Origin of the sequence: Nocardia sp. CDC160, from assembly GCF_035818795.1 — a bacterium.
Lineage (GTDB): Bacteria > Actinomycetota > Actinomycetes > Mycobacteriales > Mycobacteriaceae > Nocardia.
Genome location: NZ_JAYKYT010000009.1, coordinates 115,344 through 226,736, shown reverse-complemented (window position 1 = coordinate 226,736; position 111,393 = coordinate 115,344). Strand labels below are relative to the sequence as shown.

Genomic DNA, 111,393 nt, shown 5'->3' with positions numbered 1-111,393 from the left:
GACCAGGTGGGGAGGGTCCGTGGCAGAGTTGCTGCAGGCGGATATTGACGAGCTACACAAGGTCGCGAGCGCGCTCTCCGGGGCCGCGACCAACATTCTGAATATCAAGGCCGCCGCTGCCTCGGCGGGCCTCGGCGACGCGTTGCCCGGAAGTGGCCTCGATGCCGTTTGTACTCAGGCGGGGCAGTTCGTCGATGGGGCATATCAGCGTGTCGCCGGAAAGCTCAATCAGGTTTCTGGAGCTGTCGCGCAGTGCGCCAACAAGATCCACGAAACCGATGCCCACTTTGCTGATGAGATGCGGAAGTTCGATGTCCATCATGCCGGGAGCCGATGACCATGCTGCTACCCGAGGTGGAGAAATGGCGTGTCGCCGCGCTCACCGATTTCGCCAACGCCCTTGCCTCCGCGAATAACGACACCTTCCAGGTCAATATCGACAAGCCCAAGACCTTCTTCACCGACCTCGGCTCGTCCTGGCAAGGCGCGGCTTACAACGCCGCCTATGACCGTGTCGATGCTGATCACACTCAGGCCCGCAAGGTCTGGACGTATATCGACGATCTGATCACCGAAATCCACAGTGCTGCATCAGATGTCGATTCGAATCGTACCGTCGTACTAGGAAAGGTCGGCGACGCTCGCGGCGCCGGTTTGAACGTCGCGGACAACTGGGTCGTCTGCGACAAAGACGGCGTTTCCGCCGACACCATCAAGGCGCACCAGGATGCGATCGACGGCGCGCTGCGTCCGTTCTATGTGGCGGTTGCCAACGCGCGCACGAAGATTGGTGCGGCCGCGGAACTGGTCCGGAGCGCGGGAGATTTGTTCGGCTCCGACCTCGACGTCAACGACGCACCTATGCAGGGCGGGCGATTGGGGGCCGAGGACGGTAAGGCTGTGGCAGATGCCGTGAAGAACGGTGATAGTGCCAAGCTCGACGAGATCAGTGCCCGCCTACCCACCGCGGTTCTGACCCCGGAGCAAAAGCAGGCATTGCTCGAGGGCAAGGATGTTCCGTCGCTGTCGGCCGAAGCGCAGGACTACTACAAGGAGTTCTTCGCCAACGCGGGCAAGGACGGTCTACTCGGCTTGAATGACCGCCTCGAAGCCCGTGCTACCTCGGGCCCTGGGCACCCCGCCGACACCGTGGCCGCATCACAGCAACAGGGTCTGGCAGACGGCATGTTGGCGGTCACGAACGAGCACCTCGGCACAGGCACGGGGCCGGACGGCAAACTCGTCTCGCCAGGCTCCTACACGAACCTGCCCTCCGACATCCGGCAGTTGATCTCCGGTCGGATTTTCGACAAGACCGATGGGCAGATCGCGGGACCCGACGGGATCGTGAAGGATATTCGCCAACGAGAGCAGTTGGCGGACCTGCTGTCGAAGGCGAGTCCCGACGCTGTCGGCGGAAAGACCTTCAGCATGGAAGTAGCGCGGCAAGGCGCCAGTCTTGCTCGCTATCTGAACGAGAGTGAGAAGCCACCGTTCGGCGGTCATCTACCCCCGGATTTCGGCCCTGATGACAGGGGAAAGATTGAGACTGCGGCTAACCGACTGCTGGGTGTCGGTGAGCGTAATCATGAGGCCGACTATCAGCTGTTGACCGGCAGGGACTCGGCGACCGGCGCACGGATACCAAACGACCTATCCTTCGGTGCGGGAGGCGACGATTTCCACCCGGCTAGAGGGAACTACGATCCCAAGGAATTCGCACGAGATGTTTTCGGGCACACTTGGGACGACCATGGACGAACTGCGGCAGGACTTTTCGACTGGACTGCTGACCATAGCCATGACCAAGACGCAGTCGGCGATCTGTCACGCAAGATGCTGACCAGCCTGCCAGGAGTATTCGCTCCGGACCACGGCAAAGTCGATGTCCAGGGGACTTCCTTCTACAACGAAATTTCGAGCGATTTCGCCAAGAACCCCGAGCTTGCGACCGGTCTGAGCAAGGTGATGGGTTCGAACATCGATGCTTTCGTCAACCAGGACAATCCGCAGACGCGGGTCGTCAGTGAATGGCCTGCTGGTCATCCTGGACCCAATGATCAAGAGGCGCAGTTAACTCGAACTGACGCCAATCGACTCCTGTTCTTGGCGGCACAATCGGATAAGGGGAGGCTAGTTCTCGAAACTGCTCGTCAGGCGTACGAGAACGCTATGCTCGACCAAGCTTTTATGCATGGCGGCAATAATCCGGGTGCGTGGCTTGACCAGAACGCACCACACTTGGGGCAGTTCGATGCGCAGATCAACGACGCTCAAATGAATGCGATGATGTACCAGGATCGTAACCATGTAATGGGTGTCAATGATCATCTGCAAGAGATGTGGAAAACGAAGCAGGAGGGCTTTCAGCTCGCCAAGCAGGCGATCGACGCTATCCCGATTCCTGGCGGCAAACTGGCTTCGGGGGTTGCGGGGATCCTGCGAGACCAAAGCATCGACTCGGTCATTTCGGGTCTCAACCCACCTCCGAAGTTCCATATGATGGAGTTTGAGAGTCCGGGGGACGCCTCGACGAAAATGCAGTTGAAGTTCGAGCAGCAGGTTCTGGACTCCGCGTTTCGTACACACCACTTGACGGACCCTGATCTCACGAGCGGCGGGCATGCGGTCGATATCGTGGAGAACTCTGGGGGTGGTATTCAACGAAGCAAAGTTCAGTTCATGATTGACAATCAGTTGAATGGATACGTAACTCAGTATGGAAACGATCAATCGATCGGGCATATAGAAGATCTGTTCAGCAACAATGACGCTGTCAATAGGTTTCTCAATGGCGGATCGGAGGTGCCGAAGTAGTGAGCGGCATAGATGTGCGTGGCGTCATTCGTTCTGCCGCCATTCTTTTGGGTGCATTGCCTGTTCTAGTCGCCTGCGGAAGCGATGGATCGCATTCCACTACTGATTCCTCTTCTGTGCTGCAAACTGGGGTTCCCAGTGCATTTGATCCGTGTCGGGATATCCCAGATTCGACGCTTCAGCAGTTGGGCTTCGACTCCGGTTCCCGGAAGTCGATTCCCGATCAAGTTATCAATACCGGTGACGTCGACCAGGTGGTGCGAGCCAGAGGGTGTGAGTTTGCCATCGATGGTGGTGCAGGCTACCAGGGGCCTACGCGGATTGCGATCGAAGCGACGAACACGACGATCGCGTACTTCCGGAAGCATGACGAGAAGGACAGGCCGGTCCGTGAAATTTCTGTCGAGGGCCGAGATGTCATAATTAGTGGTCCGGCCTTCGGCGGTCAGTGTGAGGGACTTATTGACGTACCGGGCGGGGGAATTTTGCTCAGTACGGCCGACACAAATGCGACATCCTGCGACATGGTCGTTAAAACTGCGAAGGCGATAGCCCCGCTGCTGCCGAAATAAGCTTCATCAGGACTCGGTCGGCGTCTGGGGTGCCGACGGCATCCGAGCCGTCGAATGCCGTGCAAACGGGGGCGATTGGATGACGTGCCCAAATTGCCACGAGAGAGTGGCTGCGACGGCGAGGTTGGCGGCGAGGGCGAAGAGGCCGCCGTTCACGCCGAGCAAGGGGTCGTTGCCGGTGGCGTGGAGGAGGAGCACCACTGCTCCGCCGGTGAGGAGGCCCGCGCCTACGCCCAGGGCGGTGAGGCGGCGCCAGTACAGGCCCAGGATGACGGCGGGGACCAGTTGGGCGATGCCCTCGTAGGAGAGGACCGAGAGGTTTACGAGGACCTTCGGGAATGCCAGTGCCCCGGCTAGGGCGATTGCGCCGACCACGAGGCCGACTAGTTGGGAGGCTAGGCGTTGGCGGGAATCTGATGTGCCGGTCCCGCGGAGGCCGCCGCCGAGAATGGTTCGGCCGCAGAGGGTTCCGATGGCTACCAGGAAGACGCTCATGGGGACGATTGCTGAGAGGGCTCCGGCTATGCCGATCAGGGCGACGATGGGGGAGGGGAGGGAGTCGGTGACGAGGGTGAAGAGGGCTAGGTCTGGGTTCTTCAGGTGGGGGGCGACGAACAAGGCGGCTGCGCCGATGAGGATGGGGATCAGGAGGAGGACCTGGTACCAGGGGAGGAGGATTGAGTTGCGGCGGAGGGCGTTTGGGGATTTGGCGGAGAGGTAGCCTGCCACGGTGGTGGGGAAGACGCAGATGGTGATGGCGTTCAGGATGATCGTTGAGATGAACCAGGATGCGCCGAAGGTGCCGCCGCCTGCGCCGGGGAAGGTTAGCCATTGGGGCTTTTCGGAGACGAGGCGGTTCAGGAGTTCGGATGGGCCGTGGAAGTAGTGCCAGGGGATGTAGACGGCGAGGATGGCTATTGAGAGGACGGCCAGGGTGTCCTTGAGGACACTCACCCAGGCTGAGCCGCGCAGGCCGGAGGTCAGGATGAAGGTTTCGGCCACCACGAAGGAGATGACCGCTGCCGTTTTCAGGTTGATCGCGCCGTAGGACATGGCGTTGACGACCACGCCCATGCCCTGAATCTGCAGTTGCACATAGGGAACCAGGAAGATCGTGCAGATTACGGCGACCGCTATGCCCAAAGGTCGTGAGCGGAAACGATGTTCGGCGATGTCGGCGATCGAGACCAGATGGTGTCGGGCGCAATACGTCCAGAGGAGTGGCGCGACGAAATACGCCACTGCCAAACCGGTGCTCAGGTAGGCGATCAAGTAGAAGATCGGGATGCCGTAGCGGTAGGACCAACCGGCCGCACCCAGGAACGAGAAGCTGGTGTAGCTTTCGCCCGCCATCAGCACCAGGACGAATAGTGTGCCCAAACCCCGTTCGGTAATGGACCATTCGGACATAGAGCGAGTGCGGCCGCGCGCCGACAGGACGCCGATCGCGATCGTGGCGAGCATGGCAATCGCGAACAAGCTCACCGCCACCGTCGCGTGGCCGGTCATCGCACGTCCTCGTCACCGGAGGCGGACGGGAAGTCGGATGCGGAGTCCCGGTCGTCCGCAGGGACGAATTCAGGTGCGCCCGAACGATATGCGGGGTCCAGACGAGCGACGAGCCAGATCAGCGGGCCCGTCACGATGGTGACGGCGATCAGGTAGGCGACAAGGGACGGGACACCGAGGATGCGCGGTTCGATGCGGTTGGCCACGAACGGCGCGACACAGTAGAGGACGCCGGGCAGGACCAGAAGCAGAAGCGCTGGCCCGCGCTGACGAAGCGTCGCAGGTGCAGGCGGCGCGGATTCCGAGTCGGACACGAGGCCTCCGAGATGGTCGCGGATCGCTGTCTATGCGAACTATTCCACGGCGGACGACGCGGGTTGGGGTGCGGCGCGCGGCGTTGCGCGGACTGGGCAGCCCTCGCAGCGCCACCGCGACAGGTGCTGCGGGCCCAGCCGGACCGCCTGGCCGAACACGGTTTTACACGCCCTGGTCGGGGATGGAGCTGGTACCGCAGTGGTGGTGTGGGAGCCCCACTTCCGGGTGATAGGCGTGGGCCAGTTCGGGACCAGAGCAGTTCAGATCCGATCGGTCGGAACAGTTGGACGCGTTGGTGATTCGGTCGGGCGCGGTGAGGAGGCGGGGGGCTGGGCCGCGATGATGTAAGGGGTTGGGCGGGTGCAGTAGTCGTGAAGCGTTCGGGTATGGATCCTCCGCAGGTCGCGCAGGTCGCGCAGGTCGCGCAGGTCGCGCAGGTCGCGCAGGTCGCGCAGGTCGCGCAGGTCGCGCAGGTCGCGCAGGTCGCGCAGGTCGCGCAGGTCGCGCAGTCGCTGGTCGCAGGTGGTCGGATCGCATTCTTGCGAGCTATTCCACGAGGGCGGACGAGAGGGTTGGCGCGGCGCGCCAGTCAAGGAGCGGGCAAACCCGGCGGTTGGAACTGTTTGGGGGCGTGGGGAATTCGGGTGGGTTCGCGGGAAGTTTGTCGGGGGGATGCTCTAACGTGTGCGGGTATCTGTTCGCTACGACCGTGGAGCGTTATGGCTGCCTCGTTCGATCTGCATTCCCTTGCTGTGCTCGGTGCGGCCGAGGATCGATTGGTGATCTGGCATGTGAATGTGGGGGCGGGGCTGGGGGAGTCGCGGCTATCGGGCGCTTGGGTGCTGGAGGATTCGCGTACGGCGGAGATCGAGAGCCTCACGGCTGCCTATCCGATCGCGGTTACCGGCGGCGGGCTTTCGATTGCCGGACGAAAGGAGGAGTCGGTTGCCGCCGGTGCGTCGGCAGCGCCTCTGGACGCGAATGCGGCGGTCGTGACCTCGGGTTCGGGTGTTGCGATTGCGGCTACAAGCGGGATCGTGGATGTCGATGCGACTGTCGAAACCGTTTGCGCTGAAATCGAATCGGTTGATGCGCGGTTCAGCGAGCGGCAGGATGCGGCCGGTGGGAAGTACACGCGGCCGCAGTGGCCGACGATTGTGCCGCCGGGCGAGGTTTCGCTGACGCAGTCGCAGGTCGATGTCGTGGACGATCACATTCGGCCGGTGCTCACGCTGGCGCGAGCGCTCGCGGATTTGGCCGATGCCTGGGCTGCCTTCGAATCGCTGAGGCTCGCGCGGCCATTTCTGGTCGAGCTCGGTGGTCCTGTCGCGCGGCCGTTGCCGCTTGCGGTGCGGTGAGCATGGCGGGACTGTCGTTCGCCGCCATCGATATCGAGACCGCCAATTCCGCGCGGGGCAGTATCTGCGCGGTTGGCGTCACGGTCGTGCGGGAGGGGAAGCGCGGGGAGGCCGTGTCGTGGTTGTGTCGTCCTCCCGCGGGGCTGGACTTCTTCAACTGGCACAACATTCGCGTGCACGGGATTTCGGCGGCGATGGTCGCGGACCAGCCGGGGTTCGCGGAGCGCTTTCCGGAGGTGGTGCGGCTGGTGGGAGATCTGCCACTCATTGCCCACAATGCCGGGTTCGATAGCGGTGCCATTCGAGAAGCCTGCGGGCGCAGTGGAATTCAGGCACCCGCGTGGAGTTTCAGTTGCAGTCTCTCGCTCGCTCGACGCCACCTGAACCTCGACAGCTACCGGCTGCCCCAGGTCGCGGCCGCCTTGGGTATCGACTTCACCAATCACCATGACGCCGCCGCGGATGCCGCTGCCGCCGCGGACATTGTGATCGCCCTCGCGGCGCGCGCCGGTGTCGATTCGCTGGCTGCGCTCGAGCGTGCGGTCGTCGATCGACCGCTGCGGACGCAACCGGTCCGGGCCGCATCTAGGATGACGCGGGCGCAGCCGGAGCCGAGCGGGGAACGGCCGCGCCGATCCTGGTTCGGCCACGAGGAATTGGTCATTCCCGCTGTCACCGGTACCGATCCCTCACATCCGCTCTACGGCGAAATCATCGTGTTCACAGGCGATCTCACCACCATGAAGCGCCAGGAGGCATGGAACGCCATCGCAGCCTGTGGGGCGACTCCGGCCCGAAACGTCACCCGCCGCACGACGGGCCTGGTCATCGGCGACGGATACCAAGGCAGCGATCCCACCGCGTTCACGACGTCGAAGGCGCGGCGGGCGGCCGAACTCCGGGCGCGTGGGCAGCGGATCGAGGTGCTCGACGAGGCTGGATTCCTGGCGCGCATTGGGAAGGGGGCGGTCGAGGTGACGACGAGCGGTAGATAGGTCGGCGACGGCTAGCACCGCGGCGGTGGGGTGCTGATCGGAGAGCGAGGCGGTGGCCGTGCGCGAGGAGTGCGGCGGTCGTGTGAGCGTGGTGACCGCCGCTTCAGCAGGGCGAGGGTGGTTGTGCCCGCTCGCTCGTGTCACTCATGCTCGGCGGGAAGCCGTTCAGCGTCTCAGCGGCTGTGAGTCTTCCGTTGTTGCGAGGCTGCATCCGGCTGGGTAGAGAGGATTGGGAATCGTTCGGATGATCTCGAGGCGGATATGACGGGTGCATATGGTCGGCGCTGGCGAATCGGGGCCGGAATTGCACTGGTCACGGCGATATTCGGGGCGATGGTTCCGGGATCGGCGAACGCGCGAGAGTTGGGATTTTCCGACGCCGTATACGCCGACGATGGCTCGCATATCTCCCGCGTTGTTCCGCTGGATGGGCGGCGATCCACCGTCTACGTCTATTCCGCCGCCATGAATCGTGACATTGCGCTGCGGGTCATGCGTGCGGCTGATACCTCGGTGCCGCGTCCGGCTCTGTACCTGTTGAATGGCGCGGAAGATGGTCTCGATGCCGATGGTACGGAGGTCTCGTGGGAGACCCGAACGGATCTTGTCGATTTCATGGCGGATCAGAATGTGAATGTGGTGACCGTTCTCGACGGTCGCTACACCTATTACACCGACTGGGAGTTCGACGACCCTATGCTCGGCCGCAACAAGTGGACGACGTTTTTGACGCGGGAACTCCCGCCGATCCTGGACTCGGCACTCGGGTCCTCGGGGCGGAATGCCGTTGTGGGCGTATCGATGTCGGCCACGTCCTCGCTGGCTTTGGCTGAGGCCGCTCCCGGCCTGTATCAAAGCGTCGGGTCCTTCAGCGGCTGTGCCCAGACCAGCACCGATCCTGGCCGCCGGTTCCTCCAGGCCGTGGTGCTTTCCGGTGGCGGAAATCCCGGGAACATTTGGGGTCCCGACAATTCGCGTGCCTGGACGGAGAACGACCCCTCGACGCCCGCCAATCTGGAGAAACTTCGCGGTGTGAACCTGTTCGTCGCCGCGGGCACGGGCGCGAACCCGGCCACGGCGGGTGGTGGTCAGGTTGGCGCATCGAGCACGGCTCTCGAATCGACCGTCGAGACCTGCACCCGCGGCCTGCAGTCCAGTATCGAAAGCCTCGGTATTCCAGCGACTTTCGAATACGTGCCGGGTGGCGGGCACAATTGGCCCACCTGGCAGCAGGATTTCCATAATGTGTGGCCGAGCTTGGCGAAGAGCCTCGGCGTCTGAGCATCGGCCGGGCCTCGGGTAATAGCCGAACCGAATGGCGCGATATTTCGTTTAGTCAATATCGCTCACAGTGAGGAGGCGGTCATGCGTAGGACAGTGGCGACCGCGGCGATCATTTGTGCGGTCGGAGCGGTATTCGCCGCCCCGGCTTTGGCCAATCCGGCGGGTCCGCCCGGACCGCCGAACCAGTCCTGTCAGGCGGTCGAGCCGAACACACCCGGCAACGCCGCGAACAGTCCGGGCTCGCCGTTCAATGAACCCGGCATCAACAGCCAGAACGGTGGCACCGGCGGACAGCACTACTCGCCCAAATCGCAATACGACGTTGCCTGCTTCCAGCAGTCGCAGCACTGACCGGCAGGCCAAGGGTCGCAGCGGCCGGGTTCGGTTCCTGTGGTGGCGCGCCGATGGGCGACCGATAAGCTGCATCGGGTGACCGACGAGACGCTGCTGCAGGGACCTATTCACGCTGTGCATGTCGAACTGGGGGCGAGCTTCGCTCCGTTCGGCGGGTGGGAGATGCCGGTTTCCTACGCGGGGACGGTGGGGGAGCACACCGCCGTGCGGACCACCGTCGGGCTTTTCGATGTGAGTCACCTCGGCAAGGCCACGGTCAAGGGGCCGGGGGCCGCGGCGTTCGTGAACTCCGCGCTGACCAATGACCTGAATCGGATTCGGCCCGGGAAGGCGCAGTACACGCTGTGCTGCACGCCTGAGGGTGGGGTGATCGACGATCTCATCGCGTACTACGTGAGCGACGATGAGATCTTCCTGGTGCCGAATGCGGCGAACACCGCGACCGTGGTTGCCGAGCTGCAGAAGGTCGCGCCCGAGGGGATCACCGTCACCGATGAGCATCGGGGCTACGCGGTGTTCGCGGTGCAGGGGCCGCGATCGGCCGAAGTGCTGGCCAAGCTGGGGTTGCCCACCGATATGGAGTACATGGCCTACGCAGACGCGGAGTGGGACGGCCGACCGGTCCGGGTGTGCCGCACTGGATACACCGGCGAGCACGGCTACGAGCTGCTGCCCCGCTGGGAGGACGCCGAGGCTGTGTTCCGGGCCCTGGTGGCGGAGGTGCAGGCCGCCGACGGCCAGCCCGCCGGGCTCGGCGCGCGCGACACCCTTCGCACCGAGATGGGCTACCCGCTGCACGGACACGAACTGTCCCTGGACATTTCGCCGCTGCAGGCCCGCACCGGCTGGGCCGTCGGCTGGAAGAAGCCGGAGTTCTGGGGCAAGTCGGCCCTGGAAGCCGAGAAGGCCGCCGGTCCCCGCCGAATCCTGCTGGGCCTCAAGGCGATCGACAAGGGCGTCCTCCGTCAGGGCCAAACCGTCATGCGCGGTGACACCCAGGTCGGCGAAACCACCTCCGGCACTTTCTCTCCCAGCCTCAAGGTCGGCATCGCCCTCGCCCTCCTCGACACCGCCGCGGGCATCGAGCCCGGCGACCAGGTCGAGGTCGACGTGCGCGGCCGCCGCCTCCGCTGCGAGGTCATCCGCCCGCCCTTCGTCGAAACCCGCACAGCCTGACCGGGGTTGGCAACCGGCCTCTCGATCCGACCGGCGGTCCCCACCGACTACGACGCCATAGCCGGTGTCGTGGATGACTGGTGGGGCCGCCCGGTCCTGCAGGCGATTCCTCGGCTCTTCCTGGACCACTTCGCCAGTACCAGTCTTGTGGCCGAACACCATGGGCAGCTGGCCGGGTTCCTGATCGGCTTCTTCGCGCCAGCGGAGTCCCTCTGCGCGTACATCCATTTCGTCGGCGTGCACCCGAATCACCGAGGGACCGGGCTTGCTCGTGAGCTGTATGGCCGATTCGGCGCGGCTGCGCGAGCCCACGGCCGCACAATGATCCGCGCCATCACCTCGCCCGGAAATGTCGGCTCCGTTGCCTTCCACCGCGCACTCGGATTCGTCGTCGACGGCCCGATCGCCGACTACAACGGTCCCGGGCGAGACATGATCACCTTCGAGTTGCGGTTGACGGAGTAATCGCGGCGATGCGATTCGCCCGGCGGCCGCTGTCCACAGGTGGGATTGCCGCCCGAGGAAGCGACAGCAGGGTCTCGGCGGACACCTCGGGGCCGCGGTAGTGGAACGGTCGGCAATGCCCGCGTCAAGCCCGCTGACGAGGGGAAACGGAGTGTTTGGCGGCGGGTTGCGGGGGTGGCGAGTGCGGAGGGTCGTCCGGTTGGGGCGTGTCGGGCGCGGCGAATTAGACTCCAGGTCATGACACTTGCCGCGCAGTTCACCCGTGTCCCGCATCCCGCGCCGCTATCGGCGCAGCGGCGGCAGGAGATTCTCGCGGAGCCCGGGTTCGGGCGCTTCTTCACCGATCACATGGTGTCGCTGGATTACGTCGATGGGCAGTGGACCAATGGGCGGGTCGAGCCCTATGGGCCGCTGGCCATGGATCCGGCGACCATGGTGTTTCACTACGGTCAGGCCATCTTCGAGGGGCTGAAGGCGTATCGCCAGGCCGACGGCAGCATCGCCACCTTCCGGGTGGATGCGAACGCCGCCCGGTTCCGCCGCAGCGCGGCCCGGATGGCGATGGCGCAGCTACCCGACGAGCTGTTCATCGAATCGATTCGCCAGCTGCTCGAGGTCGACGCCGACTGGGTGCCCGCGGCGGGCGGTGAGGACGCGCTGTACCTGCGCCCCTTCATGTTCTCCACCGAGGTCGGCCTGGGTGTGAAGCCCGCCGCCTCGTACAAGTACCTGTTGCTCGGCGGCCCGGCCGGTGCGTACTTCTCGCGCGGTCTGAAGCCGGTCAGGGTGTGGCTGTCCACCGAATACGTGCGCGCGGCCCCCGGCGGCACCGGCGAGGCGAAGGTGGCGGGCAACTACGCGGCATCGCTGCTGGCTCAGCAGCAGGCCGCCGAGAAGGGCTGCGATCAGGTCGTCTGGCTGGACGCCTGCGAGCACCGCTACGTCGAGGAAATGGGCACCAACAACCTGTTCTTCGTCTTCGGCAGCGGCTCGGACGCCCGCCTGGTGACGCCCGAACTCTCCGGCTCCCTGTTGCCCGGCATCACCCGCGACTCGCTCATCACCCTCGCCGCCGACTCCGGCTACAAGGTGGAGGAGCGCAAGATCTCGGTCGCCGAATGGCGCAAGGGCGTCGAAACCGGTGAGATCACCGAGGTTTTCGGCTGCGGCACCGCCGCCGTCGTCATTCCCGTTGGCTCGGTCCGCTCCGCCGAGGGTGAATTCACCATCGGCAACGGCGAGCCCGGCGAGGTCACCATGGCATTGCGCGACACCCTCACCGGCATCCAGCGCGGCACCTTCGCCGACAACCACGGCTGGATGCGGACGATGGTCTGACGCCGGACAGACGAAAAGTGCCCGCCCCGAAAGCTTTCGGGGCGGGCACTTTCACTTTCGGCGATCAGCTGGGCATGAACATGTGCCACTGTTCGAGGGTCTGGGGGCGCATGACGTAGTTGTGTTCCTTGATGTGGGTCAGGGACGCACTCGGCTCCTCCGAGTACCAGTGCCCCGGGTATACCGTCGGGTTCGACTTCAGGTCGGCGAGGTAGCGCAGGCTGCGGAACATGGCGTCAGAGTCGCCGCCGGGGAAGTCGGTGCGGCCGCAGCCGTCCACGAAGAGGGTGTCGCCCGCGATCAGGCGGTCCTCGAAGAGGAAGCACTGGCTGCCGGGGGTGTGCCCCGGGGTGTGCAGCAGCTCGATCTCGAAGCCGCCGACGGCGACCTTGTCACCGTGCGCGTGTCCGGTCAGCTCACTGGGCGCGATGCCGGTGACGTTCGCGACCCACGGCAGCTCCTCGGCATTGACATGCACTGCCACATCGGTCTTTTCGAGCAGTTCCTTCACGCCCCGCAGCGTGAATCCCATCATCGTGCCGCCGACATGGTCGGGATGGTGATGCGTCGCGAGCACCCCGGTCAGCCGCATCCCATCGCCCTCGGCGATATCGACGAGCTGCCCCGCCTCATAAGCCGGATCGACAACCACGCACTCGCCACTGTCCCGATCCCCGATCAGATAGGCGAAGTTGCGCATCTGCGTGGCGATCGGATCGCCCACAGCCCAGTCGCGGCCGGACAGCAACTGGCGAAAGTACAAACGGTCGGAGGCCATCCCCACAGCGTATTGCGCGCGATGCATTTCGCCCCACTCGGACCCGCGGATACCGAAAGGCCGCCCGCCGAATCGGCGGACGGCCCGGCGTACTGGCGACTCAGCGGAGGAGGGGTTCGATTTCGGCGGCGGCCTCGGGGCCGTAGGCGTCGCGGAGGCGCTTCATGGCGATGTCGTGGTCAAGAGTCCAGTCTTGGGGGCCAACGGTTTCCAGGACCAGCACGGCAATCAGGGAGCCCAGTTGGGCGGAGCGCTCCAGCGACAGACCGGCGGACTGACCGGTGAGGAAGCCCGCGCGGAAGGCATCACCGACGCCGGTGGGGTCGACCTTGGCGATGTCGGGGACGACGTCGACGTGCAGCTCCGCGCCGTCGCGGATGACGATCTTCGCGCCCTTGGAGCCCAGGGTGGTGACGCGAATGCCCACGCGCGCACCGATTTCCGCCTCGGACAGGCCGGTCTTCTGGAGCAGGATGCCCCACTCGTACTCGTTGGAGAACAGGTAGTCCGCGCCGTCGATCAACCGCAGGATGGTCGGGCCGTCCACGAACGCCAGCTGCTGGGAGGGGTCGGCGGCGAAGGGGATTCCGGCGCTGCGGCACTGGTCGGTGTGGCGCAGCATGGCTTCGGGATCGTCCGCGCCGATCAGGACCAGGTCGAGCTCGCGGCCCAACGCGGTGATGTCGATGTCGCGGGCCTCGGCCATCGCGCCGGGGTAGAAGGAGGCGATCTGGGCCATGGTCTCGTCGGTGGTGCAGACGAAGCGGGCGGTGTGGAGGTCCTCGGACACGCGCACGGCCGAGCAGTCGACGCCGTTGTCCTCCAACCACTTCCGGTAGTCGCCCCAGTCCTTGCCGACCGCGCCGACGAGCAGGGGATTGCGGCCGAGCACGCCCATGGCGTAGCTGATATTGCCCGCCACGCCGCCCTTGCGGATGACCAGATCGTCGACGAGGAAGCTGAGCGAGACGTGATGCAGCTGATCGGCGAGCAGCACATCGGAGAACTTGCCCGGGAAGCGCATGAGGTGGTCGGTCGCGATGGACGCGGACACGGCGATGGTCACGGGGTGGATCCTTTGGTGACGAGCGCTGCGCACACCTGTCTGCGGGACGCCAACGCGGGGCCGGTGGGTGGGGGCGGCGGGCCGAAAGGGGCTCGCACTAATGAAAATAACACTGTCCGAAACGCATTAACCCGACTCGCGAGCGCTTTCGAGGCTCGAGCCTCCGAAAACTTTGCGTCAGGACAGCCGTAGACACGCAGTGCGCATATCGGACACGCAGCACACATGCCCGGACACGCAACAGCGCGGAACATCCGTCAGCGGATGTTCCGCGCTGTGCGAGCTAACTCAGTTGAAGCTGTCGCCGCAGGCGCAGGAGCCGGTGGCGTTCGGGTTGTCGATGGTGAAACCCTGCTTCTCGATGGTGTCGACGAAGTCGATCGAGGCGCCCTGCACGTAGGGGGCGCTCATGCGGTCGACCGCGAGCTTCACGCCGCCGAACTCGACGACCAGGTCGCCGTCGAGGCTGCGGTCGTCGAAGAAGAGCTGGTAGCGGAGGCCCGCGCAGCCACCGGGCTGGACAGCGATGCGAAGGGCGAGATCGTCGCGGCCTTCCTGATCCAGCAGCGCCTTCGCCTTGCTGGCGGCGGCGTCGGTCAGAGTCACACCGTGAGTGGTGGTCTCGTTCTGCACAGTCATGAACTCTCCTAAGGGACCTGTTTTCAACCCGTGAAGGCGCACGGCTCGATGCCTGTCAACACCTGTTCCCGGGAGACTATTCCCCATCCTACGCGGCGCGTATTCGCCGGACCGGCCAGGCTGTGGAGTCGCTGGCAGATAGCTGGTGAGGTGTGCGACACAACAAAGGTACGGACCAGGATTTTCCGGCAGGCAGGCCATCCAATAGCCTGGTCGGCGTGAAGTTCCTGCGCCGTGGCGAGTCCACCCCCACCTCCGACAGCTCCAGCAGCGTCGATACCGATGCCGCGGTGGCGGACAAGACCGTCACCCTCGGCAAGGGGCGTCCGACCCCGAGCCGCCGGGAGGCGCAGGGCCGCCGCCGCGGTCCGGTCGCGCCCGCGCCGAAGACCGCCAAGGAGGCCCGCGCCCGCCGCAAGGCGCTGCGCGGGACCAGGGCCGAACGCAAGTCCGACTCGGCCGAGCGCCGCGCCGCCGCGCAGGACCGCCGCGCCCGCATGCTCGCGGGCGAGGAGCAGTACCTGCTGCCGCGCGACAAGGGCAAGGTCAAGGGGTACGTGCGTGACATCGTGGACGCGCGCCGCAATCTGCTCGGGCTGTTCATGCCGCTGGCGCTGGTGTTGATCCTGAGCATGATCCTCTCGCCCGCGCTGCAGGCGATCGTGACGCTGGCCATGCTGGTGATGATGCTGTTCATGATCATCGAGGGCGTCGTGCTCGGGCGGATCGTGAACAAGCGGGTCCGGGAACGCTTCCCGGACACCACCGATTCCTCGTTCTCGCTGGGCTGGTACGCGTTCGTGCGCGCCTCGCAGGTGCGGCGGATGCGCGCGCCGAAGCCGCGGGTGAACCCGGGCGACGCTGTCTGAACGGATGACGCGGTCTGAATCGTGGGGCCGTCGGCGCTGACGGCTCGAAGATGGTGCCCGACGGGCGGATTCGAACCTCTCGAACGAGGGGTTCGGACCGCCCGTCAGTTGTGTTCGCGGTAGGTCGACAGGGCGCGGATCTCCAGCGCCACTCGATCGCGGTCGCGGTCGATGAAGTTCGTGGATCCCGCGAGGCCCCAGCTGTTTTCGCGGTGGAACGGGACGGCCCGTCCGGCGGCGGCGAACAGGGCGGCGATGCGACGGAACATGGTGACGATCTCGGTGGTGTCGGTCGCGGTGTGAATGCGGCCGGGGGTGATGGCGGTCATGCGCGGGCCTCCCCTTCTTCTGTGGAGTCGGTGGTGTCTCCGGCCATGAAGCCGAAGGTCATGGTGCCGAGCGCCGCCATGGCGGTTCCGGCTGCGACGATTGCGGTGAGGGCTTGCATGGCAGTAAGTTTTCTATAGAGAACATACCGCCAACAGTGGCAGTTCTGACATAGTTCGCAAATATTCGGCCAGATGGGATCGGAACATGCTCTCGAAGGTCGCCGTAGTACTCAATGACCACCTCGCCATGTTCGAATTCGGCGTCGTCTGTGAGGTTTTCGGCCTGGACCGCAGCTCGGATGGGTTACCGCTGTTCGACTTCCGGGTCTGCGGCGCGGAACCCGGCAAGCCGCTGGTCTCCAGCTCGCCGGGCATCCGGGTGACGCCCGAATACGGGCTGGAGGAACTGCGCGACGCGGATCTCGTTGCCATTCCGGCGTTTCCGATCTACTCCTACACCGACAAGCCCTTCGACCAGCGCGTGGTCGACGCCGTGCGGGACGCCTCCGAGCGCGGGGCCACCGTGCTGACGGTGTGTTCAGGGGCCTTTCTCGCCGGTGCGGCCGGGCTGCTCGACGGTCGCAAATGCACCACGCACTGGCGCTACGTCGACCTGCTGGCCGAGAAGTTTCCGCAGGCCACCGTCGATCCCGATGTGCTGTTCGTGGACGAGGGCAACCTCATCACCAGCGCGGGCACGGCCGCGGGCATCGACGCCTCGCTGCATCTGGTGCGCCGCGAACTGGGCAGTTCGGTGGCCAATGCCATTGCCCGGCGCATGGTGGTGCCGCCGCAACGCGATGGCGGGCAGCGGCAATTCATCGAACGGCCCGTGGTGGACTGCGACTCCGACAGCCTCAGCGAAACCCTGCACTGGATGGGCGAGCACCTCGAGCTGCCGCACACCGTCGAGGCGCTGGCCGCCCGCACCGCCATGTCGACCCGCACCTTCGCCCGCCGCTTCGCCGCCGAAACCGGGACGACGCCGGTGAAATGGCTGACCGGCCAGCGCATCCTGCTCGCCAAACAACTGCTCGAGGACACCGACCTCGACCTCGAATCCCTGGCCCACCGTTGCGGGTTCGGCTCCGGGGCGCTGCTGCGGCATCACTTCCAGCGGGTCGTGGGGATCGCCCCCGCTGAGTACCGCAGACGCTTCGGCGTGCGCGTGTCCTGAATGGATGCCCTGAATCGGACGACGCTCGCATCGCTGCCGACCGTTACGATGCGCAATCGTGCGTTGGGGAGTGTTGATTGCCGCTGTGCCGCTGGCGATTCTGGTGGCCGGGACCGCGACCGGATGTAAGGATCCGCGGAATGCGGAGGGACAGTGCCTGGTGGGCGGGCCGACCTCGAATCACGACAAGGTGGTGTCCTGCTCGAAGCCGCACGACGGGAAGATCGTCGCGAGTGTGAGCCACGAGTCGGACTGCCCGCAGGGTACGGACTGGTCGTACACCGCCAAGGACCTGAAGATCATGTGCGTCCACAACGAGCAGGGCTGACCCGGCGCTCGGCCGGATCTGCGCGATGACCGTGCCTACTCGGCCGGAGTGTCGGTGCAATTGATACCGTGCTGACGTGTCGCACACTGCTCAGACAACCGATCGGCCGCTGCGGACCCTGGTGCTCGGTGGCGCCCGGTCCGGGAAGTCGGCTTTCGCGGAACAGTTGGTCGCGTCGGAGGCGGTGCGGTACGTGGCGACCGCGGTGGCCGATCCCGCCGACGCCGATTTCGCCGAACGCATTGCGGCGCACCGGGCTCGGCGGCCCGCGACGTGGACGATTGTGGAGGGGGACCCGGTCGCGGCGCTCGGTGAGCCTGCGTCCGTGACCCTGGTGGATGACCTCGGCACCTGGCTGACCGCGCGGCTGGACGCGCGGGCGGCCTGGGAAGCCCCGCGCGGGACCGTGGCTCCGGACATCGCCGCCCTCGTCGCGGCAGTTGCGGGATACAACGAGCGACTGGTAATCGTCAGCCCCGAGGTGGGCTTGGGCGTCATCCCGGCCACTGCCTCCGGCCGCCTGTTCCGCGATGAGATCGGCACCCTGAACCAGCGCCTGGCCGAGGTGTGCGACGAGGTCTTCCTGGTGGTTGCCGGGCAGGCGCTCCAGGTCAAGCCGGATCGCGCTGCCGCCTCGGCCGCCGCCCTCACCGACGCGGCGACCACGAGCTCGCCGGTCGTCGCGACGGGTGCGAGTTCCGCTGCCGCGGCGGGGAGTTCGACCGCTGCCGGATCGGATCAGTCTGCGGCGGAGCAAATTCCGACGTCCGCCGCCGTGGTGGAGGCCGTCGCGGGCTTGGGCATGACCGCCGCCGGAGCCGTGACCGCCGCCGCGTTGGAGAACGAGGCCGCGTCGGCGGATGCGGGTGTGGGCGTGGGGGATCCGACGATCACCGCGTCGGCACACGGGGCTGATGCCGGTATGGCGGTAGGTGATCCGGCGTCCGCGCCCGTCGGCGTAGGGAGTGCCACCACCGCCGGTGCGGGAAGCGCCGCTACTGCGGGTGCCGAGGATTCTGTTGCCGCGGCCTCGGAGGAGAGGCCGCGGTTGACCAAGCCGGTGCGGATTTCGTTTGGGCCGGTGCCGGGGCCGGATGCGGTGGTGCGGGCGGCCGCGGAGGCGCGGCAGTTGGAGTTGACCAAGCCCGCGGGGGCGTTGGGGCGGCTGGAGAAGTTGGCGAACTGGGTTGCGGCGTGTCAGGGGGTGTGTCCGCCGAAGCAGTTCGAGCGGGCGCGCGTGGTGGTGTTCGCGGGTGATCACGGGGTGGCCAAGCATGGGGTGTCGGCGTATCCGAGTGAGGTGACCGCGCAGATGGTCGCCAACTTCCTGCACGGCGGGGCGGCGGTGAATGTGTTGGCGCGCTTGGCCGATGCGTCGGTGCGAGTGGAAGACCTTGCGGTGGAGGGCGATACGGCGCCGGAGATCTCGCGGCACAAGGTGCGGCGATCCAGCGGCTCCATCGACCGGGAGGACGCGCTGAGCGAGGCCGAGGTGCAGGCGGCGCTGACGGCCGGTGCGACCATCGCCGACGAGGAAATCGATTCCGGCGCGGACCTTCTCATCGCCGGTGACATGGGAATCGGCAATACGACCCCGGCCACGGTGCTGATCGCGGCCATTACCGACACCGAGCCGGTGATCGCCGTCGGCCGCGGCACCGGTGTCGACGACGCGGGCTGGATCCGCAAAACCGCCGCGATCCGGGACGCCATGTGGCGTGCCCGACCGGTCGTCAAGGACCCGGTCGCCTTGCTGCGCACCGCATCCGGCGCGGACTTCGCGGCCATGGCGGGCTTCCTCGCCCGCGCGGCCGCCCGCCGCACCCCCGTCATCCTCGACGGCGTCGTCGTCACCGCCGCCGCTCTGGTCGCCGACCAACTCGCCCCCGGCTCCCGCGCCTGGTGGGTCGCGGGCCACCGCTCCAGCGAGCCCTCCCACACCATCGCCCTCCAGCGCCTGGACCTCGATCCCCTCGTCGACATGAGCATGCGCCTGGGCGAAGGCTCCGGCGCCCTCACCGCCCTCCCCCTCCTCCGCGCGGCCGTCGCCACCCTCGGCGAAATGGCGACCTTTGCCGAGGCGGGAGTCAGCACCGCCGACGCAGACGCCGAACCGGCCGGTGCGTAGCTCGCCGCTGAATACGCCGCCGCGCCGCGCACTGCGAGCTGCGTTGGCGCGCAACCATGCCCGCCGGACCGAACCGCACCCGGCCAGCCGCTCGCGGAGCGCATCCGCCCGGCCGGGGACCGGCTACCGGTGCTGCGGCCCGCGGCCTTACCGTGTCGGCGCAGCCGCGAATTCGGCTGTGCGGGTGAGTGGGGTGGCGGGGTGAACGGGGTGCGGTTGGCGGTTTCGTGGCTGACGGTGTTGCCGATGCGGGGGCCGGATGAGGTGGATCGGGGGGCGGCGGGGCGGGCCATTGCGTGGGCACCGGTGGTTGGGGTGGTGCTCGGGGCCGGGCTCACCGGGTTGATGTGGGGGCTCGGGCAATTGGGGGCCTCGTGGCTGCTGGCCGGGTTCGTGGGGGTGGCGGGGCTGGCGTTGATTACGCGGGGGATGCATATCGACGGGCTGGCCGACACCATGGATGGGCTTGGCAGTTATGGGTCGCCGGAGCGTGCCCGGGAGATCATGAAGAGTGGTGGGGCCGGGCCGTTTGGGGTGGCTGCCCTGGTGTTCGCCATTGGGGTGCAGGCGGTTTCGTTCGCGGCATTGGCTGGGGCGGGGCGGTGGGTGGCGGTCGTGGTTGCCGTGGCGGTCGGGAGGGTCGCGGTGGTGCTGGCGTGCCGACGGGGGATCGAGGCGGCTCCGGGGGCCGGATTTGGTGCGCTGGTCGCGGGGACTCAGCGCCCGGTCGTCGGTCTCACCTGGGGTGGGTTTGCCTGTGTGGCGGCGGTATTCGCCACCGGCAATTACTGGCAGGGGCCGATCGCCGTGCTGCTGGGATTGGCGGCGTCGGTGCTGCTGGTGCGGCATTGTGTGCGGCGGTTCGGCGGCCTGAATGGCGATGTGCTCGGGGCCGCACTGGAATTGAGCGTCACCCTCACCGCAGCCGTACTCTCACTCGCGCGCTGAGATCAGCCGCAGCTCCCGCGCGGAGACCGCCCGTCGCTCGTGCAGAGGCTGCTGTGGCTCGCGCTGAGAGCTGCCTGTGGCCCACGTTGAGAGCCGCTGTGACTCGTACCGAGAGTTGCTGTCGCGCGCTGAGAGCCGCCGTGGCCTGCGGGCTGCGGAGTGGCGGCGCGTCACGGGTGTCATTCGCTCGACGCGCCGCCGAGTGTGTCGGGGTGAGGTCAGCGGGGCGGGAGGATGTGGGTGAGGAAGTCGGTCAGGTCGTTCCAGGCTGCGTAGGGGATGCCCTGGTGGTCGGTGTCGTAGGTGTGGAATTGGTAGTCGGTGGCGCTGGCTTGGAAGGCGGTTGCCAGGGCCTGGGTGGCGGGGAGGGGGACCGAGAGGTCGGTGGTGCCTTGGCCTAGGAAGATTGGCTGGTGGTAGCCGGAGGTGGGGACGGCGGTGTATTTGCGTAGGCGGTTGGGGAATTCGCCGGTGGACAGGGGGCGCGCCAGGATGGTGGCGAAGGAGTCGGAGCCTACTACGGTGCCCCAGTCCTGGACGCAGGTGGTGCGGAGGCGGGTGAGTAGGTTCTTGCCTGCGGGGGTGAGGTAGGCGTCTAGGTCGAAATCGGGTTGGGCCGTTTGGAGTCCGACCATCACGGCGGCGAAGATGCCCACGATATCGGCGGTGCCGGGGATGCCGGGCGTGGAAGGCCCGGCGAGGGGGAGGACATTGTCGATATTGGATGCTGGCGCGAGTGCGATCGTGCCTCGAAAATCCAACTCGGGCGCATAGATTGGAGCGGTGTTGCCGGTGTTGAGGGCGGCATGACCGCCCTGCGAAACCCCGGCCACCGCCCAGGATTTCGATAGATTCGGTTCGGCTTGCCGAGCGGCCCGGACCAGGTCGATGGTCGCGGTCGCCTCAGTGCGCCCATGCTGATAGGGATGCGGTCCGACGGTGCCCGGGCCCAGTCCGACGTAGTCGGGAGCCACGACCGCGTAGCCGAGATCGACGAAACGCCTGACGATTTCGGCATCCGGCCCGGGATAGGCGGTGATTCCACAGCTCGGATCGAGCCCTCGCGACCCGTGATCCCAAGCCACGACCGGCCATCCGCCTCGCGGCGCGGGACCGGTCGGCAGCGCGAGGATTCCCGTGGCGACGGTGGTCGCGCCGGTCGGGCCCTCGGTCACGTATCGAATGTTCCGCGCGCGCTCCAGCCCGCCCCAGCCCATCGTGACCGGCGTGTCGACCACCGTGCCGACGCCGCTGTCTCGCGCGGACGCCGTCGCCGGGACGAAGACCCCTCCCACGGCGATCGCACCGGCCACCGCCAGCACCCCTAATCCCTTGCAGCCCATAGCACCTCACCTCTCGCGTACCACCGACCCATCTCGACGCTATCGATCACCCGAGGGCGTGAGCGTGACTGTGGCTACGGTCACGCACCCCCAAAATCGGGGGATTGCGCCGTAGCCCGCCGAAGCGGCACGTAACAGATTGTTTGCCGGTGCAATCCGACCGACCAGTGGTTGCGAATACCTCGTGATCGCAACTGCTCTGGCGCGGAAATGGAGTCGCGGAATGCTCGGAGTTCTGGTGCAGCTGGGTTTGCTCGTGCTGTTCGCGGTGGTGGCGGTGACGGTCTTCGTGGTGGGGGATCGGCTGCGGCCGAAATCGTGGCGGCACAGCGATGATCAGGGTGCGGGGCACATGATGCTCGACCTGGTGAACATGTTCTTCGCCGCCATCGTGGCCTTCGTGGTGGTGGTGCTGTGGCAGCAGTACGACACCTCACACGAGCACACCGTGACCGAGGGCAAGGCCTTGGTGAGCGTGTACGAGACCGCCGCTCAGATGCCCGAGCCGGATCGCACCCAGATCCAGGCGCTGGTCAAGGATTACACGAAGCAGGTAGTCGGCGACGAGTGGCGGGTGATGGACCAGCAGCGGCGGCTCAGCCCCGCCGCCCAGGCCACCCTCGACGATCTGCGGGAGGCGGTGGCCGCGGCACCGGCCGCGGACGCGGATGCCAAAGCGACCCAGGACAAGGCGATGACCGCCGTCGAGGCCATCGCGGACGCGCGCTACGACCGGGGTCTGGACGCCGGATATCGGCTGCCCGGATTCCTGTACGTGGCACTGTGGTTCGCGACCGTCATGCTGCTGTTCGGCACCGTGCTCTCCGGTGTGGTGGTCACCAAGCGCAGCATTCTCATGACCGGCCTGTTCGGATTGGTGATCGGCGCGGTCATTGTGGCCATCTACCAACTGGATCAACCGTTCTCGGGCGGCGACCACGTCTCCCGGGACGCCTATGAACAGGCCCTGTCCCGCTTCGAACACATCGCCTCCACGGCCCCGGCGGCCAGCGCCAATCCGCGCTGACGCCCGCCACAGCACCATTCGCACACGGTTTTCGGAGGCACTGTGACTCGAACCACCAGGGCGGCACGGGGATTCGCGGTGGCCACGGCGGTCCCGCTGGCAGCCGCGGTACTGGCCGTGCGACCGGGCGTCGCCGACGCGGATCCGGGACTACCGGTGTTGCCGCCGATCGGTGAGATCCTCAGCGGCAGTGCGGGTTCGGATGCGCCCGCGCCTATCGACGCGCCCTCCGGCAGCGGGCTCGGGCTGGGCAGCGGTAGTAGTTTCACAGGCAGCCAGTCGGGGCCGGGCAGCGGCGGGGCGTCCACCGGCAGCTCGCTGGGGCTCGGACCTGGGAACCCACCGCCGGGCAATGTCGATCTGCGGCCCGGCGCTATCGATCTGTTGCCCGGCACTGTCGCGGGCGGGTCGCTCAGTACCGGCAGCAGCGTCACCGGCAGCGCTCAGACCGGTAGCGGAATCGCGGCCGACGCGGCGAGTTTGTTGCTGCCGCACGTGAATTCGTACAACACCGGCGGGGCGGCGCGGCCGGTCGATCCGGCGACCCCGCTGTATCCCGCGATCCCGCTGAACCCGGCCACCTCGCTGAGCCCTGCCGCCGCGCCCAACACCCTTGGCGGGCTGGCCGGACTGGACTCCGGCAGTGTCGCCACCGCCTGCGTGGGCGGCGCGGTGGTTGGCAGCGCCGTGCTGGGCCTTGGTCTACTGACAGGCAGTGGGACCGGCTCCGGCCTGATCGGCCCCGGACTCGTGCCCGGCCTGGTCGGACCCGGCTCCGCCGGGGTGGGCAGCGCGATGACCGGTAGCGGCCTCGGATCCGCCGGGATCGGCAGCACCGTGACCGGTAGTGGCCTGGTCGGGTCGGGGTCCGCCGGAGCGGGCAGCGTCGCGGTGGGTAGCGCCATGACCGGCAGCGCGCTGCTCACCTGCCTGCTCCTGCTGCCGGTCCCGATGCCGCCGGAACCCGGTATCCCCCTGGAGATTCCGCCGCCCCCAGCCCCGGCGCCCGCACCCGCCGTCGTACCGGTCGTCGCCCCCGCGCCCGAGCCGCAACCGGTGGTGGTGCCGCCCGCGCCGAGGCCGATTCCGCCACCACCGGTCGCCTACGTCGCGCCCGCGCCACCGCCGCAACGCGTCCCCTGGACCGCGTTGCAGTTCATGACCGTCCTGATCATCACCATCCTCGCCGGTGCCCGCATCCGAATGGCCCGCGGACACGGGGGCAGCGCCGCCGAATAGCCGGTCGATTCACTTGCGGAACTTGGCCTCCAGGTCGGTGGCGGTTGCCTGGAGGTCGGCGGGGGAGTTGGTTTTGAGGATGCCCTGGAATCCGGCCTCGGCCTTGATCGCCGCCTCGACCTCCGGGTCGTGGTAGATCTGCGTCAACTGCAGGTACTTCGGGTTGTCCTTGTCGGCGGCGCGGGCGGCGAAGATATTGATGTACTGCTTCAGGTCCGGTCGATTCGGGTCGTCGGTGTAGATGATCTGGTCATTGGTCAGGCCCGCCTGGCGGGCCCAGGTGTCGTCGACGTAGGCGGCGTCCACGCTGTCCAGCGAGGAGGCCGTGAGGGTTGGGTCGATGGTGGTGAGTTTGACCTTGGATGCGGCCTTGTCCACATCCTCGAGCTTGGAATCCCACGATCCGCCGTTCTTCAACACGATGAGCCCGGCCGCCGCCAGATTCAGCAGTGGCCGCACCTGATTCGCGGGATTGTTGCTCAAGGTGATCTCCCCGCCCTGCGGGATCTCACCGACCGACTTGTGCTTCTTCGAGTACAGCCCCAGCGGATAGATCTCCGTCGCCCCGATCGGAACGAGCGTGTCGTTGTTGCGGGCGTTGTAATTGGCCAGGTAGCGGATGTGCTGGAACTTGTTGAGATCCACCTGCCCCTGGGACAGCGCCGGGTTCGGCTGGTTGTAGTCGGTGAAGTTGGTGAACTCGACCGTGATGCCCGCGGCGGCGGCCTTCTTCTTGAACACATCCCAGTGCGGCAGTGCGAGGTCGTTCACACCGATACGCACCACGTCACCGTGGTGTTCCTTGCCACAGGCGGCCGTCAGCGCCAGCGAGAGCAGGACCGGAATCACCAGGAAACGGCGCAATTTTCGCATTTCACGCACCGTAGGGGAGGGATGGCGCGCGCCGGAAGCGTTCGGCTCGCGCGGATCGCAATCATTGCCCGGGGATTGCCCGCACGGTTGCATGGCCGGGTTCATTGTCATCTCGGCCCGACCCCGGGTCCGACGATTCATGCGGGAGCACGAGTGAAATTCCATCGGGTACTGGCGATCCCGGTCCTGGTAGCAGCCGTCGCGAGCCTCACCCTCACGGCTTGCGGCTCGAGCGGGGATTCCGGCGGCAATACCGTGCGCATCGGCACCACCGAGTCCGATCCGCACTGGGACGTCTTCAAGGACGAGGCCAAGAAGCAGGGCATCACCCTCGATATCGTCCACTACTCGGACTACTCGCAGCCCAATATCGCGTTGGCGCAGAAGCAGATCGACGTGAATCTGTTCCAGCACCTGCAGTTCCTGGGCCAGTACAACGTGGCCAACAATCAGGATCTGACGCCGATCGGCGCGACTTACATTGTGCCGCTGGGGCTTTACTCGAAGAAGCACAAGTCGCTCACCGAGTTCGGGCCGGGTGCGGAGATCGCGATACCCAACGATCCGACCAATCAGGCTCGCGCGCTGTTCGTTTTGCAGGCGGCCGGGCTGTTGAAGCTGTCCGGTGACAAGGGCCAGCCGACGCCCGCCGATATCGACAAGGGCGCGTCCAAGGTGAAGGTGACCCCGGTCGACGCCGCGCAGACCGCGCTGTCGCTGGCCTCGGTGGATGGCGCGATCGTCAACAACACCTACCTGTCCAAGGCCGATATCGATCCGAACAGCGCGCTGTACAAGGACGACCCGAGTAATCCCGGTGCCGCGCCCTACATCAACGCGCTGGTCACCCGCGCCGCGGACAAGAACAACGCCACGTATCTGAAGCTGGTCGACATCTTCCACAGCCCCGCGGTGCAGAAGGCCGAGGCGGAGGATTCCAAGGGCACCGCGGTCGAGGTGCGCAAGGCCGGACCGGAGTTGGAGCAGATCCTGGCGCGGGTGCAGCAGACCATCCGCGACGGCAAATGAGCGAGACCGGGGTTGCCGCTGTCGAATTCCGTTCGGTCACCAAGGTTTTTCGCAGCGGCAAGCAGCGCCACACCGCGCTGGACGGCATCGACCTGCGCATCGAGCGCGGCGAGATCTTCGGTGTGATCGGGTATTCCGGCGCGGGCAAGTCCACGCTGGTGCGGCTGATCAATGCCTTGGAGAAGCCCACCGACGGCACCATCCTGATCTCCGGCGACCCCATTACCGGGGTCCCGGAGTCCCGGGTCCGGCAGCTGCGCCGCGATATCGGCATGATCTTCCAGCAGTTCAACCTGTTTCGCTCGCGCACGGCCGCGGGCAATATCGAATACCCGCTGAAGGTGGCGGGCTGGCCACGTGCGCGGCGCAAGGCGCGCGTGGCCGAACTCCTGGAGTTCGTGGGGCTTTCGGACAAGGCGCGCAGCTACCCGGATCAGCTCTCCGGCGGGCAGAAGCAGCGGGTGGGCATTGCCCGCGCGCTGGCCACCTCCCCGTCACTGCTGCTGGCGGATGAGGCCACCTCGGCGCTGGACCCGGAGACCACGGGTGAGGTGCTGCGCCTGCTGAAGAAGATCAACCGGGAACTCGGCGTCACCATCGTGGTCATCACCCACGAAATGGATGTCATTCGCGCGGTGGCCGATCGCGTGGCCGTCCTGGCCGAGGGCCGAGTTGTGGAGTTGGCCAGCACCTTCGACGTCTTCTCCGCCCCCACCGCCCCACCCACCCGCTCCTTCGTCGAAACGGTCCTGCACAACCGCCCGACCGACGACGAACTACGACGCTTGGGTGAGCGCCACCCGGGCACCCTGGTGACCGTCCCGATCACCGGCGACAACCGCCTCGGCGCGGAACTGGCCGCCGCCGCATCCGCGGGAGTCGGCTTCGAGATCGTCTTCGGCGGCGTCAGCGCCTTGCAGGACAAGACCTTCGGCAGTCTCACCCTGGCCCTGACCGGCCCGGAGGACGCGGTCCGGGAGGTGGCCGAACGGCTCTCGGCCCACGCGGACGAGGGCGCGGCGGATCCGCACGTGAGGGGTACGGATGCGCGGAATGTGACCGCGAAGGGCATTGCCGCAGCGGTGCTCGAGGACGGACGGAGGAGCGCATGATCGGGCGGATGAGCGAAAGTCCGCGCATTGCGGCCGGTTCGGTCGGACAGGTGAGCAATCTGGCTGCCGTGCACACGGATTGGGATCGGCTGCGGCCCGTGTTGAGCGAGGCGGTGGGGACCACCGTCTATCTGGTGCTGCTCACCTTCGTGGTGGGCGGGACCATTGGGCTGGCGTTGGGGACCGCGCTGTACACCACTCGAAAGGGCGGGTTGCTGGCCAATGCGCCGGTCAACCTGGTGTTGAACGTGCTGGTGAATGTGGTGCGGCCGATTCCGTTCATTATTCTGCTGGCGGCGTTGGGGCCGGTGACGCTGAAGGTGATCGGGACGACGATCGGGACCGACGCGGCCGCGTTCGTGATGATCGTGGCCGCCTCGTTCGGGATCGCGCGGATCGTCGAGCAAAACCTCGTGACCGTGGATCCCGGGGTGATCGAGGCGGCGCGGTCGATGGGGGCCGGGCCGTTGCGGATCATTCTGACGCTGTTGATTCCGGAGGCGTTGGGGCCCTTGGTGCTCGGGTACACCTTCGTGGTGATCGCGATTGTCGACATGTCCGCCATGGCGGGCACGGTCGGCGGTGGCGGGCTCGGTGACTTCGCGTTGGTCTACGGGTATCAGCGGTTCGACTGGCAGGTCACCCTGGTGGCGACCCTGATCATTATCGCCGGGGTGCAGGGGATTCAGTTCGTCGGAAACTGGTTGGCCCGCAGGGTACTTCGGCGGTGAGCTACGGGCCGCCCGGGCCTCAGCTCAGCTTCTCGAGCTGCGGCACCTTCCACTTGCCCTCCAGCGCTTCGGATTTCGGAGCGTAGAGGCGCAGGGTCAAGGAGAACTGTCCCGACTCGGGAATGGGCAGCCAGTGCCCGGCGGGGACGCTCGGGCCGGGATCGGCGTTCTGCACGACGATCTCGACCGAGCCGTCCGCGGTCGGGGTGAGCGGTATCAGATGCCCGACGGAGTAGATGCCCGCCGGGTTCTGGACCAGGTAGCTCTGGGCGTCGTAGGCCGTGAGCGACCAGAAGGCGTCGACGGGTGGCAGCTGACCCTTGGGAAAGGTGAGGCGGAAGCGGCTGCCCCCGTCGGCATTCGCGGTGACGGTCGGATAGATCGCGTCCTTGGGCAGATTCGCCCCGAGCCCGACCGCGGCGACCTGCGCGCGCAATGTGTACTCGGTGCCGTAGGTGCCCACATTCGGATTGAACGACCAGCCGTTCTCGTTGATCGCCTTGGGGTTTCGATACGACATCACCTGCTTGCGGGCCGCCGTCGCAGCGGCGGTCAGCACATCGGCGGGCGCGGTGGTCATGGACGCGCCGGGCGTGATGCCCAGGGTGGCGAAGCGCTTCATGGCGTCGGCGTCCGCGGGGGCGGGCGGATTCAGCGACATGAGCGCGCACAGGCGATTCATGAACGTGGTCGCGTCCATGGTGGCGACCGTCTGCGCCGGTGGATTCCCGCCCGCCGCCTGGGCTCCCGGCCCGCCGCCCGCGTCCGGGTTCTGCAGGTAGACGCTCAGCGGGGAGAGCTTCAACTGTTCCTGGAGCGCGCGCACCGCGGCCAGGTCGTCGCCGCCCTTGTATTCGATGCGGCCCAGCAGCCACGTGGTGCCGGTCGGCATGGCCAGTTGCGTGACGTGATCGGGCAGGTTCCCGGTCCAGTTCGGCCCAGTGATCACATAGGTCTGTGGCGCGCCGGATTTCACCTGCGGGTCCGTGCTGCTCGGATTGTGCACGGTATTGGTCCACGCATCCAGCAACTGCATGAGCCAGTACCGCCCGGCCTCGATCCGCGGCACCTGCAACACCATGGGCTCGGCGCGCAGATCCAACCAGGCCTGCGAGTAGAGCGTGTCGAGATTGAGCCGCACGACCTGCTTGGCGTCCGGGGTCGGTGGGGTCGCGTGCACGAATTGATTGGCGGGCCCGGCGGTTTCGCGGGTGACATCCATCAGGACCAGCGGATAGCCGAAGACGTAGGCGTCGGCGGCGATGTCCTTGGGATCCGTCGAGGCCGGGGTGGTGCCGGTCGCGGTCGAACCGCTCTCGGACTTGCCGCAGGCGGTGAGCGCGAGGGCGGCCGTGACCGCCGCACCCAGCCCGAAGGCCTGTCGTCGGGAGAAACGTCCGGTCCGATGGTTCGACGGGAAGTCCATAGATGCCAGCGCCCTTTCCACTCGGGCCTGTGCGTACCGGACAGGCCGCCACCAATACTGACGTTTTTGCAGTACCACTGCAAGTAAGCGTGCTAACCACTGGTTACCGTACTGCCGGGTCGGCCTCCGATCGCGCATTCCGGTCGTTCCGGGGGTGGGGGCGGCGGGTCCGGGATACTCTGCGAGACAGCGGGATCCGGGAGGTGGGGACTGTGGATGCGCTGTGGAAGTTTTTGGTGTCGCGACGGCAGCAGTTGCTCGTCGATTCCTATCTTCATGTGTCGGCGGTGGTGCAGTCGCTGTTGATCGCCACGGTGGTGGCGGTTGCCATCGCGGTGCTGGTCTATCGCAGTCCGCTCGGGTCCTCGGCGGCGACGGCGGCGGCCAGCGCGGTGTTGACGGTGCCGTCGTTCGCGCTGCTGGGTTTGCTGATCCCGGTGCTCGGTCTGGGTGTCGCGCCGACCGTCGCGGCGCTGGTGGTCTACGCGCTGCTGCCGATCCTGCGCAATGCCATCATCGGACTGTCGTCGGTGGATCCGGCCGTGGTGGACGCCGCGCGCGGGGTCGGCATGAACCGGTGGCGCGTGCTGGCGGTGATCGAACTGCCGCTGGCCTGGCCTGCGATTCTGACCGGCATGCGGGTGAGCACCCAGCTGATCATGGGCATTCTCGCGCTGGCCGCCTATGCGAAGGGGCCGGGGCTGGGCAATGTGATCCTGTCCGGTCTGTCGCGGCTCGGCAGCCCGAATGCCGTGCCGCAGGCGCTGACCGGCACCGTGCTGGTCATCGTGCTCGCCCTGCTGCTGGACGGGGCGTTCCTGCTCATCGGACGTTTCACCACCTCGAAGGGGCTGCGATGACCGCCGACGCGACGGTGTCCGGAGTCGACATCGGTCTCTACCACGTATCCAAATACTATGCGGGACAGCCGGATCCAGCCGTCGAGGACGTCTCGATGACCATTCCGGCGGGCGAGATCGTGGTGCTGGTCGGCCCGTCGGGCTGCGGCAAGACCACCACGCTGCGCATGATCAACCGCCTCATCGAGCCCAGTGAGGGCGTGATCTCCATTGGCGGCCAGGACGCCGCCGCCATGGATCCGGACGAATTGCGGCGCGGCATCGGGTATTCCATTCAGCAGGCCGGATTGTTCCCGCACCTGTCGGTGGCCAAGAACATCGCCACCGTGCCGGGATTACTCGGCTGGGATCGCAAACGCATCGCCGCTCGCGTCGACGAGATGCTCGAGCTGGTCGGCCTGGATCCGGCCACCTATCGCCGCCGGTATCCGCGCCAGCTCTCGGGCGGGCAGCAACAGCGCGTCGGGGTCGCCCGGGCGCTGGCCGCCGATCCGCCGGTCCTGCTCATGGACGAGCCGTTCGGCGCGGTCGATCCCATCACCCGCGGGCTGCTGCAGGACGAATTGCTGCGCCTGCAGGCCGAATTGGGCAAGACGATCGTGTTCGTGACCCACGATTTCACCGAGGCGGTCAAGCTCGGTGATCGAATCGCGGTGCTGGGCAGTCGATCCCGCATTCTCCAGTACGACACCCCGGCCGCGATCCTGGCCAATCCCGCCGATGAGACGGTCGCGGGTTTCGTCGGGGGAGACGCCTCGCTCAAACAATTGACCCTGACCCGGGTCGCGGACGTGGATCTCGGCGACTGCCCGGTCGCCGCCGAGGACGAACCGGTCGCGGTGCTGCGCGAGGCGCTCGCCGGTCGCGAATGGCCCTGGGCCCTCATCCTGGACGACCAGCGGCGGCCACTGCGGTGGGTCTCGGCCGAACAGCTCGCCTCGGCGGGGTCCCTGCGCGATATAGGCCGTCCGGTCGGACAGGTGCTGTCGCTGCGGTCCACCTTGCAGCACGCGCTCGGTGCCCTGCTCGCCGAACGCAATGCGACCGCCGTGATCACCGGCCCGCGTGGCGAATACGCGGGCCTGATCACCATCGACACCCTGGTCGCGCATCTGTCCGCGCTGCGGGACCAGGAGGCCGAGGGGACGCGCGCATGACCGCGAACACCGTCGCCGGACCCGCCGCCACCGCGACCGCCCGCCGCGCCGAGGGCCTGCGGCTGCTCGTCGAACCCTTGCTCGTCGCCGCGCTGACCGCCGGTGTGCTGATCTGGGCCTTCACCCGCACGCTCACCGCGACCCAGCGCGCCAGCATGAACGCGCACAATATCGTGACCGTCACCCGGCAACACCTGGTGATCACCCTCGCGGTGGTGGTGATCGTTCTCGCGGTGGCGGTCCCGCTCGGCACCCTGGTCACCCGGCCCGGATTCCGCCGTCTCGCACCGGTTTTCATCGGCATCGCCAATATCGGCGCCTCCGCCCCCGCGATCGGTTTGATCGTCCTGTTCTACCTCGTCACCCGCACCACCGGCTTCTGGATCGGGGTCGCGCCCATCGCGTTCTATTCACTGCTGCCGGTGCTGCGCAATACGATCCTCGGCTACCAGCAGGTGGACCCGGCCGTCGTGGACGCCGGACGCGGACAGGGCATGTCCTCGGCAACAGTGTTGCGGCGCATCGAGTTTCCGCTGGCCGTCCCCTACATTCTGGCGGGCCTGCGGACCTCGCTGGTGCTCGCGGTCGGCACCGCGACCCTGTCGTTCCTGGTGAGCGCCGGTGGACTCGGCATCCTCATCGACACCGGATACAAGCTGCGCGACAACGTCACTCTGGTCGTGGGTGCCGTGCTCGCGGTGGCGCTGGCGCTGCTCGTCGACTGGCTCGGCGCGCTGGCCGAACGCTTCCTCGGGCCCAGGGGGCTGCGGTGAGAACCGGAAAACGGTTGTGCTGCCTGGTAATCGGGCTGCTGCTCGGACTGACCGGCTGTGGGCTCGAGTCCGGCAGTGCCGTGCCGCTGCGGGTCGGCCCGGGCAGCATTCACCCGGTGGCGGCGCTCCACGGCGTGACGGTCACCGTCGGCTCCAAGGATTTCACCGAGCAGAACATCCTCGGCTACCTCATCGAATTCGCCCTGTCCGCGGCCGGGGCGAATGTGCGCGACCTGACGAATATTCAAGGCTCCAACAGCCTTCGGGACGCCCAGCTGCACGGTCAGATCGATGTGGCCTACGACTACACCGGCACCGGCTGGGTGAACTACCTCGGCAAGGAGAAACCCGTCCCCGACGAGCGCGGCCAGTTCGAGGCCGTCCGCGACGCCGACCGCGCTGCCCACGGCATGGTGTGGACCGATATGGCCCCGATGAACAACACCTACGCCATGGTCACCAGCAAACGCACCGCCCAGGAGACCGGCGTGGCCAGCCTCTCGGACTACGCCGCCCTCATCGCCAAGGATCCGGGCGCGGCCGGAACCTGCGTCGGCACCGAATTCAATGTCCGCCCCGACGGATTCCCGGGCATGGCCGCCAAGTACGGCATCGACATCGGCAAGGTGCACAAGCAGATCGTCCAGGACGCCCTCGTCTACCAGGCCACCGCCGACGCCCGCCAATGCCGCTTCGGTTCCGTCGCCGCCACCGACGGCCGCATCCCCGCTCTCGACCTGGTGCTACTCAAGGACGACCTCTCCTTCTTCCCCAAATACAATGCGGCCCTTGTCCTCCGCGCCGATTTCGACAAGGCCCACCCGGACGTCGCGGCGCTCATGGCCCCGATCTCCGCCCTGCTCACCAACCCGGTCATCACCGAACTCAACCGCAAGGTCGACGTGGACGGCCGCGAACCCGCCGAGGTGGCCCGCGACTGGATGGTCCAGCAGGGCTTCGTCACCACGCGCTGACGGTTCAGAGGTTGACCGGGTAGGTTGGCTCCTGGATCTCCGGCTTGATGCGGTTCTCGACGAAGATGCCGTGCCAGATCATGAAGACGATCAGCGTCCACAGGCGGCGGGAGTGGTCGACCGGGCCGGTGCGGTGGGCCTCGAGCATGTCGAGGATGGCCTGCTTGTTGAGCAGGTGGTCGGTGCCCGACTCGGTGATCTGGGTGCGGGCCCAGTCGTAGAGTTCCGGGCCGCGCAGCCAGTGGCGCAACGGGACCGGGAAGCCGAGCTTGGCGCGGTTGAGCACGTGCGGGGGCACGATGTCGGTGAGCGCCTGGCGCAGCGCGTATTTGGTGGTTTCCTTGGTGATCTTCTGCTCGACCGGGATCTTCTCGGCGACCTTGAACACCTCGGGATCCAGGAACGGCACGCGCAACTCCAGGGAGTTGGCCATGGTCATCTTGTCGGCCTTGACCAGGATGTCGCCGCGCAGCCAGGTGAACAGGTCCAGATGCTGCATGCGCGCCACTGGATCCCAGCCGTAGCCCTGCATGCCGTAGATGGGCGCGGTCACGTCCTGGTGCGTCCACTCCGGGCGGAATTCGCGCAGCACCGAACGCAATTGGGCGTCATTGAAGCTGCGCGCGTTGCCGTAGTAGCGCTCCTCCATGGTGAGCGAGCCGCGGTGCAGCAGGCTCTTGCCGCGGGTGCCCTCGGGAATGCGGTCGGAGATCTTGCCCGCCAGCTTGCGCAGGCCCTTGGGCAGGTACTCGAAGGGCTTGAGCGACAGCGGTTCCCGGTAGATGGTGTAGCCGCCGAACAGCTCGTCGGAACCCTCGCCCGAGAGCACGACCTTGACGTGCTTGCGGGCCTCCTTGGCCACGAAGTACAGCGGCACCAGCGCCGGGTCGGCCACGGGTTCGTCCAGGTACCAGACGATTTCGGGGATGGCGGCCGCATACTCCTCGGGGGAGACCATGCGGATGTAGTGCTTCGCGCCGATGGCCTCCGCGGTCTCGGCGGCCACGTCGGCCTCCGAGTAGCCCTGGCGCTCGAACGCCGAGGTGAAGGTCAGCAGGTTCGGATTGTGGCGAATGGCCAGGGCCGCAATGGCGGTGGAGTCGATGCCGCCGGACAGGAACGCGCCGACGGTCACATCCGCGCGCATGTGCTTGGCGACCGAGTCCTCGAGGGCCTCGGCGATCTCCTTGTATCGCTTGGCTGCCGAGCCCGCCGCGAACTTCTGCACCCGGAACTGCGGGTTGAAGTAGCGGGTCACGCGCGGGGTTTCGCCCGGCTCGACCCAGGCGTAGCAACCGGATTCGAGGCGGCGAATGTCCTTGTGCAGGGTCTCGGCCTCGGGCACGTACTGCAGCACCGTGTAGTGCTCGAGCGCGCGCGGGTCCAGCGCGTCGGAAAGCTCCAGCGCCGGAAGCAGTCCCAGCAGGCTCTTCTTCTCGCTGGAGAACGCGGTGCCGCCCTTGCCGGTGGCGACGAACAGCGGCTTGATGCCGAACGGGTCGCGCGCCAGGAACAGCTTGTTCAGCTCGGTATCCCAGATGGCGAAGGCGAACATGCCGCGCAACCGGCTCGCGGCCTTCGCGCCCCAGTAGTGGAAGGCCGCCACAATGGCCTCGCCGTCACCCTCGGTGCGGAACATGGGTGCATCGCCGAACTCGGCCGCGTGCGCTTCCTTCAACTCGGCGCGCAGTTCGAGGTAGTTGTAGATCTCGCCATTGAAGGTCATGGCGTAGCGCTCGGGGTTCTCCGGCGGACCCCAGCGCAGCGGCTGGTGCGAATGCTCGATATCGATGATCGACAGGCGGTTGAAGCCGAAGATCATGTGCTCGTCGTTCCAGGTGCCGCGCTCGTCGGGGCCGCGGTGCCGCTGGCAGTGCAGGGCCTCGTACACGTGCGATGCCGTGGTTTCGACCGTCCGCCCGTCCGGGGTTGTAGCCGTGCCAGCTGTCAGAAATCCGAGCAGTCCACACACTGCGGCAGGAACCTCTTTCCGGAATCAAAGGATTGGGGCGCACCCGCGTGGGCGCGCACGACGCGAAACCTACTGCCCGAGTATGCCGTACCCGGGCAGATCCCGCCGCCAGAGGCCGTATCCAGTGCTTATGAGGTTTCCGGAGTGTCGAACCGGACCCGATCACAACGGGGGCGGTTTCTTGGTCTACGCTGCGTAGTACTTGGGAAACTCTCAGGGTCGGTTGTGCGTTCGCGTGTACCCTCCCCGAGCCCCAAACTGTGCTGAAGTTGTGTCGCCCGGCGGAAGGGAGCCCGGGCGGCGCGGTGTCGGAATGACGACCAGGAAGGCGTTGAGCGTGGCGCACAAGGCGAGCGAGGCGATAGGGGCACGACCCGCCCAGGGTCGGCGGGGCCGCATCCTTCGGCGGGCCGGGCTGGCGGTGTCCTTGGGGATGACCGCGATGCTCGTTTCCGGCTGCTCGATCGACAACCCGTGGCTTCGGTTCGGCTGGCCCTCGGGCATCACGCCGCAGGCCACCCGCATGCGTGAGCTGTGGACCTGGTCCGTGCTGGCCGCCCTCGCCATGGGTGTGCTGGTGTGGGGTCTGACCTTCTGGACCATCGCGTTCCACCGCAAGAAGCCGAACTCCCCGGAGTTCCCGCGGCAGACCGGTTACAACGTGCCGCTCGAGTTGAGCTACACCGCGATCCCGTTCGTGATCATCGCGGTGCTGTTCTACTTCACCGTGGTCGTGCAGAACTACGTGCACGAGAAGGTCGGCAACCCGGACGTGACCGTCGATGTGACCGCGTTCCAGTGGAACTGGAAGTTCGGTTACCAGAAGGTCGTCATGGCCGACGGTTCCATCTACGACGGTGTCGACCACGCCCGTCAGGACATGAACCAGCAGATCAAGGACGAGTACAAGGAAGCGACCAAGAACGGGCACCCGCAGCCGGGCCCGAACAACGGTCTGCCCGCCAATGACATCTCGTACCTGAACTACGACAAGATCGAGACCGTCGGCACCTCCAACGAGATCCCGGTCCTGGTCCTGCCCACCGGCAAGAACATCGAGTTCCAGCTGGCCGCCGCGGACGTCATCCACTCCTTCTGGGTGCCGGAGTTCCTGTTCAAGCGCGACGTCATGCCGAACCCGAAGCAGAACAACTCCGACAACGTCTTCCAGATCACCAAGATCGAGAAGGAAGGCGCGTTCGTCGGCCGTTGCGCCGAGATGTGCGGCACCTTCCACTCGATGATGAACTTCGAGATTCGTGCGGTGTCCCCGGCGGACTTCGACAAGTACCTGAAGGCGCGTCAGGAGGGCAAGACCAATGCCGAGGCCCTGGCCTCCATCGGTCAGTCGCCGGTCGCCACCTCCACCCATCCGTTCAACACCGACCGCAAGGCGCGCGGTAACGAACTCGCCGACGCCAAGTGAGGATGAACTGACATGAAGGTCGAAGCTCGCATCTTCGAACTGATCACGGTCTTCTTCGTGATCGTGGCCGTGGTCTACGGCTACTTCACCGGCCGCTCGCGCACCGGCGTCGAGTGGGCCGGTACCACCGCCATCGTGCTCTCGGCCGGTCTGGCGCTGATCGTGGCCACCTACTTCCGCTTCGTGGCCCGTCGCCTGGACCTGCGTCCCGAGGACTACGAAGAGGCGGAGATCGTGGACGGCGCGGGCGACCTGGGCTTCTTCTCGCCCGGCTCGTTCTGGCCCATCCTGCTCGCGGGCGCGGGCTCCATCGCCGCCCTGGGCCTGGCGTTCTTCCAGTTCTGGCTGATCGCCATCGGCGTCATCTGCATCCTGGTCGCCGCGGGCGGCCTGGTGTTCGAGTACCACCTCGGACCGGAAAAGCACTGAGCCGAGAACAGCACTGAGCTGAGAAACGAAGCGCCCCATCCGAATTCGGGTGGGGCGCTTTGCCGTGCGCCCCACCCGCCCCTCATTCGGCGGCTAGATGCCCAGGGCGTGCTTCAGGCGCGTGGTGCGCGGGCCCATGGTCGTGAGGCCGAGCAGGGCTCGCGGGAAACGGGGTTGGAGTTGGGCCGGGCGGGTGCGGATGGCGGACTCGATCCAGCGGGCGGCCTCGGACGGGTCCAGGGACGAGCCCTCGGAGCGGTGGGTCGCGGAATCGGCGGGGAGCTTGAAGGCCGGGTACTGGACCGTGGTGACGTGAATGCCGCGCGGGGACAGCTCGGCGTCGGCGCACTGGCCGAAGGTGGTCCAGGCGGCCTGGGCGGCGGCGTAGGAGGAGAAATTGGGGGCGGCCGCCGTCTCCGGGCTCCACGGGCCGACATTCACCACGTGCCCGGAACCGCCCGCGAGCATGGCGGGCAGCAGGCCCAGGGTCAGGCGCAGCGGGCCGAAATAGTAAGCGGCCATGGTGCGCTGGTAGTCGCGAAAGCGGTCCAGCGACTGCAGCACCGGGCGACGGGTGGGACGGCCGGTGTTGTTGACCAGCACGTCGACCGCGTCGAACTCGGTGAGCAGCCATTCGACCAGCTGATCCACATCGCCGAGGGCGGAGATGTCGCAGCGGAACCAGTGGGCGCGGCCCCCGGCCTGAATGATGGTGGCGCACTCCTCGACCAGCTGGGAGCCGTTGCGCGCGACCAGGATTACCTCGGCGCCGTGAAAACCCAGTAGTCGCGCGGTTTCCCGCCCGATATCGGAGGTGGCGTCGGTGACGACGATGCGTTTGCCCTCGATGGGGATCTCACCGGTCAGGGAGCCGGTGGTGCGGGGGCGGCGGGCAGCACGGAATTCGATCATGGGACAGGCAACCTTCATCTGAGGATTGAGCATGAACCATGCACCGATGCCCCGCCGACAGCACCGATACCGCCGCCCCGCTGCGCCATCCGAGCAGCTGTGCCATTCGAGACGCGGCTGCTATGCGATAGCTGGCGGTGCGGCGGAACACATTCTATTCGGTCGGGTCATAACGCCGGGCGCGTTCGGCCAGACAGATCTCGTCGATTGCGGAAACGATGTCCCGCAACAGTTCCGAGGGCAGCGCGGCCGGGCGCAGGCGGCAGGTGAAGGTAATGAAGCCGTGGTCCTCGTTGTCGAGTTCGCGCAGGTAGCGGGACCGCACACCGTAGGTCATGGCCGAGATGACGGTGAAGCAGCCGGTGCGTTCGCGGTGCCCGGCGAACAGGTCGTGCAGGCCGTGGAAGACCCTGGTGTAGTTCGACAGGGGCGCGAAAACCGAGACGCGGTAGGCCGGTCCGCGCTCCGAGGAGGAGATGACCGTATCGGCCAGGTACTCCGCATCGCGCAGTGTCAGCACCTTCGGAGCGAACATGAGCGCGCCCGCGGCGGCATTGCGGACCGGCATACCGGCGCGGCCGCCCGCCGAGGCGGCAATGGCGCCCAGCGACTTTCGGGCGCGCGCGCCGACCTCGCGGCGGGCGCGCAGGGACAGGTTGGGGGTGGTGGGGTGCAGGCTCGACCACTGGCCGAAGCGCACGGTGCCCAGCTGCACGGTGCCGGTGCCGACCGGGCGGGCCACCTTCAGGGGTGCGGTGTCGACCCAGCGGCCCACCTGCAGCATGGCGTCGCCGGGGGACTGAATCTCCTTGTAGGAGTGCTCGACCCAGGTGTCGAAGTCCAGGAAGCGGTGCGCGTCGGTGGTGAGCCAGGTGCGGTCCTTGTCCACATCGGTCACCTCGAGCGTCAACGCGGTAATGATCCCGGTGCGTCCGCCCCCGCCCAGGATTTTGTGGAAGCGCTCCGCGTGATGGGTGCGCCCGCAGGTGCCGAAACGTCCGTCCTGATCGACGTATTCGAGCTCGGCCACATTGTCGCTGAACATGCCGAAGCGGTGCGAGGCCGCCGACAGCCCGCCCACCGCCGCGAATCCGCCCGCCGTGATGTCCCGGTGATCGCCGACGATCGGGAGCCCGAGCCCGTGCGCGCCGAGGGTCTTGTCGATGTCGTAGAGGCGCGCCCCCGCCTGCACCCGCACCGTCCTGGCATCGGCGTCCACCACCTGCACGCGGTTCATTTTGCGCAGGCTCAGCACACCGCCCTGATCGGGCAGCCCGAACTCCTCGTCCGGTCGTTCCCCACCCCGGATGATCAGCGGTTTCGTCGAACGTCGCGAATCCCGAACGGTCCGAACCACATCCGCGGTGTCGCGGGGCAGAAATTCGTCGGGGTGGGTGGAGACGGGCGTGCTCATGGCGCTACAGCTAACCATAGTCACGCGCATTGTGCTCGTAGTTGGACAGGCGTCTCAATGCACACCGCGCGGACGCCGTGTGAACAGCGCGTTTTCGGTTGTGGCACACAGGTTCCCTGTGGGTTTGCGGGGAGCGTTTGTCGCCGCTCGGGCGTAGAGTCCGCGCCATGGGTTTCCTGGGCGGGGCGTCATGAGTTTCCTGAGTGAATTGTTCGGTTCGGGGCGAAATCGGTTCGGTAAGAAGGTGTTGGAACACGTGCTCGGGTACGACGCCGTGGAATCGGCGCGGTTCGATGCCGAGGCGTACGAGATCGCGTACACGCTGAAGAACGGGTACGCGGCGAAACTGAACCTGGACACGCTGTATCGGCGATTCGACGGGAAGGTGACCGCCGCGGTGTTCGAGGCGGTCGGCGCGCTGCTGTTGCCGCCGGACGCGCCGCCGGGGTGGGAGCAGGTCGCGCCCAAGCTGCGGCCGGTGCTGCGCAAGGCCGGGTACGGGGCGGTGAAGGTCGAGGGACTCGACGGGCGGGACCTGGTGCTGTCGCGGCCCGCCATGCCGTATCTGTCGGAGCTGGTGGTCATCGATCTGCCCAGTACCGTGCAATTCGTTACCAGGCAGGATCTTTCGCGCTGGGACGTGGACGCCGAGACCGTGTATTCCATCGCCCACGCCAATCTCACCGAACTGGCCATGAACACCATGGAGGCGTTCGATCCGCCGCAGGGCGTGCGGGTGCTGGAGTTCGCCGACGACGACGGCGAGAGCTATGTCGGCTCGCTGCCGCTGGTCGCGGGCTGGCTGGCCGGGGTGCGGGCTCGAAGTGACACGCGCCCACTGCTGTTCCTACCCGGGCACCTGGGCATGTTCGTCGTGCTGGGCGCGACATCCCAGGTGCTGGTGCAACTCATGTCGCTGGCGCAGGAGCGCTACGAGGCGGCGCTGCGGCCGCTGTCCACGGTGCCGTACACCGTCGACGACGAGGGCGAGATCGTCCCCCTGCGCGTCGAGCCCGACCATCCCGCGGCCGCCGCCATCCGCCACGCCGAAATCCAGCTGGCGGTCAGCGCCTACCGCGGCCAGACCGAAAAGCTGCGCGCCGACCAGGATCGCGAGGGCGGCATCCAGGAACTGCTGCACCTGCGCGACCCGAACGGCGGCGAAACCACCATGACCTCCTGGCCCGACGGCGTCACCCAGCTCCTCCCCAAGGCCGACTTCATCTGCTTCGTCACCGCCGACGGCGACGTCTTCCGCGTGGCCTGGGAAGCTGTCACCGGACTCGTCCCCCTGGAACTGGCCGAGGAGTACGACCCACCCCGCTACCGCGTCCACGACCATCCCCCCGCTGAAATCATGACCCGCCTGCGCGCCCTGTCGAGCTGATCACGCCCGCGGCGGCGCGTCGGCGCGGCGTGGCGGGATATACCGGCAATCCTGTCACCAGGTTCGGCTAGGGTCGCGGCGTGGACAGGGCGCAGCTGACAGCTGAGATGGCGGACGGGGCTAGACCGGAGTTCCTCTTCTTCTGGGGGCACACTCGCACTCCCGGCCACGAGGTCGGGAAATGGGTGCTCAGCCAATGGTGGCCGGTCGAGTTCACCGTGGACGGCCAAACCTACGGCAGCGCAGAACATTTCATGATGGCCGAGAAGGCGCGCCTGTTCGGCGACGAGCAGATGCGCACCCGCATCCTGGCCAGCGAAACCCCCGCCGACGCCAAACGCCTCGGCCGCGCGATCTCCGGCTTCGACCAGGACACCTGGGAAGCCCACCGCTTCGACATCGTCCTGCGCGGCAGCATCGCCAAATTCGGCCAGCACGACATCCTGCGCGACTTCCTCCTCGCAACCGCGGACAAAATCCTGGTCGAAGCGGCCCCCCGAGACACCATCTGGGGCATCGGCCTGTCCGCCGAAAACCCCTCCGCCGCAGACCCTTCCCAATGGCGCGGCGAAAACCTCCTAGGCTTCGCCCTCATGGACGCCCGCGCCGCCCTAGCCCCCGCCCGCCTGACCTAACCCCCCACGAGCATGCAAATGAGCAGCTAAATCCCGAGAAGACACCTGCTGATTTGCATGCTCGTCGCTTGCGCGAGGGCGCGCAGGGGGTTCGGGGGCGAGGCTCAGCGTGTTCACAGCGGGGGTGTGGAGACTTTCGGGGAGTTGTCGCCGCGTGAAGGAAAAGTGTCGATGTCCTCGATCAATGGGCTGCCTGCCCACGTTTTGCTGGTTCACCTCATCGTGGTGTTGGTGCCGCTCACCGCGGTGCTGGCGATACTCGCGGCCGTTTGGCCTGCCGCTCGGCGTCGGCTGGTGTGGCTGGTGCTCGTTCTCGCCGTGATCGTCGTCGTCATGACGCCGGTCACCACCGATGCGGGGGAGTGGCTCGAAAAGCGCATTCCTCGAACTCCCGCCCTGCACAACCACACTCACCTCGGCGACACCATGATCTACTTCGCCCTGCCGCTGCTGGCCGTCGCGATCCTGCTCGCCGTCCTGCATCGCCGCGAAACCCGCGGCCACACCCCCTCCCGCCTGCTGGCGGGCGCGCTGGCGGTCCTCACCATCGCCGTCGGTACCGCAGCGACCGTGCAGGTGTACCGCATCGGCGAGTCCGGCGCGCAATCCACCTGGAACGGCGTCGCCGACCAAGCGCCCCTCCCGCGCACGAAGGGCTGATCAAGATCAGGGAGCCGTCGCGGAGGGGATTCGGGCGAATTTCCACGCTGACAGCTCCCTGATCTTGGTGCGGGGGTGGGGGAGGATCGGGGGATGGAGATGGTCGAGAGTCGTGAGGTCTACTCGAATCGGTGGATCACGCTGCGGGAGGACGTGGTTCGGCAGGCGGACGGGGAGGAGTCCATCTACGCGTACATCGAGAAGGCCGAGTTCGCGGTGGTGATTCCCCGGGACGGGGAGCGGTTTCATCTGGTCGAGCAGTACCGGTATCCCTTGCGGCGGCGGTGCTGGGAATTTCCGGGTGGGGCCGTGGCCGGTGGCGAGTTCGACGCCATCGAGGTGGCTCGCCAGGAACTCCGGGAAGAGACCGGGCTGCGGGCGGGGCGGCTCGAATTCCTGGGGAAGGTGTCGCCCGCTCCGGCTACCAGCAACCAGTACGGGCACGTCGTGCTGGCGACCGAACTCACCGAAGGGCCGCATGAGCGCGAGCATTCCGAACGCGACATGACCTCGGCCTGGTTCACGCGGGACGAACTGGAGGACATGATCGTCAGCGGCGCGATCGTCGATGCTCAGACCATCGCCGCGTATGCGCTTCTGCTGCTCCGGGAAAGGCGCGTCGGGCTCGGTCAGCCCTAACCGGCTGTCCAGTCGGATGGACGGTTCATTGCGTTCAAAACCGGAAGCCGCGCTGACGGTGAACCGTGATGTCCCTTGCGCCGTGACGATGAGGGCGTTTAATCGGCGTCGCGGTCCATGCATCGAAGGGCCGGGGGTAACGATCATGGGTCGTATTGGTACGCAACGCGATACGAAGAATGAACATGATCGGAAGACTCGGGAGTGCGGCCATGGCGGTCGCCCTCATCACCGTTTCCCTGGCCACCGGATCGGCGACCGCCCAGGCCGCCGCGACGAATTCCCCGGCCATCCTGGCCACCCACCACGGTGGTGATCGAGGTCAAGACCAAGGACAAGGTCAGGATGAGGGCGGTGGCGACCAAAGCCAAGGCCAGCGACAGCCCCGCGACGACGGCGACTTCTGGTTCGAGCACCACTGCCGCCAGATGCATGAATGGTGGCAGCCCCGCTGCGAGCGCGACGGCGGCGACATGTGGCATCGAGGGGAGCCGCCATCGATTGGGAGTTGGTAGGGAATGGGCCTATTCGTGCACTATCGGCCACGATCGGGCAGGAAACTGTCGGAGCCGAGCCAAAAGTGCACGAATCGGCCCATGATCACCAATCGATCCGGCCGTACTCGTCCTGTCCCCAGATGTATCCGTAGAAGGTGCCCGACGGGCCGTCCTCGGGGAGTGTTGCGAGGTGCACACTGGGTTCCGCGCCCTGTTCGGCGGTGCGGAATCCGCTGTTGCCGTTGAGATCCGTCGCGGTATACCCGGGGTTGGCGGCGTTCACCTTGATCGGGGTGTCCTTCAGTTCCATCGCGTACAGGACCGTCGCCATGTTCACCGCCGTCTTGGACGAGGTGTACGGGATCGCCGAAACCATTTGCGACAACGGGTTGTTTGGATTGGTGCGCCCGGCCAGCGAGCCGACCTCGCTGGATACGTTCACGATCCGCCCCGCCTCGGCCCGCCGCAGCAGCGGCAGCAGCGCATTGGTGACCGCGACCAGTCCGAACAGATTGGTCTCGTATACCTGGCGCAGGGTGGCGAGCGTGCCGGAGGACGGCTTGCCGTCGCCCTCGAGACCGCCGCTGATGGCGGCATTGTTGACCAGGACATCGAGCTTGCCGAAGTCCGCCTCGATGCGCGCGGCGGCCGCGGCGATGGATTCCTCGTCGGTGACATCGATTCGGACGAAGTGGGCGTCCGCGCCCTCGGCCCGCAGTTTGTCGGCGGCGGCCTGTCCGAGTTCGGGGTCGCGCGCGCCGAGCAGGACGGTCATGCCGCGGGCGGCGAGCTGCCGGGCGGTCTCGTAGCCGATGCCCTTGTTGGCACCTGTGATAAGTGCTGTTTTGTTCATGTGAAAAGCATCGGGCCATCGCGTGTTTCGCGGGAGGACCGCTTTGTACCACCTTCGCGGACCACACTGGAGCCATGGCTGACAGGAGCGAACTCGCGGCCTTTCTGAAGGCTCGGCGCAATCGGCTGACACCCAGCGATGTCGGCCTGCCCGCCGGACTCAACCGCCGCGCACCGGGATTGCGCCGCCAGGAGGTCGCGCAGCTGGCCGGGATATCGGTCGACTACTACATCCGCATGGAGCAGGCGCGCGGCTCGAAGCCCTCGCGGCAGGTACTGGCCGCGCTCGCGCGGGCCCTCATGCTCACCGTGGATGAACGCGAGTTTCTGTACCGGATCGCCGGTGAGCAGCCGCCCGCGACCGCCGGGCCGAACCGGACTGTGCCCCAAGAGATTCGGACCATCCTCGACAACCTCGCCGCACCCGCGTACGTGGTGGACGCCACCTACGAGGTGCTGGCCTGGAATCGCGCCGCGGCACCCTTCCTCGGCGATCTCGACACCGTGCCGTCGCACGAGCGGAACATGGTGCGCTGGATGTTCCGCGAGGCGGCCGACCATCCGCAGTGGTCCGATGCCGACACCCGCGATTTCGCGCGCGCGATCATCGCCGATCTGCGGGCCGCCTACGCCCGCTATCCCGGCCATCCGGCGCTGTCGGCGCTGGTCACCGAATTGCTGGGCACCTCACGACGTTTCGCCGACATGTGGGGCGCGCACGAGGTGGAGGTGCGGCGCACCCACCGCAAGCGCATTCGCCATCCCGACCTGGGCCCCTTGGACTTTCACTGCCAGCTGCTGCACATCTCCGACACCGATCAACGGCTCATCGTCTACTGCGCGACCCCGCACACCCGCACCGCGAGCGTCTTCCAGTCGCTGGCCGCGGCCGCCGAAGGCTGAGCACGTCGCCAGCGAGGCCCCAGGTCGGTCCCGATCGTGCGCAGCCCGATGTCCACCGGCGTGGTGTCGAGCAGTCCCATGATCGCGGCGAACGGCGACCACCCCGGCGGTGTGCCAGGTCCCTTATTGGCGCGAAAGGGCACGCGGGCGCGTGTCTCGGGCGGCATACCGTGAGTTCCGTGCGCGGCATAGGTCAACATTCGTTGGCCAACAACTGTTGACATGGCTCCGACCGGGTCGTATCGTTTAATTCAACAGACGTTGGCCAACAAATGTTGGCAGAGCTTCAGGAGTCGTCATGAACACCGTCCCCGCCACCGCCTCGGTCGTCATCGTGGGTGCCGGTCCCGCCGGAATGACCGCGGGCATCGCCCTCGCCGACGCCGGTGTGAACGTGGTGCTGCTCGACAAGCTGGCCGCGGGCGCGAACACCTCCCGCGCGGTCGTCGTGCACGCCCGCACCCTCGAGGTGCTCGAACAGTTCGGTGTCACCGAGCAGCTGCACGAGCACGGCATCGTGGTGCCGAACTTCGTGATGCACGACGGCGATCGGGTCTTGGCCCGCGTCTCCTTCGCGGGTCTGCCCACCAAGTACCCGTACACCGTCATGATCGGTCAGGAATCCACCGAGGCAATCCTGTTGGCGCGCTTGGAGAAGGCGGGCGCACGGGTCTTCCGGCACACCGAGGTGCGGTCCCTCACGCAGGACGCCGACGGGGTCACCGTCGAGTACACCGATGCCGACGGCACCGTGAATTCCCTTCGGGCGGACTGGGTCATCGGCGCGGACGGCATGCACAGCAAGGTCCGCGAGGCCGCGGGAATCGGTTTCACCGGGGCCACCTACCCCGAATCCTTCGTCCTCGCCGACGTCCGCATGACCTGGCCGGACCCGCGCGACGAGGTGTCGCTGCACCTCTCGCCCGAGGGCGTCACCGTGGTCGCGCCGCTGCCGGACCCGCGGCCCGACCGCTACCGCATTGTCGCCACCGTGGCCGACGCTCCCGAACACCAGGACCTGGCCTATGTCCAGGCGCTGGTCGACGCCCGCCGTCCGGGCGCGCACGTCAAGGTGGAGGAGATCATCTGGAGCTCGCGCTTCCGCGTGCACCACCGGGTCGCCGACCACTACCGCGCCGGGCGCATCCTGCTCGCCGGTGACGCCGCCCATGTGCACAGCCCCGCCGGTGGCCAGGGCATGAACACCGGCATCCAGGACGCCGCCATGCTCGGCAAGCTGCTGGCCGCCGTGGTCGGCGGCGCACCCGAGGCCACCCTCGACGAGTACGAGAAGACCCGCCGCCCCGTCGCGCTCGGCGTGGTGAGCTTCACCGATCGGGTCACCCGCATGGCCACCCTGCGCCCCCTGCCCGCCCGCCTGGTCCGCAACCTCGTCATCAGCACCCTCGCCCGCATCCCGGCCTTCCGCCACAAGCTGGCCTACCAGCTCGCGGAACTCGCCAACCGCTGATCGACATACCGCTCCCCGCAACAGAATTCGTCGGCCCGCACCCTCATGGTGCGGGCCGCCGACGTTTGTGGACTGCTCCGATCAATGGCTACCGGCGGTGGTCCCAGCGGTGGTGATCACCGTGAGGCTGGCATCTGGGCTGCCACCACTCGTGGTCGTCGCGGCATTGGTGCCGCCACCAGCCGGGAGCGGTCTGCACGATGGTGCCGGAGGGTGTCCTGGACCGGCGTCGCGGTCTGCGCCGACTCGTGTTGCGCATCAATACGATCCACGTGACCATCCTCGGATTCGAGGGGACCCTGCGTGCCGCGCTGTCGGCGGGGTGGGGACTGCTTACGATTCGGCCATGCGTAGTCGCGAGGTCAGCTGGGAACTGGGTCCTACCACCGTGTACGGGACGCTGGTGAAGCCCGATGGCGCCGGGCCGTTTCCGGGTGTGGCATTTGTGGCGGGCAGTGGGCCGACCGACCGGGATTGGAATTCGCCGCTGCTCCCGGGAACCAATGGCAGCGGCCGATTGCTCGCCGAAGCCTTGGCGGAGGCCGGGATCGCGTCGATACGGTATGACAAGCGCGCGTCGGGGCCCCATGTGCGCGAGACGATTCCGCTGCTGATCGGCACGCTGAGCATGCGCAGTCACCTCGACGAACTCATCGGCGCGGTGCACCTCCTGGCGGATGAGGACGATATCCGCGGCGATCGAATCTTTGGGCTGGGCAATAGCGAGGGAACGCTGCATGTGCTGAACTACGCGCTCAGCGGCTCCCAGCCGCCGTTCGCCGGATTGATCCTGGCCGCGCCACCCGGGCGGGCGGTGGGTGATGTGGCCCGGGCGCAGCTCGCCGCGCAGGCCACGGCCCTACCCAATGGCACAGAGCTGATGGGACTTTACGACGCGTCGATCGCGCGATTCCAGGCCGGGGAGGCCGTCGCCCCCGACCCAGAGCTTCCCGAGGGCGTGCGCAATCTGCTGCTGTCCCTGGAGAATCCGGCCAATCTGCCCTTCGCCCGCGAATTGTGGACCGCCGATGCGGCGCAACCGCTGCGCCGGGTGCGGGTGCCCGTGCTGGTGGTGATCGGAAAGAAGGACCTGCAGGTGGACTGGCAGGCCGACGGTCAGGTGCTCGAGCGAGCGGCCGATGGGCACGAGAACGTGTCGTTTCTGTTCCCCGAGAACGCCAACCACATTCTCAAATACGAGCCCCGCCCCCACGCCGAACTGACGCAGGGCGAAGCCATGACCCAGTACAACTCGGCCGACACCCATCTCGACCCGGAGACCGTCTCCGCCCTCGTCACATGGCTGCGTGCACGCCTCTGACCAGGGCGAACACGGCCAGCGTGGTGTGTGATTCGCTTCACCATCGGCCCGGCGGGCGGGCGCGGCAGACTACCCTGGACGAGATTGCGGCGGTGGGGCTCGCCGCTCCGGACCCGGTCCGGAACAACCGTGGCGTCGCCACCAACAGTCCCTACCCCTGGAAGCCGTTGCGGCGGCATGGAGTAGGAGACTTCGGTGAGCAGTGAGCTGACCACGTCCGGCAGGGCCGGGGAACCCAACGATCCGGATATCGATATCCACCGGACCGAACACCGGCGGGAGCTGGCGCGTTCGCAGGTCGCGATCGTGACGGTCATCGCCGTCGGCGGCGCGTTCGGAGCGCTGGCCCGCTACGGATTGGCGCAGCTGTGGCCCACCCCGCCCGGCGGATTCCCCTGGGCGACCTTCGTGACCAATGTGCTGGGCTGCTTCCTCATCGGCATCCTCATGGTCGCCGTGACCGAGATCTGGGTGGCGCATCCGCTGGTCCGGCCATTCCTGGGCGTCGGCATTCTCGGCGGCTTCACCACATTCTCGACCTACGCCAACGACACCCGCGCCCTGTTGAGCCCCGACACGATCGTCACCGCCTTCACGTATTTCGTCTTGACCCTCCTGTGCGCGCTGCTGGCCACCCTCGTCGCGGTGCGCCTCACCCGCGCGGCCTACGCGGCCACCCGCCGCCCCGGGCGAAAGGCCGCCGCATGACCCTGCTGCTCGTCACTCTCGGCGCGATGATCGGCGCGCCCCTGCGCTACCTCACCGACCGCGCGGTCCAAACCCGGCACGACAGCGTTTTCCCCTGGGGCACTTTCCTGGTCAACCTCACCGGCTGCCTGATCCTGGGCGGCCTCACCGGTGCCGCCCTCTCCACCCCCTGGATGATGGTGGCGGGCACCGGTTTCTGCGGCGCGCTCACCACCTACAGCACCTTCAGCTACGAAACCATTCGCCTGGCCGAACAGCGCACCTACCTCTACGCCGCCCTGAACATCGCGGCCACCCTGCTCGCCGGTCTAGGCGCAACCATCCTCGCCCACACCGCGGTCCACGCGCTGCTCGCCTGACCCGCTCCGCGAGATCGGAGGAAACCTACGCCCGGTACGGCGGCGCGCCGGGAGGGGTGAATCAGGCGCGGAGCGTGGTGGTCACGGTGGTTGCCGCTTCGATGGTGGCGTCCGCGAGGGCGCGCAGACGGGTGGCCGAGAGGTTGGTGTCGGGGCAGGCGACGACGGAGGCGATGACCGTGCCGGTGGGGGAGAAGATCGGGGCCGCAATGGAAACGACGGCATTGTGGTCGGTGAGTTCGTCGGGGAGGTAGTCGATGGTGATGAGGTCGGCGATCATGGCCGAGAGGCGGTGGCGGAGGGGGTCGGTGACAGGGGAGTGGCGCAGGGTTGCGAGGGCCTCGAGCATGGGGGCGGAGTCGTCGGCGAGGCGTTCCACCGAGTAGCCGCGGGCGGCGATGGCGTCGAGGACGGCCTCGAGCCGGGGGCGGTGGCGGGGGTCGGCGGCCGCGAGCCAGGCGGTGCGCTCGGAATCCGGTGCCCAGGCGACGAATTCGCGACACACCGGAGGGGCGAAGGGCATGCGGCGGGCATTGCGGATCCAGGGGACCGGCGGGGTGCCGATGACCTCGGTAATGACGATGGCGTCGGTTCCGGCGGACGGCGCGTCGCCCTGGCGTTCCAACTCGGCGAGGAACACGGGGATGCCGTGGTCGTCGGCGAGGCGTCGCATGGGATTCAGGGCCAGCCCGCGCAGGGGGAAGGCGGACTCGGCACGGCGGGCGACGGTCACCAAACCCAGTCCGAGACCGTAGTTTCCATCGGCGTCACGGATGGTCCAGCCGTCGGCGGTGAGCTGGGTGAGCACGGCGTGGGCGGTGGCCCGGGACATGCCGGTGGCGCGGACGATACGCGCGAGGGTGAGCCGTTCGCCGGGGTGGCGGGACAGCAGTTCGATGGCCTGCACGACGCGGTGGGTCGGCGGCGAGGCGGGGGCTGGAGCTGGTTCGGCCGCCGTGCCCGGTTCGGAAGCGACTGGGGCGGTGGTGGATTCAGGCAACTCGTTCCCTGCTGGTGTCGGTCCCGGCGGCCCGGGAGGGTCGGGCCCGATCGTATCGGTCGGGGCAGCTGTCATCTGTACCGGAGTGACGGCGGGACGCGGGAATTCGGGCACGGGTATTGACCGTCGCCCCGATGCCGACTTATCGTCGGTGTCACATAATCGAACAATAGCGTCGAATATTCGACACTGCAAGTCTTCGGGCAACGCGGGGTCGGCGGCGCGGCGAATGGGTTGAGAGATGCGCGCGGGATATGAGCTGTCGCACCTGAACGCCTTGGAGGCGGAATCGGTGCACATCATTCGGGAGGTGGCGGCGACCTTCGAACGGCCGGTGCTGCTGTTCTCCGGGGGCAAGGATTCGGCGGTCATGCTGGAGCTGGCGCGGCGGGCGTTCTGGCCCGCGCCGCTACCGTTCCCCCTGCTGCACATCGATACCGGGCGCAATTTCGACGAGGTCATCGACTTCCGGGATCGCACGGTCGCGCGGCTGGGAGCTCAGCTGCTGGTCGGCAGGGTGCAGGACGATATCGACGCGGGCCGGGTGACCGAGCGTCCCGGCGAGACGCGCAACCGGCTGCAGACGGCCACGCTGCTGCGCACCATCGGCGAGCATCGCTTCGACGCGGTCTTCGGCGGCGCGCGACGCGATGAGGAGAAGGCGCGGGCCAAGGAGCGGGTGTTCAGCTTCCGCGACGAATACGGTGCGTGGGATCCGCGCGCGCAGCGCCCGGAGGTGTGGAACCTCTACAACGGCCGACACCGCAAGGGCGAGCACATTCGCGTCTTCCCGCTGTCGAACTGGACCGAGCTCGACATCTGGGAATACATCGGCCAGGCCGAGGTGGAACTGCCCCCGCTGTACTACGCGCACCGCCGCACGGTCGTCGAGCGCGACGGAATGTTGTTGGCGGACAATCGATTCCTGACCTTCGGCCCGGACGAGAAACGGTTCGAGGCCACCGTCCGCTTCCGCACCCTCGGCGACGCCGACTGCACCGGCTGCGTCGAATCCACCGCCGTCGACGCCGCCGAGGTGATCGCGGAAACCGCCGTCACCCGCCTGACCGAGCGCGGCGCCACCCGCGCCGACGACCGCATCTCCGAATCCGGCATGGAAGACCGCAAGCGAGAGGGCTACTTCTGATGCGCCGCAACCTCTTACGGCTCGCCACCGCGGGCAGCGTCGACGACGGCAAATCGACCCTCATCGGGCGGCTGCTGTTCGACTCCAAGAGCCTGTTCACCGACCAGCTGGATGCCATTGAGCGCGCGAGCCTTTCGCGCGGCGGCGACGGACCGGACCTGTCGCTGGTGACCGACGGCCTGCGCGCCGAACGCGAGCAGGGCATCACCATCGATGTCGCCTACCGTTACTTCTCCACGCCGCGTAGGAAATTCATCATTGCCGACACCCCGGGGCATGTGCAGTACACCCGGAACATGGTGACCGGCGCGTCCACCGCGGACCTGGCGCTCATTCTGGTCGACGCGCGCAAGGGCGTCTCGGAGCAGACCCGCCGCCACGCCTTCCTGTCCTCGCTGCTGGGCGTGGGTCACCTGGTGCTGTGCGTGAACAAGATGGATCTGGTCGACTGGTCCGAGCAGCGGTTCGAGGAAATCCGTTCGGAATTCGCGGATTTCGCCACCAAGCTCGATGTCGGCGACCTCAGCTTCATTCCGGTCTCGGCCCTGCACGGCGACAATGTCGTGGATCCCTCGCCGCGCACCGCCGACTGGTATCCGGGCCCGCCGCTGCTGCGCCACCTCGAGGAGGTGCACGTGGCGTCGGACCGCAACCTCATCGACAACCGGCTGCCGGTGCAGTACGTGATCCGCCCGCACGGCGAGACCCAGCGCAGCTACGCGGGCACGGTCGCGGGCGGCATCTTCAAACCGGGCGACGAGGTGGTGGTGCTGCCCTCGGGCCGCACCAGCCGGGTGAATCAGATCTGGGCTCCGGGCGGCGGCAAGGTCGACGAGGCGTTCACCGGCATGGCCGTCTCGCTCACCCTCGACGACGAAATCGATATCGGCCGTGGCGATATGCTCGCCCGTCCCGGCAACCAGCCGCACACCGACCGCGAGCTCGACGCCATGGTGTGCTGGTTCTCCGACGACACCCAGCTGCGGGCCGGGAACTCCTACTCCATCCGCACCGCCACCCAGACCTCCAAGGTCGAGGTGAGCGAGCTGGACTACCGGCTCGACGTGAACACCTTGCATAGGCAGACCGACGCGGATGCCCTGTCGCTCAACGACATCGGCCGCGTGAGCCTCAAGAGCCGCCAGCCGCTGCTGTTCGACCCGTACCGGGAGAACCGCGCCACAGGCAGCTTCATCCTCATCGACGAAACCACCAACCAGACCGTCGCCGCGGGCATGATCACCGGACGTTCCACCGGCACACCGCGAGTCGAGCACAAGGCCTCGAATGTGGTGTGGCACAGCTCCGCCGTGGAACGCGGGCAGCGGCTCAGCGCCGGTGCGACCGTGTGGCTGACCGGGCTGTCGGGCTCCGGAAAGTCCACCATCGCGGTCGAATTGGAGCGGCAGCTGATCGCCGCCGGGCAGCCCGCCTATCTCCTCGACGGCGACAACCTGCGGCACGGCCTGAACAAGAATCTGGGCTTCACCGACGAGGACCGGCGCGAGAACATTCGCCGCGTCTCCGAGGTCGCCGCGCTGTTCGCCGACGCGGGCGTGGTCGCCATCGTCTCGCTCATCAGCCCCTTCCGCGCCGAGCGGCGGGAAGCGCGAAAACTGCACGACGGCAAGCATTTGCCGTTCCGCGAGGTCTTCGTGGACACCCCGCTCGAGGAATGCGAACTGCGCGACCCCAAGGGCCTGTACAAGAAGGCCCGCGCCGGGGAGCTGCCCGAATTCACCGGCGTCAGCTCGCCCTACGAGCGGCCGGAGTTCGCCGATCTGACCATCACCCCCGCGGACGGGACGCCGTCCGAGATCGCCCGTCGAATTCGAGAATCACTAGGAATCGCAGACAACCGATGACACAACCAGACATCGAGCAGGCCGAGCTGGCGCTCACCGATCCATTCATCGCGGCGGTGACCGAGGCCGAAAAGCTCATTGCCGCCGCGGATTTCATCCGTGACCCGCACGACCTCGCCGAGGGCTACGACTACCTGCAGGGCAGCATCGCGGCGGTCTTGCAGCTGTCGCGGGCGCACGGCACCTCGCACCCGTACTTCGTGTCCTCCACCGGCCCGTACACCAAGATGGGCCTGGACAACCCGGACACGCTCTACTACCACGCCACTATCGAGCCCGGCGCGGAATACCTGCTCACCGGTGTGCGCGGCAGCACCGTCGATCTGAGTTTCCAAGTCCTCAAGGGCGATTACACCGCCACCGATGTCCCGAACGGTGACGACGCGTTCGACGACCGCCGCCTGACCATCGACGAGGACGGCAGCTACCGGCTGCGCTTCGGGCCGCCCAAGGAGAATCCGGAGCCCAACTACTTCGTGCTCGGCGAGGGCGCGTCCATGCTGGCCGTGCGCGAGGTGTACGGCGACTGGAATGCCGAGCGCAAGGGCAGCATTCGCATCGAACGTGTGGACACCATCGGCACGCCGCCGGTCGAGGCCGGGGTGGAGCAGCTGCGCAAGCGGTACCGCGCGGCCGGGCGCATGCTGCTGACCCGGGTGCACACCTGGTTCAACTTCCCCAAGTGGTTCTACCTGAATCTGCCGGTCAATACGCTGACCGAACCCCGGCTCACCCCGGGCGGATTGAGCACCCAGTACTCCTCGGTCGGGCATTTCGAGCTCGAGGACGATCAGGCGCTCATCATCACCGTCCCGAAATCCGATGCGCCGTATCAGGGTTTCCAGCTGGGCAGCCGCTGGTACATCTCCCTGGACTACGTCAACCACCAGACTTCGCTGAATCATCGGCAGGCGCAGGTGGATCCGGACGGCATGATCCGCATGGTGGTGTCGGCCCGAAACCCGGGGATTGCCAACTGGATCGAGACCACCGGCCGCAAGCTGGGCATCCTGCAGTTCCGCTGGCAGCGGGTCGGCCGGGTCATCACGCCCGAGGACGGGCCGACCATCGAATTGGTCCCGTTCGACAAGGTGGCCGAACGGCTGCCCAACTACGAACACAATCGGATCGACGAGGCCGGGTGGCGGGAACGAATCGCGAACCGCCAGCGCGCCTTCGCGGAAAGGATGCTGGGGTAGTGACCAGGCTGAAGACAGGACTGCTGGCCGACAAGGTCGTCGTGGTCAGCGGCATCGGACCCGGCCTCGGCCGCTCCATCGCCCTCGAGGCCGCGGCCGCCGGTGCCAAGGTCGTGCTCGCCGCGCGCACCGAGTCCAAGCTGAAGGAGGTCGCCGAGGAGATCGCGGCCGAGGGCGGCGCGGAAACCCTGTGCGTGCCCACCGATATCACCGATCCGGCGACCGTGCAGAACCTGGCCGCCCGCACCCTCGAAACGTTCGGGCGGGTGGACGCCCTGGTGAACAATGCCTTCAAGGTGCCGTCCATGAAGCCATTGGCGCGCACCGACTTCGAGCAGATCCGCGAGTCCGTCGATCTCACCGTGCTCGGCAATCTGCGCATGACCCAGGCCTTCACCGACGCCCTCGCCGAGACCAAGGGCTCGGTCGTCATGGTCAACTCCATGGTGCTGCGCCACTCCGAACCCCGCTACGGCAGCTACAAGATCGCCAAGGCCGCCCTGCTGGCCATGTCGCAGACCCTGGCGACCGAGCTGGGGGAGAAGGGGATTCGCGTCAACAGCGTGCTGCCCGGCTACATCTGGACCGACCAGCTGAAGTGGTACTTCGGCGAGATCGCCAAGAAGTACGGCATCACCGAGGAGCAGGTCTACCAGCAGACCGCGTCCAAATCCGATCTGAAGCGGCTGCCGCTGCCCGACGAGATCGCCCAGACCATCGTCTTCCTGATGTCACCGTGGGCCAATGCCATCACCGGGCAGACCATCGACGTCAACTGCGGCGAATACCACGTCTGAGCAAGGAGTTTCACCCATCATGACCGGACGTACCGACGTCGGCACCATCGAGGATCTACACCGCTCCGCCACCAAGGTCACCGGCCTCGAGGACTTCGGAGCCGACGACTATCTGGAGGCACTCGGCGTCCTGCTCGAGTCCTATCAGCGCGATGCCGGGCTCACCGAGCTCGGCTCCAAGATGAGCCGCTACTTCCTGCGCGGCGCGCTGGTGGCCCGCGCCCTGAGCGAGGCCTCGTTCAAGGCCAACCCGCAGCACACCGAAACCGCCATCACCAGACCGATTTTCGTGACCGGCCTGCCCCGCACCGGCACCACCGCGCTGCACCGGCTGCTCGCCGCCGACCCCCAGCACCAGGCCCTGGAAATGTGGCTGGCCGACTTCCCGCAGCCGCGCCCGCCGCGCGACACCTGGGCCGACAATCCCGTCTACCGGGCCGTCGACCAGGGCTTCGCACAGCACCGGATCGAGAATCCGGAATACATGGGCGTGCACTACATGACGGCCGCCGAGCCGGAAGAGTGCTGGCAGCTCATGCGACAGACGGTCAAGTCCATCTCCTACGAGTCCCTGGCCTACCTGCCCACCTACTCGCAGTGGCTGCGCAAGCAGGACTGGACCGACGCCTATGCGCGACACCGCAAGAACCTCCAGCTGATCGGGCTCGGTGATCAACGCCGCTGGGTGCTCAAGAATCCCAGCCACCTGTTCGCGCTCGACGCGCTCATGAAGGTCTACCCGGACGCGCTGATCATTCAGACCCACCGCGACCCGGTCACCATCGTGGGCTCCTCGTGCAGCCTGTCCGAGCTGACCACCAAGGGCTGGTCGACCACCTTCGTCGGCGAGACGATCGGCGCGACCCAGCTCGAACTGTGGTCACGCGGCCTGCGCGAGTTCACCGCCGCCCGCGCACGGTACAACCCGGACCAGTTCCTGGACATCGAGTTCGACGAACTGCGGGCCAACCCGTTCGCGACCATCGAGAAGATCTACTCGACCTTCGGCCTCGAGTACACCGATGCGGCGCGCGCGGCCATGGTCGCGCTCGACGAGGAGAGCAAGTCCGGCGACCGCAAACCGTCCCACCGCTACTCCCTGGCCGACTACGGCCTGACGGAAGACCAGGTCAGGGCCGAATTCAGGGTCCCCTAACACCCCGCGGGTCCTTCCAGCTATGGTTAGCATCACCTAACGCCGCACCTGGGCGTTGTGTTGGAAGAAGGACCTGAGGATGAACGGACGCTCGAGCGGCATGCCGCCGGTGCGCAAGACCCTGCTGCGTGTCACGGCTGTGGGCGCGGCACTGGTTGTGGCGGCGGCATGCGGCAGTACGAAGTCGAACAATGACGACGTCAAGGCGCTCGACGGCAATCACTACACCCAGGTCAATATCGCCTCCAACAAGGCGTCGGACAAGGCGCCGTTCACCGATGAGCGCTTCATCAACGCCTGGGGCATCGCGGACCGGCCCAAGGGCGCGGGCGGGCACTTCTGGGTCGGCGCGGGCGGCTACTCCTTCCAGTACGTCGGCGATGTCACCAAATCGCCGGATGCCAAGTACCAGAAGATGTTCCAGGATCCGCTGAAGCTGGTCACCATTCCGGGCGCGGACTCCGTCCCGGACGACGACGGCGACGACTCCGAGGGCAAGACCACCGGCGTGGTGTTCAACCCGGCCCCCATCACCTCCGACATCTTCGCGGTGAAGGACCAGCCGGTCAGCTACGACGGCAAGGACGAAAAGCTCACCGGCTCCGCGCGATTCATCTTCGCCACCGACTCGGGCAAGATCTCCGGCTGGACCGAGCAGGGCGCGAACGGCGCCATCGTGCGCCACGACGGCCCGGCCGTGCTCGAATTCGACGGCAGCGCACAGGGTATGGGCTTCAAGGGCATCGCCCTGGATCCCTCCGGCACCAAGCTGCTGGCCGCCGACTTCGGCAAGGATCCGCAGATCCGCACCTTCGACAAGGACTGGAAGCTGGTGCCCACCACCGGTTTCGCCAACCCCTTCGCCACCGGTGACGCCATCGACCCGGCCGACGCGTCCAAGGGCAAGAAGCTGAAGATCGGCGATCCGGCCCCCTTCAATGTCGCCACCATCGGCGACCGCGTCTTCGTCACCTACGCCGTCACCCAGCCCAAGGACGGCGACCCCACCCAGCTCAAGGCGGGTGAGGAGGACAAGCTCGACAAGGACAAGGAAAAGGACGCGGGCAACAAGGCCAAGAAGGGCCAGGTCGCCGAGTTCGACAAGAACGGCAAGCTGGTTCGCACCCTCGACGCCGACGGCCGACTCAACGCCCCCTGGGCCGTCACCATTGCCCCGCAGGGCTTCGGCCCGCTCTCCGGCAAGCTCCTGATCGGCAACTTCGGCGGCGCGGGCCACATCCTCGCCCTCGACGACGCCACCGGCAAGTTCGTCGACTACCTGCGCGACGGCGACGGCAAGCCCGTCGAAATCGACGGCCTCTGGGGCCTCATGTTCGGTAACGGCGAATCCCTCGGCGACGCCGACGCCCTCTACTTCACCGCGGGACCCAATGGCGAGAAGGAAGGCCTCTTCGGCAGCCTCCGTCTGAAGTAAGCCTCGCACAAGCGAATTCAGGCCCCGAGCCATCCGGCTCGGGGCCTGAGTCGTTCGCGCGAACGTGCGCCGGATCAGGACATGGCCAGTTCAGCCCTGTCCGACAGTTCTGTCTCGTCCGACACTGTCGTCTCGTCCGACAGCGCCTTATCGTCCAAGAGAGCCGCCGAACCCGTTGAGCGGAAACGCTGTTGGTACTTGCGCGGCGAAATGCCGAGGCGGGCAATGAAGGCGCGGCGGAGGGCTTCGCTATTGCCGTAGCCCGCGGCCATGGCGGCCTCGGTGACGGTGTGGCCCGCGTGCAGGAGATCGCGGGCGGCGCAAAAGCGCACGAAGGCCACGTATTCGGCGGGGGACCGCTCCAGTTCGGTGCGGAACAGGCGGGTCAGATGGCGGGGACTGACCTGGGCATGGGCGGCGAGGGTGCGAACCGTATGCGGGAAGGCGGGATTCGAGCAGATCAGATCCGCCACCCGGGCGACGAGGGCGCTGCGCGGCGGTGGACCGCTCAGCGCCGCGGTGAACTGGGATTGGCCGCCGCCGCGCTGCATGTACACGACCAGCGATTGCGCCACGCGCCGAGTCACTTCCGGCCCGTGGTCCTCCTCGACCAGGGCCAGTGCCAGATCGACACCCGCCACCACCCCGGCCGAGGTGTACAGATTGCCGTCGCGCACGAAGATCGAGTCGGGCCGCACCTCGATGGCCGGATACCGTTGCGCCAGTTCACGAGTGAACTTCCAATGGGTGGTCGCGGGCCTGCCGTCCAGCAATCCGAGCCGGGCCAGCACGAACGCGCCGCTGCAGATCGAGGCGAGCCGACGGGTCCGGGTCGAGAGGTCGCGGGCGGCAGCCAGCAGGTGATCGGTGACGAACCGGGCGGGCGGCAGTTCGCTGCCCGGAACGACGACGGTATCGAAGTCCCCGGCGTCGGCCGCCGCGGCATTGACCTCGATGGTGGTGCCCAGCGAGGTGCGCACGCCGCTCCCGTCGGGGGAGATCAGCACCACCTCGTAGTCGGATACCGATTGATTGGCCTCCACGAATACTTCTGCCGGACCGGCGAAATCGAGCATCTTGACACCGTCGAACACCAGGAAGCCGATGCGCCTGCGCGGCCGCGCCACGGATGAGGACATGTCAACCAGTATTATGGAGCCGTGCCTCCAAAACAAGCACTGTGCGCGGCGTCGCACGTGGATTGGTACGGTGCCCCCATGGGACGGCCGCGACAGTTCGATGAATCGAACCTGCTCGACGCCGCGATCGAGCAGTTCTGGTCCAAGGGGTACGACGACACCTCGGTGGAGGATGTCTCGCTGGTCGCCGGTGTCGGCAATGGCAGCATCTACGGCGCGTACGGCAATAAGCGCGGACTTTTCCTGGCCGCGTTCGCCCGCTATTGCGATCGCCGGGCCGCGTTCGTGCGCGACACCGTGCTGGCCGCACCCGGTTCCACCCGCGCCGCGGTGCTGACCCTGCTGCGGGCCGTCGCCGAGGACTGCGCCGCCCAGCCCGGTCGGCGCGGCTGCCTGATGATCAATAGCGTCGCCGCCCTGGGCGGGCGGATTCCCGAGGTCGCGGAGGTCGGTGCGCGCACCACCCGGGCCATGGAGGAGGCCGTCGCCGAACGGCTGCGCCGCGACGCCGCCGTGGACGGTGCGGCGGTGTCCGCCGCGAGCGCCCACATCATCCTGGTCTCCCAGGGGCTGATCCAGTTGAGCCGCATGGGCGTATCGCGCGAGCGCCTGCACGAGATCGCCGAGATTTCGCTCACTCCACTGCCCTCGGCCTGATCCCCGGCGACCTGCCGAAACGGGCGCCGCGCGAGCGGCCGGTCGTTACGGTGGATTCCTCGGCGATGAATTTCGGTCGTGTGGGTCGTCGTATGGGTAACCGCGCGGCCCGAACTCACGACCCACTGCCAAGGAGCACCCCGATGCGCAAGATCACCGCTGGCCTGTTCATCTCCGTCGACGGCATTGTCGACAACCCGCAGGACTGGCACTTCCCCTACTTCAATGACGAGATGGGCGAGGCGGTTTCGGCGCTCGTCGCCCCCGCCGACACCCTGCTGTTCGGCCGGGTCACCTACGACTCCTTCGCCGGAGCATGGCCCGAGCGCGAGGCCGCGGGCGGCGAGGATGCCGGATTCGCCAAGGCGCTGGGCGATATGCGCAAGATCGTCTTCTCGCGTCAGGACCTCGAATTCACCTGGCGCAACTCCGAACAGGCCAAGGGCGACCTGGTCGACGTGGTGACCGCGCTCAAGGCCGAGGAGGGCGGCGAGATCACCCTCAGTGGCTCCACCTCGGTCGTGCGCCAGCTGCTTGAGGCCGGGTTGGTCGACGAGCTGCACCTGCTCGTGCACCCGATCGCCCTGCAGAACGGCGGCCTGCGCCTGTTCGAGGAGGGGACTACCGTTCCGCTGCAGCTGATTTCGGTGACGGCCTTCAAGACTGGTGTGCTGCACACGGTTTACGGTCCGGCCGAAGCGCCCGCTCAGCAGGGCTATGAGGAGGCCAAAGCGCATATCGCGCAATAAGATTGGCGCATGAGAGGCGGGGCCGCCAACGGCGGTCCCGCCTTTCGCGTGCGTGTGTGCCGCAGCGTTACGACGACCGCTTCTTGCCAAGCGCGTCGTAGCGCAGTTGCAGCCCGTCGACGAAGGCCGACAGCGCCAATTCGAAACTCTCGGCATCGATTTCGTCGGCCTTGGCGCGCAGCAGATGCGCCTGCTCGAGGTGGGGATACCGGTCGCGGTAGACCTGGACGTCGTCGACGAAGCCGCGTGAGAACGAGCCCATGGTCGCGCCCATGACCAGGTAGCGGGTGGCCGCGCCGATCATGGTGGCCTCGCGCGGGGGCCAGCCCGCGGACACCAGGCCGCCGTGGACGGCATCGGCGTGGCGCAGGTTCTCCTCGCGGGTACCGGGCCCCGCGGCCAGGTAGGCGACGAAATTGGGGTGGCGGACCAGGGCATCGCGATACGAGTGCGCCCACGACACCAGCCCGGTGCGCCAGTCGCCCGATGCGAAGGCCGAGGTGTCGACGCGGGTCATGATGCCGCCCGCGATGTCGTCGAGGACGGCGTCCTTGGTGGGGTAGTGGGTGTAGAGCGAGGCGGCCTGCACGCCGAGTTCGGCGGCGAGCTTGCGCATGGACAGGTCGGCGAGACCGTCGCGGTCGATCAGCGTCAGGGCCGCCTCGCGAATGCGTTCGCGGCTCAGCAGCGGCACTTTCGGCCTGGCCATCCGGCTCACCTCCTCCTGTGGTGGACCCCGATGATCCCCCCGCTCGCGGGTCGAATTTATCACCGGATTCTTGATAACCGAACACTGTTAGGATAGCGTCGAGTTATAAACCTAACAACGTTTGGTTAGGAGACGTCACAATCATGGACTTCGAACTCGGCGAGTCGCAGCGCGAACTGCGCGAGCTGGCGCGCGCCTGGGTGGACAAAGAGGTCGTGCCCCACGCCGCCGCCTGGGACCGGGCCGAATCGGTGGATACCGCGATTGTCGGAAAGCTCGGGGACATGGGCTTTCTCGGCATCGAGATCCCGGAGGAGTACGGCGGCTCCGGCGGCACCGCCCTGGACTACTGCCTGCTGCTCGAGGAACTCGGACGCGGCGACAGTTCGGTGCGCGGCATCGTGTCGGTCTCGCTGGGGCTGGTCGCCAAGACGATCAAGACCTACGGCACCGAGGCGCAGAAGCGGGAATGGCTGCCGCGACTGTGCGCCGGGCAGGCGCTGGGCTGCTTCGGGCTCACCGAACCGGGCACCGGCTCCGACGCGGGCAATCTGACCACCAAAGCCGTTGCCGACGGCCAGGATTGGCTGCTGTCGGGCACCAAGATCTTCATTACCAATGGCACCTGGGCCGATGTCGCGATCGTCTTCGCGCGCACCGGCGGGCCCGGGCCCCGGGGCGTGACCGCGTTCCTGGTTCCCACCGATGCGCCGGGATTCACCCGCACCGAGATCAAGGGCAAGCTCGGTCTGCGCGGCCAGGCCACCGCGGAACTGGTCCTGGACGGGGTGCGCGTGCCCGAAGCCAACCGGCTCGGGGAGCTAGGTCAGGGCTTCAAGATCGCCATGGCCGCCCTGGACAAGGGGCGCATGGGCGTGGCCGCCGGATGCGTCGGCGTCGCGCGCGGCTGCCTGGAGGCCGCGGTGCAATACGCTGGCCAGCGCGAGCAGTTCGGCAAGCCGATCGCCTCCTACCAGCTTGTTCAGGAGCTCATCGCCGATATCGCCGTCGAGGTCGAGGCGGCGCGGCTGCTGACCTGGCGGGTGGCGGATCTGGTGGAGAAGGGTAGGCCCTTCGGCACCGAGGCCTCGGTCGCCAAGCTGTTCGCCAGCGAGGCCGCGGTGAAGGCCGCCAACAATGCCATTCAGGTGTTCGGCGGATACGGCTACATCGACGAGTACCCGGTGTCGAAGTACCTGCGCGATGCCCGCGTGCTCACCCTCTACGAGGGCACCAGCCAGATTCAGAAACTGCTCATCGGGCGGGCGCTGACCGGCGTCAACGCCTTCGTCTGAGAAAAGCCATTGTTCGAGAAGGAGATTCACTCATGTCGAAAGTTGCGGTAGTGACCGGCGCGGCCCGGGGCATCGGCGCGGGCACCGCGGCCCGCCTGGCCGCCGACGGATTCGCCGTCGCCATCGTCGATCTCGACGAGGCCGCCTGCAAGGACACCGTGGACGCCATTGTCGCCAAGGGCGGTAGGGCCATCGCGGTGGGCTGCAATGTCACCGACGAGGAACAGGTGCGGGCCGCGTTCGAACGTATTGCCGCGGAACTGGGTTCGGTCGACGTGCTGGTCAACAACGCGGGCGTGCTGCGCGACAACCTGCTGTTCAAGATGTCGGTCGAGGACTGGGACATTGTCATGTCGGTGCACCTCAAGGGCACGTTCCTGTGCTCGCGGGAGGCGCAGAAGTACATGGTGAAGCAGAAGTCCGGCAAGATCGTGAACACCTCCAGCGTGTCCGCGCTGGGCAGCCGGGGGCAGGCCAACTACAGCGCCGCCAAGATGGGCATCCAGGGGCTGACCCGCACGCTGGCAATGGAATTGGGGCCGTTCGGGATCAATGTGAACGCCGTCGCGCCGGGCTTCATCGTCACCGAGATGACCGATGCCACCGCCGCGCGTGTGGGTGTCTCGCCGGAGGAGTTCCGCGAGCAGGCCGCCAAGATCACCCCGCTGCGCCGCGTCGGCGAGCCCGCGGACATCGCGAACGTGGTGTCGTTCCTCGTCTCCGACAACGCTTCCTTCGTCACCGGCCAGACCATCTACGTCGACGGCGGCCGCCGCCTCTAGTTCGGAGATCTTCACCATGCAGAGAACAATTTTCGACAAAGATCACGAAGCCTTCCGTGAAACGGTGCGCGCTTTCCTCGAGGCAGAGGTCGTGCCGGTCTACGACGAGTGGTACGCCGCTGGGATCGCGCCGCGCGAGTTCTATTACAAACTGGGCGAACTCGGCGTCTTCGGCATCGAGGTGCCCGAGGAGTTCGGTGGCGCGGGCATCGAATCGTTCAAGTTCCAGGCCATCCTCATCGAGGAATGCGCCCGTGCCGCGGTGTCTTTGGGCGGTTCCAGCGTGCATGTCGGGCTGTGCCTGCCCTACATTCTGAATCTGGCCACCCAGGAGCAGAAGGAGCGCTGGCTGCCGGGCTTCGTCTCCGGCGAGACCATGTTCGCCATTGCCATGACCGAACCCGGCACCGGCTCGGACCTGGCCGGAATGCGCACCACCGCAAAGCTTTCCGAGGACGGCACGCACTACGTGCTGAACGGGTCCAAGACCTTCATCACCGGCGGCGTGCTGGCCGACCGGGTCATCGTGTGCGCCCGCACCGCCGCGCCCACCGAAGGCGATCGCCGCCACGGCATTTCGCTGTTCGCGGTGGACACCAAGTCGCCGGGTTATACGGTCGGCCGCAAGCTGGACAAGCTGGGGCTCAAGGTCTCCGACACCGCCGAACTCAACTTCACCGACGTCAAGGTGCCGGTCGAAGATCTGTTGGGCGAGGAGCACAAGGGCTTCTCCTACCTGGGCCAGAACCTGCCGCAGGAGCGGCTGTCCATCGCGGTCGGCGCGTACGCGCAGGCCAAGGCCGCGATTCGGTTCGCGAAGGAATACACGCAGCAGCGCAATGTCTTCGGCCAGCCGGTCGCGGGCTTCCAGAACACCAAGTTCGAGCTGGCCGCCTGCCAGGCCGAGGTCGACGCGGCCGAGGCCGTGGTCGATCGCGGGCTCGAAGCCCTCGACGAAGGCACCCTCACCCCGGCGGATGCCGCCTCGGCCAAGCTGTTCTGCACCGAGGTCGCGCACCGGGTGATCGACCGCTGCCTCCAACTGCACGGCGGCTACGGATTCATAAATGAATACCCCATCGCCCGCCTCTACGCCGACAACCGCGTGAACCGAATCTATGGCGGCACAAGCGAAGTCATGAAGATGATCATTGCCAAGAGCATGGGCCTCTGACCCGCCCCATCGATCAACCCGAGGTCTCAATGAACGCGACTCTCTCCCTGGCCAGCATCCTCGCCGAACCGGCGTGGCGGCGACCCGACCACCTCGCCCTGATCGAGGGCGACCAGCGCATCACCTTTCGCGACCTGTGGCGGCAGGCCCGCGAACAGGCCGGGGCGCTCATCGCATCGGGGGTGCGGCCGGGCGACCGGGTCGCGCTCATGGGACCGAACACCGCGGACTTCCCGCGCGCCTACTTCGCCATCCTGGCGGCGGGCGCGACCGTGGTGCCGGTGCACCTGCTGCTCACCGCCGACGAAGCCGAATACGTGCTGCGCGACAGCGGGGCCAAGACGCTGATTTGCCATCCGATGGTGGAGGCCGTCGGCAAGGAGGCCGCCCGCCGGGTCGGGATCGACTGCCTGAACCCGAAAGAGCTGACAGGCGAGGCGATTTCGACCAATGTCTCGCGCAGCCCGCTCGACACCGCCGTGGTGTTCTACACCTCCGGCACCACCGGGCGGCCCAAGGGCGCGGAGCTCAGCCACCTCAATATGGTCATGTGCGCCACGGTGAACGCCTTCGACGCGAATGAGGTGAAGCGCGAGGACATCGCGCTCGGCGCGCTGCCGCTGTTCCACGTGTTCGGGCAGACCGTCTCCATGAACTCGCACTGGCGGGTCGGGGCGACGCTGGTCCTGTTGCCGAGATTCGATGCGGCACAGGCGATCCAGCTGATGGTGCGGGAGAACGTCAATACGTTCCACGGCGTGCCGACCATGTACCACGGACTGCTCGAAGCGGCCAAGGACGCGACGCGCCTACCCGAGCTGCGCCTGTGCATCTCCGGCGGCGCGGCCATGCCGCCGGTCATCATCGAGGAGTTCGAGAAGGTCTACGGCGCGCACATCCTCGAGGGCTACGGCCTGTCCGAAACCTCGCCCACCGCAACGGTGAACCAGCCGCAACTGGGCCCCGAGGTCGGCACCGTCGGGCATCCGGTGTGGGGCGTGGAGGTCGAAATCGCAGACCCGGATCAGCGCGACCGGATCACCCTGCTCCCCGCCGGATCCATCGGCGAGGTCGTGGTGCGCGGCCACAATGTGTTCTCCGGCTACACCGGCCGCCCCGACGCCACCGCGGAAGTCATGGTGGACGGCTGGTTTCGCACAGGCGACCTCGGCGTCAAGGACGAGGCCGGATACCTGCGCATCGTGGACCGGATCAAGGAGATGATCATTCGCGGCGGGTTCAATGTGTACCCGACCGAGGTCGAGGCGGCACTGCTGCGGCACCCGCACATCGCGCAGGTCGCGATCATCGGCGTCCCCGACGAGAGCCACGGCGAGGAGATCCTGGCGATCGTCGTGCCGTCCGGGCCATTGACCGCCGAGGAGGTCATCGAGTACGCCAAAGAGCATGTGGCCCGGTACAAGTACCCGCGCCGGGTCGAGTTCGTCACCGAACTGCCCATGGGGCCCACCCACAAGATCCTCAAGCGGGAACTGAAGGAGCGTTACGCATGATCGACTTCGGCGACTTCGAGCAGCTGCGCAAGGCCGTCGGCACGGAAATCGGTGTGAGCGAATGGATCACGGTCGATCAGCGCCGCATCGACACCTTCGCCGACGCCACCGACGACCACCAGTGGATCCACGTCGACGCCGAACGCGCCGCCGCCGGACCCTACGGGCGCACCATCGCGCACGGTTTCCTCACCCTGTCGCTGACCGTGCCCATGACCGCGCAGGTCATGACCGTCAGCTCCGCCAGCATGGCGATCAACTACGGGCTCAACAAGGTTCGGTTCATCAACCCGGTGCGCGTGGACAGCCGCATTCGCGGGCGGTTCACCCTCGACTCCGTCACCGACATTCCCGGCGGCGTCCAGGTCGTGCGGACGGTGACCGTGGAGATCGAGGGCCAGGACAAGCCCGCCTGCGTCGCCGAGAGCATCACCCGCTACCTCGCCTGAACGAACAAACCTCGGGCCCGCCGATCGTCTCGATCGGCGGGCCCTCGGCTTCTCAGCTGTGCGGCCCGAACGGCACCGCGGCGAGGGGAGCCGCGTCCGGAGTCATGGTCGCCACCACCGAGATTCCGGCCGCCTGAAAATTCGACAGCGCCCGGGCGATGTGGTCCGCCGAGGTGATCAGGATCGCCGCGTGCGCACCGATGAGGTCCATGAGCTGCGCCGAGAAGGTCGCGTTCTGGACTGTCGAATTCGCCCTGGTCTCCGTGTGAATGCGGGCGCGATCGATGCCGCGCTCGACCAGCCAGTCCGCCATGGCGTCGGCCTCGGTGACACCGTTCTGCGGATTGCCGCCGGTCACGATGATCGGGGCCTGCGGGGACAGCAGCGCCGAGACGTATCCGGCGTACAAGCGCGCCATGAGTTCCGGACGCATCTGGCCGTCGGGCTCCAATCCGTACCCGAGCACCACGATCGCGGTGTCCGGGGCGAACAGGGCGGGCAGGTTGACGCCCGGGAGATCGATGCCGGGCAGTCCGATGCCATGGAGATCGACATCGGTGAAGTTGAGCGTCTTCAGGGCATCGATGTCCGCCAACAGGTTCTGGGACAGGCCCGCGAGCTGGTCGAACTGCACCGGCTGCGGCGGGATCTCGGCCCGCACCGGTTCCGGCGCGTCCGCGTGGGCCGGGGCCGCGGCCAGCACGAGCACCGTCGCGCTGGGCAGCAGGGCCTGGATGGCCTTGGTGCGCAAGGTTTTCGGGATGGATCGGTGATGTCGGCCGGTGCCGCCGCGTCGCACGGTCGGGTGGACCCCCTGCCACTGACCGTTGGGTGAGATTTTCCGATGTCTGCCTGCGTCGAGCATCGCAACCCCCTAGGTAGCCCTGATGTGACTACCGGTCGGTTCACAATCTTCCGAATCATGATCGCGCCGGATGGCCTCCGGCGGAGACGGTTTCGCAAAAACAAGTGACCGGCATCACAGCGGAGCCGATGTCACACCTGCGCGGGCTGCGGCGTCAACCTGGCGTAGGCAACCGAAACACGGCAGCCGAAACCACACGGAAGAGAGAGAACGATGACCCGCTTCAACATGTTCGAGAACGAGCTCGCCGGAAAGTTCATCAAGCGCTTCACCGCCGCCAGCCGTCTCATCGACGACTCGACCCTGCCCAAGGCCACCCAGGAACTGGTGAAGATCCGCGCCTCCCAGATCAACCACTGCGGCATGTGCCTCGACATGCACACCAAGGACGCCGCCGCGGCCGGTGAGACCTCCGTCCGCCTGGCGCTCGTCGCCGCCTGGAAGGAATCCACCGTCTTCACCGACGCCGAGCGCGCCGCCCTGGCCCTCACCGAGGAGGGCACCCGCCTGGCCGATGCTTCCCCCGGCATCTCGGAAGACACCTGGGCCCAGGTGCGCAAGCACTACGACGACGACCAGATCGGTGCCCTGATCTCCCTGATCGCCACCATCAACACCTGGAACCGCCTGAACGTCATCTCCGGTGTGACCGGCGGCGACTACGTCCCCGGCCAGTGGTGACTCGCCCGCGTCATCCCGGCGCGCGTCACATTCCGGCGTGGGTTTGGCCGGAATCCACTCTGCGAGGGTGGAATCCGGCCAACCGCGTGCCGGGATGACGGGGCGGGGTGGGCGGTCGGCCGGTGCAGGCTGTTCGTCGCTCAGGCGGTGAAGGCCGCGCGGTGCGATGCGCACCAGTCGGCGAAGGTGTGAGCCGGGCGGCCGAGGAGTTCGGCCACCGTGTCGGTGCGTGCGCCCACGGTATCGGCGCGCAGGATGGCGAAGCCTTCGACGAGGGCCTCGGCCAGGCGTGGGGGAGCGCCGTTGGGGAAGCGGGCGGCGACGACCTCCTCCGGTGTGGTGGCCTCGCGAATCTTGATGTCGCGCTGGAGGATTCGGGACAGGATGGCCACCTGTTCGGTGATGGTGAGGGTTTCCGGGCCGGTGAGGTGATACGCCGCGCCCTCGTGGCCCGGGTTGGTCAGGCAGCGGGCGGCCACCGCGGCGATATCGGCGGGGTCGATGGGGGCGTAGCGGCCGGGGCCGGAGGGGTCGAGGATCGCCTCGCCCGCGCGGACGGCCGGGATCCATTCCAGGGCGTTGGACATGTAGCCGCCGGGGCGCAGGATGGTCGCGGGAATTCCGCTGGCGCGCACCAGTTCTTCGCGGGCGTGATGCCAGCTGCCCATGGCGGGCAGCGGCTCGACCAGGACGTGGGCCGAGGAGATCAGGACGATGCGGCCGACGCCCGCGTGCTCGGCGGCGGTCAGGGCATTGCGGGTGTGGTTCAGGCCCATGCCCTGAACCAGGAGGAACAGTGTTGTCACGCCGATCATGGCGTGTCGCAGGGCAGCCGGGTCGTCGAGGTCGCCCCGGGTGGGTTCGGCGCTCGGGGGCAGGATCTCCGCCCGAGTCGAATCTCGTACCAGGGCGCGAAATTCCACCCCGTCGGCGTCGAGAATGCGGGTGAGTTCGCGGCCGATGTTCCCGGTCGCTCCGGTCAGCAGTAGCATTGGCATCTCCAGATCGTTAGCCGTCTATCGAAAAACGTTAGACGGCTAACGATCAATGGTCAATGCCCGTTCGCACCCGACCGGAGGATTCGTGTCCGACTTCCTGGACCTGCACGGCCGCACCTCGAAAGCCTTGCGCGCCTTGGCCGATCGCGATATGCGCCGTCACGGCCTGCACCTCGGCCAGAACCACGTGCTGGCCGTGCTGTGGGAACGCGACGGCCGCACGCCGGGGGAGATGGCCGCCGCCCTCAACGTCACCACCCCCACCGTCGTCAAGATGGCCACCCGCATGACCGCCGCGGGCCTACTCACCCGCCGCCGCGACGACCACGACAACCGCCTGGTCCGCCTCTGGCTCACCGACCGCGGCCGCGACCTCCGCGACCCCGTCGAAGCCGACCGAAAGGCCCTGTCGGACAAGGTCACCGCCGACCTCACCGACGCCGAGCGAAAACACCTGATGTCCGCCCTCGAGAAAATCCACCGCGCCGCAGCCACCCTCCTCGGCGGCCCCCTCGACCACACCGACTCGATCCCGGACTGATCATCCCGATCCCGGAGGGCCGCCGCGCTCGCCGCGGAGTGCCTCGGCGTGCGCGGCCATCACCTAGAGTTGGGCGCATGATTACCGCGATTGTGCTGATCTCGGCCGAGGTGGATCGGATTCCGGAGACCGCGGAGGAACTGGCCGATATCAAGGGTGTGGCTGAGGTTTACTCGTGCGCGGGGGATGTGGATCTGATCGCCGTGGTGCGGGTGCGCGACCATGAGGAGATCGCCGAGGTGGTGACGGGGCGGATCAACAAGACGCCCGGCGTGCTGCGCACCGCGACCCACATCGCGTTCAAGTCGTACTCGCGCGCGGATGTCGAGGCAGGCTTTTCGATCGGCGAATGAGCGCCGGAGTCAACGGGACCGCGCGGTTCAGCGGGTCTGCACCGACGCGCCCAGCGCGGTGCCGGTATGGCCGGGCTCGACAATGTGCGTGACGCCGCCCTTGCAGCCGGGGAACAGGTACACCCGGACCCGCTTGTCGGTCTCGTTGTCGACGTTCAGTCGGTGCGGGACACTGCGGATGGTCACGCAGTCGTCGGGATTGCCGTAATTGCGCCCGTCCACCGTCAGCGTGCCGGTGTCGGTGGCCTCCACGCGGGCCGTGTGCGCCGCGCTGACCGGGATGCCGATGCCTAGAAACACGGCCACCAGGCCGGGTAGCACCACTCCGTATCGCATGCCGGAAACTGTAACGCCGCCGTGACATCCGGCAAACGAAACACACAGCCGAGTGCTCCGAACTCTCAGGACACTCGGAGGAAAAAGTCCCCGGGAGGGCATTACCGATGTTCGTGAAGGTTTGCGGGCTGACCAGCGAAGAACAGATCGACTGGGCCGTCGAGCTCGGCTACTCGGCCATCGGCGTGGTCGGCACGACCAAGAGCAAGCGCTACCGCGAACCCGCCCGGGCCCGCGAGCTGGCGGCCTACGCGCGCGGGAAGATCCAGAGCTTCGTGGTGGCCTTCGACAGGTCCGAGGTCGCCGAGGTGATCGACGATTTCGACGTCATCCAGCTCTACCGCTGGACCGACCTGCCCAACCTGGCGTACTGCTCGGCGTCCGAACCGGATCCGGAGCAGGGCTACGAGTACTTCTTCTACGACGCCAGCACCGGCTCGGGCGTCTTCGCGGAATTCCCGGACTGGCTCGACAAGGTGCCCGGCAAGGTCGTGCTCGCCGGGGGTTTGAATGCCGAGAATGTCGCGGGCGTGATCGCGGCCCACCGGCCCTACGGCGTGGACGTGTCCAGCTCGGTCGAACTCGCGCCCGGCGTCAAGAGTTTCGACGCCATGCGCGAATTCATCGAAGCCACCAAAATGGCCACCAGGCTCGGCTAGTTCGAGCCCAACTCGTTCGAGACCGCGACCCAGCGATCCAGCAGGGCCGCGGCCGCACCGGAGTCGACCGTCTCGGCCACCCGCTTCAACGCCTCCGCCAGTTTCGCGTGCAGATCGAGCTCGACCTCCTCGGGCCGCAGATCGAAGGCCACCAGCGCCGCCGCCGAGTTCAACAGCACCGCGTCGCGCACCGGGCCCGGATCGCCCGCGAACATATTGCGGGCGATCACCGCGTTCATTTCCGCGTCGCCGCCGCGCAGCGCCTCCGGATTCACCCGCTCGATGCCGAGTTCGGTTGGGTCGACGGTGGTTTCGTGGGTGAGACCGCCCGCGACCACCCACACGTCGGTGGTGTCGGCGGTGGTGATCTCGTCCAGGCCGTCATTGCCGCGCACCACCAGCGCCGAGGCCCCGCGACCGGCGAACACGCCCGCAATCACCGGCACCAGATCCGGGAAGGCGCAACCGATCAGACCCGCGCGCGGCTGCGCCGGATTGGTCAGCGGGCCCAGGATATTGAAGACCGTCGGAATCCCGATCTCACCGCGCGCCTGACTGGCGTAGCGCAGCGCCGGATGGAACACCGGCGCGAAACAGAAACCGATCCCGGCCTGGCGCACGCATTCGGCCACCGACTCCGGCCCCAGCGCGATCTTCACGCCCAGCGCCTCGAGCACGTCCGCGCCGCCGCTCTTGGACGACGCCGCCCGGTTGCCGTGCTTGACGACCGGAATCCCGGTGGCCGCCACCACGATCGAGGACATGGTGGAAATGTTCACACTGCCCGACCGGTCACCGCCGGTGCCGACGATATCGACCGCCGGGGCGTCGACGCTGACCCGGCGCGCGTGCGCGAGCATGCCCTCGGCCAGGCCGCCCAGCTCGGCGGGGGTCGGGCCCTTCATCTTCAGGGCCACGCCGAAGGCCGCGATCTGCGCGGAGGTGGCGTTGTCGGTGAAGATCTCGTTCATGGCCCACGCGGCCTCATCCGAGGACAGATCGTTGCCGTCGGTGAGGGTGCCGAGAATTTCTCGCCAGCTGCGCGCGCTCATGGGGGCAAGCCTAATCGGCGGGGCTAGTTCTTATTGCCCGGACCGGCGGCGGGCTGCAACGCATCCCAGCCCAGGGCGTCGCCGTCGTGGCGCTGCGCGAGACCGGCCATGCGCGAACGCTCCTGGGAACAGTGCAGGGCGTCGAGGATCTGAATGCGCTGCAAGACCAGCTTGGCGGGGTCCGAGTCCGATACCGACGCAGTGTTATAGCCATCCTGCGCGGCAATGACTTGCACCGCATTCACCTGGGCGGCGGGAACCCGGAGGTGGTGCCGGAGGACTACTGGTTGGTCAGCGGTCCAGTCCAAGGCCTTGCCCAGGGCCGCCGAACAGGCTTCGGCGTCATCGAAACTCGACGCCACCACGACCAGATCCGGGCGTGCCGGATCCAGTTCCGTTGTCCCGCTCCGCCCAACCAGTCGCCGCCACCACGTTTTCACACTCATAACGCCCTCTCAGCACAGCTCAGCTTCCTCTTACCTGCGCAATCTAGGCTCCACCGTGACACGCCGAGAGCCCCCGCGAGACGCTCGCTCGCCCTGGGCTTTCCGACACGTACGACGAACTTTCGTACCCCGCTACGCCTGTCGTACTACGACAAGTCATACTTACCGGCGTGACGACCGCAGTAGGGACCCCAGGATCGGCCATTACCCAGCGTGTGCATTCGCTGAACCGGCCCAACATGGTCAGCGTCGGTACCATCATCTGGCTGTCGAGCGAGCTGATGTTCTTCGCGGGCCTGTTCGCCATGTACTTCGTTGCTCGCGCGCAGGCCCACGGCAACTGGCCGCCGGAGCCGACCGAGCTGAACATGAAGCTCGCCGTGCCGGTGACCGCGGTGCTGATCGCCTCGTCGTTCACGTGCCAGATGGGCGTGTTCGCGGCGGAGAAGGGCGACGTCTTCGGCCTGCGCCGCTGGTACCTGCTGACCTTCCTGATGGGTGCGTTCTTCGTCGGTGGCCAGGCCACCGAGTACCACGCCCTGTACTCGGAGGGCACCTCGATCTCCAGCAGCGTGTACGGCTCGGTGTTCTTCATCACCACCGGTTTCCACGGTCTGCACGTCATCGGCGGTCTCATCGCGTTCATCTTCCTGCTGGTGCGCACCAAGCTCAGCAAGTTCACCCCGGCGCAGGCCACGGCGGCGATCGTCGTCTCCTACTACTGGCACTTCGTCGACATCGTCTGGATCGGCCTCTTCGCCACGATCTACTTCGTCCGCTAGCCCGGACGCGCCGAGCGCCCCAGCCCCGCGCCCGGCAGCCACAAGCTTGTACAAGTCGGTTCCGTCTACTCCAAAGGGACACAGATGAGTTCATCTCCCCCGTCAGCGCCAGATCCCGAGGGGATCGGCCAGGCCACCAAGATCCGCAAGCAGCGCCGCACACGGCGCAAGCTGGTCGGCGGTCTGGTCCTCCTGATGGGCCTCGTCGGAGCCGGATTCGCGGCGTCGGCCCTGACCCCGCAGGCTCAGGTCGCGACCGCCAAAGAGGACCAGTCCGCGCTCATTCGCGAGGGCAAGCAGATCTACGACACCTCCTGCGTCACCTGCCACGGTGCCAACCTGCAGGGCGTCCAGGATCGCGGCCCCAGCCTGATCGGCGTCGGTGAGGCCGCGGTCTACTTCCAGGTCTCCACCGGCCGCATGCCCGCCGCCGCCAATGGCGCCCAGATCGTCCGCAAGCCCCCGAAGTTCGACGCGCACCAGACCGATGCGCTCGGCGCGTACGTCGAGTCCCAGGGCGGCGGCCCGACCGTGCTGCGCGACAGCAATGGCGAACTGGCCTCGGAGTCCATCATCGAGGGCCGCGACCTCGGCCGCGGCGGCGAGCTGTTCCGCATGAACTGCGCGTCCTGCCACAACTTCACCGGCAAGGGCGGCGCGCTGTCCTCCGGCAAGTTCGCGCCGCCGCTGGAACCGGCCACCGAGCAGCAGATCTACCTGGCCATGCTCACCGGCCCGCAGAACATGCCGAAGTTCTCCGACCGGCAGCTGACGCCGGAGGAGAAGAAGGACATCGTCGCCTACATCAAGGACCGCATGGAGACCAAGTCCGAGGGCGGCTACGGCCTCGGCGGCTTCGGTCCCGCGACCGAGGGTCTGGCGATCTGGGTCGTCGGCATCGTGGTCCTGGTCGGTTCCGCGATGTGGATCGGTTCCCGGTCATGAGCGAACAGGAGCGAAACAGCATGGGGGACAACCCCACCGAACCCACCGAAGAGCAGCTCGACGCCATGTCACAGGCCGAGCTGGTCAAGCTCGGCACCGAGCTCGACGGCGTCGACGTCGCCTACCGCGCCCCGCGCTGGCCGGTCGAGGGCACCCGGGCCGAGAAGCGCGCCGAGCGCCGCGTGGCCCTGTGGTTCGGCATCTCCGCCATCTCGGCCGCCGCGCTCATCGGCATCTACCTGTTCTGGCCCTGGGAGTACAAGGGTCGTCACCAGGACGGTAATGCGCAGTACACGCTGACCACCCCGCTGTACGGCATCACGCTCGGCATCGCCGTGCTGGCCATCGGCATCGCGGTCGTGCTGATCCGCAAGCACTTCATCCCCGCCGAGATCTCCATCCAGGACCGCCACGACGGCAAGTCCTCCGAGGTCGACCGCCGCACCCTGGTCGCCGAGCTGTCCGACGCGCTCGAGACCTCCACCCTGGGCCGCCGCAAGCTCATCACCCGCACCGCGGGCCTGGGCGCGGGTCTGCTCGGCGTGGGCGCGCTGTTCGTCTTCGTCGGCGGCATGATCAAGAACCCGTGGGCCAAGGGCGACAAGTCGCCGCTGTGGGTCTCGGGCTGGACCCCGGACTACCCGGGCGAGACCGTCTTCCTGCGCCGCGACACCGGCCGTCCCGAGGACATCGTCCTCGTCAAGCCGGAGGATCTGGACGCGGGCGCCATGGAAACCGTCTTCCCCTGGAAGGAATCCTGGCGCGGAGACGAGAAGAAGACCCTCGAGTCGCTGCGTGGAATCCGCAACGCGGTCATGCTGATCCGCCTGCGCACCCACGACGCCGAGCACGCCATCAAGCGCAAGGGCCAGGAGAGCTTCAACTACGGCGACTACTTCGCCTACTCGAAGATCTGCACCCACCTCGGCTGCCCCACCTCGCTGTTCGAGCAGCAGACCAACCGAATCCTGTGCCCCTGCCACCAGTCGCAGTTCTCGGCGACCGAGTGGGGTAAGCCGGTCTTCGGTCCGGCCGCGCGTGCGCTGCCGCAGCTGCCGATCACCGTCAACGCCGATGGCTACCTGGTCGCCCAGCACGACTTCATCGAGCCCCTCGGCCCGGCCTACTGGGAGCGTCGTTCATGAGCCCGAGCAAAGCGGCCGTGCAGGCCAACGAAATCGACGAACGCTACCGGGTAGCGGCCTTCGCCAAGCGGTCGATCAACAAGGTCTTCCCGACCCACTGGTCGTTCCTGCTCGGTGAGATCGCGCTGTACGCGTTCATCATCCTGCTGCTGTCGGGTATCTACCTGACGCTGTACTTCGACCCGTCCATGTCGGAGACCGTGTACCAGGGCGCCTACCAGCCCCTGCGCGGTGTCACCATGTCGCGGGCCTACGAGACCGCGCTGAACATCTCCTTCGAGGTGCGCGGCGGTCTGTTCGTGCGCCAGGTGCACCACTGGGCGGCACTGCTTTTCGCGTCGTCGATCATCATCCACCTGTTCCGCATCTTCTTCACCGGCGCGTTCCGCAAGCCGCGTGAGGCGAACTGGGTGATCGGCTCGCTGCTGCTGATCCTGGCCATGTTCGAGGGCTTCTTCGGCTACTCGATCCCGGACGACCTGCTCTCCGGTACCGGTCTGCGCGCCGCCTTCGGCGGTATCACCATGGGTATCCCGGTGATCGGCACCTGGATGCACTGGCTGATCTTCGGCGGTGACTTCCCGGGCACCATCATCATTCCGCGCCTCTACATCGCGCACGTGCTGCTGCTGCCGGGCATCATCCTGGCGCTGATCGCCGCGCACGTGGCGCTGGTGTGGTACCAGAAGCACACCCAGTTCCCCGGACCGGGCCGCACCGAGAAGAACGTCGTCGGCGCGCGCATCATCCCGGTGTTCGCCGCCGACCAGGGCGCGTTCTTCGCCTTCACCCTGGGCGTCGTCGCGATCATGGGTGGCGTGTTCCAGATCAACCCGATCTGGAACCTGGGTCCCTACAACCCGTCTCAGGTCTCCGCGGGTTCGCAGCCGGACTTCTACATGATGTGGACCGACGGCATGGCGCGTCTCATGCCGCCGTGGGAGCTGTACCTGGGCCGCTACACGGTGCCCGCGCCGTTCTGGGTCGCCCTGATCATGGGTCTGGTGTTCACCGTGCTGATCGCCTACCCGTGGATCGAGAAGCGCCTCACCGGCGACACCGCTCGCCACAACCTGCTGCAGCGTCCCCGCGACGTGCCGGTCCGCACCGCCATCGGTGCCATGGCCATCGCGTTCTACATGGTGCTGACCCTGGCGTGTGTCAACGACATCCTGTCGCTGAAGTTCGACATCTCGCTGAACGCCACCACCTGGTTCTTCCGCATCGCGCTGCTGCTGGCCCCGCCGATCGCCTACTTCGCCGCCTACCGGTTCTGCATCGGTCTGCAGCGTTCTGATCGCGCGGTCCTCGAGCACGGCATCGAAACCGGTGTCATCAAGCGCCTCCCGCACGGCGAATACATCGAGGTGCACCAGCCCCTGGGCCCGGTCGACTCCCACGGCCACCCCATCCCGCTGGAATACCAGGGCGCTCCGGTACCCAAGAAGATGTCCAAGCTGGGTTCGGCGGGTGCCCCCGGCACCGGCTCGTTCCTCCGCGCCGACCCCGCGTCGGAGCAGGAACAGAACGTGGCCATCGCCCACGAGGAAGAGCACAACATGCTCGCCGCCCTCGAATCGGCCCAAAACGCCGCCAAGGGCACCCAGTCCGATCACTGACCGGACAGTTCGTCACAAGGCAAGGCCCCGAGTCGATTCCGACTCGGGGCCTTCCCCATTCCCGGAGGCGTTGTTCAGGATCTGGGAGTGACGGCGTCGCGGGGGTCTACCGGGGCGGCGGCAGCCTTCATGGCGTCCAGGGCGGCGGAAAGGACACGGCGTTGTGTCTCGGCGATGTGCTGGTCGGAGCCGAGTCTGCCGGTGCGGCGCAGGAATTCGCGGGCGCGGGCGAGTTGGCGCAGGGTCAGGATCAGGGGGTGATTGCGGGGCGGGGTGCCGTCGGGGTCGGAGTAGGCGGTGACGATGCGGCCGGTACCGCCCCAGACGAGGGTGGAGATCGCCGGGCGCAGCACGGGTGCGGTGAGCCGCTGGAGCGGTTGGGGGAGTAGACGTTCGGGGTGCAGGCCGGTGCGCAACAGGGCTCGGGTGAGGGTCTCGGTGTCCGCGTCGGGTGGGGCGAAGACGAGAGTGGCGGCGCGGGTGATATTCCCCGCGTCCTCGACGGAGTGCGCGAGCAACTCCTCGGGCACGCCCATGAGATGGCCGATCCAGCACCACAATTGGCGGACCGCGTCGATCTCGTCGCCGGTCAGGGGCATGTCGAACAGGTCGAACATGGCCAGCGGCATGAGCAGAAAGCCGTTCGCCGTGACGGCCATGCCGGTGGTGTGGATGGGGTCGCCCCAGGCTGGGCGCTGCCATTCACCGCTGGTGCGGAGGTGGCGGCGAACCATGGCGTGCACGAAGCGGATTCGGATGGTGGCGTCGAAACCGGTGCCGCCCGGGGTGAGCGTGCCCGGGTCGGTGGCGGACAGGACCCAGCGGGAGGTCTCCTCGTAGCGGCGGGCGGCCATGGTCTCGGAGCGAGAGTTCAAGGCCTGCGGTTTGTTCAGGTCGCCGAAGGCGTAGGCGGTCATCAGGGTCCCGCCGAGGCCGATGATGACGGCGGGGGCGAAACGCCACCACAGTTGTGCTCCCCGGCGCACCTGGTCGGGATCGAACCACTTCGGGGGATTCATCAGGGGAGTCAGCAACTCGCGCAAGGAGTCCGGTGCGCCGGGCGGACTGGGGTCGCGGTCGCGCAGGGCGCGGGCGAGGAGTCGCCAGCCGGTGCCGCGGCCCAGGGTCGCGAAATCCTCGACGACCGTGTCGATCACGGTGTCGGTCCGGAACATTCCGCGCACTACCCGGTCGACCGCGTCGTCCGGGACATACGCCCGGGCTCGATCGATGCGCTCCGACCGGGTGGCGTCGAACGGGATCGTCGCTGCGGTCATGGTTTCCCCTCTCCTCGAAGTCCTGAAATCGACCGTATGCAGCGGCTATTCGTGCTGACAGGTGACAACCCGACCGGTTCTTGTTAGCTTTCGCCATATGGGGGAGCCGGTACGGCCGTCGCGATGGGAGATCGCGCGCCCGGCGGTGTCGACGCGGTATCTGCTCGACACTGGGCACGCGCATGGACTGTCGACGGAGGAGCTGTTGGCCGGAACCGGTTTGCGGCTCGCCGATCTCGAGGAGTCGGCGGCGGTAGTGTTGCCCGGTCAGGAATTACGCGTCATTCGAAACCTGCTGGCAGGGGGCGATGACGCGCGCCTGCTCGGGTTCGAGACGGGAATGCGGTATTCGCTGACCAGCACCGGGATGCTCGGTTACGCCATGCTGTCGAGCGCGACCGTGCGTGAGGCGCTGCGACTGCTCCGGCGATTCGTCGAATTGACCTCCGACTTCTTCGATGTCACCTTCACCGAGTCCACAGCGGGCCTGCTGGTGGAGGTCGGCGACGGCGAGGTGCCCGTAGACGTCCGGCCGTTCCTGCTGGTCCGGGACCTGGTCTCGGGCTTCCGGGTGGCATCGCTGCTGCTCTCACCGGCCGCGCTGGAACTGATCGAGGAGATGACCGATCCGGTCCGTCTCGAGCTCACCGCCACCGAGGAATCCGACTACCTCGATGCCGCCCGCGCACTGGTCGGGCCGTACGGCATCCAGATCGCCATCGAATTCGACGCGCCCCGAAACGCTTTCACCATTCCGGCCGCGTTCCTCGACCGCCCGACCCCGGCGCCGGACCCGCACACCGCCGCCCTGTGCATCCAACAATGCGAGGCCCTCCTGGACGAACGGGTCCGCTTCACCGGCACCACCGCCCAAGTCAGACACCTCCTACTGCGCCACCCGGCCCAGATGCCCACCCTCACAGAGGTAGCCCGCGACCTGTCCATGTCCGACCGCACCCTCCACCGCCGACTAGCCGACGAGCACACCACCTTCCGCGCCATCCTCACCCAGGTCCGCCAACTCCTGGCCACCGAACTCCTGGCCCAGGGCCTCACCGTCGAAGCCGTCTCCCGCCGCCTCGGCTACTCCGACCCCGCCGCCTTCACCCACGCCTACCGGCGTTGGTTCGGCCACCCACCCAGCCGCGCCAACGGCTTTCCCCGTTAGCGCGATCCCGTTCGTGGCCCGATGCGGGGTGGGCTGCAATGATGTTCGGTATGAGTGCTCGCGACGAGCAGGACGAACTGCGTGTGACCGCTGAGCAGTTCGCCGACGGAGCGACGTCCGGGCTCGGCGATATCGAGATCGTGGACGGTCGCGTTGTCCGGATGATGGCTCAGAGCCCGCTACACAGCCGAGTCGTGAGGCGGCTAGCGGGCTTGCTCGAGGCGGCCCGGCGCGATGGCGGTCCGTGCATGGTGGTGGACTCCGATGTCGCCGCGCGCTTCGCCGATGCCGAGACTGCAGCGGTGGATCGCCGTCTGAACATTCGCTACCCCGACATCTGGATTCGCGACTGCGAGCCCTACGACGTCAACACGGTCCGCGAACATCTCCTGCTCATCGTGGAAGTGACCTCGGAATCGACCATCGATACCGATATCAACGACAAGCGAATCCAGTACGCAATGGCGGGCGTTCCCTACTATCTGATCGTCCGGCTGGACCAGAAGGAAGACCGCATCGAGGAAATCGAGGAGTACCGCCTCGATTGGTCAGGCCGCCGCTACCGCGCCCACGACGTCCATCGACGTGTGCTGCTGCTGGACGAACCCGTGGAGGCGACCATCCCGTTCGACATCCTGGAACAGGCTTAACGACTGAACCTGAGGCTCTGAGGCTGTGGGTCAGCGGGGGATGGTTTGGTCCAGGTCAGGGAGTAGCGCCAAAGGATATGGCGGCGGTAGTGGACGCCGGGGAGGATTTCGGACGCTGTGCGGCGGGCCTGGGCGTAGGTTTCCGGTGGGGGCCAGACCACTGGGGATGGGTGGGCCCACTGGGAGCGGAAGAGGCGGTCCTTGAAGCTGGTTAGGAGGGCTGCGGCTTCCCAGGGGAGGTCTGCGGGGAAGGTGTTGCGGGCCATGCCGATTAGGGCGAGGGTGCCGTTTGGGCGGAGGAGGTCCTTCATTCGGGTGAGGGCCTTGACGGTGTCCATGTGGTGGAGGGTGGCGATGGAGACTATGGCGTCGAAGGATTCGGGGGCGAAGGGGTGGTCGAGGAAGTTGGCCTGGAGGTAGGTGATGTCGCCCTCGGGGGATTGTTCGCGGGCTAGGTCGATGCTGTGGGGATCGAGGTCGATGCCGGTCACCTCGGCGCCGGTGCGGCGAATTCGCCTGGCCAGCATGCCTTCTCCGCAGCCGACATCGAGCACATTCTTCGCGCCTGCTACCGCGGCGGCCACGAAGGAGTGGTATTCGATGTTGTGGTTCCAGCGGTCGACGTCGGGAACGTACATCCCGCCATTCTGCCGTCGGGCACGGGCTGCCGCCCCTTGCGGGCCGTAGCGTTCTTCGCGCGCTAGGACTCGGGGGAGGGTGGGGGGTCGGTGAGGTGGGCTGCGGCTTCGGCGCGGGTGGCCCAGGCGAGCCAGGGGCCTGCGCCTAGGCGGGGTTCGGCGTAGCCGTCGGTGGTGCGGACTATGCGGGTGCCGGGTTGTTCGAGCCAGCGGACCAGAAGGCCTGCCTCCTCTGGGAGTGCGCCTCGGAGTGGGGGATAGGCCGGGTCGGTGTCGGAGCCACCCAGGCGGGGTGGGATGACTGTTTCGGCGGAGGCGGTGAGGCGGTCTACGACGGGCATGGGGGAGATGCCACGGATCGCCGTGCCTGCGGCGGCCAGGCGGGCGTGGCGGATGATGGCGAATTCCCAGCCGCCCGCGCCGTCGGGGTGGGCGGCTACCAGTTCGGGGATGGCGGCGAGGGCGGCGAGGCGTTGGGTGCGGCGGAGGGCTCGGATCACCGCTACCGTGCGGTCGCGGAGGCGGGCGGCGGACTCGAAATGTTCTGCGGCGGAGAGGGTTTCGAGTTTTGCGGCGATGATGCGGAGGAGGGTGTCGTCGGTGCCGGAGAAGAGTGCGCGGATCGCCTCGGGGGCTCGTTCGTATTCCTTTATATATAGGGGGCTGTTTTGGGCGCTCGCGGGGCAAGCTCCGACCACGGCGGGCTGGCACTCGTGGCGGCCGTCGCGGGGGATGCGGGTGGTGCAGGTGCGCAGGCCCGCCTGCTCGGCGAGGGTGGCGGCGATCTCCTGGGCGTCGGTGCGGGAGGTGAACGGGCCCAGGGCGTCCCGGGTGGGGGTGCGGGAGACGGCGAAGCGGGGGAAGGGCTCGTCGGTGAGGGTCAGCCACCAGGCGCGCTGGGGGAATTTGGAGCGGCGGTTGTACGGCGGGGTGTGGGCGAGCAGCAGGCGGAGCTCGCGGACGCCCGCCTCCAGTCCGTGCGCGCACTCGACATGGTCGACCCGGGTGGCCAGCTGCACCATCTCGCGCATGCGCGGGCGGGTATCGGAACCGGTGAAGTAGTTGCGGACGCGGCGGCGCAGATTCACCGCCGTCCCTATATAGAGGACTTCGTCCGACGGGCCGCGGAACAGATACACGCCCGGCGTGGCCGGAAGGTCCGCGGCCATCACGCGTTTGGCGCGTTGACGGCGCGTCACCTCGGGCAGATAGTCGAGCAGCTCGGTGAGACTCTGCACCCCTTGATTGCCCACCCGCGCGATGAGCGCGTGCAGCACGTCCACGGTCGCGCGGGCGTCATCGAGGGCGCGGTGCGTCGGCCGGGTCTCCGCGCCCAGCAGCTGCGCCAGGTACCAGAGCTTGGCCGAGGGCGCCTCCTCCTTGGGCAGCACCCGCCGCGCCAGCTGCACCGTGCACACCGTTTGGAAAGCGGGCCACGGCAATTCGCACTTCGCGGCCGCGGCCTTCAGGAACCCGACATCGAATCGGGCATTGTGGGCGACCAGCACCGCGCCGCGCGCGAACTCCAGAAACCCGGGCAGCACCTGTTCGATGCGGGGCGCGTCCACCACCATGGCCGTCGTGATCCCGGTGATCTGCACGATCTGCGGCGGAATCGCGCAACCGGGGTTGACGAGCGTCGCGAACTCGCCGAGCACCTCGCCCCCGCGCACCTTCACCGCACCGATCTCGGTGATCGAATCACCCTCGGGGCTGGTGCCGGTGGTCTCGAGATCGACCACCACGAACGTCGTGTCGTAGAGCGGGGTTTCGAGCTCATCGAAGGCCAGCTGCGCGGCCGGATCCGATCTCGAAGACACGGACGGCAAGCGTAGGCGCAGGGTCCGACAAGCCGGGTCGATTCCCGCGCGCGAGGGTGCCGGTGCTCGCGGACGGGGCCTGCGGGTGCTGGCCATCGAAGATTTCCCGGACCGTCACCCTTCGCTCACCGGGCGTGAGCCGATCGCGGTGATCGTGAAGGATATGAACGCGGTGGAACGCGCTGACCAGGATGTTCGTGGCTTCGAAGGCTCCGGATCGGCTTGGCGCGCACGCAGTCTCGTGGTGCTGGGCGATTCGACCGCCGTCGGCATCGGGGATCCGCTACCGGGCGGCGGCTGGCGCGGTGTCGGGCCATTGCTGGCGGAGGCCTTGGGCGGGAACGAGATCCGGTACACGAATCTGTCGTTCATCGGGGCCCGGATGGCCTGCGTGCGCGAGCGGCAGCTGGCCGCGGCGGTGCGGTCCCGGCCGGATGTGGCGCTGCTGCTGGTCGGCATGAACGACACCCTGCGCTCGAACTTCGACCCCGCGGGCATGCGCGCCGATCTCGAGCACGTGCTGTCGAGCCTGGCCGCCGTCGGCACCGTCGTGGTGACCGTCCGATTCCACGACCACGGCAAGATCTTTCGCATCCCCGGTCCGCTGCGGCGGGCGCTGCGGCAGCGGATCACCGCCCTCAACGCGGTGATCGACGCGGCCGCGGCCCGGCACGGCGCGCGCTGCGTCGATATCGACCTGCTGCCGGGCGCGTACGACCTGCGGCTGTGGAGCGTCGATCGACTGCACCCCTCCGAGCTGGGACACCGGGTGCTGGCCGAGGCGTTCACCGAGCTGCTGGCCGACGAGGGCTGCCTGATCCCGTATCCGGTGAGCCTGGTGTGCTCCGGCGGCCGCGAGGTGAGCACCGTCGGGCACCTGGGCTGGCTGGTTGCGCGGGGAATCCCCTGGTTGGTCCGGCGCAGCCGCGATCTGCTGCCGTACGTCGCCCTGATCCTGCTGCGCTGGGCGCTGGGCCTGGAGACCGAGGAATCCCCCGGTCACGGCGCGATTCAGCCCACCTGGGGAAATGTCTGAATATAAGGTCGAGATTCTCGAGCTGAAATCCCCGAATTGCTGGAATATGCCAGATTGTGACCAGGGTCACTTTGATTCGGATTGTGGATCAATTCTGAGGAAGCGGCCGGTCGGTACGAATCGGCGGCCGCCGTGTGCTGCCCCGCTGTCCTGCGGTCGGGCGTGTCGATCAAGCGTGTCGCAGATCCCCAGGTCGCGGGCCATGGCTCTGACCTTGTGTTATGCGGAATCCCTCCAGGTGGAGAGGGCCTCGAGCCCGCCGGATCTACCGGACGGTAGCCGCTGGGACGCTCTCTCGAAAACGCCCGCCGTTATTGTTTCGTGATTGCTGTGACTTTTGTCGCACCGAAATAGGCCCGCGTAACAATTTCGGTTCACGGACCGACCGCCTCGGCTTTACAAAGCACCGTTATGTGCTCGTAATCTTCCTGAGACCTCGCGGAGTCCGACGCACCCCACCGGGTGCGGTCGCGGGGCAGATTGGAAGTACCTCACCATGGCGACCACCTCCACCCAGCGACAGGTCCGGGGCATCCAGCGCACCGCGCGCCGTGCCGCCGCGGCCGGAGCCGTCGGCGCTGCCACGCTGAGTGCGCTGCTGCTGCCCGCTACTCCCGCGTCGGCGCAGCCGGTCAACACCCCGGTCGGCGTCTTCGACGTCCCCGACCAGATTCAGCTCCCGGCCATTCCCGGTGCCCCGGCGTCCATCCCGGTGAACATCCCCGAGATCCCGGGCATCGTCACCCCGCAGGGCCCCGGCCCGGGCGCCCCGGCCCCGCAGAACAATGTGCACCAGGCCGCGGTCGACGCCGCCCTGAGCCGCATCGGCGATCCGTATGTGTACGGCGCCTCGGGCCCGAACGCCTTCGACTGCTCGGGTCTGGTCCAGTGGTCCTACGCGCAGGCCGGTGTCAGCCTCCCGCGCACCAGCTACGAGCAGGCCGGTGCCGGTACCCCGGTCTCCTACGACGATCTGCAGCCGGGCGACGTGGTGTCGTTCTACGGCGGCAGCCACTCCGGCATCTACATCGGCGACGGCAATGTCGTGCACGCCTCGACCGCCGGGCAGCCGGTCGCCATCGCGTCGATCTCCTCGATGCCGTTCGCGGGCGCGGTCCGCGTCTGATTCGACCTGGATTCCGAAGCGGCGACCGTAATGGTTCCGTGGCCTGCTGGACACAACCGGTCGCCGTTTCGTAATCTTATCGAGACCTTCTTGACCAGCTCGGGGTAAGAGAACGGGACGACACCAACCGTGGCAGCGCAGCAGCCTCATCGGACACGCAGTCAGCGAACCAGACGACTGGTGGGTGGAGCTCTCACCGTAGGCGCACTCATGGTCGGCACCTCCGGCACTCTCGGCCTCGGATCCGCGACCGCCGATCCGGTCTCCGCACCGGCAACTGCTGGGGAAGCAGTGCAGCGGCTCATCGACCTGTCGCGGCAGTCCGAGCAACTCAATCAGCAGGCGCTCAACGCGCAAGCCGATCTGGACACCAAGGTCGCAGCATCCACCGCCGCCGACAAGCGGGCCGCCGACGCGGCCGCCGCGCTGGACGCGGCCAAGGCCGAGATCGCCAAGTACCGTCCGGTCATCGATCGGGCCGCGACCTCCGCGCTCCTCGGCAGCCGCACCAACCGCCTCACCTCGCTAATGGTCAGCAATTCGCCGCAGCAGCTGCTGGACCAGATGTCGATCGTGGACCTGGTGGGTGCGCGCACCAATGATCAACTGGCGCAGTATCAGAAGGCGACCGACGCGGCCACCGTCGCCGAGAACGCCGCCCGCGCCGCCGCCGACGCCGCGCGTGCCGCCAGCACCGCCGCCGACGCGGTCCGCGCCGATCTGGAATCCAAACGCGCTGCGCTGCAAGGCTCCATGGCCAGTGTCATCGCCGCGTGGGGACAGCTCTCCGCGGGTGACAAGTCCGCGCTGGCCGGTTCGATGTTCCCGCCCGGCTTCGATCGCGACAGCCTGCTCAAGGGTCTGGTCCCCGGTTCGGGCACCAGCGCCCTCGCCGCCGGTCTGACCCGCGTCGGCGATCCGTACGTCTGGGGCGCGACCGGTCCCGACCAGTTCGATTGCTCCGGCCTCGTGCAGTGGGCCTTCCACCAGGTCGGCAAGAACGTGCCGCGCACCAGCCAGCAGCAGGCCAGCTACGGCACGCCCGTGGCCGAGAAGGACCTGCAGCCCGGCGATGTGGTGTTCTTCTACTCTGATATCTCACATGTGGGCATCTACGCGGGCAATGGATTGATGCTGCACGCTTCGACTTTCGGCGTTCCGGTCCAGGTCGCGCCGATGGGCTCCACACCGTTCAATTCGGCGCGCCGGTTCTGATTCAGTGCCCACCATGAGCACGACGAAGGGCCGCGCATGAGCACGACGAGGTGGCGATGAGCGCTCTGCGGAACGTGCGCGGCTGGTTGTCGGCGCGACGGCGATTCCAGTTCGTCCTCACCCTGGTCACGGTCACCGCCCTGACCGCCGCCTGCGGCGCACTGCTCATGATCCCGAACTCCGTGCTGCCGACCCTGCGCGCGGTGGTGCCGAGCCAGGACGGCCTCGTCGCCACGGATCCGCAGGTGGCGCAGGTGAAGCGGACCATGGAGTACTACGGCAAGCCGGTCGCCGAAACCGTGTCCACCGGCACCGGCCGGGTCGGTGTCGTTCTCGGCCATGCCGCCCAGCGCGCCGACATCGATGTGCTGGCAGGCGAACTCGCAGCATCCACCACGGCGGTCACGGACCTGTGGGGTCCGGGCTGGAATCAGGCCCCCGTGGTCGTGGTGGCCTCCAGCCCCGCCGAATTCGCGGCGCTCACCCACGCCGTCGGTGACGTCCCCGCCGAGGTGGCCGCCTCCACCGTCGCCGACCCCCTCCGCCCCGGTGCCGAACTGACCGGTCAGCGTGTGGTTTTCGGCTCCGAAGCCGGACACCGCCTGGGTCCCGACGGCCTGCGCTCGGTCCTGCGCCACGAACTCACCCACATGGCCACCCGCAAGATCACCGTCGACGGCTCCCCGATGTGGATGCTCGAGGGCGCGGCCGAGTACACGGCCCACCGCCGCACGCACCGTCCCGTCGGTCAGATCGCCCCGACTCTCCTGAGCCGCGCCCGTGCCGGTGACCTGCCCACCGACCTCCCGGCCGACGCGATGTTCGACCCCAAGAGCGGCCAGGCCTCCCTCGCCTACGAACAGGGTTGGTCCGCCTGCGCTTTCATCGCCGACCGCTACGGCGACCCCAAACTCGTCGACCTCTACCGCCAACTCGCCTCCGGGCCCAAGGATCATGCGGCGATCGACACCGCCTTCCGAACCACCTTGGGCACCGGCTACCCCGACCTCGTCACCGACTGGCGCGCCTGGATCACCGCCCGCAGCACCGACGGCTCATAGTCCGGCCGTTCCGCCACCGGTCGGTGGGTGAGGTGTGCCAGGGCCATGGCCGGGGTGTGCAGTAGGTTTGGGGGCATGGGCCGAACTCTGCTGGTTACCAATGATTTCCCGCCGCGGCCGGGTGGGATTCAGTCGTATCTGCATGCCCTGGCCCTGCAGTTGCCCGCCGATGAGCTGGTGGTCTACGCGCCGCGGTGGCGGGGCGACAGTCATTGGAAGTTCGATGCGGAGCAGCCGTTTCAGGTGGTGCGGCATCCGACCACATTGATGTTGCCGACGCCGTTGGTGGCGCGGCGGGCGAAGAAGCTTATGCGGGACGAGCAGTGCGATCGGGTGTGGTTCGGGGCGGCCGCGCCCTTGGCGCTGTTGTCGCCGGTGCTGCGGCAGGCGGGGGCCGAGCGGATCATCGCCTCGACGCACGGGCACGAGGTGGGGTGGTCGATGCTGCCCGCGGCGCGGCAGGCGTTGCGTGTGATCGGGGATCACACCGATGTGGTGACCTATGTCAGCAAGTACACGCGGCGGCGGTTCGCGTCGGCGTTCGGGGCGCAGTCGGCGCTCGAATACCTGCCGCCCGCCGTGGATTCGGAGGTGTTCAAGCCGGATCCCGCGGCGCGGGCCGAATTGCGGGAGCGGTACGGGCTGGGGGATCGGCCGACGATTCTGTGCCTGTCGCGGCTGGTGCCGCGCAAGGGGCAGGACATGTTGATCACCGCCATGCCCGAGATCAAGAAGCGGGTCGACGGGGCCGTGCTGGTGATCGCGGGCAGCGGGCCGTACGAGCAGAAGTTGCGGGCCTTCGCCGACGCGATGGGGCTGCGCGACGATGTGGTCTTCACCGGGCGGGTGCCGTCGAAGGAGCTCGCGGCCCACCACACCCTCGCCGATGTCTTCGCCATGCCGTGCCGCACCCGCGGGTTCGGGCTGGATGTCGAGGGGCTGGGCATCGTGTTCCTGGAGGCCTCGGCGACGGGAGTGCCGGTGGTCGCGGGGGATTCGGGCGGTGCGCCCGAGACCGTGCGCGAGGGTGAGACCGGTCGCGTGGTCGGCGGCCGCGATATCGCCGCGCTCACCGACGCCATTGTCGATATCCTCTCCGACCGCGATGCCGCCGCGGCCATGGGCGCGGCCGGTCGCGCCTGGGTGCAGCGGCAGTGGCGCTGGGACCTGATGGGCACGCGACTACGCGAACTGCTGGATCCGACCCTGCGCGCGGGGAGCATCGCCTGAGCCGCAACTCCCGGTCGGCGTGGGTCTGAGCGGATTCCGGTCCTGCGCTAGGCTCAGCGCCGTGAGCAGTATCCAGGTTGCCGACCAGACGTTCGTCGCCGCGCCGGGCTCGGCCGTGGCCGAGGTGCTGGCCGATCGTGCCCGCTGGCGCCGCTGGTTCCCGGACCTGCAATTGCAGGTGCGGGAAGACCGGGGCGACAAGGGGATTCGCTGGACGGTCAGCGGCGGCGCGGACGGCACCATGGAGGTCTGGCTCGAGCCCATGCTGGACGGCGTCATCATGCATTACTTCATGCACGCCGAACCGCGCGGCGGCATTGCCGGTATGTCCGGACGTGAACTGCTGGCCCTGAACCGGACCCGCCGGGTCGCGGGCAAGGTCATGACCTTCGAGATCAAGGCCCGCCTCGAGGCCGGGCGCAAGGCCGGGGTCGCGCCCGCCGCCGCTGTCTGACCGATCCTCCACGTCACAGGCTGAAAGGAAGCGTTGCCGCCCATGGCCGATCGAACTCAGAGGTCGATCGTGATCGACGCCCCCTCGGATCGAGTGATGGCCGTCATCGCCGACCTGGAGTCGTATCCGGAATGGGTCGCCGCGGCCCGCTCGGTGGAGGTGCTGGACAAGTACCCGGACGGTCGCGCCCGCACCGCCCGCTTCGTGCTGGACGCGGGCGTCGTGAAGGACACCTACACCCTGTCCTACACCTGGCGGCCCGACGGCCGCGCCGTGAGTTGGAGCCTGGTGGCCGGTGATCTGCAGAAGGCGCAGGACGGCACCTACGAACTCATCGCCCTGCCGGACGGCACCACGCAGGTCGTCTACGAGCTGACCGTGGACCTGAACATCCCGATGATCGGCATGTTCAAACGCAAGGCGGAGAAGGTCATCACCGACACCGCCCTCAAGGAACTCAAGAAACGGGTCGAAGGCTGACCACCGGCGGTACCGAACGCTCGCCGCGGCCCGCTACCCGTATCGAGCTTTTCATCGGCAAGGGCGGCGTCGGAAAGACGACATTGGCGTGCGCCACCGCCCTGGCCTACGCCCGCACCGGCCAGCGCGTCCTGCTCGCCTCCCTCGACCAGGCCCACTCCCTCGGCGACGCCCTGGGCTACCGCCTGCGCCACGGCGCGAAGCCCGAAGTCGCAACCCTGCCCCTGCCCATGTTCGCCGCCGCCACACCGCAATTCGCGCAAGACCGGGACCCGGGCTCCGCCGCCGAGTTCAGCGCTGCGTGGCGAGGCGGCGCGGCGGGCGAACCGGCTTTCGGCACCGCGTCTCCGGGAGAGTCCGCTCGACCGATCTCCCGTGGCGACTCGTTGGCGGACGCACCGTCTCTCGATGTCATCGAGGTGGATTCGCTTGCGTTGCTGGAGGATCGGTTTCGGCAGGTGTTGGTCATGGCGTCCGGGGCGGGGCATGAGCATGGGTTCGATCTGGGGGCACTGGATCCCGCCGAGTTGACCGGGCTGCCGGGGGTGCAGGAACTGCTGGCCCTGTTGGAGATCACGCAGTTCGGCAAGGACGCGCGGTGGGATGTGATCGTGGTGGACTGCCCGCCCTCGGCGGACATGCTGCGCATTGTCACCACGCCGGATACTTTGCTCGGCTATCTCGAGCGGGTGTGGCCCGCGCACAACCGGACCATGGAGGCCATCGGCGCCGATTTCCGCAAGGCCGTGTTGGCGGTGACCGTCGAGCAGATCGTGGCGGCGGTGACCGAGGCCCGCGACCTGCTGGCCGATCGCACCCGCACGGGCGCTCGCCTGGTGACCGCCGCCGAGCGGGTGGCGGTGGCGGAGTCGGCGCGGGTGCGTTCGGCGGCCGCCCTGTTAGGACTGCGCCTCGACGCGGTACTCGTGAACAAGGTGCTGCCCGAGTTGCCCGCCCCCGATCCGGCCGAACCCCCGCACCCCGCTGTGCAGTGGTACTTCAACCGGCGCGGCGAGCAACTCGACGTGGTGACCGAGCTGAGCAAGCGGCTACGCGGGGTCGCGGTGCAGGTCGTGGGCCATGCCGGGGCCGAGCCGGTGGGCCTGAGCTCCCTGGCCGCCCTGTCCTACGCCGTGGACGCGAGTGGTAACTGGGTGGGATGGCCTCCGGTACCTATGCTTGGCACAGATGCGGACGGTGTGCTGCCCGTCCCCGCCGAGCCGGTGGTGCGGCTCGAGTCCGGGGCGGGCGCGGCTTCGCTGTTCGCGATGCGCATGCATCTGCCGGTGGTCGATCCGTCGACCCTGCGGCTGGGACGAGTGGAGGACGATTTGATCGTGGGAGCGGACGGGGTCCGGCGGCGCTTGCCCCTGGCCCCGGTATTGCGGCGGTGCACGGTCGAGACCGCCGAGCTCGACGGCGACCAACTGGTCATCCGTTTCCGGCCCGACCCCCAGGTCTGGCCGAAATGACCACGACCCACCCGCGTCCCGGCCACCCCGACGAGAACCTCGGCGAATTCGCCGAGGAACTGCGCCTGCTCGCCGAGGCCGTCCTCGAACGCGTCGAACCGGTGCTGCGCCGCACCGCCTCCGACGGTCGCACCGAATGGTCCAGCTGCAGTTGGTGTCCGGTGTGCGCGGCCGCGGCCATCGTGCGCGGTGAACATCACGACGTGGTGGCGGCCATCGCCGACCACGGCACCGCCATTGTCACGGTCCTGCGCGAGGCGCTGGCGGGTGTCCCGGTGGATCCGGTGATCCCGCCCGACCTGGACCCGGATTCCCCGGAATACCACGTCTGGCAGCACTATTCGAAGCGGGGCGAAACCTCGTCCAGCGCAACGGATCTGCCCTTCGCCGACGCCTATGCCGCGGCGCGCGGAGAGACGGATTCGGAGGGCGCGGGGGAATCGCCCACGAGCGGAAGCGAATCCGCGCAGCCGGGTCATCCGCACGCCACCGGCGCGGGCCTGGCCGCGGTCTTCGCCCGCTTCCTGGCCGGTGTCCAGGGCCGCGCGGCCGCCCGAAACCAGGCCCAGCACAACCCGTTCGGCACCGAGACTGGCGTGCGCGATGCTCGCGAGCCGGAATCCGATGGGGGAGAAGGTGTCCCGGGCGCGGATTCCGGAGATCCCCTCGGCCACGGCCCGGGCGCGGCTCGCCGCCCAGGCGGCACCGCGGGCAGCGGGGCCACCGCCGGAACCCGACGCACCTTCGACACCTCGCCCGGACCGATCGGCCCGCCCGGCGGCATGCCGTTCGGCCCGCCGGTCGCGGCCCCCGCGCCCGACGTTCGCCCCGATCCGGCGGCGAGCCCGGACCCCGCCTCGGCCCCCGGCGGCACCCGCCCCGGTGCGGGTCGGCGCCCCAAGCGCGCCAAGTATGTGCCCATCGACGTGAACATCAAGGCATGAGAGAGGGTGGAGACGTGCCGCTGACCGTGGGAATCGATGTGGGCGGCACGAATATTCGGGCGTCCGTGGTCGACGGGTCGGGCGAGGTGCTCGATACCGTGACCGCGCCGACCCCGCATTCGGCCCGCGCCCTCGAGGATGGATTGGCCCGCGCCGTGCGGGAACTGAGCGCCCGCCATGCCATCGGCGCGGTGGGGCTGGCCGTCGCCGGATTCGTGGACGAGGACCGCGCCACCGTGCGGTTCGCCCCGCATCTGCCGTGGGAGGACGCGCCGGTCGCGCAGCGGCTCACCGACCGCCTGGGCCTGCCGGTCATTCTCGAGCACGACGCCAATGCCGCGCTGTGGGCCGAGTACCGTTTCGGCGCGGCGGCGGGCGGGCGCAATGTGGTGCTGGTGGCCATCGGCACCGGCATCGGCGCGGCCCTGCTCAGCAATGGCCAGCTGTATCGCGGAAGCTTCGGTGTCGCGCCGGAACTCGGGCATCTGACGGTGGTGCCCCAAGGCCGCGCCTGCCCGTGCGGCAAGCGCGGCTGCTGGGAAAGGTATTGCAGCGGAACGGCTCTGGTCGACACCGCGATCGAATTCCTGGCCACCGACCCGCAGCGCTCCACCCTGATCGCCCGCGAATCCGGCCGCGATCCGGGCTCGCTCACCGGCCGCCGGGTGGCGGGCGCGGCCCAGGACGGCGACCCGGTCGCCCAGGAGGTGATGGCCGACTTCGCGCGCTGGCTGGGCCTGGGCCTGGCCTTCGTCAGCGACATCTTCGACCCGGACCTGATCGTGGTCGCCGGTGGCGTCAGCAGCTCGGCCCCGCTGTTCCTCGACGACGCCCGCGAGCACTACGCCGCCTCCATCACCGGTGCCCGCCACCGCCGCCTGGCCCGCATCCGCACCGCCCAATTGGGCGAGGCCGCGGGCATGATCGGCGCGGCCGAACTGGCCCGCGCGGCGGTACCGGAAGAGCAGGACGCGGTCCCGGTGGCCCAGGCTCGGCGCTGACCGTCGGGAAGATCAAGTCCACGACTCGGGACGAAAGTCCCGACATTGGAGAAACCACTTCCCACCGGTTGGTTACCGCGAGGTCTCGGCGGTAGGGTAGGCAAGCAGTGGTGGTGCCCGCAACGAGGCCGGTCCCGGGTATCGAAACAGGGGAAAGGACGCAATGTTCTACTGGCTGCTCAAGTATGTGTTCCCGGGTCCGTGGATGCATCTGATCAACCGCCCGAAGGTGGAGGGCGTCGAGAACATCCCGGCCAAGGGCGCGGCGATTCTGGCCGGAAATCATCTGTCGTTCACCGACTGGCTGTTCACCCCGCTCATGAGCCCGCGCCGGATCACGTATCTGGCCAAGGCCGAATACTTCACGACCCCCGGCCTCAAGGGTCGTCTGCAGAAGTGGTTCTTCTCCGGTGCCGGTCAGTACCCGATCGACCGGTCCGGTGCCGACGCCGCCGAATCCGCCCTCAACACCGCGCGCAAGCTGCTGGATGAGGGCCGCCTGGTCGGCCTGTACCCCGAGGGCACCCGCTCCCCGGACGGCCGCCTCTACAAGGGCAAGACCGGTGTGGCACGCCTCGCCCTGGAGACCGGAGTGCCGGTGATCCCGGTAGCCCTGATCGGCACCGACGAGGTGTGCCCGCCCGGCCCCTTCCGCTGGCGTCCGCGCCGGGTCACCGTGAAATTCGGTGCGCCCATCGACTTCTCGCGCTACGAGGGCATGGGCGGCAACCGCTTCGTCGAGCGCGCGGTGACCGACGAGATCATGTACGAGCTCATGCGGATGGGCGATCAGGAGTACGTGGACGTCTACGCCGCCAGCCTCAAGAAGGGCGTCCCGTCCGGTAGCCGCCCGGACGCCGACCGCATCCCGCAGACCATCGCGAGCTAGCCTCTGAGATCAGATAGAAAGAGAAAGGCCCCGAGAGACACTGTCTCCCGGGGCCTTTCGCATTCGCGATCAGGAAGCCTGTAGCCGCCGATAGGCTTCGATGGCCTCGAACTTCGCCAGATTGTGCCGCGCGTCGGCCAGCGCGTCGTGCGCGTCCTTCGGCACCGGCGGCAGCGGCGGCCGACCGTGCTGCTCCCAATGCTGGCGCAGCTCATTGGTGTAGCGGGGCAGCGCGTTGGGCAGATCCACCATCGACCCCCACAGCTGGCACAGCGCGACATGGTCGTAGGCCCCGACCCACGCCCACAGCTCGGGCTCGACGCCCGGGCGCGGCACCAGGAACTTGTAGAGGTCGTCGCGAATCCGCTCGCGCGAGCGCCACAGCGGCGATGACGGCGGCGGTAGCTTCGGCAGCACATTGCGGCGGACGAACGGCCCGGCCCTCTCGGGATCGAATTCGGTGGAGACCGCGTAGAACTCGCGTCCGTCCTCGCACACCACCGCGATGGAGACGAGGTCGATGACGATCCCGTCCTCGATGAATTCCGAGTCGTAAAAGTACCGCAGTGAGATGGGTCTCTCCTCAGCTCAGGCCAGCCGACGATCGAGGCAGATCGTCCGGTCACAGCCTAGGCGTCCGCCCGGTGTGAGCAATTCAAGCCCTGGGGGTGGTCCAACTCACCAAGGTCGATCCGTATTCTGAACGGGTGAACTGGACCGTCGACGTACCGATCGATCGCTTGCCGGAACTTCCTCCGCTGCCCGCCGAGCTCCGTCGGCGCCTCGACGACGCACTGGCCCGCCCGGCCCTGCAGCAGCCGTCCTGGGATCCCGAGCAGGCCGCCAAGATGCGCACCGTGCTGGAGTCCGTCCCGCCGATCTGCGTGCCCGCCGAGGTGGAGGAGCTGCGGCTACGCCTGGCCGAGGTGGCTCGCGGCGAGGCCTTCCTCATGCAGGGCGGTGACTGCGCGGAGACCTTCGCCGACAACACCGAGCCCCACATTCGCGGCAATATCCGCACGCTGCTGCAGATGGCCGTGGTGCTCACCTACGGCGCGAGCCTGCCGGTGGTGAAGGTGGCCCGCATCGCGGGCCAGTACGCCAAACCCCGCTCGTCCGACACCGATTCGCTGGGCCTGAAGTCCTACCGCGGCGACATGGTGAACTCCCTCGCCGCCGAGCCCGCGCTGCGCGAGCACGATCCGTCGCGTCTGGTCCGCGCCTACGCCAACGCCTCGGCCGCCATGAACCTGGTGCGCGCGCTGACCTCCGCGGGCATGGCCGACCTGCACAAGGTCCACGACTGGAACCGCGAGTTCGTGGCCCAGTCCCCGGCCGGTGCCCGCTACGAGCAGATGGCCACCGAGATCGATCGCGCCCTGGCGTTCATGAAGGCGTGTCGCGTCAACGATCCCAACCTGTCGAGCGCTCGCCTGTACGCCAGCCACGAGGCGCTGGTCCTCGACTACGAGCGGGCCATGCTGCGCCTGAGCGAGCACCCCGTCACGGGTGAGCCGGTGCTCTACGACCTGTCGGCCCACTTCCTGTGGATCGGCGAGCGCACCCGCCAGCTCGACGGCGCGCACGTCGCCTTCGCCGAGTTGGTCGCCAACCCCATCGGTCTCAAGATCGGCCCGACCACCACGCCCGAGCAGGCCGTGGAGTACGTCGAGCGCCTGGACCCCAACAATGAGCCCGGCCGCCTGACCCTGGTCGCGCGCATGGGCAATGGCAAGGTCCGCGACGTGCTGCCCCCGATCATCGAGAAGGTGCAGGCCACCGGCCACCAGGTGATCTGGCAGTGCGACCCCATGCACGGCAACACCCACGAGGCCACCACCGGCTACAAGACCCGCCACTTCGACCGCATCGTCGACGAGGTGCAGGGCTTCTTCGAGGTGCACCACGCGCTGGGCACCCACCCGGGCGGCCTGCACATCGAGCTCACCGGCGAGAACGTCACCGAATGCCTCGGCGGCGCACAGGACATCAGCGACCTGAACCTGGAAGAGCGCTACGAGACCGCCTGCGACCCGCGCCTGAACACCCAGCAGTCCCTCGAGCTGGCCTTCCTGGTCGCGGAGATGCTGCGCTAGGCAGAGCACAACACGAGAGCCCGGACCGTGGAAACGGTCCGGGCTCTTGCGTTTCCGAGCCTTTGAGAATTAGGGAATCGCAACCAAAGTGACCGTGGAACCCGGTTCGACCGCGTCGCCCGGGGCGGTGCTCTGCGAAATAATGATCGAACTGTCGTTATTGGCCAGCTGCCGCACGCTCACCGACAGCCCCAGCGCCTGCAGCTTGCTGCGCGCCGTGGAGACATTGGCCCCCAGGAGATTCGGCATCTCGATCGCGCTGTTCACGATCAACACCACGCCATTGCCGGATTCGGTACTGGTCCCCGCGGCCGGATCGGTGCCGATCACCGAGCCGGACTTGATCTTCGCGTCGAACTGGTCCCGGGTGGAGCTGACGGTCAGTCCCGCCTTCTGCAACGCCGTCTTGGCCTCGTCCTCGGTCTTGCCCCGCACATCGGGCACCTTGACCGGCTGAGATCCCTTGCTGCGGTAGACCTTCACCTGAGCATTGGCCGGGAGCACGGTGCCGGGGGCCGGATCCACCTTGGCGAGTGTGCCTTTCGCGGCCGTACTGCCGACCTCACCGCCGTCCACGGGCGTCAGTCCCGCATCCCGAATCGCCTTGTTGACCGATTGAATGTCCTGTCCGGCTTGCAGATCCGGCACCTTCGGCTTCCCGCTCGAGACCAGCACCGCGACCAGGGAACCCTTGGTGATTCTGGATCCCGCCGCCGGATCGGTGCCGACCACATTGCCCACCGGCACGGTATCGGAGGCCTTGTTGCGGGTCTCGGTCTTGAAGCCCGCGCCCTGCAGCGTGGCGATCGCCTTGTCGGTATTCATTCCCGCGATGGACGGCACCGCCGAATATCTACCGACCCCGAGCCACCAGCCGCCGATGCCCAGCAGCACCGCCAGCGCCACCACGATGCTCAACCAGATGATGACCTTGCGCCGCGACCTGCCACGATCGGAGATCAATTCCGATTGATACCCATGGTCGTTCGGTGGTCCCTGCGGCTGCGGTGCGTACCCGGGCGGCTGATACTCCGGAGCCAGCTCCCGCGCCGCCGTCATGACCCGGGTGTGCTGGTGCGCCTGCGGCTGTACGTGCACCGTCGGCGGGTCGGCGGGTAGTCGCGTGGTCAGATCCGCCGCGCCCGGAATGGGCCGCGCGGGCGGATGGTAGGGCTGATGCGGCGCGGGCGTCGGTCCGACGCGGTACTTGGCGCTGAGATGCTCGGCCGATTCGGTCGGCGCGGGCACCCGATACTCCGGCAGCTGCAATTCCCGTGCGATGCGCCGCAGTTCGCCCGCCATCTCGGTGGCATTGGCGTAGCGGTGCATGGGTTCGCGCGCGGTGGCGTGGGCGACGAGGTCGTCGATCTCCGCGGGCACGCCGGAAATGAACCGGCTCGGCGCGGGCACGTCCTTCTCGACCCGCTGCAGGGCGATGGACAGCGAGTTGTCGCCGGTGAACGGGGTTCGCCCGGTGAGCATTTCGAAAATGAGCACGCCCGCGGAGTACACGTCGCTGCGCGCGTCGGCGGTGCCGCTGGTGACCTGTTCGGGGGACAGATAGGCGGCCGTGCCGAGAATCACGCTGTCGGAGGTGATCTTCGCCTCGGCCACCGCGCGCACCAGACCGAAGTCGGCGATCTTCACCTCGCCCGAGTCGGAGATGAGCACGTTCTCCGGCTTGATGTCGCGGTGCACCAGCCCGGCCGCGTGCGCCACGCCGATGGCGGCCAGCACGGGCTCGGCCACGGCGCGCACCGCGTGCGGCGGCATGGGCCCGCGCTCGCGCAGCAGTTCGCGCAGGGTGCCGCCCTCGACGAGTTCCATGATCAGGAAGGGGTGGTCGCCGTCCACGCCCTGGTCGTACACCGCGACCAGCGACGGATGCTTGAGTTTGGCCACCGCGCGCGCCTCGAGTTCGAAGCGGGTGAGGAATTGCGGATCGGAGGCGAACTTCGGATCCATCACCTTGATTGCAACCGGTCGGTCCAATCTGGTGTCCACCCCCCGGAACACCATGGACATGCCGCCACGCGCGATCGGCGCGTCGATGCGGTAGCGCCCTTCCAGCATCTGGCCGATCAACTGCAACCCTTCCGATTTTGTCGAAGCCGCCCCGTGCGGCTCACCCGATGGTAGTCGCGCCGGGGTGTGATGCGACGGTGGCGACGCGAGAGACTACCGTGGTCCGGGTGAGTGCCTTTCCTTGCAGCGAAGACGTCCTGCCGGATTCGGTGACCCTGATCCCGCTGCCCGACGTGGCCGAGCAACTGGGCATGGTGGTCACGCGGGTCCACCAGATGCTGCGCGACCATCAGATAATCGCGGTGCGCCGCGATGGCGTTGCCGGAATTCCGAAGGAGTTCTTCGATTCCACCGGCGCGGTGGCCAAACACCTGACCGGTCTCATCACGGTCATGCGTGACAGCAAATACACCGACGAGGAAATCCTCGAGTGGATCTACACCGAGGACGAGTCCCTGCCCGGTCGCCCCATCGACGCCATCCACGGGCCGCTGGCCCGCGAGGTGATCCGTCGCGCGGCGGCCGATCCGTTCTGAAATAGCTGGACGAGCGTCGCGGTCAGTTCCGCAGTGGACTGGCCGCGACGAATTCCCGTGCCGCGACCCGCAAACGCCGATGCTGAGGGACGACGGCCCGGCGGGTGAAAACGGCGTAGTCGGCGCGTTCGATCTCATCGAGAATTCCGCCGTAGAGCGTGGCCGCAGTCCGAATGGCCGGGCGCACCCGCGGCGCGAGCAAATCGATCCCCGGAACGGCCCGGCGATAAATTCCGCGATTGATCGCGATCAGATGGGCCAACGCCCGCCGCACCCGCGGATCCGTGCGCCCCGATTCCCGGCACCGAAACAGCAGGTCGGCATCCACCCCGAACGCCGCCAATTCGTCGGCGGGCAGATACACCCGCCCGCGATCGAGATCCTCACCGATATCCCGCAGGAAATTGGTGAGCTGGAATGCTTCTCCCAACGCGGCCGCCGCCGGTTCGGCATCCGCGGTCGGGACCACGGTGCCCAGCACCGGCAGCAGTTGCAGCCCGATGGCCGCCGCCGACCCGCGCATGTACTCGTTCAGTTCCGCCATGCTGGCGTACCGGTCGCGGTACTGCGGTCCGCCCGGAATATCCATGCGCATGGAGTCGAGGAACACCCAGAAGTGTTCGGCCGCAATCGAATACCGCCGAATGGTGTCGGAGACCGCCAGCAGCACCCGGGCCTCGCGCCCGTCGACCGCCTCGATCGGCGCGTCCACCAGCCGCGCCCGCAGTTCGTGTTCGATCCGATCCAGCCGAGCCGCCGACTCGGCCGCCCGCTCCGGCGCGTCGCTGGCGTCCACGATGTCGTCGACCAGCCGGGCGAACGCGTAGAGCGCGTGCACCGCCGGTCTTCGCTCCGGTTCCAGCAGGCGGGTGGCCAGAAAGTAGGTGCGCCCGTGGGCGGCGGCGATCCGGCGGCAGTCCCGGTAGGCGCGATCCAGCGGCATGGGCGCGGTCACGCCGCGCCGGGCGCGGCCGTGCCGCCGAGCTGCTCGGCGGGCGGGTGGGTGTCGGTATGCGGGTGTGCCGCACGCAGTTTCAGCGGATCCACCTGGACCAGCGAGAGCGCGGCCACTACCGCGGCGAAGATGGCCAGGGTGCCGTGCACGTAATTGGTGACGGGCGCGCCGTCGGGCTGGAAGATCAGCATGAGCCACGTGCACAGGCCGACCAGGATCTGCAGCGTCCGGGTGGACAGCGCGAAACCGGCCGCCAGCGCCAGCGGCCAGGAGTAGTACCAGGGCAGCGCCGCGGGCGAGAGGATCACAATGGCCACGAACGCCACGAGAATGCCGAGCACGGCCTCTTTCTCGCTGCTCTTGAATCGCCACCAGGCCCACACCAGGATCGCCACCATGACGGCCGCGCACATGATGCGGGTGACGTTCAGGACCGAGTCCATCGACAGCGGCGTCACCCAGGTGACGACGTGCGCCATGATGGTCGGCAGCGAGAGCCAGTTGATGATCTTCTTCGAGCCCGACAGCGCGGTCAGCCAGCCGATCTGGTGGTCGCGCAGCCCGGTGGCCCAGGTCGCCACCGCGAACACGGCCGCGAAGACCGCCACCCCGAGCGCGCTGATCTTGGCGAAACTCAGGACGGGATGCGGCAGTTCGCCCTCGTTGCGTGCTGCGCGGCGCTCGCGTTCGTGAATCATCCAGATCCACACCAGGAATGGCAGGGCCACGCCCGCGGTGGCCTTGACGGCCACGCCGACCGCGACCACCACGATGCCCGCCACGTGATGGTGTTCGAGCACCAGCGCGATGCCCGCGGCCATCAGGCCCACCATGAGCATCTCGTTGTGCACGCCGCCGATCAGGTGGATCAGCACCAGCGGGTTGAGCACCGCCAGCCACAGCGCGGTGGTCGGCTTGCCGCCCAGATGCTTGGTCAGGTGCGGGACCGCCCACACCATGAGCGCCAGGCCGGGCAGCATGACCAGCCGCAGCGCGATGGTGCCCGCGACCACATTGTCACCGGTGATCGTCGTGATGGCCCGCCCAATGAGCAGGAAGATGGGCCCGTACGGCGCGGTGGTGGTGAGCCAGACCGGGCTCACATTGTCGAGCACCATCGCGGCGTTCGCCTTGAGCTCCACCGGTCCGTACACGTACGGGTTGATGTTGTCGCGCAGCATCGCGCCCTGCGCGAGATACGAATAGGCGTCGCGGCTGAACATGGGCACCGCGGCCAGCAGCGGGGTGATCCAGATGCCGACGATGGCGCGCAGCTCGTTGAGGGTCACGTCGGTGCCCGGCTGTTTGCCGATGACGATGCGCCCCAGCCGGACCCACGCCGTGATCATGGCGATCACGCCGATCCACACGAACAGCGACGACAGCACCAGCCCGTGCCCCATGCGCAGCCAGGACAGGTGCATGGACTCGAGCAGGGGGTCGGTGCGCCGGGTGCTGCCCGCGCCGAAGCCGCCGAAGGTGATCAGCAGCGCGCCGAAGAATCCGAGGGTGGCCGAATGCCCGGCCGGGCCGCGCACGAAGTCGCCGACGGTGTGCATCCACCCCGTGGTGTTGCGCTTCCAGCCGTGCGATGCGGGGCCGTCGACGGTCGCCCGCGCGGCTGCGGTGGAGCTCTGCGCGGTGTCCGTGGCGATGGCGGCGTCCGTATCGGGGGTCGGCATAGGCGGTTTTCCCCCCGGAAAGGTCGGCGGCGGCGGCCGCGGTGGTACAAGGACGCGGTCAGTCTAGTGCTTACCCGCCGGTACCACTGCCCCGGCATCGAGTGATCGACTGACGGCATGTCGCGCATCACCCGCGATGCGCGCCGCAGCCAGTTTGCCCGACAACAGCACCGTCGGCACGCCGACGCCGGGCACGGTGCCCGAACCGGCCAGGACGACATTCGCGTGGCCGCGCACCAGGTTTCGGGTGCGGAAGGGTCCGGTCTGGCGGAACAGGTGCGCCGCCGAGAACGGGGTGCCCGCGAGCATGCCCCGGGCCTGCCAGGTGCGCGGGGTGTCCACGTGGTCGACGCGGAAGTGCTCCGAAATGCCTTGGTAGCCGCGCGCTTCCAGGGTTTGCAGGAGTTCGCGCAGGTAGAAGGGGGTGAGCTGGTCCCAGTCGAGCGGCGCGGCGGCCAGATTGGGGCAGGGGGCCAGCAGGGACAGCGGCTCGTAGCGGACGGCCTCGCGGTCGATGTGGAGCGAGGGGTCGGTGAGCGCGGGCCGGGTGAGCAGCAGCGACGGGTCGCTCATCAGGCGACCGCGGCCGGGGCGGGCCGCGATCTCGGCGAAGGTCCGGTCCCAGGCGTGCCCGAAGTCGATGGTGTGATGCGCCTGCACCGGCCAGGTCCGGGCGATCTCGGCGGGCACGGTGCCGTGCGCCACGACGGCCGAGGGCGAGGCCCGCAGTCCGCGGCGATGCCGGAGCCCGAAGCGGGGCAGGGACCCGATGTCGGCGGTCACCACCACGGCGTCGCAGTCGAAGACGCGGCCGTCGGCGGTGCGCACGGCGGTGGCCCGCTTGCCCCGGTAGTCGATCCCGATCACGTCGGCGTTCAGCTCGAGGGTTCCGCCCGACAGGGTCAGCGCCCGGCCGAGCGCCTCGGCGATGGCCCGCATCCCGCCCTCGGGGTAGTACACGCCCAGGCAGGTATCCATGTAGGGAATGGCCCCGTAGACGCCGAGCGCCTGGTTCGGTGCGGTCCCCGCGAACAGCGCTTGAAAGCTGAACAGCCGCGCGACGTGCGAATCCCGCACGATCGCACCGACTTTCGGCCCGAGCCGCCCGAAGGCGCCCAGCCGTACCAGCTTCGACAGCGCCACCCGCTTCTCGGGAATCCGGACCATGTCCAGGGGTGAATCGAAATTGGTGTCCATGAACTGCCGGAATTCGGCGTCGTACACACCTTTCAGCCACCCGCGCAGCCGCCGATAATTCCGCGCCACCCGCGCCCCGCGCAGCTGTTCGAGCTCCTCGGCCATCCGCTCCTCTTCGGAGTAGACGCCGATGACCGAGCCGTCCGCGAACCGCGCCCGATATGCGGGTGTCATCTCGAGAATCCGCAGCCCCACCGACTCGCGGGTCTGCCCGACGACCCCGAGCACCTCGTCGATCAGCTCCGGCAGGGTGAGAATCGTTGCCCCCGAATCGATCTCATAGTCGGGTCCGCGATAGCGCCCGACCCGCCCGCCCGGATGATCGGCCCGCTCGAGCACGGTCACCTGCCGCCCCGCCGCCACCAGATGGAGCGCTGCCGAAAGCCCGGACAGCCCGGCACCGACCACCACGACCCGATCGGTCGGCCCAGCAACGGTTTTCATGCGAACCACTCTTTCGTATCGACCGATGCGGGAGGTCGGATCTCAGTAGGCGCGGGCGGTGGCGGCCAGGGCCATGGCGCGCAGCTGGCGCTTGGCCTCCGGGGTCGCGGTGCTGGCGTCCAGGGCGGTGAGGGCCTGGTCGGTGAGGGCGGCGATGCGCTTCTCGACGGCGTCGACCGCGCCGAGATCGGTGATGGCCGTGCGCAATTCGGCCACCCGCTCGGCGGTGACGTCGGTGCCGAGGCTGGCGCGAATGAGGTCCCCGACGGCCGGGGCGTCGGCGTCGGCGCGCTGCAGGGCCTCGGCGATGAGGACGGTGCGCTTGCCCTCGCGCAGGTCGTCACCGGACGGCTTGCCGGTGACGGCCGGGTCGCCGAAGACGCCGAGCAGGTCGTCGCGCAGCTGGAAGGCGATCCCGATATCGGTGCCGAATTCCCGATAGGCGGCAATGAGTTCGGGGGAGGCGTCGGCCAGCGCCGCGCCCATGTGCAGCGGCCGTTCGATGGTGTAGGCGGCGGTCTTGTACCGGTTGATCCGCAGCGCGGCCTCGACGGTCTCGTCCCCGGCGGATTCGCCGTGGATGTCGAGCAGCTGCCCGCCCAGCACCTCGGTGCGCATGGCGGCCCACACCGGCGCGAAGCGGGCGGCCGCGTCGGCGGGCAGTCCGGCGTCGCGGGTCATATCGTCGGCCCAGGCCAGCGCGAGATCGCCGATGAGCACGGCGACGCTGACCCCGTAGTGGTCGGCGTCACCCCGCCAGCGCTGATCCCGGTGCCGCTGTTCGTAATCCACGTGCACGGTCGGGAATCCGCGCCGGGTGCGGGAGGAATCGATGATGTCGTCGTGGATGAGCGCGCACGCCTGCACCAGCTCCAGCGCCGAACACGCGGTGAGCACCGCGTCGGCCTCCGGCTCGTCGGCGCTGCGCCCCGCCCCCAGCCATCCGGTCCACGCGAACGAGGGCCGCGTCCGCTTGCCCCCGCGGATCACGAAGTCCTCCAAGGCCCGTGCCGCGTCCACGAACACCGGCCCGAGCGGTGCCACGATCGGCTCCCGGGTCCGGAAAAACGCTGTGAGACGGTCCTCCACGGCGGCGACGACCGAGGCCGCGCCGACCTGCTGGCGGCTGTGGGTACCGGGTCCGGCGGACAGAGAAGCCTCCTAGGTGAGTGCCGCCACGCGGCAAATGCCCAACCCCGCCGAACGGCGCAAAGCCCGCCCACGGGATCCGTCCCCGACAATACCCAGCTGCGGGCCGCCCCAAGGAATCGGTTGCACACCCGACCATCCCCGCCCGCCCGACAGTGACCGACGCCATCCCGGCAGGCCTTTCGCACTTCAGGAGCGAGAGCCGCCGGGTCTCACCTGCTGGGATAGGCCCAGGTCGGAGTCCGGGGCCTCGTTCCAGCCCGTAAAATGTCCGCGTGAGTTTCGACAATGTACGGGGATATTCGACCCCTGGCCGAGTTTCCCGCACACCGCAAGGGTCCGGAACTCGGTCGGTGGTGCAGCAGTTGGGGCCGCGTCCCGACGGGTCGATTCCCTTCTCGGTCGAATTCAATCCGCCGCGCGATGCCGCCGGTGAGGCGCGGCTGTGGCGCGCGGCGCGCGAGTTCGAGCGGCTGCATCCGGCATTCGTGTCCATGACCTACGGGGCGGGCGGGTCCACCCGCGATCGCACCATTCGGGTCACCGGGCAGCTGGCGCGCGAGACCACGCTGTTGACGGTCGCGCATCTGACGGCCGTGGATCACTCTGTGGCCGAACTGCGTTCGATCGTCGGCGCGTACGCGGATTCGGGCATCCGGAATCTGCTGGTGTTGCGCGGCGATCCGCCCGGCGATGTGCTGGGGGAGTGGGTCAAGCACCCCGAGGGCGTCGAGTACGCCGAGGAACTGGTCCGCATGGTGCGTGAGCTGGGCGACTTCCACGTGGGCGTGGCCTCGTTCCCGCAGGGCCACCCGCGCTCGGACAACCTCGACGACGACACCCGCTTCCTGGTGTCGAAACTGCGTGCGGGCGCGGAGTATTCGATCACCCAGATGTTCTTCGACCCGGAGCACTATCTGCGCCTGCGGGATCGCGCCATCGCGGCCGACCCGATCGAGGGCGCCAAGCCGATCATTCCGGAGCTCATGCCGATCACCTCGCTGCGCACCGTCGAGCGCGCGGTCGAGCTGTCGGGTCGGGCGCTGCCGCCGACGATCATGGAGCGCCTGCACAAGGCCGCCGGTGACGGCCCGGAGGAGAATCGCGCCGCGGTCCGCGCGGTCGGCATCGAGATCGCCACCGAGATCGCCGAGCGCCTCATCTCCGAGGGTGCGCCCTGCCTGCACTTCATCACGCTGAATTTCGCCAAGGCCACCGGCGAAGTGCTGGCGAATCTCGGCTACACCATGTCGCCGACACCCGCCCACGCCTGAACAACCGACCGGCATGCCGTAGCAAATGTCCGGTTTTTGCTGGTCAGCGGAGTAGCGTCCCCCTCGACTCGTGACCTCGAGGGGAGCCTCCCATGTCCGTGTTCCACCACCTCGTCCGCGTCGCGGGCGCCGTCGGCGTCTGCGCCCTACTCGCCGCTACCGGCCCGGCAACCCTGACCGGCACCGCGGCCGCGGCACCCGCCACCCCATCCGCGACCCTCACCGCCGAGGCCGCCGCCGCGCTGGCCGCCATCGCTACCGCGGGCGAGGCTGCCACCGCGGGCGGCGCTGCCACCGCGGGTGAGGCCGCCGCACCCACCGACTGGCTGACGGCCTACAACCAGACCGTCGACGGGTTGCAGGCCCTGGGCGTCGAGCCCTTCCTCTACCCGACCGCGGCCCCCTTCTGCCTGGGCGGCACCACCCTGGGCCTGGCCCCGGCGGTGGCTGGCACGGTCCCCGGCCCGTGGCCGCGCTACACGGTTTCCATTCCGGGACTGGACCTTTCGGCCGTCAAGGCGGGCCAGGCCATGTTCGCCTTCGTGCCCTACGGCATCGGCAAGGACGGCGCGGACACCTCCGGCATGCAGGTGGCATGGGTCAATCTGAACACCGGGCGTGGCGGTCTGGTCCCCATGGGTCCGCTCACCCAGGTGCTCGACGGCATGATCCCGCCGCAGGTCCCGAATGACTTGCGCCCCACCGTCGAACAGGCCGTGCGCGACTACTTCACTGCCGCCCTCCCGATCGGCGGGGTGCGCGCCGTGCCCGTCAATACCGGCTCGGGCACGGTGCTGGCCGCCATGTTCGGCACGGTCCGCAATGGGAACACCACCTGCCTTTTCCTGCCCACGGTGGGAATGACGCCGGTTCCCTAGACCTTTCGGCCCTTCCAGCGCAGGGTGCCCGCCCGGCGGGCACCGTGGGAGCGGGCGGACAGCCCGAGATACGCGGCGACGGACAGCGGATGTGCCAGGGCGGCAAGGACATCCGCGGGCTCGACGGGTCCGCCGCGTTCGGTGGATCGGGCCAGCAGGCGCGCGGTCACGGCCGCACCGTAGCCCAGCAGCCCGATCCGGCGCAGCCGTCCGCGACCGAACACCGCCGCCAGCGGCGGAGCCCAGAAGGCCAGTGCCGCAAGCGAACCGACGGCGAGACTGCCGGTGCGACCGCCGTGGGCCGACCAGAGCCAGCGGCCGTATCCCTCGGCGAGTTCGTTCGCCCCGCGATACATGCGGGTCCGCGCGAGCGGCCCGGCCGCCACCAGTGTCGTCCGGTGGCCGCGTCTTCGGAGCTCGCGGGCAATGGCCAGATCCTCGGTGACGCTGTCCGCCACGGCCGTATGGCCGCCGAGCTCGCGATACGCCGCGGCGTCGAAGGCCAGGAACTGCCCGCACGCCACGGCCATCGAGGGCCGCGTGAGGCGATTCGCCAGCCCGACAGGCAGAGTCGAGGCCCACGACCATCCCAGCAATGGTTGCACCAGGTGTTCGACCGGGGAGCCCGCGAGTTGCAGTGGCCAGGGGCACGCGAGTGCGGCTCGGCTCGAACGCAATTCGCGCACCGCCGCGGCCAGCGCCCCGGGTGCCAGGCGAATATCGGCGTCGAGGAAGATCAGCACGTCCTCGCCGGAGGCGAGGTCGGCGAGCCGGGCGCACGCGGCGGTCTTGCCGGTCCAGCCCGCCGGGGGATCGATGTCATTGCGGGCCAGGAAGAATCGCTCGTCGTCACCGATGGCGGCCACGGCGGCGTCGCCGGTCCCGTCGGTGGACCCGTCGTCGAGAATGACCACGCCCAGATCGGAAATTCCCTGTTGGGCACGAAGATCGGCGATCAGCGCGGGTAGTCGCCCGGCCTCGTTGCGGGCCGGAATCAATACCGTGACCGGTTCGGTGATCTCTCCCGCGGCGGCCCGCAGCCGCGGCATGCCCAGGCGATTCGCGAGGGCGGTGGCCGCGCCGAGGGCAGCCACGGCGCTTCCGGCCGTCACCGCCCTCGCCGCGAGACTCATCGGACCTTGGTGCGATCGGGGCGCAGCCAGCGCGCGGCCCGGACGTAGGCGGGCGGATCCGGATTGCGAACCATGTAGGCCAGGACGGCGACCACGGCCGCGACGGCGAGGGTGATGCCGCCGACAATGCCCGCCCAGCCCGCGAAGGACCGCGTATTCGGGTCGGCGTAGCCGACTTCCGCGCGCAGCGTGCTGACGTCCCCGGCGGGCAGCTTCCAGCTCACCACCGAATCACCCTCGCGGGTGCCATTGGTGGTGGCGACGCGCGCCGGGAAGGCGACGGTCAACTGCACATCGGACCCCTGCGGCGGCAGGCTCTTCAAATCCACCCGGCCGCTGAGGGTGACCAGGTCGCCGGTGCGGTTGAAGACCAGGTTGAACATGCCGGAGGTCTGGTCGGACATGGAGCCCAGCTGCTGCACCTCGCCGAAGGTGAGATCGTCGAAATACACCTGGCTGCCGACGTATCCGTCCTGCGAGTACGAGTCCACCCGCACCTTGCTCTGCAGCCCGTCGGGGGCCTTCAGCTGCGGGCCCTTGTCCTTGTCGTTCTGCGGCACGGCCGCCGCGACAATGCGGCCCGACACCCGGTCGTTGGAGGACACGCCCATCGACACCTGCACCCGCAGGCATCCGGTCAGCAGCACGGCCAGCCCCGCGAACAGGACTACCGCCAGCATCCGCACCCACCGGCGCGGCCGCCGCTCGCGGCTCTTCAATGACGCTGACTCGGGCATTTCCCCTGCTGTCGACATGATCGGACTCGGCTGCACGGCTCACATCGTGCCATGCGTGCCGGGCCGCAGCGTGATTCGACGGGCACCCAGCTCCCGAACCAGCGGAAACCCGAGCACCCCGAGCCCGAGAAACCCGTACACCGCCGACACCGGCAGGCCAAGGAACACCGCGTGCGCCAGCGTCGACCCGAGCCACGTCCACAGGAACACCGCCACCGGAACCCCACGTGCCGCACCCGTATCCGGAGCCGTTCGATCCCACGCCTCCAGCAACCCGGCCATGATCAACGCGACGACGAACCACCCGAGATAGTTCGTCACCGGAATCCGGCCCAGCCCCGGCAATCCCGCAACCGTCGAGCACCACGTCCACTGCCCGTCCGCGACCATCTGCGGATCGAGGAAGAGATCCCACCCGACCGCGCCCACCGCCGTCAGCACAATCCGTCGAGCCGCCGGTGAAACCCGCCCCGCCGCAGCATCACCCACCATCCCCGCCGCGATCCACACCGGATACAGCCCGCCGGTCCAGGCCAGTGCGACCACCAGCGGCACCCCGAGCACGTCGGGCCCCAGCCGACCACTCGCGTAGTCATAGCAACCGAATGGAAACCCCGTGGCCGTCCCGACCACCTCGGCCCCCAACCCGATCCCCGACACGATCACCACCAACCCGGCGGCCCACCGCATCCCCCGGGTCACCACCGCATGTGTCAAAGCCGTGGCGGCCGATAGCAATACGACCACCACCGTCACCCGATCCCGCCCAGCCCCGTGCGCCAGCGGATACGCGATCTGCGCGAGCACGAGCAGTGCGGCGGGTACGGCCGCAATGGCGGTGGCCCGGGAGACGGACGTGTTCACCTGCGTAGGAATGAGAATCGACCGGGTCGCAGGTCGCGCTCGACCAGGCGTGCGGCGCTGCGGCCGCTCGCGCCGGAGACGCCGCCGCCCGGATGGGTCGAGGCACCGGTGAGATACAGGCCCGGCGCGCCCGGCACGCGCTGGCCAGCGAGTTCCGGCAGCGGTCGCCACATGAACATCTGGTCGATGGACATCTCGACGTGCATGACATTGCCGCCGAGCAGGCCCATCTCGGCTTCCAGGTCGGCGGGGGTCTGGACATGGCGGTGCCGCACGGTGTCAGCGAAACCCGGTGCGTACGAGTCGAGTTCGGCGATGATGCGGTCGGCCTCGCGGTCGGCGTGGTCGGACCATTTCGTGCCGTCGGCCAGATCGTACGGGTGCCACTGCGACCACAGGGTCAGGTTGTGTTCGCCCGCAGGGGCGAGGGTGGGGTCCAGGGCGGTGAAGCTCATCGCCAGCACGACCGGCCGGGGCGGCAGGTCACCGGCCAGCGCGGCACCGTGCGCGCGGCGCAGTTCACGGCGGTCGGTGACGAGCAGCTGGAGGCCGTGGGCGGATTCGGCGGATTCCGCGCCGGGATAGCGGGGGAGCGCGGTGGTGGCCGCCCGCACGACCATGCCGATGCCGGGGCCGACGCGAATGCGGCGACGCCAGTCGGCGATCGTCCCGGCGTCGAAACCGCCGCGTTCCAGCAGATTCAGCGTGGTGAGAATGTGGCAGCCCGCGATGACGGTGTCCGCGTGGACGGTTCGCCCGCCCTCGGTGCGCACCTCCCAGCCGTCGCCGACCCGCGCCAGGGCGGCGACCGCATCCCCGGCACTCACCGTGCCGCCATCGGACTTCAACCGTTCCACCAGCGCCGCGCTCAACGCGCCACTCCCGCCGACCGCCCGCCCCGGCGGCAGGATGTGCATGAGCGCCGCGAACCCGACCATGGGCGCGGACCCCGGCTCCGACATGGGTGGCCCGGACTGCGCCCCGAACCAGGCCAGCGCCGCCTTCAGTCGCTCACTGTCGAAAAGACTGTCCAGCAGGGCATCTCCGGACTGCATCATCTCCCGCGAGAGCGCCCCGCCGCTGGCCCGCCCGGTCGCCCCGGCGGCCTCGCGAGGATCCATGCCCCAGAACGACTTCAGCAGCTGCCCGCCCGTCGGCGTCCCCGAGAACGCCCGCATGACCCGCACGCTGCGCGGCCCCCACACGGTCGCGAACCGCCGATACGCCTCGGCGTCCCGCTCACCGCAGGCCGCGGCGATCGAGGCGCAGGTCCGGTCCAGATCGCGGTGGAACACGATGGGCGGCAGGTCCGAGCCGGGCGGTGCGGGCGCGAAAGCCCAAGGATCGCAATCGATGTACCGCAGCCCGAACTCGGTGAGCTCCAGCTCCTCGATGATCCCGGTGTGCCGGATCATGATGTGCGCCGACGACCCGCGATCGATCTGGTGTCCCGGGAACCGCTCGATCGTCGAGACCGCCCCGCCCAGCACGGTGTCCCGCTCCAGCACCTCCACCCGATGCCCGGCCCGCGCCAGGTAGCAGGCCGCGACCAGCGCATTGTGCCCCGAACCGACGATGGCGATGCGCCGAGATCCGATGTCCGCCTTGCTCACCGCGCCCCTCGTACTCACTGCGTGTTATCGGACCACAGGGGCAGCCGCCGCCCCAGCACCGCGAACCGCCGGGTGTCGCCGGAGAAGATGAAGTGCCGCACCACATCCCCGAACCCCTGCCGCCGATACAGCCGCCAGGCCCGGTTCGCCTCCCGATCCACCTCGGGCGTGGACAGCAGCACCGTGCGCTCGGGCCGGTTCTGCAGCAGCCGCGTCAGCAGGATCTCGCCGAGCCCGCGCCCCTGCGCGGCCGGGTGCACGTGCAGCTCGGTGAGCTCGAAGTAGTCCGAAAGCAGTTCCCGCGCCGCGTGTTCGGGCCAGCCGGTGCGCCGCATACCGCTGTACACCTGCTGATGCCACCACTGGTGCGGCGCGCCGTGATAGCCGTAGGCGATGGCCACGATCGGCGCGGTGCGCAGGTCCAGCCGCCCGTCGTCGTCGGGCAGCACCGCGGCCACGGCCTGCCAGCCGGGGCGCGTGGTGTGCTCGGTCCACATGGGCGCGCGCTGGTGTTCGGTGCCGCGCGGATAGTCCATGGCCGCCACATAAACCGCGAGGGCGTCGTGCAGCCGGTGCCGCAGGGTCGCGGCCGACAGGTCGACCACGACGGGTGCGGGTGTCGGTTTGGGGGTGACTGCGGTCATCGGCGGGACGCAACTCTCCGTTGGCGCGGACAGATGGATTCGACAGTAGCGCCACGGCGGACGGCTCAACTTGTCGGTGGGTCTCTCTATATTCAAACCCAACAGAAACCTTCGAATACCTGTTCGATCTTGCGGGGCCACCTCGGCATACGCCACGGCCACGTCGGCATGAATCGGGTAAGCGAGTGGGGAGGTACCCGAAATGAGCGGGAAAACAGAACGGTCGGGCCACCCCGGCCGCGCCGGAGACCTACTGCGCAAGGCGGATGGTCTGTTGCTGCAAGCCCAGGGGGAAACGGATCCCGCGGAGCGATTCCGCACCGCGTACCTGGCGGCGCTGCGCGGCGCCGCCGCCGTGCTCGCCCTCACCGGGGCAGACCGCGCGCCCCGCGCGCGTTCTCGCAACGCCTGGGTCCTGATGCAGCGCGCGGCACCGGAATTCGTGATGTGGGCCGACTATTTCACCGGTCAGTCCGAGACTCGCGCGGCCCTGGAAGCGGGGTTGCCAAGGCCCGTCGATGATCGCCGCGCCGACGAGTTCGCTTCGCGGGTAGGCGCATTCCTGCATGACGTGGAGGATCTGCTGGCCGCCGCGGCTCGGCTGCGCCCCAGTTCAGGGTGGGTAACCGGAATGCTGGCGTGAGTATCGGCGAGTAGGTGGTCGCGATCTAGCCGAACTCGTATTATTGGTGGCAGACAGCCGCCAAGGTCGGCTATCCGTCGTCTACCCGGAGGCGACAGCCACCACCTAGTGCCGGGGGAGGTACCGTGCCACTCTCCGAGCACGAGCAGCGCATGCTCGAACAGATCGAGAGCGCGCTCTATGCTGAGGATCCGAAGTTCGCCTCGACTGTTCGGGGTGGACGGTTACGTTCTGCCACCGGCCGACGCAGACTTCAGGCGGCAGCCCTGTTCGTCCTCGGTCTGTTCCTATTGGTGGCAGGTATTGCCGCACCGTTCAAGCCGGGCGGCTTCCCGATCATCAGTCTGGTCGGTTTTATCGTCATGTTCGCCGCGGGCGTGCTGTTGCTGATCGGTGGCCCTCGCATGAGCGGGTCGACGAGTCCGTCGGGCGACGCGCATCCGAGCACGGGCGGCGCTCCCGGTGCCAACCGCGGTAAGCAGCGCAAGCCGGGCGGGTTCTCCGCTCGGATGGAGGACCGCTTCCGCAAGAGGTTCGAAGAGGGCAGTTAGCTCCATTCGGCCGACTGGCCAGTTCCGTTCGGCCGCCTAACTGAAACGCTCGCGACACGCCGTGACGCCACACCGATTTCGTGTGTGGCGTCACGGCGTTTCTCGTAGGTGCCGTTTCGGCGTGTCGGGCGGATTCCACGATTCCCCACATCGACCCACGCGCCCTCCCCACACCTCCCCACGGACGCCTGGAATGCCCGCTATCTGCGGGTTTGCTGGCTGTTGTCGGGTGCTCATCGGCGCGCGTCGCGCGTGTCGGGGGAACTGCGAGAAATCTTCCCCACCACCGTGATAGCTGGTGTGACCTGCGAAGTTCGCCAAGCGGGGACCGAGATCACCGGCGCTTTCGATTGAAAGTGGGGGAAAGTGGGGTAATGTGGAGCGCGCACTACAGGAGGCCGAACAGTCGAGAGGGTGATCCGGTAGGAGGTGTCGGGGCTTGTTTCTC

The 111,393-nt window shown here is 67.7% G+C and carries 113 protein-coding genes and 1 pseudogene (1 of these 114 cut by a window edge); 76 read left to right on the top strand and 38 right to left on the bottom strand.

The features are described from left to right. Positions 1-19 precede the first annotated feature (19 nt). The 3 genes from VMT40_RS36760 to VMT40_RS36750 are packed head-to-tail and all read left to right on the top strand — an operon-like array spanning position 20 to position 3,389. Entirely contained in the window at positions 20-337 is a 318-nt protein-coding gene (locus VMT40_RS36760; RefSeq protein ID WP_326364261.1) for a hypothetical protein, read from the top strand. Beyond that, positions 334-2,817 carry a TPR repeat region-containing protein gene (locus VMT40_RS36755; RefSeq protein WP_326364260.1) on the top strand — a complete coding sequence of 828 codons (2,484 nt, stop codon included), beginning with the start codon at positions 334-336 and terminating at the stop codon, positions 2,815-2,817. The genes VMT40_RS36760 and VMT40_RS36755 overlap by 4 nt, the downstream gene beginning before the upstream one ends. Next, positions 2,817-3,389, top strand: coding sequence for a DUF3558 family protein (locus VMT40_RS36750; protein ID WP_326364259.1), 573 nt, complete (start codon positions 2,817-2,819; stop codon positions 3,387-3,389). Before VMT40_RS36755 ends, VMT40_RS36750 begins: the two co-directional genes overlap by 1 nt. Before the next feature lie 6 nt (positions 3,390-3,395). Here VMT40_RS36750 and VMT40_RS36745 read toward each other — a convergent pair whose 3' ends face one another. The 3 genes from VMT40_RS36745 to VMT40_RS36735 form a co-directional block, all read right to left on the bottom strand. Further along, the gene (locus tag VMT40_RS36745; RefSeq protein ID WP_326364258.1) at positions 3,396-4,898 is read right to left on the bottom strand and encodes a sodium:solute symporter family protein; all 1,503 of its coding nucleotides are present in this window, start codon (positions 4,896-4,898) and stop codon (positions 3,396-3,398) included. After that, positions 4,895-5,212 carry a hypothetical protein gene (locus VMT40_RS36740; RefSeq protein WP_326364257.1) on the bottom strand — a complete coding sequence of 106 codons (318 nt, stop codon included), beginning with the start codon at positions 5,210-5,212 and terminating at the stop codon, positions 4,895-4,897. Before VMT40_RS36740 ends, VMT40_RS36745 begins: the two co-directional genes overlap by 4 nt. 261 nt (positions 5,213-5,473) lie before the next feature. After that, positions 5,474-5,806 (bottom strand): hypothetical protein, encoded by a 333-nt coding sequence (locus VMT40_RS36735; RefSeq protein WP_326364256.1) that lies wholly within the window; start codon positions 5,804-5,806, stop codon positions 5,474-5,476. A 126-nt stretch (positions 5,807-5,932) separates the two neighbouring features. Here VMT40_RS36735 and VMT40_RS36730 point away from each other — a divergent pair, with 126 nt between their 5' ends. The 7 genes from VMT40_RS36730 to VMT40_RS36700 all read left to right on the top strand — a co-directional run bounded on the left by VMT40_RS36730 (position 5,933) and on the right by VMT40_RS36700 (position 12,183). After that, entirely contained in the window at positions 5,933-6,571 is a 639-nt protein-coding gene (locus tag VMT40_RS36730; protein ID WP_326364255.1) for a hypothetical protein, read from the top strand. Between the two features lie 2 nt (positions 6,572-6,573). Further along, positions 6,574-7,566 (top strand): exonuclease domain-containing protein, encoded by a 993-nt coding sequence (locus tag VMT40_RS36725; protein WP_326364254.1) that lies wholly within the window; start codon positions 6,574-6,576, stop codon positions 7,564-7,566. A gap of 261 nt (positions 7,567-7,827) precedes the next feature. After that, positions 7,828-8,847 carry an alpha/beta hydrolase gene (locus tag VMT40_RS36720; protein ID WP_442790120.1) on the top strand — a complete coding sequence of 340 codons (1,020 nt, stop codon included), beginning with the start codon at positions 7,828-7,830 and terminating at the stop codon, positions 8,845-8,847. 84 nt (positions 8,848-8,931) lie between these two features. Beyond that, a complete protein-coding gene (locus VMT40_RS36715) occupies positions 8,932-9,201 on the top strand; it encodes a hypothetical protein (protein WP_326364252.1) in 270 nt (89 codons plus the stop codon). A 78-nt stretch (positions 9,202-9,279) separates the two neighbouring features. Beyond that, positions 9,280-10,380 carry a glycine cleavage system aminomethyltransferase GcvT gene (gene gcvT / locus VMT40_RS36710; RefSeq protein ID WP_326364251.1) on the top strand — a complete coding sequence of 367 codons (1,101 nt, stop codon included), beginning with the start codon at positions 9,280-9,282 and terminating at the stop codon, positions 10,378-10,380. 6 nt (positions 10,381-10,386) lie between these two features. Beyond that, positions 10,387-10,845: a GNAT family N-acetyltransferase gene (locus VMT40_RS36705; protein WP_326364250.1), complete on the top strand. Its 459-nt coding sequence runs from the start codon at positions 10,387-10,389 to the stop codon at positions 10,843-10,845. A 237-nt stretch (positions 10,846-11,082) separates the two neighbouring features. Beyond that, entirely contained in the window at positions 11,083-12,183 is a 1,101-nt protein-coding gene (locus tag VMT40_RS36700) for a branched-chain amino acid aminotransferase (RefSeq protein WP_326364249.1), read from the top strand. A 64-nt stretch (positions 12,184-12,247) separates the two neighbouring features. Here VMT40_RS36700 and VMT40_RS36695 read toward each other — a convergent pair whose 3' ends face one another. From VMT40_RS36695 to VMT40_RS36685, 3 genes are all read right to left on the bottom strand, one after another. Beyond that, the gene (locus VMT40_RS36695; protein ID WP_326313020.1) at positions 12,248-12,961 is read right to left on the bottom strand and encodes an MBL fold metallo-hydrolase; all 714 of its coding nucleotides are present in this window, start codon (positions 12,959-12,961) and stop codon (positions 12,248-12,250) included. A 100-nt stretch (positions 12,962-13,061) separates the two neighbouring features. Beyond that, the gene (locus VMT40_RS36690; RefSeq protein ID WP_326364248.1) at positions 13,062-14,027 is read right to left on the bottom strand and encodes a carbohydrate kinase family protein; all 966 of its coding nucleotides are present in this window, start codon (positions 14,025-14,027) and stop codon (positions 13,062-13,064) included. 288 nt (positions 14,028-14,315) lie between these two features. Continuing rightward, on the bottom strand, positions 14,316-14,666 hold the full coding sequence (locus VMT40_RS36685; RefSeq protein WP_033089671.1) for a HesB/IscA family protein: 351 nt from the start codon (positions 14,664-14,666) through the stop codon (positions 14,316-14,318). Between the two features lie 218 nt (positions 14,667-14,884). On the opposite strand from VMT40_RS36685, the gene VMT40_RS36680 reads away from it, so the two are divergent. Then, positions 14,885-15,535, top strand: coding sequence for a DUF3043 domain-containing protein (locus VMT40_RS36680; protein WP_326364247.1), 651 nt, complete (start codon positions 14,885-14,887; stop codon positions 15,533-15,535). Positions 15,536-15,639: 104 nt separating this feature from the next. Here the strand turns inward: VMT40_RS36680 and VMT40_RS36675 are convergent, their stop codons facing one another. Both VMT40_RS36675 and VMT40_RS36670 read right to left on the bottom strand, forming a co-directional pair. Beyond that, complete coding sequence (locus tag VMT40_RS36675) at positions 15,640-15,864, bottom strand: hypothetical protein (RefSeq protein WP_326313023.1); 225 nt, start codon at positions 15,862-15,864, stop codon at positions 15,640-15,642. Next, on the bottom strand, positions 15,861-15,983 hold the full coding sequence (locus tag VMT40_RS36670; RefSeq protein WP_326364246.1) for a hypothetical protein: 123 nt from the start codon (positions 15,981-15,983) through the stop codon (positions 15,861-15,863). Before VMT40_RS36670 ends, VMT40_RS36675 begins: the two co-directional genes overlap by 4 nt. A gap of 86 nt (positions 15,984-16,069) precedes the next feature. Here VMT40_RS36670 and VMT40_RS36665 point away from each other — a divergent pair, with 86 nt between their 5' ends. The 4 genes from VMT40_RS36665 (at position 16,070) to VMT40_RS36650 (ending at position 20,445) form a co-directional block, all read left to right on the top strand. Further along, positions 16,070-17,041 carry a helix-turn-helix domain-containing protein gene (locus VMT40_RS36665; protein ID WP_326364245.1) on the top strand — a complete coding sequence of 324 codons (972 nt, stop codon included), beginning with the start codon at positions 16,070-16,072 and terminating at the stop codon, positions 17,039-17,041. 58 nt (positions 17,042-17,099) lie between these two features. After that, entirely contained in the window at positions 17,100-17,369 is a 270-nt protein-coding gene (locus VMT40_RS36660) for a hypothetical protein (RefSeq protein ID WP_326364244.1), read from the top strand. A 76-nt stretch (positions 17,370-17,445) separates the two neighbouring features. Next, positions 17,446-19,497 (top strand): nicotinate-nucleotide--dimethylbenzimidazole phosphoribosyltransferase, encoded by a 2,052-nt coding sequence (cobT, locus tag VMT40_RS36655; protein ID WP_326364243.1) that lies wholly within the window; start codon positions 17,446-17,448, stop codon positions 19,495-19,497. A gap of 201 nt (positions 19,498-19,698) precedes the next feature. Further along, positions 19,699-20,445, top strand: a complete 747-nt coding sequence (locus VMT40_RS36650) for an adenosylcobinamide-GDP ribazoletransferase (protein ID WP_326364242.1) — start codon at positions 19,699-19,701, stop codon at positions 20,443-20,445. Positions 20,446-20,663: 218 nt separating this feature from the next. On the opposite strand, the gene VMT40_RS36645 is transcribed toward VMT40_RS36650, so the two are convergent. Then, the gene (locus tag VMT40_RS36645; RefSeq protein ID WP_326364241.1) at positions 20,664-21,788 is read right to left on the bottom strand and encodes a lipase family protein; all 1,125 of its coding nucleotides are present in this window, start codon (positions 21,786-21,788) and stop codon (positions 20,664-20,666) included. A 223-nt stretch (positions 21,789-22,011) separates the two neighbouring features. Between VMT40_RS36645 and VMT40_RS36640 the strand changes: the two genes are divergently transcribed. Then, positions 22,012-22,815, top strand: coding sequence for a bestrophin-like domain (locus tag VMT40_RS36640; RefSeq protein WP_326364240.1), 804 nt, complete (start codon positions 22,012-22,014; stop codon positions 22,813-22,815). A 78-nt stretch (positions 22,816-22,893) separates the two neighbouring features. Next, positions 22,894-24,054 carry a hypothetical protein gene (locus tag VMT40_RS36635; protein ID WP_326364239.1) on the top strand — a complete coding sequence of 387 codons (1,161 nt, stop codon included), beginning with the start codon at positions 22,894-22,896 and terminating at the stop codon, positions 24,052-24,054. Between the two features lie 9 nt (positions 24,055-24,063). Here the strand turns inward: VMT40_RS36635 and VMT40_RS36630 are convergent, their stop codons facing one another. Next, positions 24,064-24,927 carry a MetQ/NlpA family ABC transporter substrate-binding protein gene (locus VMT40_RS36630; protein WP_326364238.1) on the bottom strand — a complete coding sequence of 288 codons (864 nt, stop codon included), beginning with the start codon at positions 24,925-24,927 and terminating at the stop codon, positions 24,064-24,066. A gap of 153 nt (positions 24,928-25,080) precedes the next feature. Between VMT40_RS36630 and VMT40_RS36625 the strand changes: the two genes are divergently transcribed. The 3 genes and pseudogenes from VMT40_RS36625 to VMT40_RS36615 all read left to right on the top strand — a co-directional run bounded on the left by VMT40_RS36625 (position 25,081) and on the right by VMT40_RS36615 (position 27,799). Further along, the gene (locus VMT40_RS36625; RefSeq protein ID WP_326364237.1) at positions 25,081-25,956 is read left to right on the top strand and encodes a MetQ/NlpA family ABC transporter substrate-binding protein; all 876 of its coding nucleotides are present in this window, start codon (positions 25,081-25,083) and stop codon (positions 25,954-25,956) included. Beyond that, positions 25,953-26,957: pseudogene (locus VMT40_RS36620) on the top strand (methionine ABC transporter ATP-binding protein); the annotation flags it as partial. The gene VMT40_RS36625 and the pseudogene VMT40_RS36620, both read left to right, overlap by 4 nt. 179 nt (positions 26,958-27,136) lie before the next feature. Then, complete coding sequence (locus VMT40_RS36615) at positions 27,137-27,799, top strand: methionine ABC transporter permease (RefSeq protein WP_326364287.1); 663 nt, start codon at positions 27,137-27,139, stop codon at positions 27,797-27,799. 19 nt (positions 27,800-27,818) lie between these two features. On the opposite strand, the gene VMT40_RS36610 is transcribed toward VMT40_RS36615, so the two are convergent. Further along, the gene (locus VMT40_RS36610; RefSeq protein ID WP_326364236.1) at positions 27,819-29,225 is read right to left on the bottom strand and encodes a DUF1254 domain-containing protein; all 1,407 of its coding nucleotides are present in this window, start codon (positions 29,223-29,225) and stop codon (positions 27,819-27,821) included. A gap of 212 nt (positions 29,226-29,437) precedes the next feature. Between VMT40_RS36610 and VMT40_RS36605 the strand changes: the two genes are divergently transcribed. Genes VMT40_RS36605 through VMT40_RS36590 form a run of 4 tightly spaced genes read left to right on the top strand, consistent with a single transcriptional unit; the run spans position 29,438 to position 32,989 of the window. After that, complete coding sequence (locus tag VMT40_RS36605; RefSeq protein ID WP_326364286.1) at positions 29,438-30,085, top strand: ABC transporter permease; 648 nt, start codon at positions 29,438-29,440, stop codon at positions 30,083-30,085. Further along, positions 30,082-31,242: an ABC transporter ATP-binding protein gene (locus tag VMT40_RS36600; RefSeq protein ID WP_326364235.1), complete on the top strand. Its 1,161-nt coding sequence runs from the start codon at positions 30,082-30,084 to the stop codon at positions 31,240-31,242. The genes VMT40_RS36605 and VMT40_RS36600 overlap by 4 nt, the downstream gene beginning before the upstream one ends. Then, a complete protein-coding gene (locus VMT40_RS36595) occupies positions 31,239-32,015 on the top strand; it encodes an ABC transporter permease (RefSeq protein WP_326364234.1) in 777 nt (258 codons plus the stop codon). Before VMT40_RS36600 ends, VMT40_RS36595 begins: the two co-directional genes overlap by 4 nt. After that, the gene (locus tag VMT40_RS36590; RefSeq protein ID WP_326364233.1) at positions 32,012-32,989 is read left to right on the top strand and encodes a glycine betaine ABC transporter substrate-binding protein; all 978 of its coding nucleotides are present in this window, start codon (positions 32,012-32,014) and stop codon (positions 32,987-32,989) included. The genes VMT40_RS36595 and VMT40_RS36590 overlap by 4 nt, the downstream gene beginning before the upstream one ends. 4 nt (positions 32,990-32,993) lie before the next feature. Here VMT40_RS36590 and asnB read toward each other — a convergent pair whose 3' ends face one another. Beyond that, a complete protein-coding gene (gene asnB, locus VMT40_RS36585; protein WP_326364232.1) occupies positions 32,994-34,961 on the bottom strand; it encodes an asparagine synthase (glutamine-hydrolyzing) in 1,968 nt (655 codons plus the stop codon). A 433-nt stretch (positions 34,962-35,394) separates the two neighbouring features. On the opposite strand from asnB, the gene ctaC reads away from it, so the two are divergent. Then, positions 35,395-36,387 carry an aa3-type cytochrome oxidase subunit II gene (gene ctaC / locus VMT40_RS36580; protein WP_326364285.1) on the top strand — a complete coding sequence of 331 codons (993 nt, stop codon included), beginning with the start codon at positions 35,395-35,397 and terminating at the stop codon, positions 36,385-36,387. A 12-nt stretch (positions 36,388-36,399) separates the two neighbouring features. Next, positions 36,400-36,816, top strand: a complete 417-nt coding sequence (locus tag VMT40_RS36575) for a cytochrome c oxidase subunit 4 (RefSeq protein WP_326313041.1) — start codon at positions 36,400-36,402, stop codon at positions 36,814-36,816. A gap of 93 nt (positions 36,817-36,909) precedes the next feature. Here VMT40_RS36575 and VMT40_RS36570 read toward each other — a convergent pair whose 3' ends face one another. Both VMT40_RS36570 and VMT40_RS36565 read right to left on the bottom strand, forming a co-directional pair. Continuing rightward, the gene (locus tag VMT40_RS36570) at positions 36,910-37,728 is read right to left on the bottom strand and encodes an SDR family NAD(P)-dependent oxidoreductase (RefSeq protein WP_326364231.1); all 819 of its coding nucleotides are present in this window, start codon (positions 37,726-37,728) and stop codon (positions 36,910-36,912) included. 154 nt (positions 37,729-37,882) lie between these two features. Beyond that, positions 37,883-39,142 carry an FAD-binding oxidoreductase gene (locus VMT40_RS36565; protein WP_326364230.1) on the bottom strand — a complete coding sequence of 420 codons (1,260 nt, stop codon included), beginning with the start codon at positions 39,140-39,142 and terminating at the stop codon, positions 37,883-37,885. A gap of 190 nt (positions 39,143-39,332) precedes the next feature. On the opposite strand from VMT40_RS36565, the gene VMT40_RS36560 reads away from it, so the two are divergent. The 4 genes from VMT40_RS36560 (at position 39,333) to VMT40_RS36545 (ending at position 42,463) form a co-directional block, all read left to right on the top strand. Continuing rightward, positions 39,333-40,529 carry a hypothetical protein gene (locus VMT40_RS36560; RefSeq protein WP_326364229.1) on the top strand — a complete coding sequence of 399 codons (1,197 nt, stop codon included), beginning with the start codon at positions 39,333-39,335 and terminating at the stop codon, positions 40,527-40,529. Positions 40,530-40,609: 80 nt separating this feature from the next. Further along, the gene (locus tag VMT40_RS36555; RefSeq protein ID WP_326364228.1) at positions 40,610-41,164 is read left to right on the top strand and encodes an NADAR family protein; all 555 of its coding nucleotides are present in this window, start codon (positions 40,610-40,612) and stop codon (positions 41,162-41,164) included. Between the two features lie 171 nt (positions 41,165-41,335). Then, a complete protein-coding gene (locus VMT40_RS36550; protein WP_326364227.1) occupies positions 41,336-41,824 on the top strand; it encodes a DUF2231 domain-containing protein in 489 nt (162 codons plus the stop codon). A 93-nt stretch (positions 41,825-41,917) separates the two neighbouring features. Continuing rightward, a complete protein-coding gene (locus tag VMT40_RS36545) occupies positions 41,918-42,463 on the top strand; it encodes an NUDIX hydrolase (RefSeq protein WP_326364226.1) in 546 nt (181 codons plus the stop codon). Positions 42,464-42,606: 143 nt separating this feature from the next. Here the strand turns inward: VMT40_RS36545 and VMT40_RS36540 are convergent, their stop codons facing one another. Both VMT40_RS36540 and VMT40_RS36535 read right to left on the bottom strand, forming a co-directional pair. After that, complete coding sequence (locus tag VMT40_RS36540) at positions 42,607-42,945, bottom strand: hypothetical protein (protein ID WP_326364225.1); 339 nt, start codon at positions 42,943-42,945, stop codon at positions 42,607-42,609. A 118-nt stretch (positions 42,946-43,063) separates the two neighbouring features. Beyond that, positions 43,064-43,813, bottom strand: coding sequence for an SDR family oxidoreductase (locus VMT40_RS36535; RefSeq protein WP_326364224.1), 750 nt, complete (start codon positions 43,811-43,813; stop codon positions 43,064-43,066). A 74-nt stretch (positions 43,814-43,887) separates the two neighbouring features. On the opposite strand from VMT40_RS36535, the gene VMT40_RS36530 reads away from it, so the two are divergent. The 5 genes from VMT40_RS36530 (at position 43,888) to crcB (VMT40_RS36510) (ending at position 48,574) form a co-directional block, all read left to right on the top strand. Then, positions 43,888-44,715 carry a helix-turn-helix transcriptional regulator gene (locus VMT40_RS36530; protein WP_326364223.1) on the top strand — a complete coding sequence of 276 codons (828 nt, stop codon included), beginning with the start codon at positions 43,888-43,890 and terminating at the stop codon, positions 44,713-44,715. A 298-nt stretch (positions 44,716-45,013) separates the two neighbouring features. Next, positions 45,014-46,186, top strand: coding sequence for an FAD-dependent monooxygenase (locus VMT40_RS36525; protein WP_326364222.1), 1,173 nt, complete (start codon positions 45,014-45,016; stop codon positions 46,184-46,186). A gap of 346 nt (positions 46,187-46,532) precedes the next feature. Beyond that, positions 46,533-47,507, top strand: coding sequence for an alpha/beta hydrolase family protein (locus tag VMT40_RS36520; protein WP_326364221.1), 975 nt, complete (start codon positions 46,533-46,535; stop codon positions 47,505-47,507). A gap of 195 nt (positions 47,508-47,702) precedes the next feature. Then, positions 47,703-48,215, top strand: coding sequence for a fluoride efflux transporter CrcB (gene crcB / locus VMT40_RS36515; protein ID WP_326364220.1), 513 nt, complete (start codon positions 47,703-47,705; stop codon positions 48,213-48,215). Next, positions 48,212-48,574: a fluoride efflux transporter CrcB gene (gene crcB / locus VMT40_RS36510; protein ID WP_326364219.1), complete on the top strand. Its 363-nt coding sequence runs from the start codon at positions 48,212-48,214 to the stop codon at positions 48,572-48,574. Before crcB (VMT40_RS36515) ends, crcB (VMT40_RS36510) begins: the two co-directional genes overlap by 4 nt. Positions 48,575-48,635: 61 nt before the next feature. Here crcB (VMT40_RS36510) and VMT40_RS36505 read toward each other — a convergent pair whose 3' ends face one another. Beyond that, positions 48,636-49,481 (bottom strand): IclR family transcriptional regulator, encoded by an 846-nt coding sequence (locus tag VMT40_RS36505; protein WP_326364218.1) that lies wholly within the window; start codon positions 49,479-49,481, stop codon positions 48,636-48,638. Positions 49,482-49,815: 334 nt separating this feature from the next. Here VMT40_RS36505 and cysD point away from each other — a divergent pair, with 334 nt between their 5' ends. From cysD to VMT40_RS36475, 6 genes are all read left to right on the top strand, one after another. Then, entirely contained in the window at positions 49,816-50,721 is a 906-nt protein-coding gene (gene cysD / locus VMT40_RS36500) for a sulfate adenylyltransferase subunit CysD (protein ID WP_326313056.1), read from the top strand. Next, on the top strand, positions 50,721-52,586 hold the full coding sequence (gene cysC, locus VMT40_RS36495; protein WP_326364217.1) for an adenylyl-sulfate kinase: 1,866 nt from the start codon (positions 50,721-50,723) through the stop codon (positions 52,584-52,586). Before cysD ends, cysC begins: the two co-directional genes overlap by 1 nt. Then, the gene (locus VMT40_RS36490) at positions 52,583-53,785 is read left to right on the top strand and encodes a hypothetical protein (protein WP_326364216.1); all 1,203 of its coding nucleotides are present in this window, start codon (positions 52,583-52,585) and stop codon (positions 53,783-53,785) included. Before cysC ends, VMT40_RS36490 begins: the two co-directional genes overlap by 4 nt. Next, positions 53,785-54,582 carry an SDR family oxidoreductase gene (locus VMT40_RS36485; protein ID WP_326364215.1) on the top strand — a complete coding sequence of 266 codons (798 nt, stop codon included), beginning with the start codon at positions 53,785-53,787 and terminating at the stop codon, positions 54,580-54,582. The genes VMT40_RS36490 and VMT40_RS36485 overlap by 1 nt, the downstream gene beginning before the upstream one ends. Positions 54,583-54,601: 19 nt before the next feature. Next, on the top strand, positions 54,602-55,738 hold the full coding sequence (locus VMT40_RS36480; RefSeq protein ID WP_326364214.1) for a sulfotransferase family protein: 1,137 nt from the start codon (positions 54,602-54,604) through the stop codon (positions 55,736-55,738). A 79-nt stretch (positions 55,739-55,817) separates the two neighbouring features. Continuing rightward, positions 55,818-57,173 (top strand): TIGR03118 family protein, encoded by a 1,356-nt coding sequence (locus tag VMT40_RS36475; protein ID WP_326364213.1) that lies wholly within the window; start codon positions 55,818-55,820, stop codon positions 57,171-57,173. A 74-nt stretch (positions 57,174-57,247) separates the two neighbouring features. Here VMT40_RS36475 and VMT40_RS36470 read toward each other — a convergent pair whose 3' ends face one another. Next, complete coding sequence (locus tag VMT40_RS36470) at positions 57,248-58,312, bottom strand: GlxA family transcriptional regulator (RefSeq protein ID WP_326364212.1); 1,065 nt, start codon at positions 58,310-58,312, stop codon at positions 57,248-57,250. A 78-nt stretch (positions 58,313-58,390) separates the two neighbouring features. On the opposite strand from VMT40_RS36470, the gene VMT40_RS36465 reads away from it, so the two are divergent. Both VMT40_RS36465 and VMT40_RS36460 read left to right on the top strand, forming a co-directional pair. Then, positions 58,391-58,969: a TetR/AcrR family transcriptional regulator gene (locus tag VMT40_RS36465; RefSeq protein WP_326364211.1), complete on the top strand. Its 579-nt coding sequence runs from the start codon at positions 58,391-58,393 to the stop codon at positions 58,967-58,969. Positions 58,970-59,112: 143 nt separating this feature from the next. Beyond that, complete coding sequence (locus VMT40_RS36460; protein WP_326364210.1) at positions 59,113-59,718, top strand: dihydrofolate reductase family protein; 606 nt, start codon at positions 59,113-59,115, stop codon at positions 59,716-59,718. 67 nt (positions 59,719-59,785) lie between these two features. On the opposite strand, the gene VMT40_RS36455 is transcribed toward VMT40_RS36460, so the two are convergent. Next, entirely contained in the window at positions 59,786-60,427 is a 642-nt protein-coding gene (locus VMT40_RS36455) for a TetR/AcrR family transcriptional regulator (protein ID WP_326364209.1), read from the bottom strand. A gap of 143 nt (positions 60,428-60,570) precedes the next feature. On the opposite strand from VMT40_RS36455, the gene VMT40_RS36450 reads away from it, so the two are divergent. Genes VMT40_RS36450 through VMT40_RS36430 form a run of 5 tightly spaced genes read left to right on the top strand, consistent with a single transcriptional unit; the run spans position 60,571 to position 65,641 of the window. Continuing rightward, positions 60,571-61,722: an acyl-CoA dehydrogenase family protein gene (locus VMT40_RS36450; RefSeq protein ID WP_326364208.1), complete on the top strand. Its 1,152-nt coding sequence runs from the start codon at positions 60,571-60,573 to the stop codon at positions 61,720-61,722. 32 nt (positions 61,723-61,754) lie between these two features. After that, on the top strand, positions 61,755-62,504 hold the full coding sequence (fabG, locus tag VMT40_RS36445; RefSeq protein WP_326364207.1) for a 3-oxoacyl-ACP reductase FabG: 750 nt from the start codon (positions 61,755-61,757) through the stop codon (positions 62,502-62,504). Positions 62,505-62,520: 16 nt separating this feature from the next. Next, positions 62,521-63,678, top strand: a complete 1,158-nt coding sequence (locus VMT40_RS36440) for an acyl-CoA dehydrogenase family protein (protein ID WP_326364206.1) — start codon at positions 62,521-62,523, stop codon at positions 63,676-63,678. A gap of 29 nt (positions 63,679-63,707) precedes the next feature. Further along, positions 63,708-65,192 (top strand): long-chain-fatty-acid--CoA ligase, encoded by a 1,485-nt coding sequence (locus VMT40_RS36435; RefSeq protein ID WP_326364205.1) that lies wholly within the window; start codon positions 63,708-63,710, stop codon positions 65,190-65,192. Continuing rightward, complete coding sequence (locus VMT40_RS36430; RefSeq protein ID WP_326364204.1) at positions 65,189-65,641, top strand: MaoC family dehydratase; 453 nt, start codon at positions 65,189-65,191, stop codon at positions 65,639-65,641. Before VMT40_RS36435 ends, VMT40_RS36430 begins: the two co-directional genes overlap by 4 nt. A 52-nt stretch (positions 65,642-65,693) precedes the next feature. On the opposite strand, the gene VMT40_RS36425 is transcribed toward VMT40_RS36430, so the two are convergent. Further along, a complete protein-coding gene (locus VMT40_RS36425) occupies positions 65,694-66,506 on the bottom strand; it encodes a YdcF family protein (protein ID WP_326364203.1) in 813 nt (270 codons plus the stop codon). Positions 66,507-66,719: 213 nt separating this feature from the next. Between VMT40_RS36425 and VMT40_RS36420 the strand changes: the two genes are divergently transcribed. Further along, positions 66,720-67,187, top strand: a complete 468-nt coding sequence (locus VMT40_RS36420) for a carboxymuconolactone decarboxylase family protein (RefSeq protein WP_326364202.1) — start codon at positions 66,720-66,722, stop codon at positions 67,185-67,187. Between the two features lie 140 nt (positions 67,188-67,327). On the opposite strand, the gene VMT40_RS36415 is transcribed toward VMT40_RS36420, so the two are convergent. After that, positions 67,328-68,185 carry an NAD(P)H-binding protein gene (locus VMT40_RS36415; RefSeq protein ID WP_326364201.1) on the bottom strand — a complete coding sequence of 286 codons (858 nt, stop codon included), beginning with the start codon at positions 68,183-68,185 and terminating at the stop codon, positions 67,328-67,330. A gap of 85 nt (positions 68,186-68,270) precedes the next feature. Here VMT40_RS36415 and VMT40_RS36410 point away from each other — a divergent pair, with 85 nt between their 5' ends. After that, entirely contained in the window at positions 68,271-68,726 is a 456-nt protein-coding gene (locus tag VMT40_RS36410; protein ID WP_326364200.1) for a MarR family winged helix-turn-helix transcriptional regulator, read from the top strand. A gap of 77 nt (positions 68,727-68,803) precedes the next feature. After that, the gene (locus VMT40_RS36405; RefSeq protein WP_326313084.1) at positions 68,804-69,079 is read left to right on the top strand and encodes an Lrp/AsnC family transcriptional regulator; all 276 of its coding nucleotides are present in this window, start codon (positions 68,804-68,806) and stop codon (positions 69,077-69,079) included. A 27-nt stretch (positions 69,080-69,106) separates the two neighbouring features. On the opposite strand, the gene VMT40_RS36400 is transcribed toward VMT40_RS36405, so the two are convergent. Continuing rightward, positions 69,107-69,415 (bottom strand): hypothetical protein, encoded by a 309-nt coding sequence (locus VMT40_RS36400; RefSeq protein WP_326364199.1) that lies wholly within the window; start codon positions 69,413-69,415, stop codon positions 69,107-69,109. Between the two features lie 107 nt (positions 69,416-69,522). Between VMT40_RS36400 and VMT40_RS36395 the strand changes: the two genes are divergently transcribed. Beyond that, positions 69,523-70,074 carry a hypothetical protein gene (locus tag VMT40_RS36395; protein ID WP_326364198.1) on the top strand — a complete coding sequence of 184 codons (552 nt, stop codon included), beginning with the start codon at positions 69,523-69,525 and terminating at the stop codon, positions 70,072-70,074. Here the strand turns inward: VMT40_RS36395 and trpD are convergent. Further along, positions 70,071-71,126, bottom strand: coding sequence for an anthranilate phosphoribosyltransferase (gene trpD / locus VMT40_RS36390; RefSeq protein ID WP_326364197.1), 1,056 nt, complete (start codon positions 71,124-71,126; stop codon positions 70,071-70,073). The two genes, VMT40_RS36395 and trpD, sit on opposite strands and share 4 nt — an antisense overlap. 23 nt (positions 71,127-71,149) lie before the next feature. Next, the gene (locus VMT40_RS36385) at positions 71,150-71,572 is read right to left on the bottom strand and encodes a hypothetical protein (protein ID WP_326364196.1); all 423 of its coding nucleotides are present in this window, start codon (positions 71,570-71,572) and stop codon (positions 71,150-71,152) included. A 170-nt stretch (positions 71,573-71,742) separates the two neighbouring features. Here VMT40_RS36385 and ctaE point away from each other — a divergent pair, with 170 nt between their 5' ends. The 4 genes from ctaE (at position 71,743) to qcrB (ending at position 76,063) form a co-directional block, all read left to right on the top strand. After that, the gene (ctaE, locus tag VMT40_RS36380) at positions 71,743-72,354 is read left to right on the top strand and encodes an aa3-type cytochrome oxidase subunit III (protein WP_326313089.1); all 612 of its coding nucleotides are present in this window, start codon (positions 71,743-71,745) and stop codon (positions 72,352-72,354) included. 84 nt (positions 72,355-72,438) lie between these two features. Continuing rightward, complete coding sequence (qcrC, locus tag VMT40_RS36375; RefSeq protein WP_326313090.1) at positions 72,439-73,299, top strand: cytochrome bc1 complex diheme cytochrome c subunit; 861 nt, start codon at positions 72,439-72,441, stop codon at positions 73,297-73,299. Then, a complete protein-coding gene (gene qcrA, locus VMT40_RS36370) occupies positions 73,296-74,444 on the top strand; it encodes a cytochrome bc1 complex Rieske iron-sulfur subunit (RefSeq protein WP_326313091.1) in 1,149 nt (382 codons plus the stop codon). Before qcrC ends, qcrA begins: the two co-directional genes overlap by 4 nt. After that, positions 74,441-76,063 carry a cytochrome bc1 complex cytochrome b subunit gene (gene qcrB / locus VMT40_RS36365; protein WP_326364195.1) on the top strand — a complete coding sequence of 541 codons (1,623 nt, stop codon included), beginning with the start codon at positions 74,441-74,443 and terminating at the stop codon, positions 76,061-76,063. The genes qcrA and qcrB overlap by 4 nt, the downstream gene beginning before the upstream one ends. Before the next feature lie 74 nt (positions 76,064-76,137). Here the strand turns inward: qcrB and VMT40_RS36360 are convergent, their stop codons facing one another. After that, positions 76,138-77,340, bottom strand: a complete 1,203-nt coding sequence (locus VMT40_RS36360) for an oxygenase MpaB family protein (protein WP_326364194.1) — start codon at positions 77,338-77,340, stop codon at positions 76,138-76,140. Between the two features lie 97 nt (positions 77,341-77,437). Here VMT40_RS36360 and VMT40_RS36355 point away from each other — a divergent pair, with 97 nt between their 5' ends. Together VMT40_RS36355 and VMT40_RS36350 are read left to right on the top strand one after the other, a co-directional pair. Then, entirely contained in the window at positions 77,438-78,508 is a 1,071-nt protein-coding gene (locus tag VMT40_RS36355; protein WP_326364193.1) for an AraC family transcriptional regulator, read from the top strand. A gap of 50 nt (positions 78,509-78,558) precedes the next feature. Then, positions 78,559-79,158: a Uma2 family endonuclease gene (locus tag VMT40_RS36350; RefSeq protein ID WP_326364192.1), complete on the top strand. Its 600-nt coding sequence runs from the start codon at positions 78,559-78,561 to the stop codon at positions 79,156-79,158. On the opposite strand, the gene VMT40_RS36345 is transcribed toward VMT40_RS36350, so the two are convergent. Further along, positions 79,155-79,796, bottom strand: coding sequence for a class I SAM-dependent methyltransferase (locus VMT40_RS36345; RefSeq protein WP_326364191.1), 642 nt, complete (start codon positions 79,794-79,796; stop codon positions 79,155-79,157). The genes VMT40_RS36350 and VMT40_RS36345 overlap by 4 nt on opposite strands. Positions 79,797-79,858: 62 nt before the next feature. Continuing rightward, complete coding sequence (locus VMT40_RS36340; RefSeq protein ID WP_442790119.1) at positions 79,859-81,712, bottom strand: DEDD exonuclease domain-containing protein; 1,854 nt, start codon at positions 81,710-81,712, stop codon at positions 79,859-79,861. Here VMT40_RS36340 and VMT40_RS36335 point away from each other — a divergent pair. From VMT40_RS36335 to VMT40_RS36285, 11 genes are all read left to right on the top strand, one after another. Continuing rightward, positions 81,702-82,652 (top strand): SGNH/GDSL hydrolase family protein, encoded by a 951-nt coding sequence (locus tag VMT40_RS36335; RefSeq protein ID WP_326364189.1) that lies wholly within the window; start codon positions 81,702-81,704, stop codon positions 82,650-82,652. The two genes, VMT40_RS36340 and VMT40_RS36335, sit on opposite strands and share 11 nt — an antisense overlap. Positions 82,653-83,148: 496 nt before the next feature. After that, positions 83,149-83,778 carry a C40 family peptidase gene (locus VMT40_RS36330; protein WP_326364188.1) on the top strand — a complete coding sequence of 210 codons (630 nt, stop codon included), beginning with the start codon at positions 83,149-83,151 and terminating at the stop codon, positions 83,776-83,778. A 210-nt stretch (positions 83,779-83,988) separates the two neighbouring features. Further along, on the top strand, positions 83,989-84,993 hold the full coding sequence (locus VMT40_RS36325; protein WP_326364187.1) for an NlpC/P60 family protein: 1,005 nt from the start codon (positions 83,989-83,991) through the stop codon (positions 84,991-84,993). A 56-nt stretch (positions 84,994-85,049) separates the two neighbouring features. Beyond that, positions 85,050-86,054, top strand: a complete 1,005-nt coding sequence (locus VMT40_RS36320; protein ID WP_326364186.1) for a peptidase MA family metallohydrolase — start codon at positions 85,050-85,052, stop codon at positions 86,052-86,054. Positions 86,055-86,129: 75 nt separating this feature from the next. Further along, positions 86,130-87,284, top strand: a complete 1,155-nt coding sequence (locus tag VMT40_RS36315) for a glycosyltransferase family 4 protein (protein WP_326364185.1) — start codon at positions 86,130-86,132, stop codon at positions 87,282-87,284. A 61-nt stretch (positions 87,285-87,345) separates the two neighbouring features. Beyond that, on the top strand, positions 87,346-87,738 hold the full coding sequence (locus tag VMT40_RS36310; RefSeq protein WP_326364184.1) for a polyketide cyclase / dehydrase and lipid transport: 393 nt from the start codon (positions 87,346-87,348) through the stop codon (positions 87,736-87,738). 42 nt (positions 87,739-87,780) lie between these two features. Continuing rightward, entirely contained in the window at positions 87,781-88,218 is a 438-nt protein-coding gene (locus VMT40_RS36305; RefSeq protein WP_326364183.1) for an SRPBCC family protein, read from the top strand. Continuing rightward, entirely contained in the window at positions 88,215-89,690 is a 1,476-nt protein-coding gene (locus tag VMT40_RS36300) for an ArsA family ATPase (protein ID WP_442790125.1), read from the top strand. Before VMT40_RS36305 ends, VMT40_RS36300 begins: the two co-directional genes overlap by 4 nt. Continuing rightward, positions 89,687-90,634 carry a hypothetical protein gene (locus VMT40_RS36295; protein WP_326364182.1) on the top strand — a complete coding sequence of 316 codons (948 nt, stop codon included), beginning with the start codon at positions 89,687-89,689 and terminating at the stop codon, positions 90,632-90,634. Before VMT40_RS36300 ends, VMT40_RS36295 begins: the two co-directional genes overlap by 4 nt. Beyond that, positions 90,631-91,635, top strand: a complete 1,005-nt coding sequence (locus VMT40_RS36290) for an ROK family glucokinase (RefSeq protein ID WP_326364181.1) — start codon at positions 90,631-90,633, stop codon at positions 91,633-91,635. Before VMT40_RS36295 ends, VMT40_RS36290 begins: the two co-directional genes overlap by 4 nt. 163 nt (positions 91,636-91,798) lie before the next feature. Next, positions 91,799-92,524: a lysophospholipid acyltransferase family protein gene (locus tag VMT40_RS36285; RefSeq protein ID WP_326364180.1), complete on the top strand. Its 726-nt coding sequence runs from the start codon at positions 91,799-91,801 to the stop codon at positions 92,522-92,524. A gap of 69 nt (positions 92,525-92,593) precedes the next feature. On the opposite strand, the gene VMT40_RS36280 is transcribed toward VMT40_RS36285, so the two are convergent. Next, positions 92,594-93,091 carry a polyadenylate-specific 3'-exoribonuclease AS gene (locus tag VMT40_RS36280; protein WP_326364283.1) on the bottom strand — a complete coding sequence of 166 codons (498 nt, stop codon included), beginning with the start codon at positions 93,089-93,091 and terminating at the stop codon, positions 92,594-92,596. 140 nt (positions 93,092-93,231) lie between these two features. Here VMT40_RS36280 and VMT40_RS36275 point away from each other — a divergent pair, with 140 nt between their 5' ends. Continuing rightward, positions 93,232-94,620 carry a class II 3-deoxy-7-phosphoheptulonate synthase gene (locus VMT40_RS36275; protein ID WP_326313105.1) on the top strand — a complete coding sequence of 463 codons (1,389 nt, stop codon included), beginning with the start codon at positions 93,232-93,234 and terminating at the stop codon, positions 94,618-94,620. A 69-nt stretch (positions 94,621-94,689) separates the two neighbouring features. On the opposite strand, the gene pknB is transcribed toward VMT40_RS36275, so the two are convergent. Further along, positions 94,690-96,705 (bottom strand): Stk1 family PASTA domain-containing Ser/Thr kinase, encoded by a 2,016-nt coding sequence (gene pknB, locus VMT40_RS36270; RefSeq protein WP_326364282.1) that lies wholly within the window; start codon positions 96,703-96,705, stop codon positions 94,690-94,692. A gap of 107 nt (positions 96,706-96,812) precedes the next feature. On the opposite strand from pknB, the gene VMT40_RS36265 reads away from it, so the two are divergent. After that, positions 96,813-97,181: an Rv2175c family DNA-binding protein gene (locus tag VMT40_RS36265; protein ID WP_326313106.1), complete on the top strand. Its 369-nt coding sequence runs from the start codon at positions 96,813-96,815 to the stop codon at positions 97,179-97,181. A 22-nt stretch (positions 97,182-97,203) separates the two neighbouring features. Here VMT40_RS36265 and VMT40_RS36260 read toward each other — a convergent pair whose 3' ends face one another. The 4 genes from VMT40_RS36260 to VMT40_RS36245 all read right to left on the bottom strand — a co-directional run bounded on the left by VMT40_RS36260 (position 97,204) and on the right by VMT40_RS36245 (position 102,611). Then, positions 97,204-98,124 (bottom strand): phytoene/squalene synthase family protein, encoded by a 921-nt coding sequence (locus VMT40_RS36260; protein WP_326364281.1) that lies wholly within the window; start codon positions 98,122-98,124, stop codon positions 97,204-97,206. Between the two features lie 8 nt (positions 98,125-98,132). Then, positions 98,133-99,818, bottom strand: a complete 1,686-nt coding sequence (locus VMT40_RS36255) for an alpha-(1->6)-mannopyranosyltransferase A (protein ID WP_442790118.1) — start codon at positions 99,816-99,818, stop codon at positions 98,133-98,135. 63 nt (positions 99,819-99,881) lie between these two features. Next, positions 99,882-101,459, bottom strand: a complete 1,578-nt coding sequence (crtI, locus tag VMT40_RS36250; protein WP_326364179.1) for a phytoene desaturase family protein — start codon at positions 101,457-101,459, stop codon at positions 99,882-99,884. A gap of 42 nt (positions 101,460-101,501) precedes the next feature. Further along, on the bottom strand, positions 101,502-102,611 hold the full coding sequence (locus VMT40_RS36245; RefSeq protein ID WP_442790124.1) for a polyprenyl synthetase family protein: 1,110 nt from the start codon (positions 102,609-102,611) through the stop codon (positions 101,502-101,504). Positions 102,612-102,883: 272 nt separating this feature from the next. Between VMT40_RS36245 and VMT40_RS36240 the strand changes: the two genes are divergently transcribed. Both VMT40_RS36240 and VMT40_RS36235 read left to right on the top strand, forming a co-directional pair. After that, positions 102,884-103,882, top strand: coding sequence for a methylenetetrahydrofolate reductase (locus VMT40_RS36240; RefSeq protein WP_326364177.1), 999 nt, complete (start codon positions 102,884-102,886; stop codon positions 103,880-103,882). A gap of 92 nt (positions 103,883-103,974) precedes the next feature. Continuing rightward, on the top strand, positions 103,975-104,760 hold the full coding sequence (locus tag VMT40_RS36235) for a hypothetical protein (RefSeq protein WP_326364176.1): 786 nt from the start codon (positions 103,975-103,977) through the stop codon (positions 104,758-104,760). Here the strand turns inward: VMT40_RS36235 and VMT40_RS36230 are convergent. The 5 genes from VMT40_RS36230 to VMT40_RS36210 are packed head-to-tail and all read right to left on the bottom strand — an operon-like array spanning position 104,757 to position 109,751. Beyond that, positions 104,757-105,893 (bottom strand): glycosyltransferase, encoded by a 1,137-nt coding sequence (locus VMT40_RS36230; RefSeq protein ID WP_326364175.1) that lies wholly within the window; start codon positions 105,891-105,893, stop codon positions 104,757-104,759. The genes VMT40_RS36235 and VMT40_RS36230 overlap by 4 nt on opposite strands. After that, on the bottom strand, positions 105,890-106,630 hold the full coding sequence (locus tag VMT40_RS36225) for an LppM family (lipo)protein (RefSeq protein WP_442790117.1): 741 nt from the start codon (positions 106,628-106,630) through the stop codon (positions 105,890-105,892). The genes VMT40_RS36230 and VMT40_RS36225 overlap by 4 nt, the downstream gene beginning before the upstream one ends. 39 nt (positions 106,631-106,669) lie before the next feature. Beyond that, positions 106,670-107,494 carry a carotenoid biosynthesis protein gene (locus tag VMT40_RS36220; RefSeq protein ID WP_326364174.1) on the bottom strand — a complete coding sequence of 275 codons (825 nt, stop codon included), beginning with the start codon at positions 107,492-107,494 and terminating at the stop codon, positions 106,670-106,672. Next, positions 107,491-109,107 carry a phytoene desaturase family protein gene (locus VMT40_RS36215; protein ID WP_326364173.1) on the bottom strand — a complete coding sequence of 539 codons (1,617 nt, stop codon included), beginning with the start codon at positions 109,105-109,107 and terminating at the stop codon, positions 107,491-107,493. The genes VMT40_RS36220 and VMT40_RS36215 overlap by 4 nt, the downstream gene beginning before the upstream one ends. 14 nt (positions 109,108-109,121) lie before the next feature. Next, positions 109,122-109,751: a GNAT family N-acetyltransferase gene (locus VMT40_RS36210; RefSeq protein WP_326364172.1), complete on the bottom strand. Its 630-nt coding sequence runs from the start codon at positions 109,749-109,751 to the stop codon at positions 109,122-109,124. Between the two features lie 202 nt (positions 109,752-109,953). Here VMT40_RS36210 and VMT40_RS36205 point away from each other — a divergent pair, with 202 nt between their 5' ends. The 3 genes from VMT40_RS36205 to mraZ form a co-directional block, all read left to right on the top strand. Beyond that, positions 109,954-110,394 (top strand): SAV_6107 family HEPN domain-containing protein, encoded by a 441-nt coding sequence (locus tag VMT40_RS36205; protein ID WP_326364171.1) that lies wholly within the window; start codon positions 109,954-109,956, stop codon positions 110,392-110,394. Positions 110,395-110,519: 125 nt separating this feature from the next. Next, the gene (locus tag VMT40_RS36200) at positions 110,520-110,945 is read left to right on the top strand and encodes a DUF3040 domain-containing protein (protein ID WP_326364170.1); all 426 of its coding nucleotides are present in this window, start codon (positions 110,520-110,522) and stop codon (positions 110,943-110,945) included. 439 nt (positions 110,946-111,384) lie between these two features. Continuing rightward, positions 111,385-111,393, top strand: partial view of a division/cell wall cluster transcriptional repressor MraZ gene (mraZ, locus tag VMT40_RS36195; RefSeq protein WP_326313116.1) — the start only. 423 nt of this gene lie beyond the right edge of the window; the window shows 9 of its 432 coding nt (coding positions 1-9); the start codon lies at positions 111,385-111,387; the stop codon falls past the right edge of the window.

Excerpts from the sequence above, each read along its gene's own strand:
- VMT40_RS36520 (WP_326364221.1), top strand. The coding sequence starts at position 46,533 with ATGCGTAGTCGCGAGGTCAGCTGGGAACTGGGTCCTACCACCGTGTAC.
- VMT40_RS36715 (WP_326364252.1), top strand. The coding sequence starts at position 8,932 with ATGCGTAGGACAGTGGCGACCGCGGCGATCATTTGTGCGGTCGGAGCG.
- VMT40_RS36540 (WP_326364225.1), bottom strand. The coding sequence starts at position 42,945 with ATGCCACATGTCGCCGCCGTCGCGCTCGCAGCGGGGCTGCCACCATTC.
- VMT40_RS36345 (WP_326364191.1), bottom strand. The coding sequence starts at position 79,796 with ATGTACGTTCCCGACGTCGACCGCTGGAACCACAACATCGAATACCAC.
- VMT40_RS36470 (WP_326364212.1), bottom strand. The coding sequence starts at position 58,312 with ATGTCCTCATCCGTGGCGCGGCCGCGCAGGCGCATCGGCTTCCTGGTG.
- VMT40_RS36360 (WP_326364194.1), bottom strand. The coding sequence starts at position 77,340 with ATGACCGCAGCGACGATCCCGTTCGACGCCACCCGGTCGGAGCGCATC.
- VMT40_RS36420 (WP_326364202.1), top strand. The coding sequence starts at position 66,720 with ATGACCCGCTTCAACATGTTCGAGAACGAGCTCGCCGGAAAGTTCATC.
- VMT40_RS36340 (WP_442790119.1), bottom strand. The coding sequence starts at position 81,712 with ATGGCCAGCACCCGCAGGCCCCGTCCGCGAGCACCGGCACCCTCGCGC.
- VMT40_RS36670 (WP_326364246.1), bottom strand. The coding sequence starts at position 15,983 with ATGCAAGCCCTCACCGCAATCGTCGCAGCCGGAACCGCCATGGCGGCG.
- VMT40_RS36315 (WP_326364185.1), top strand. The coding sequence starts at position 86,130 with ATGGGCCGAACTCTGCTGGTTACCAATGATTTCCCGCCGCGGCCGGGT.
- VMT40_RS36225 (WP_442790117.1), bottom strand. The coding sequence starts at position 106,630 with ATGCCCGAGTCAGCGTCATTGAAGAGCCGCGAGCGGCGGCCGCGCCGG.
- VMT40_RS36535 (WP_326364224.1), bottom strand. The coding sequence starts at position 43,813 with ATGAACAAAACAGCACTTATCACAGGTGCCAACAAGGGCATCGGCTAC.
- VMT40_RS36745 (WP_326364258.1), bottom strand. The coding sequence starts at position 4,898 with ATGACCGGCCACGCGACGGTGGCGGTGAGCTTGTTCGCGATTGCCATG.
- VMT40_RS36405 (WP_326313084.1), top strand. The coding sequence starts at position 68,804 with ATGATTACCGCGATTGTGCTGATCTCGGCCGAGGTGGATCGGATTCCG.
- VMT40_RS36720 (WP_442790120.1), top strand. The coding sequence starts at position 7,828 with ATGACGGGTGCATATGGTCGGCGCTGGCGAATCGGGGCCGGAATTGCA.
- VMT40_RS36550 (WP_326364227.1), top strand. The coding sequence starts at position 41,336 with ATGTCCTCGATCAATGGGCTGCCTGCCCACGTTTTGCTGGTTCACCTC.
- VMT40_RS36355 (WP_326364193.1), top strand. The coding sequence starts at position 77,438 with ATGGGGGAGCCGGTACGGCCGTCGCGATGGGAGATCGCGCGCCCGGCG.
- VMT40_RS36255 (WP_442790118.1), bottom strand. The coding sequence starts at position 99,818 with ATGCCGACCCCCGATACGGACGCCGCCATCGCCACGGACACCGCGCAG.
- crtI (WP_326364179.1), bottom strand. The coding sequence starts at position 101,459 with ATGAAAACCGTTGCTGGGCCGACCGATCGGGTCGTGGTGGTCGGTGCC.
- qcrA (WP_326313091.1), top strand. The coding sequence starts at position 73,296 with ATGAGCGAACAGGAGCGAAACAGCATGGGGGACAACCCCACCGAACCC.
- VMT40_RS36235 (WP_326364176.1), top strand. The coding sequence starts at position 103,975 with ATGTCCGTGTTCCACCACCTCGTCCGCGTCGCGGGCGCCGTCGGCGTC.
- VMT40_RS36730 (WP_326364255.1), top strand. The coding sequence starts at position 5,933 with ATGGCTGCCTCGTTCGATCTGCATTCCCTTGCTGTGCTCGGTGCGGCC.
- VMT40_RS36545 (WP_326364226.1), top strand. The coding sequence starts at position 41,918 with ATGGAGATGGTCGAGAGTCGTGAGGTCTACTCGAATCGGTGGATCACG.
- VMT40_RS36570 (WP_326364231.1), bottom strand. The coding sequence starts at position 37,728 with ATGATCGAATTCCGTGCTGCCCGCCGCCCCCGCACCACCGGCTCCCTG.
- VMT40_RS36575 (WP_326313041.1), top strand. The coding sequence starts at position 36,400 with ATGAAGGTCGAAGCTCGCATCTTCGAACTGATCACGGTCTTCTTCGTG.
- VMT40_RS36430 (WP_326364204.1), top strand. The coding sequence starts at position 65,189 with ATGATCGACTTCGGCGACTTCGAGCAGCTGCGCAAGGCCGTCGGCACG.
- VMT40_RS36525 (WP_326364222.1), top strand. The coding sequence starts at position 45,014 with ATGAACACCGTCCCCGCCACCGCCTCGGTCGTCATCGTGGGTGCCGGT.
- VMT40_RS36695 (WP_326313020.1), bottom strand. The coding sequence starts at position 12,961 with ATGGCCTCCGACCGTTTGTACTTTCGCCAGTTGCTGTCCGGCCGCGAC.
- VMT40_RS36465 (WP_326364211.1), top strand. The coding sequence starts at position 58,391 with ATGGGACGGCCGCGACAGTTCGATGAATCGAACCTGCTCGACGCCGCG.
- VMT40_RS36640 (WP_326364240.1), top strand. The coding sequence starts at position 22,012 with ATGCTCGGAGTTCTGGTGCAGCTGGGTTTGCTCGTGCTGTTCGCGGTG.
- VMT40_RS36305 (WP_326364183.1), top strand. The coding sequence starts at position 87,781 with ATGGCCGATCGAACTCAGAGGTCGATCGTGATCGACGCCCCCTCGGAT.
- VMT40_RS36415 (WP_326364201.1), bottom strand. The coding sequence starts at position 68,185 with ATGCCAATGCTACTGCTGACCGGAGCGACCGGGAACATCGGCCGCGAA.
- VMT40_RS36560 (WP_326364229.1), top strand. The coding sequence starts at position 39,333 with ATGAGTTTCCTGAGTGAATTGTTCGGTTCGGGGCGAAATCGGTTCGGT.
- VMT40_RS36450 (WP_326364208.1), top strand. The coding sequence starts at position 60,571 with ATGGACTTCGAACTCGGCGAGTCGCAGCGCGAACTGCGCGAGCTGGCG.
- qcrC (WP_326313090.1), top strand. The coding sequence starts at position 72,439 with ATGAGTTCATCTCCCCCGTCAGCGCCAGATCCCGAGGGGATCGGCCAG.
- VMT40_RS36455 (WP_326364209.1), bottom strand. The coding sequence starts at position 60,427 with ATGGCCAGGCCGAAAGTGCCGCTGCTGAGCCGCGAACGCATTCGCGAG.
- trpD (WP_326364197.1), bottom strand. The coding sequence starts at position 71,126 with ATGAGCGCGCGCAGCTGGCGAGAAATTCTCGGCACCCTCACCGACGGC.
- VMT40_RS36490 (WP_326364216.1), top strand. The coding sequence starts at position 52,583 with ATGACACAACCAGACATCGAGCAGGCCGAGCTGGCGCTCACCGATCCA.
- VMT40_RS36425 (WP_326364203.1), bottom strand. The coding sequence starts at position 66,506 with ATGCTCGACGCAGGCAGACATCGGAAAATCTCACCCAACGGTCAGTGG.
- VMT40_RS36230 (WP_326364175.1), bottom strand. The coding sequence starts at position 105,893 with ATGAGTCTCGCGGCGAGGGCGGTGACGGCCGGAAGCGCCGTGGCTGCC.
- qcrB (WP_326364195.1), top strand. The coding sequence starts at position 74,441 with ATGAGCCCGAGCAAAGCGGCCGTGCAGGCCAACGAAATCGACGAACGC.
- VMT40_RS36755 (WP_326364260.1), top strand. The coding sequence starts at position 334 with ATGACCATGCTGCTACCCGAGGTGGAGAAATGGCGTGTCGCCGCGCTC.
- VMT40_RS36260 (WP_326364281.1), bottom strand. The coding sequence starts at position 98,124 with ATGCCGCTGGATCGCGCCTACCGGGACTGCCGCCGGATCGCCGCCGCC.
- VMT40_RS36395 (WP_326364198.1), top strand. The coding sequence starts at position 69,523 with ATGTTCGTGAAGGTTTGCGGGCTGACCAGCGAAGAACAGATCGACTGG.
- VMT40_RS36725 (WP_326364254.1), top strand. The coding sequence starts at position 6,574 with ATGGCGGGACTGTCGTTCGCCGCCATCGATATCGAGACCGCCAATTCC.
- cysD (WP_326313056.1), top strand. The coding sequence starts at position 49,816 with ATGCGCGCGGGATATGAGCTGTCGCACCTGAACGCCTTGGAGGCGGAA.
- crcB (WP_326364219.1), top strand. The coding sequence starts at position 48,212 with ATGACCCTGCTGCTCGTCACTCTCGGCGCGATGATCGGCGCGCCCCTG.
- VMT40_RS36675 (WP_326313023.1), bottom strand. The coding sequence starts at position 15,864 with ATGACCGCCATCACCCCCGGCCGCATTCACACCGCGACCGACACCACC.
- VMT40_RS36210 (WP_326364172.1), bottom strand. The coding sequence starts at position 109,751 with ATGACCGCAGTCACCCCCAAACCGACACCCGCACCCGTCGTGGTCGAC.
- VMT40_RS36400 (WP_326364199.1), bottom strand. The coding sequence starts at position 69,415 with ATGCGATACGGAGTGGTGCTACCCGGCCTGGTGGCCGTGTTTCTAGGC.
- VMT40_RS36630 (WP_326364238.1), bottom strand. The coding sequence starts at position 24,927 with ATGCGAAAATTGCGCCGTTTCCTGGTGATTCCGGTCCTGCTCTCGCTG.
- VMT40_RS36285 (WP_326364180.1), top strand. The coding sequence starts at position 91,799 with ATGTTCTACTGGCTGCTCAAGTATGTGTTCCCGGGTCCGTGGATGCAT.
- VMT40_RS36205 (WP_326364171.1), top strand. The coding sequence starts at position 109,954 with ATGAGCGGGAAAACAGAACGGTCGGGCCACCCCGGCCGCGCCGGAGAC.
- VMT40_RS36435 (WP_326364205.1), top strand. The coding sequence starts at position 63,708 with ATGAACGCGACTCTCTCCCTGGCCAGCATCCTCGCCGAACCGGCGTGG.
- VMT40_RS36610 (WP_326364236.1), bottom strand. The coding sequence starts at position 29,225 with ATGGACTTCCCGTCGAACCATCGGACCGGACGTTTCTCCCGACGACAG.
- VMT40_RS36330 (WP_326364188.1), top strand. The coding sequence starts at position 83,149 with ATGGCGACCACCTCCACCCAGCGACAGGTCCGGGGCATCCAGCGCACC.
- VMT40_RS36665 (WP_326364245.1), top strand. The coding sequence starts at position 16,070 with ATGCTCTCGAAGGTCGCCGTAGTACTCAATGACCACCTCGCCATGTTC.
- VMT40_RS36460 (WP_326364210.1), top strand. The coding sequence starts at position 59,113 with ATGCGCAAGATCACCGCTGGCCTGTTCATCTCCGTCGACGGCATTGTC.
- VMT40_RS36290 (WP_326364181.1), top strand. The coding sequence starts at position 90,631 with ATGAGAGAGGGTGGAGACGTGCCGCTGACCGTGGGAATCGATGTGGGC.
- ctaC (WP_326364285.1), top strand. The coding sequence starts at position 35,395 with ATGACCGCGATGCTCGTTTCCGGCTGCTCGATCGACAACCCGTGGCTT.
- VMT40_RS36685 (WP_033089671.1), bottom strand. The coding sequence starts at position 14,666 with ATGACTGTGCAGAACGAGACCACCACTCACGGTGTGACTCTGACCGAC.
- VMT40_RS36320 (WP_326364186.1), top strand. The coding sequence starts at position 85,050 with ATGAGCGCTCTGCGGAACGTGCGCGGCTGGTTGTCGGCGCGACGGCGA.
- VMT40_RS36600 (WP_326364235.1), top strand. The coding sequence starts at position 30,082 with ATGACCGCCGACGCGACGGTGTCCGGAGTCGACATCGGTCTCTACCAC.
- VMT40_RS36325 (WP_326364187.1), top strand. The coding sequence starts at position 83,989 with ATGGTCGGCACCTCCGGCACTCTCGGCCTCGGATCCGCGACCGCCGAT.
- VMT40_RS36645 (WP_326364241.1), bottom strand. The coding sequence starts at position 21,788 with ATGGGCTGCAAGGGATTAGGGGTGCTGGCGGTGGCCGGTGCGATCGCC.
- VMT40_RS36595 (WP_326364234.1), top strand. The coding sequence starts at position 31,239 with ATGACCGCGAACACCGTCGCCGGACCCGCCGCCACCGCGACCGCCCGC.
- VMT40_RS36565 (WP_326364230.1), bottom strand. The coding sequence starts at position 39,142 with ATGAGCACGCCCGTCTCCACCCACCCCGACGAATTTCTGCCCCGCGAC.
- VMT40_RS36700 (WP_326364249.1), top strand. The coding sequence starts at position 11,083 with ATGACACTTGCCGCGCAGTTCACCCGTGTCCCGCATCCCGCGCCGCTA.
- fabG (WP_326364207.1), top strand. The coding sequence starts at position 61,755 with ATGTCGAAAGTTGCGGTAGTGACCGGCGCGGCCCGGGGCATCGGCGCG.
- VMT40_RS36480 (WP_326364214.1), top strand. The coding sequence starts at position 54,602 with ATGACCGGACGTACCGACGTCGGCACCATCGAGGATCTACACCGCTCC.
- VMT40_RS36385 (WP_326364196.1), bottom strand. The coding sequence starts at position 71,572 with ATGAGTGTGAAAACGTGGTGGCGGCGACTGGTTGGGCGGAGCGGGACA.
- VMT40_RS36350 (WP_326364192.1), top strand. The coding sequence starts at position 78,559 with ATGAGTGCTCGCGACGAGCAGGACGAACTGCGTGTGACCGCTGAGCAG.
- cysC (WP_326364217.1), top strand. The coding sequence starts at position 50,721 with ATGCGCCGCAACCTCTTACGGCTCGCCACCGCGGGCAGCGTCGACGAC.
- VMT40_RS36295 (WP_326364182.1), top strand. The coding sequence starts at position 89,687 with ATGACCACGACCCACCCGCGTCCCGGCCACCCCGACGAGAACCTCGGC.
- VMT40_RS36440 (WP_326364206.1), top strand. The coding sequence starts at position 62,521 with ATGCAGAGAACAATTTTCGACAAAGATCACGAAGCCTTCCGTGAAACG.
- VMT40_RS36530 (WP_326364223.1), top strand. The coding sequence starts at position 43,888 with ATGGCTGACAGGAGCGAACTCGCGGCCTTTCTGAAGGCTCGGCGCAAT.
- VMT40_RS36475 (WP_326364213.1), top strand. The coding sequence starts at position 55,818 with ATGAACGGACGCTCGAGCGGCATGCCGCCGGTGCGCAAGACCCTGCTG.